The 115,343-nt window shown below is 41.3% G+C and carries 92 protein-coding genes and 1 riboswitch (1 of these 93 running past the window's edge); of the genes, 76 read left to right on the forward strand and 16 right to left on the reverse strand.

What is annotated here, in order from left to right; genetic code table 11:
* Positions 1 to 219: 219 nt before the first annotated feature.
* Positions 220 to 357 carry a hypothetical protein gene (locus G586_RS25980; protein ID WP_155834024.1) on the forward strand — a complete coding sequence of 46 codons (138 nt, stop codon included), beginning with the start codon at positions 220 to 222 and terminating at the stop codon, positions 355 to 357.
* Positions 358 to 422: 65 nt separating this feature from the next.
* Positions 423 to 1,334: a hypothetical protein gene (locus G586_RS0104915; RefSeq protein WP_026526833.1), complete on the forward strand. Its 912-nt coding sequence runs from the start codon at positions 423 to 425 to the stop codon at positions 1,332 to 1,334.
* 85 nt (positions 1,335 to 1,419) lie between these two features.
* Here the strand turns inward: G586_RS0104915 and G586_RS0104920 are convergent, their stop codons facing one another.
* The 3 genes from G586_RS0104920 to G586_RS0104930 all read right to left on the reverse strand — a co-directional run bounded on the left by G586_RS0104920 (position 1,420) and on the right by G586_RS0104930 (position 3,418).
* Positions 1,420 to 1,695, reverse strand: a complete 276-nt coding sequence (locus tag G586_RS0104920; RefSeq protein ID WP_026526834.1) for a PqqD family peptide modification chaperone — start codon at positions 1,693 to 1,695, stop codon at positions 1,420 to 1,422.
* A gap of 149 nt (positions 1,696 to 1,844) precedes the next feature.
* Positions 1,845 to 2,657, reverse strand: coding sequence for a sensor histidine kinase (locus G586_RS0104925; protein ID WP_081674201.1), 813 nt, complete (start codon positions 2,655 to 2,657; stop codon positions 1,845 to 1,847).
* A 77-nt stretch (positions 2,658 to 2,734) separates the two neighbouring features.
* Positions 2,735 to 3,418 carry a response regulator transcription factor gene (locus G586_RS0104930; protein WP_026526836.1) on the reverse strand — a complete coding sequence of 228 codons (684 nt, stop codon included), beginning with the start codon at positions 3,416 to 3,418 and terminating at the stop codon, positions 2,735 to 2,737.
* Between the two features lie 137 nt (positions 3,419 to 3,555).
* Between G586_RS0104930 and G586_RS0104935 the strand changes: the two genes are divergently transcribed.
* The 16 genes from G586_RS0104935 (at position 3,556) to G586_RS0105015 (ending at position 27,618) form a co-directional block, all read left to right on the forward strand.
* Positions 3,556 to 4,497, forward strand: coding sequence for an AraC family transcriptional regulator (locus G586_RS0104935; RefSeq protein ID WP_026526837.1), 942 nt, complete (start codon positions 3,556 to 3,558; stop codon positions 4,495 to 4,497).
* 248 nt (positions 4,498 to 4,745) lie between these two features.
* Positions 4,746 to 6,155, forward strand: a complete 1,410-nt coding sequence (locus G586_RS0104940; protein WP_026526838.1) for an ABC transporter substrate-binding protein — start codon at positions 4,746 to 4,748, stop codon at positions 6,153 to 6,155.
* Positions 6,156 to 6,398: 243 nt separating this feature from the next.
* Positions 6,399 to 7,298, forward strand: a complete 900-nt coding sequence (locus tag G586_RS0104945; protein ID WP_026526839.1) for a carbohydrate ABC transporter permease — start codon at positions 6,399 to 6,401, stop codon at positions 7,296 to 7,298.
* Positions 7,291 to 8,121 (forward strand): carbohydrate ABC transporter permease, encoded by an 831-nt coding sequence (locus tag G586_RS0104950; protein WP_026526840.1) that lies wholly within the window; start codon positions 7,291 to 7,293, stop codon positions 8,119 to 8,121. Before G586_RS0104945 ends, G586_RS0104950 begins: the two co-directional genes overlap by 8 nt.
* Positions 8,122 to 8,213: 92 nt before the next feature.
* Entirely contained in the window at positions 8,214 to 11,282 is a 3,069-nt protein-coding gene (locus G586_RS0104955) for a glycoside hydrolase family 2 TIM barrel-domain containing protein (protein WP_026526841.1), read from the forward strand.
* A 249-nt stretch (positions 11,283 to 11,531) separates the two neighbouring features.
* The gene (locus G586_RS0104960; RefSeq protein WP_026526842.1) at positions 11,532 to 12,275 is read left to right on the forward strand and encodes a Stp1/IreP family PP2C-type Ser/Thr phosphatase; all 744 of its coding nucleotides are present in this window, start codon (positions 11,532 to 11,534) and stop codon (positions 12,273 to 12,275) included.
* Positions 12,272 to 14,281: a Stk1 family PASTA domain-containing Ser/Thr kinase gene (gene pknB, locus G586_RS0104965; RefSeq protein ID WP_026526843.1), complete on the forward strand. Its 2,010-nt coding sequence runs from the start codon at positions 12,272 to 12,274 to the stop codon at positions 14,279 to 14,281. The genes G586_RS0104960 and pknB overlap by 4 nt, the downstream gene beginning before the upstream one ends.
* 98 nt (positions 14,282 to 14,379) lie before the next feature.
* Positions 14,380 to 15,291 carry a ribosome small subunit-dependent GTPase A gene (gene rsgA / locus G586_RS0104970; RefSeq protein WP_026526844.1) on the forward strand — a complete coding sequence of 304 codons (912 nt, stop codon included), beginning with the start codon at positions 14,380 to 14,382 and terminating at the stop codon, positions 15,289 to 15,291.
* 147 nt (positions 15,292 to 15,438) lie between these two features.
* Entirely contained in the window at positions 15,439 to 16,053 is a 615-nt protein-coding gene (dhaL, locus tag G586_RS0104975; RefSeq protein WP_026526845.1) for a dihydroxyacetone kinase subunit DhaL, read from the forward strand.
* A 76-nt stretch (positions 16,054 to 16,129) separates the two neighbouring features.
* Positions 16,130 to 16,522, forward strand: a complete 393-nt coding sequence (gene dhaM / locus G586_RS0104980; protein WP_026526846.1) for a dihydroxyacetone kinase phosphoryl donor subunit DhaM — start codon at positions 16,130 to 16,132, stop codon at positions 16,520 to 16,522.
* Positions 16,523 to 16,696: 174 nt separating this feature from the next.
* Positions 16,697 to 17,692 (forward strand): dihydroxyacetone kinase subunit DhaK, encoded by a 996-nt coding sequence (gene dhaK, locus G586_RS0104985; RefSeq protein WP_026526847.1) that lies wholly within the window; start codon positions 16,697 to 16,699, stop codon positions 17,690 to 17,692.
* A gap of 421 nt (positions 17,693 to 18,113) precedes the next feature.
* Positions 18,114 to 22,223 carry an endo-1,4-beta-xylanase gene (locus tag G586_RS26915; protein WP_242831973.1) on the forward strand — a complete coding sequence of 1,370 codons (4,110 nt, stop codon included), beginning with the start codon at positions 18,114 to 18,116 and terminating at the stop codon, positions 22,221 to 22,223.
* A 283-nt stretch (positions 22,224 to 22,506) separates the two neighbouring features.
* On the forward strand, positions 22,507 to 22,956 hold the full coding sequence (locus G586_RS0105000) for an Hsp20/alpha crystallin family protein (RefSeq protein WP_026526848.1): 450 nt from the start codon (positions 22,507 to 22,509) through the stop codon (positions 22,954 to 22,956).
* Positions 22,957 to 23,117: 161 nt separating this feature from the next.
* Positions 23,118 to 25,622: an EAL domain-containing protein gene (locus G586_RS24660; RefSeq protein ID WP_081674203.1), complete on the forward strand. Its 2,505-nt coding sequence runs from the start codon at positions 23,118 to 23,120 to the stop codon at positions 25,620 to 25,622.
* Positions 25,623 to 25,648: 26 nt separating this feature from the next.
* A complete protein-coding gene (locus G586_RS21795) occupies positions 25,649 to 26,860 on the forward strand; it encodes an ion transporter (RefSeq protein ID WP_242831974.1) in 1,212 nt (403 codons plus the stop codon).
* A 122-nt stretch (positions 26,861 to 26,982) separates the two neighbouring features.
* On the forward strand, positions 26,983 to 27,618 hold the full coding sequence (locus G586_RS0105015; RefSeq protein WP_026526849.1) for a hypothetical protein: 636 nt from the start codon (positions 26,983 to 26,985) through the stop codon (positions 27,616 to 27,618).
* A gap of 33 nt (positions 27,619 to 27,651) precedes the next feature.
* Here the strand turns inward: G586_RS0105015 and G586_RS0105020 are convergent, their stop codons facing one another.
* Both G586_RS0105020 and G586_RS0105025 read right to left on the reverse strand, forming a co-directional pair.
* Complete coding sequence (locus tag G586_RS0105020) at positions 27,652 to 28,341, reverse strand: anaerobic ribonucleoside-triphosphate reductase activating protein (RefSeq protein ID WP_026526850.1); 690 nt, start codon at positions 28,339 to 28,341, stop codon at positions 27,652 to 27,654.
* Positions 28,338 to 28,943 carry an ECF transporter S component gene (locus G586_RS0105025; protein ID WP_026526851.1) on the reverse strand — a complete coding sequence of 202 codons (606 nt, stop codon included), beginning with the start codon at positions 28,941 to 28,943 and terminating at the stop codon, positions 28,338 to 28,340. Before G586_RS0105025 ends, G586_RS0105020 begins: the two co-directional genes overlap by 4 nt.
* Before the next feature lie 124 nt (positions 28,944 to 29,067).
* Between G586_RS0105025 and pdxR the strand changes: the two genes are divergently transcribed.
* Positions 29,068 to 30,234 (forward strand): MocR-like pyridoxine biosynthesis transcription factor PdxR, encoded by a 1,167-nt coding sequence (pdxR, locus tag G586_RS0105030; RefSeq protein ID WP_026526852.1) that lies wholly within the window; start codon positions 29,068 to 29,070, stop codon positions 30,232 to 30,234.
* A 42-nt stretch (positions 30,235 to 30,276) separates the two neighbouring features.
* Here the strand turns inward: pdxR and G586_RS0105035 are convergent, their stop codons facing one another.
* Positions 30,277 to 31,167: a helix-turn-helix transcriptional regulator gene (locus tag G586_RS0105035; RefSeq protein WP_026526853.1), complete on the reverse strand. Its 891-nt coding sequence runs from the start codon at positions 31,165 to 31,167 to the stop codon at positions 30,277 to 30,279.
* A 190-nt stretch (positions 31,168 to 31,357) separates the two neighbouring features.
* Here G586_RS0105035 and G586_RS0105040 point away from each other — a divergent pair, with 190 nt between their 5' ends.
* From G586_RS0105040 to G586_RS0105170, 27 genes are all read left to right on the forward strand, one after another.
* Positions 31,358 to 31,999: a bifunctional 4-hydroxy-2-oxoglutarate aldolase/2-dehydro-3-deoxy-phosphogluconate aldolase gene (locus tag G586_RS0105040; protein WP_026526854.1), complete on the forward strand. Its 642-nt coding sequence runs from the start codon at positions 31,358 to 31,360 to the stop codon at positions 31,997 to 31,999.
* 1 nt (position 32,000) lies between these two features.
* Complete coding sequence (locus tag G586_RS0105045) at positions 32,001 to 33,500, forward strand: mannitol dehydrogenase family protein (protein WP_026526855.1); 1,500 nt, start codon at positions 32,001 to 32,003, stop codon at positions 33,498 to 33,500.
* A gap of 62 nt (positions 33,501 to 33,562) precedes the next feature.
* On the forward strand, positions 33,563 to 34,966 hold the full coding sequence (gene uxaC, locus G586_RS0105050) for a glucuronate isomerase (RefSeq protein WP_026526856.1): 1,404 nt from the start codon (positions 33,563 to 33,565) through the stop codon (positions 34,964 to 34,966).
* Positions 34,967 to 35,164: 198 nt separating this feature from the next.
* Entirely contained in the window at positions 35,165 to 36,262 is a 1,098-nt protein-coding gene (locus tag G586_RS0105055; RefSeq protein ID WP_026526857.1) for a sugar kinase, read from the forward strand.
* A gap of 293 nt (positions 36,263 to 36,555) precedes the next feature.
* On the forward strand, positions 36,556 to 37,581 hold the full coding sequence (locus G586_RS0105060) for an aldo/keto reductase (RefSeq protein WP_026526858.1): 1,026 nt from the start codon (positions 36,556 to 36,558) through the stop codon (positions 37,579 to 37,581).
* Between the two features lie 143 nt (positions 37,582 to 37,724).
* Positions 37,725 to 39,464: a methyl-accepting chemotaxis protein gene (locus G586_RS0105065; protein ID WP_026526859.1), complete on the forward strand. Its 1,740-nt coding sequence runs from the start codon at positions 37,725 to 37,727 to the stop codon at positions 39,462 to 39,464.
* Between the two features lie 67 nt (positions 39,465 to 39,531).
* Positions 39,532 to 39,794: riboswitch (cobalamin riboswitch) on the forward strand.
* 785 nt (positions 39,795 to 40,579) lie between these two features.
* Positions 40,580 to 41,743, forward strand: coding sequence for a sirohydrochlorin cobaltochelatase (locus G586_RS27475; protein WP_051204590.1), 1,164 nt, complete (start codon positions 40,580 to 40,582; stop codon positions 41,741 to 41,743).
* A gap of 6 nt (positions 41,744 to 41,749) precedes the next feature.
* Positions 41,750 to 43,267, forward strand: a complete 1,518-nt coding sequence (locus G586_RS21805; protein WP_051204549.1) for an ABC transporter substrate-binding protein — start codon at positions 41,750 to 41,752, stop codon at positions 43,265 to 43,267.
* 14 nt (positions 43,268 to 43,281) lie between these two features.
* Positions 43,282 to 44,769, forward strand: a complete 1,488-nt coding sequence (locus G586_RS0105080; protein WP_026526860.1) for a cobyric acid synthase — start codon at positions 43,282 to 43,284, stop codon at positions 44,767 to 44,769.
* Positions 44,770 to 44,771: 2 nt separating this feature from the next.
* On the forward strand, positions 44,772 to 45,401 hold the full coding sequence (locus tag G586_RS0105085; protein ID WP_330363238.1) for a precorrin-8X methylmutase: 630 nt from the start codon (positions 44,772 to 44,774) through the stop codon (positions 45,399 to 45,401).
* Positions 45,402 to 45,750: 349 nt separating this feature from the next.
* A complete protein-coding gene (cbiD, locus tag G586_RS0105090; RefSeq protein WP_026526862.1) occupies positions 45,751 to 46,881 on the forward strand; it encodes a cobalt-precorrin-5B (C(1))-methyltransferase CbiD in 1,131 nt (376 codons plus the stop codon).
* 17 nt (positions 46,882 to 46,898) lie between these two features.
* On the forward strand, positions 46,899 to 47,669 hold the full coding sequence (cobM, locus tag G586_RS0105095) for a precorrin-4 C(11)-methyltransferase (protein ID WP_026526863.1): 771 nt from the start codon (positions 46,899 to 46,901) through the stop codon (positions 47,667 to 47,669).
* Positions 47,653 to 48,675: a FecCD family ABC transporter permease gene (locus G586_RS0105100; RefSeq protein WP_026526864.1), complete on the forward strand. Its 1,023-nt coding sequence runs from the start codon at positions 47,653 to 47,655 to the stop codon at positions 48,673 to 48,675. The genes cobM and G586_RS0105100 overlap by 17 nt, the downstream gene beginning before the upstream one ends.
* A complete protein-coding gene (locus G586_RS21810) occupies positions 48,665 to 49,684 on the forward strand; it encodes an ATP-binding cassette domain-containing protein (protein WP_051204550.1) in 1,020 nt (339 codons plus the stop codon). Before G586_RS0105100 ends, G586_RS21810 begins: the two co-directional genes overlap by 11 nt.
* Positions 49,671 to 50,702, forward strand: a complete 1,032-nt coding sequence (locus G586_RS0105110; RefSeq protein WP_026526865.1) for a cobalt-precorrin 5A hydrolase — start codon at positions 49,671 to 49,673, stop codon at positions 50,700 to 50,702. Before G586_RS21810 ends, G586_RS0105110 begins: the two co-directional genes overlap by 14 nt.
* A gap of 1 nt (position 50,703) precedes the next feature.
* Positions 50,704 to 51,444 (forward strand): precorrin-3B C(17)-methyltransferase, encoded by a 741-nt coding sequence (gene cobJ / locus G586_RS0105115; RefSeq protein WP_026526866.1) that lies wholly within the window; start codon positions 50,704 to 50,706, stop codon positions 51,442 to 51,444.
* Positions 51,434 to 53,482 (forward strand): precorrin-6A reductase, encoded by a 2,049-nt coding sequence (gene cobK / locus G586_RS0105120; RefSeq protein WP_026526867.1) that lies wholly within the window; start codon positions 51,434 to 51,436, stop codon positions 53,480 to 53,482. The genes cobJ and cobK overlap by 11 nt, the downstream gene beginning before the upstream one ends.
* Complete coding sequence (locus G586_RS21815; RefSeq protein ID WP_035772554.1) at positions 53,475 to 54,872, forward strand: cobyrinate a,c-diamide synthase; 1,398 nt, start codon at positions 53,475 to 53,477, stop codon at positions 54,870 to 54,872. Before cobK ends, G586_RS21815 begins: the two co-directional genes overlap by 8 nt.
* Before the next feature lie 30 nt (positions 54,873 to 54,902).
* Positions 54,903 to 55,988, forward strand: a complete 1,086-nt coding sequence (cobT, locus tag G586_RS0105130; RefSeq protein WP_026526868.1) for a nicotinate-nucleotide--dimethylbenzimidazole phosphoribosyltransferase — start codon at positions 54,903 to 54,905, stop codon at positions 55,986 to 55,988.
* Positions 55,989 to 56,022: 34 nt separating this feature from the next.
* The gene (locus G586_RS21820) at positions 56,023 to 56,550 is read left to right on the forward strand and encodes a bifunctional adenosylcobinamide kinase/adenosylcobinamide-phosphate guanylyltransferase (protein WP_035772556.1); all 528 of its coding nucleotides are present in this window, start codon (positions 56,023 to 56,025) and stop codon (positions 56,548 to 56,550) included.
* A 3-nt stretch (positions 56,551 to 56,553) separates the two neighbouring features.
* Positions 56,554 to 57,336, forward strand: a complete 783-nt coding sequence (locus G586_RS0105140; RefSeq protein WP_026526869.1) for an adenosylcobinamide-GDP ribazoletransferase — start codon at positions 56,554 to 56,556, stop codon at positions 57,334 to 57,336.
* Between the two features lie 6 nt (positions 57,337 to 57,342).
* The gene (gene cbiB, locus G586_RS0105145; protein WP_051204562.1) at positions 57,343 to 58,362 is read left to right on the forward strand and encodes an adenosylcobinamide-phosphate synthase CbiB; all 1,020 of its coding nucleotides are present in this window, start codon (positions 57,343 to 57,345) and stop codon (positions 58,360 to 58,362) included.
* Between the two features lie 11 nt (positions 58,363 to 58,373).
* Positions 58,374 to 59,435, forward strand: coding sequence for a pyridoxal phosphate-dependent aminotransferase (locus G586_RS0105150; RefSeq protein ID WP_026526871.1), 1,062 nt, complete (start codon positions 58,374 to 58,376; stop codon positions 59,433 to 59,435).
* Positions 59,436 to 59,562: 127 nt separating this feature from the next.
* Positions 59,563 to 60,180 carry a GDSL-type esterase/lipase family protein gene (locus tag G586_RS0105155; RefSeq protein ID WP_026526872.1) on the forward strand — a complete coding sequence of 206 codons (618 nt, stop codon included), beginning with the start codon at positions 59,563 to 59,565 and terminating at the stop codon, positions 60,178 to 60,180.
* Positions 60,181 to 60,297: 117 nt separating this feature from the next.
* Positions 60,298 to 60,522 (forward strand): hypothetical protein, encoded by a 225-nt coding sequence (locus G586_RS0105160; RefSeq protein WP_026526873.1) that lies wholly within the window; start codon positions 60,298 to 60,300, stop codon positions 60,520 to 60,522.
* 28 nt (positions 60,523 to 60,550) lie between these two features.
* Positions 60,551 to 61,825, forward strand: a complete 1,275-nt coding sequence (locus G586_RS0105165) for an O-acetylhomoserine aminocarboxypropyltransferase/cysteine synthase family protein (RefSeq protein WP_026526874.1) — start codon at positions 60,551 to 60,553, stop codon at positions 61,823 to 61,825.
* A 251-nt stretch (positions 61,826 to 62,076) separates the two neighbouring features.
* Positions 62,077 to 62,919: a hypothetical protein gene (locus tag G586_RS0105170; RefSeq protein ID WP_155834025.1), complete on the forward strand. Its 843-nt coding sequence runs from the start codon at positions 62,077 to 62,079 to the stop codon at positions 62,917 to 62,919.
* A gap of 58 nt (positions 62,920 to 62,977) precedes the next feature.
* On the opposite strand, the gene G586_RS0105175 is transcribed toward G586_RS0105170, so the two are convergent.
* Positions 62,978 to 64,204, reverse strand: coding sequence for a ribonuclease H-like domain-containing protein (locus G586_RS0105175; protein ID WP_026526876.1), 1,227 nt, complete (start codon positions 64,202 to 64,204; stop codon positions 62,978 to 62,980).
* A 256-nt stretch (positions 64,205 to 64,460) separates the two neighbouring features.
* Here G586_RS0105175 and rsxC point away from each other — a divergent pair, with 256 nt between their 5' ends.
* From rsxC to G586_RS21835, 11 genes are all read left to right on the forward strand, one after another.
* On the forward strand, positions 64,461 to 65,777 hold the full coding sequence (rsxC, locus tag G586_RS0105180) for an electron transport complex subunit RsxC (RefSeq protein ID WP_026526877.1): 1,317 nt from the start codon (positions 64,461 to 64,463) through the stop codon (positions 65,775 to 65,777).
* Between the two features lie 16 nt (positions 65,778 to 65,793).
* Positions 65,794 to 66,744 (forward strand): RnfABCDGE type electron transport complex subunit D, encoded by a 951-nt coding sequence (locus tag G586_RS0105185; RefSeq protein WP_026526878.1) that lies wholly within the window; start codon positions 65,794 to 65,796, stop codon positions 66,742 to 66,744.
* Positions 66,741 to 67,343, forward strand: coding sequence for an RnfABCDGE type electron transport complex subunit G (locus G586_RS0105190; protein ID WP_035772559.1), 603 nt, complete (start codon positions 66,741 to 66,743; stop codon positions 67,341 to 67,343). The genes G586_RS0105185 and G586_RS0105190 overlap by 4 nt, the downstream gene beginning before the upstream one ends.
* 10 nt (positions 67,344 to 67,353) lie before the next feature.
* The gene (rsxE, locus tag G586_RS21825) at positions 67,354 to 68,268 is read left to right on the forward strand and encodes an electron transport complex subunit RsxE (RefSeq protein ID WP_081674207.1); all 915 of its coding nucleotides are present in this window, start codon (positions 67,354 to 67,356) and stop codon (positions 68,266 to 68,268) included.
* Positions 68,265 to 68,852 carry an RnfABCDGE type electron transport complex subunit A gene (locus G586_RS0105200; protein ID WP_026526880.1) on the forward strand — a complete coding sequence of 196 codons (588 nt, stop codon included), beginning with the start codon at positions 68,265 to 68,267 and terminating at the stop codon, positions 68,850 to 68,852. Before rsxE ends, G586_RS0105200 begins: the two co-directional genes overlap by 4 nt.
* Before the next feature lie 110 nt (positions 68,853 to 68,962).
* Positions 68,963 to 69,760 carry an RnfABCDGE type electron transport complex subunit B gene (locus G586_RS0105205; RefSeq protein WP_330363239.1) on the forward strand — a complete coding sequence of 266 codons (798 nt, stop codon included), beginning with the start codon at positions 68,963 to 68,965 and terminating at the stop codon, positions 69,758 to 69,760.
* Positions 69,761 to 69,899: 139 nt separating this feature from the next.
* Positions 69,900 to 70,685 (forward strand): heparan-alpha-glucosaminide N-acetyltransferase, encoded by a 786-nt coding sequence (locus G586_RS0105210; protein ID WP_026526882.1) that lies wholly within the window; start codon positions 69,900 to 69,902, stop codon positions 70,683 to 70,685.
* A gap of 56 nt (positions 70,686 to 70,741) precedes the next feature.
* A complete protein-coding gene (locus tag G586_RS0105215) occupies positions 70,742 to 71,224 on the forward strand; it encodes a hypothetical protein (protein ID WP_026526883.1) in 483 nt (160 codons plus the stop codon).
* Between the two features lie 114 nt (positions 71,225 to 71,338).
* Positions 71,339 to 72,754 (forward strand): pyruvate kinase, encoded by a 1,416-nt coding sequence (pyk, locus tag G586_RS0105220; protein ID WP_026526884.1) that lies wholly within the window; start codon positions 71,339 to 71,341, stop codon positions 72,752 to 72,754.
* Positions 72,754 to 73,983: an N-acetylmuramoyl-L-alanine amidase gene (locus G586_RS24665; protein WP_051204564.1), complete on the forward strand. Its 1,230-nt coding sequence runs from the start codon at positions 72,754 to 72,756 to the stop codon at positions 73,981 to 73,983. Before pyk ends, G586_RS24665 begins: the two co-directional genes overlap by 1 nt.
* A 5-nt stretch (positions 73,984 to 73,988) precedes the next feature.
* Positions 73,989 to 74,390, forward strand: coding sequence for a DUF2752 domain-containing protein (locus G586_RS21835; protein ID WP_155834026.1), 402 nt, complete (start codon positions 73,989 to 73,991; stop codon positions 74,388 to 74,390).
* Here G586_RS21835 and G586_RS0105235 read toward each other — a convergent pair.
* Positions 74,370 to 74,918, reverse strand: a complete 549-nt coding sequence (locus G586_RS0105235; protein ID WP_026526885.1) for a DUF3793 family protein — start codon at positions 74,916 to 74,918, stop codon at positions 74,370 to 74,372. The two genes, G586_RS21835 and G586_RS0105235, sit on opposite strands and share 21 nt — an antisense overlap.
* Positions 74,919 to 75,151: 233 nt before the next feature.
* Between G586_RS0105235 and G586_RS24670 the strand changes: the two genes are divergently transcribed.
* The 6 genes from G586_RS24670 (at position 75,152) to G586_RS0105265 (ending at position 86,858) form a co-directional block, all read left to right on the forward strand.
* Positions 75,152 to 78,985, forward strand: a complete 3,834-nt coding sequence (locus G586_RS24670; protein ID WP_081674213.1) for a starch-binding protein — start codon at positions 75,152 to 75,154, stop codon at positions 78,983 to 78,985.
* A 133-nt stretch (positions 78,986 to 79,118) separates the two neighbouring features.
* On the forward strand, positions 79,119 to 80,132 hold the full coding sequence (locus G586_RS0105245; protein ID WP_051204567.1) for a LacI family DNA-binding transcriptional regulator: 1,014 nt from the start codon (positions 79,119 to 79,121) through the stop codon (positions 80,130 to 80,132).
* A gap of 345 nt (positions 80,133 to 80,477) precedes the next feature.
* Positions 80,478 to 81,767 (forward strand): extracellular solute-binding protein, encoded by a 1,290-nt coding sequence (locus G586_RS0105250; RefSeq protein ID WP_026526887.1) that lies wholly within the window; start codon positions 80,478 to 80,480, stop codon positions 81,765 to 81,767.
* A gap of 10 nt (positions 81,768 to 81,777) precedes the next feature.
* Positions 81,778 to 83,160 carry a carbohydrate ABC transporter permease gene (locus tag G586_RS0105255; RefSeq protein WP_026526888.1) on the forward strand — a complete coding sequence of 461 codons (1,383 nt, stop codon included), beginning with the start codon at positions 81,778 to 81,780 and terminating at the stop codon, positions 83,158 to 83,160.
* Positions 83,160 to 84,422 carry a sugar ABC transporter permease gene (locus G586_RS0105260; RefSeq protein WP_081674215.1) on the forward strand — a complete coding sequence of 421 codons (1,263 nt, stop codon included), beginning with the start codon at positions 83,160 to 83,162 and terminating at the stop codon, positions 84,420 to 84,422. Before G586_RS0105255 ends, G586_RS0105260 begins: the two co-directional genes overlap by 1 nt.
* 75 nt (positions 84,423 to 84,497) lie before the next feature.
* Positions 84,498 to 86,858 carry a glycoside hydrolase family 31 protein gene (locus tag G586_RS0105265; RefSeq protein ID WP_026526890.1) on the forward strand — a complete coding sequence of 787 codons (2,361 nt, stop codon included), beginning with the start codon at positions 84,498 to 84,500 and terminating at the stop codon, positions 86,856 to 86,858.
* 102 nt (positions 86,859 to 86,960) lie between these two features.
* On the opposite strand, the gene G586_RS21850 is transcribed toward G586_RS0105265, so the two are convergent.
* The gene (locus G586_RS21850; protein WP_051204569.1) at positions 86,961 to 88,316 is read right to left on the reverse strand and encodes an MATE family efflux transporter; all 1,356 of its coding nucleotides are present in this window, start codon (positions 88,314 to 88,316) and stop codon (positions 86,961 to 86,963) included.
* A gap of 244 nt (positions 88,317 to 88,560) precedes the next feature.
* Between G586_RS21850 and G586_RS0105275 the strand changes: the two genes are divergently transcribed.
* The 3 genes from G586_RS0105275 to G586_RS0105285 all read left to right on the forward strand — a co-directional run bounded on the left by G586_RS0105275 (position 88,561) and on the right by G586_RS0105285 (position 93,269).
* Entirely contained in the window at positions 88,561 to 89,505 is a 945-nt protein-coding gene (locus G586_RS0105275; RefSeq protein ID WP_026526891.1) for an AraC family transcriptional regulator, read from the forward strand.
* A gap of 178 nt (positions 89,506 to 89,683) precedes the next feature.
* The gene (locus G586_RS0105280) at positions 89,684 to 91,468 is read left to right on the forward strand and encodes an ABC transporter ATP-binding protein (protein ID WP_051204571.1); all 1,785 of its coding nucleotides are present in this window, start codon (positions 89,684 to 89,686) and stop codon (positions 91,466 to 91,468) included.
* A gap of 16 nt (positions 91,469 to 91,484) precedes the next feature.
* Positions 91,485 to 93,269, forward strand: coding sequence for an ABC transporter ATP-binding protein (locus G586_RS0105285; RefSeq protein ID WP_026526893.1), 1,785 nt, complete (start codon positions 91,485 to 91,487; stop codon positions 93,267 to 93,269).
* Positions 93,270 to 93,282: 13 nt separating this feature from the next.
* Here the strand turns inward: G586_RS0105285 and G586_RS0105290 are convergent, their stop codons facing one another.
* The 3 genes from G586_RS0105290 to G586_RS0105300 are packed head-to-tail and all read right to left on the reverse strand — an operon-like array spanning position 93,283 to position 95,502.
* Positions 93,283 to 93,822 carry a DUF308 domain-containing protein gene (locus G586_RS0105290; RefSeq protein WP_026526894.1) on the reverse strand — a complete coding sequence of 180 codons (540 nt, stop codon included), beginning with the start codon at positions 93,820 to 93,822 and terminating at the stop codon, positions 93,283 to 93,285.
* Between the two features lie 45 nt (positions 93,823 to 93,867).
* Positions 93,868 to 94,977, reverse strand: a complete 1,110-nt coding sequence (locus G586_RS0105295) for a DUF6765 family protein (protein ID WP_026526895.1) — start codon at positions 94,975 to 94,977, stop codon at positions 93,868 to 93,870.
* A gap of 3 nt (positions 94,978 to 94,980) precedes the next feature.
* A complete protein-coding gene (locus G586_RS0105300; RefSeq protein WP_155834027.1) occupies positions 94,981 to 95,502 on the reverse strand; it encodes a hypothetical protein in 522 nt (173 codons plus the stop codon).
* 517 nt (positions 95,503 to 96,019) lie between these two features.
* Here G586_RS0105300 and pheS point away from each other — a divergent pair.
* Positions 96,020 to 97,039: a phenylalanine--tRNA ligase subunit alpha gene (gene pheS, locus G586_RS0105305; protein ID WP_026526897.1), complete on the forward strand. Its 1,020-nt coding sequence runs from the start codon at positions 96,020 to 96,022 to the stop codon at positions 97,037 to 97,039.
* Between the two features lie 220 nt (positions 97,040 to 97,259).
* The gene (gene pheT / locus G586_RS0105315; RefSeq protein ID WP_026526898.1) at positions 97,260 to 99,680 is read left to right on the forward strand and encodes a phenylalanine--tRNA ligase subunit beta; all 2,421 of its coding nucleotides are present in this window, start codon (positions 97,260 to 97,262) and stop codon (positions 99,678 to 99,680) included.
* 107 nt (positions 99,681 to 99,787) lie between these two features.
* Here pheT and G586_RS0105320 read toward each other — a convergent pair whose 3' ends face one another.
* Positions 99,788 to 101,164: an MATE family efflux transporter gene (locus tag G586_RS0105320; protein WP_026526899.1), complete on the reverse strand. Its 1,377-nt coding sequence runs from the start codon at positions 101,162 to 101,164 to the stop codon at positions 99,788 to 99,790.
* Between the two features lie 252 nt (positions 101,165 to 101,416).
* Complete coding sequence (locus G586_RS0105325) at positions 101,417 to 102,286, reverse strand: helix-turn-helix transcriptional regulator (protein ID WP_026526900.1); 870 nt, start codon at positions 102,284 to 102,286, stop codon at positions 101,417 to 101,419.
* A gap of 285 nt (positions 102,287 to 102,571) precedes the next feature.
* On the opposite strand from G586_RS0105325, the gene G586_RS0105330 reads away from it, so the two are divergent.
* Positions 102,572 to 104,989, forward strand: a complete 2,418-nt coding sequence (locus G586_RS0105330; protein WP_026526901.1) for a glycoside hydrolase family 3 N-terminal domain-containing protein — start codon at positions 102,572 to 102,574, stop codon at positions 104,987 to 104,989.
* A 180-nt stretch (positions 104,990 to 105,169) separates the two neighbouring features.
* Here the strand turns inward: G586_RS0105330 and G586_RS24675 are convergent, their stop codons facing one another.
* On the reverse strand, positions 105,170 to 106,429 hold the full coding sequence (locus G586_RS24675) for a helix-turn-helix domain-containing protein (RefSeq protein WP_051204573.1): 1,260 nt from the start codon (positions 106,427 to 106,429) through the stop codon (positions 105,170 to 105,172).
* A 293-nt stretch (positions 106,430 to 106,722) separates the two neighbouring features.
* Here G586_RS24675 and G586_RS0105340 point away from each other — a divergent pair, with 293 nt between their 5' ends.
* From G586_RS0105340 to G586_RS0105365, 6 genes are all read left to right on the forward strand, one after another.
* Entirely contained in the window at positions 106,723 to 108,681 is a 1,959-nt protein-coding gene (locus G586_RS0105340; RefSeq protein ID WP_026526902.1) for an ABC transporter substrate-binding protein, read from the forward strand.
* A gap of 203 nt (positions 108,682 to 108,884) precedes the next feature.
* Positions 108,885 to 109,889, forward strand: coding sequence for an ABC transporter permease (locus G586_RS0105345; protein ID WP_026526903.1), 1,005 nt, complete (start codon positions 108,885 to 108,887; stop codon positions 109,887 to 109,889).
* 16 nt (positions 109,890 to 109,905) lie between these two features.
* Positions 109,906 to 111,150, forward strand: coding sequence for an ABC transporter permease (locus G586_RS0105350; RefSeq protein WP_026526904.1), 1,245 nt, complete (start codon positions 109,906 to 109,908; stop codon positions 111,148 to 111,150).
* A 19-nt stretch (positions 111,151 to 111,169) separates the two neighbouring features.
* A complete protein-coding gene (locus G586_RS21860) occupies positions 111,170 to 112,213 on the forward strand; it encodes an ABC transporter ATP-binding protein (protein ID WP_051204575.1) in 1,044 nt (347 codons plus the stop codon).
* Positions 112,170 to 113,036 (forward strand): ABC transporter ATP-binding protein, encoded by an 867-nt coding sequence (locus G586_RS21865; protein ID WP_081674221.1) that lies wholly within the window; start codon positions 112,170 to 112,172, stop codon positions 113,034 to 113,036. Before G586_RS21860 ends, G586_RS21865 begins: the two co-directional genes overlap by 44 nt.
* A 386-nt stretch (positions 113,037 to 113,422) precedes the next feature.
* Complete coding sequence (locus tag G586_RS0105365) at positions 113,423 to 114,919, forward strand: aminopeptidase (protein ID WP_026526905.1); 1,497 nt, start codon at positions 113,423 to 113,425, stop codon at positions 114,917 to 114,919.
* Positions 114,920 to 114,931: 12 nt separating this feature from the next.
* Here the strand turns inward: G586_RS0105365 and G586_RS0105370 are convergent, their stop codons facing one another.
* Positions 114,932 to 115,168 carry a hypothetical protein gene (locus G586_RS0105370; protein WP_026526906.1) on the reverse strand — a complete coding sequence of 79 codons (237 nt, stop codon included), beginning with the start codon at positions 115,166 to 115,168 and terminating at the stop codon, positions 114,932 to 114,934.
* A 73-nt stretch (positions 115,169 to 115,241) separates the two neighbouring features.
* Between G586_RS0105370 and queA the strand changes: the two genes are divergently transcribed.
* Positions 115,242 to 115,343: the 5' end (the start) of a tRNA preQ1(34) S-adenosylmethionine ribosyltransferase-isomerase QueA gene (gene queA, locus G586_RS0105375; RefSeq protein WP_304412502.1), read on the forward strand. Its footprint extends 978 nt past the window's final position; only the first 102 of its 1,080 coding nucleotides appear in the window; the start codon lies at positions 115,242 to 115,244; the stop codon falls past the right edge of the window.

The raw sequence follows: 115,343 nt of genomic DNA on the forward strand, positions 1-115,343 counted from the left end.
AATGAGCGACCGGTCAATGAATCTTACATTATTGTAACAAGTGGGTAAATCCTATACTCAATGTTTTAAACATTCTAAAGCTCAGCGCAGCAAGTGCGCAGAGCTGTGATAATAATGACGGTAATAAAAATATTACAATTTGGTAAGATTCCTTGCACCAAAAAATATTTGGGAATATTATAAAATAAGTAATATAAAGTCACCAAGGAGGATTGTGTAATGAAAAAGACATGGAATGATGCATCACTTATTGAGTTAGATATGACAGCAACAGCTACAGAGGGAGAGGGATATGAAGTTGATCCTAGCGGACATGCTCATGCTATTTCTGGTGAAGATCTGCCTGATATCTACTAATTTATTAAGTGTGTACGGACCAGTTCATTTCGAACTGGTCTATTTTTGATGGAGCGATATTTGATATGTATTATTACGAAATATATGGCCTGAAAATTGTTACGGATTATGAGCTTGAAGAGGCAATAGGAAAAGAGCCTTTTGATGCGTCTGATGTAACTGTTTTAATGGATAAGGAACATAATACTGCTTATGATATGACTGAAGCTGATAAAGAGTTTGAGGGGTATTTTTACCACTATGAGCCGGCTATGGGCTGGATCAGATACCCGAATCAGGGAGCATTTATTATTGAAAATGGTAATAGTATTAAATATAAGCTCTATGACGGATATAACAGGCTCCTTATTAATGAGATTATTCTCTGTCTGGCACTCCCGATAGTAATAGTACAGAGGCAGCAGCTGATGCTGCATGGAAGCGGACTTGTAGTCAATGATAAATGTCTTATCTTATCAGGAAAAAGTGGAGCAGGGAAATCCACGCTTACCAATGAATTGATAAGGCATGGTGCTAAGTTCCTGGCGGATGATACGGTTGCTTTGGAAGTTGATGATGATGTTTATGCATATCCTGCATATCCTCAGCAGAAGCTGTGCCTTGATCAGATAAGCGAGGAGCTTAAGAAGGAATGTACAATGGTGCTCCTTCCGGAAGATGATGGAGTTGCTAAATATGGGGTAAGGGATCGGAATAGGTTTTATGACCATAAGATAAAAGTCGATATGTTTGTAGTCATAAACCCCACTGATGATGTTTCTGAGCCGGTACTTCAACAGATAGTCGGTGCAGATGCCATGGGGCTTGTTTTGAATAATATATATCAAAGAGGTGCATTTAAAAAGGTCGGTATGTCACCGGAGCTATTTCAGAAATGCATTACAGTAGCCAAGGAAGTCAAAGTTTACAAGCTGTCAAGACCACGTAATGGTATGACAACTAAAGAACAGGTTAAGCTGATTATGGAAAATCTTTGACTTCTGGCGGGCAATTTCCGCTTTTGACCGCAAAAAGTCATAGATTAAATTAAGTTAATGGCTTGTTGAAACTTAAGAAAGGCTCTTAATCAAAAAGAGTAATGAAATTGGATGATTCCAATTGCTGGAGGAATTTCTCTATACCGGACAGACATGTAGCTTCATCGATTTCATATAGATCAAGCATGGTATTGAGAAGGGCTCCGACAGTTGTTTCGGTTTGTATGTTATCCCAAATATCAACAGCAGTACCTTTCAACATATAATACTTACCATTTTCAAAATCTATCATGACCTTATCTCCGGCCATGTCGGTGACGTTTATATGCTTGATCAGTTTTATTTTTGTGTCCTTATTCATAAAAAAATACTCCAATTATCACAGATTGTCTTATTGTCATTCATCCGGTAATAATTCATTGAGTAATATTTTTTTGTGTAATAACAAATCAGACAAAGCAATTTTAACATATGCTTTAAGAAATAAAAATAAATTTGTTTCGTGTATATTTATGATTGGCATACTGGCAACATTATTGTGAATGCCGTTCCATGGTCTTCTCCTGTTGATGATGTGCAGGATATGGTGCCATTAGATAATTCGACAATCCTTTTGCAGATTGACAGACCGAGTCCTGCGCCGCTTTCGCTGCCGGGTGTCCTTGAAGCGTCTGACATAAATGACTTATCAAAAACTCTTGCAATATCATTTTGTTCAATTCCTTCACCGGTATCCCGGACTTCAATAACAGCCGAAGAGTTGTCATCGGAAAGCTTTGCGGATAGCGTGATAGAGCCTCCCTTAGCTGTGTGTCTTCTTGCATTTTCGAATAGATTATCAAGAACTCTGTTCATGTAGTTTGTATCTACATATATTCCCCATTCAAATTCCATAGGAACATCAAGAAACAGGTTTAAATCTTTGTATTTTGGATCAAGTTCGTTTGTGAAAAAGTAATCCTCAAGATAGTTCCCGCAGGGAACAACTGCCGGCTTTAGAAGTTTTTCATTTGTGCCAAGTTTTGTAAGCAGGAAAATCTCCTCGATCATGAATTCGAGAGACTTGGATTTTGAGTCAATAAGACTATACATTTCAGTGCGCTTTTTGTCGTCAATCGAATTATCACTTTCAAGATATTCTATAGCACCTCTGATGGCTGCGATAGGAGATCTCAGATCATGGGAAATGTTGTAAAAAAAGTCCTTTTGCTCACGGATGTTATTGGCAAGCTTGGTATTTGATTCATAAAGTGCCTTTGACAGTTCGTCAACAGTCATCGTGGGTTCATCATACTGCTGTTTCTTTTTGGATTGCATTTTCATATTTTTGAGCTTTGACCTTTCGGATGTTTTAATCAGTTTTTGTTAAAAATTTCTATTGGATGGGATAATCGACCGTGTTAGTGCGGGATTATGAATTTATATCCCTTTCCGTAGCTGGTTTCGATGCAGTTCTGCAAACCGTTAAACTCGCACAGCTTTTTTCTAAGCCTGCTTGCCTGAACCATGATTGAACGTCTGTCACCTTCCTGATATATCCCCCAGATTTTTTTGCCTATTTCTTCAAAGGTGATAATCTTATCGGGAGAAGAAACAAGCATGAGAAGAAGCTCGTATTCACGGTTGGACAGCTGGATCTCGGTATCGTTATTGTAATAGACCTTATGTGTCAATAGCTTTATCTGAAGCGGCGGATATGAAATGATATTCGCCGTTTTGGTGATCTTTTTCTTGGAGATTTGCAGCTTGATTCTTGCTGATAACTCTTTTAAGCTATAGGGCTTTGTGATGTAGTCATCAGCACCTGAAAGGAGACCTTCCACGCGATCATCCTCGGAATCACGACCGGAGAGAAGGATAATAGGGGTATCTGTCATATCCTTAATTATGGAAACAGCTGACAGACCGTCTGTTCCGGGCATCATAATATCAAGGACAATACAGTCGGGATGCTCCTTTTTTAATGCCTTTATAGCATCGTCTGCGGTACAATAAATTATGACCTCGTAGCCTTCCTCGGTGAGATAACTGCTGTTGATATTTAAAACATCCTTGTCGTCATCAATTAGCATTATTTTGTGCATAGATTAAACTCCTGATTTTGGAAACTCGTTTTTAAAATTATAACTCGAAAGTAGGCGGATTCACATACTTGAGAATAATATATTCTGAGAATGTTTGGATCGGAGATTTTTTTTAGTAAATCATATATAATAGCCTCATGGGACGAAAAAAGAAACAGACAATTGAATTCAGATTTTATGAGATACCCCAGGGACATAGCTGCCTTGCGCTTCTTGGCGATAAATGGATCAGGGTTTATGGAGAGGGTGAAAACACTCTTCATTTCCACAACCTGTTTGAGGTTGGATACTGCAGATATGGCGACGGAGAGATGGTGTTCGATGAAAGAGATTACCACTACGAGACGGACATGTTTTCTGCAATACCTCCGAATTATCCGCACACTACACTTAGTGAGGATGAGAATTTCTGGGAGTATTTTTTCTTTGATCCTGAGGCTATAGTAACAGGACTCTATCCCGATAATGTTCCCAAGCAGCGCGAAGCCTTGGCTATTATCAATAAACGAGCTGACCTTATGAATGCTTCGGAGCACCGGGACATGGCTGAGATTATTAAGCGCATTATGGAGGAAATGCGGGATAAGAATTCCTATTACAAAGAAACTACGCAGAATCTTATCAATACCTTTGTCCTTATGCTCATGAGAATGCATAAGTCAATGGATGCAGAGGCTCCAACACTCACGGAAATGGAGACCGGAGGAGATATTGTCAGCATAAAGCCGGCTATTACTTATATTGAGGAGCACTATGCAGATGATATCAGGGCTCAGGAACTTGCAAATGTTTGCAATATGAGTGAGACACACTTCAGAAGAAGCTTCGTGGATATAATTAATATGGCTCCCATGGATTATCTTAACCTTGTGAGAGTTCAGAAGGCATGTGACACCATGAAGAAAACAGAACACTCCATGGAAATTGTTGCTGTAGAATGTGGCTTCGGCAATGTGTCTACTTTTAACAGGAATTTCAAAAAATTCTTGGGAACATCGCCATATCAGTGGAAAAAGAACAAGGATAATTACGTGGGTAAGCTCCTGGACTACAATATTCATGCTTTAAAGGGCTGGTAAGGCTTAAAATGGGCAACTTAATCATTTAAGTTTGTTCAAATTCTATTCAAAATTTGTTCATAATTGGTCGTTAATGCACATTTTGTACTTAAAAATGTGCATTATTTTTTTGCCTCATTGGTATAATATACATAGATTTGATTCGAAAAGAGATTATTTCAGTCAAATTGCCTAAAACTCATCTGACGAGGTAATCACTTACAAATCAGGAAAAACGTTATTTTATTTTCATTAGGGAGGACATAATAATGAAAAGAAAAGCTTTATCAATGATTCTTGCATCAGCAATGACACTTTCAATGATTGCTGGATGCGGTGGCAGCGGCGCAGCTGACACAGCAGCAGACACAACAGCTGAGACAGCAACAGAGCCTGCTGAGACAACAGAAGCAGCTGATACAACAGCTGAGACAACAGAGGAGGCTCCTGCAGCAACTGCAGACGTAGCTTCTGAGGGAGAGCATGAGCTTTCAGTTTATGCATGGGATAAGAACTTCAACATTCCTGCTCTTGAGGCAGCTGAGAAGGCTTTCCAGGAAGTAGATCCCGAGTTCAAGCTCAATATCATCGAGCAGTCAGCTTCATCTGACGTTGAGAACGCAGTTACACTTGCTGCTAACTCCGGTGATTATTCACAGCTTCCTGACATCGTTCTTTTCCAGGATCACTACATTCAGAACTATGTAACAAACTATCCGGATGCATGGATCGACCTTGAAGATGCAGGTATTGACTGGAGCAACCTTGGTGCTGAGAAGATTTCTTACTCAACAATCGATGGCAAGCACTACGGCGCACCTGTAGATAACGGAACATCAATTTTTGCATATCGTACAGATATCCTTGAAGAGTGTGGCTACACAATCGACGATGTAACAGGAATCACATGGGACAGATGGCTTGAGATCGGCCGTGAAGTTAAGGAGAAGACAGGCAAATATCTTCTTTCCATGGACCACAACGGAGACGATCTTCCTTACATGATGATGCAGGCTGAAGGCCTTTCACAGTGGAAGGATGGACAGCCCTTCTTTGTAGGTAACGAAGAGCTTAAGCAGATCCTTCAGGTTATCATCACAGGCGCACAGGACGGTGTTATCTACCTTTGCAATGACTGGTCTGAGTACACAGATACATCAATCATCGGCGACCAGGTAGCAGGCGTATTCAATGGTAACTGGATCATTCCTACAATGGAGCAGAACGCAGAAGCAAGTGGTAAGTGGGCAATCACAACTATTCCTACACTTTCAGGTAAGGAAGGTTATGCAGCTAACGGTGGTTCTTCACTTTATGTAACAGCTAACTGCTCAAAGCCTGAGCTTGCTAAGTCATTCCTCGCTTACACATTCGGTGGCGGAGATGGTGCTATTGCAACATATGACGATGCTCTTCGTAACGGTGGTGTTATCGGAACATGCATTTCAGCTTCTAAGTCTGATGTATATCAGGAAGGCGTAGACTTCTTCAATGGTCAGTCAATCTATGCTGACATCGTAGCTATGGGTGCTAAAGTTCCTGTAGTAGAGCAGAGTGACTATCACTACAACGCTCGTACATACATCCAGGCAGCTATCACAAACGTTATCAACGGTGCTGACCTTGATGCAGAGCTTCAGGGCGCTGAGGATCAGGTTAAGTTCGAGATGGGACAGTAAAAGTGAGATAGAAAATCTTTGATTTTCGTGATTGAACTTTGTTCTGGAAAACGCGAAGCGTTTTAGCAGAACTACCTTGTGAATCTGGAATCATTCAATTTTAGGGTTATGAATTTTTAGAGAAGGTTAAATGAACGGGGAATCGGACTTCCGGTTCCCCGTATTTTAGAAAAGCAATTACTTGTGAAGCACTCCCTGTCAGTAGGGGAGCAGGACTTCAGAAAAATGTATAGGAGAACAAAAATGGAAAAGAAAAAGAAAATGGGCCTTGTAGCTAAACAGAGAGCGGCCGGCTGGCTCTTCCTTGTTCTTGCATCCGCGATGATCATTGTAATGAGTTTTTACCCCATGGTGCAGGCACTTATTACTTCTTTTAAGACGGGTACAGGTAAAAACTTCAAATGGGCTGATCCCTGGAATTACAACTATGTGAGAATGTTCCAGGATAAGATGTTCATGAAATCTGTAGGTAATACATTCCTGTATCTGATAATCCAGGTACCGATAATGCTTATACTTGCGATTCTTCTTGCACAGCTCCTTAACAATAAAGATCTCAAGTTCCGTGGTCTTTTCCGTACTTGTGTATTTCTTCCTTGTGCAGTATCGCTGGTATCATATGCACTTATCTTCAGATCAATATTTGCAACACAGGGTCTTGTAAACATTATCCTTACAAATCTTGGTCTTATTCATGAAAACATTAACTGGCTTGGCCAGACAAACACGGCGCGATTTGTAATTATTATCGCACTGATATGGCGATGGACCGGATACAACATGGTATTCTATCTCGCCGGACTACAAAACATCGAATATTCAGTGTATGAGGCAGCCAAGATAGATGGAGCAAATGCCTGGAAGACTTTCTGGTATATGACAGTTCCGCTTCTTAAGCCTGTAATTATAATGACATTCATCATGTCAATAAATGGTACACTGCAGCTCTTTGATGAGTCAGTCAACCTTACCAACGGTGGACCTGCAAATACCACAATTACTATGTCTCATTACATTTACAATAACTCATTCGGACAGGGTGTTGCTAACTTCGGTTATGCATCCGCAATGTCATTCTTTGTACTTGTGCTTGTTGCTATACTTGCAGCAATCAACTTGAAAGTAGGTGATACACGTGACTAATAAGAAAAATAGAAGTGCCATTCAAAAAAGGCTCATTCCTACATACATATTTTTGATAATTGTATCAATTTTCTCCGTGTTCCCGCTTTTCTGGATGATCACGGCAGCTACAAACCAGTCTGTTGACGTATCAAGAGGTAAAATCTGGTTTGGTAACTTTGCAGCACAGAACTTTAATAACCTGGTAAACAGTTCAAATCTTTGGAAGTCATTTGGTAACTCACTTCTTTATGCAACTGTGCAGACACTGCTTTGTATTTTTATCTGCTCACTTGCAGGCTATGGCTTCGAGCTTTACCACGATAAGGCTAAGGATATTCTTTTTGCTATCCTTCTTATGGCTATGATGATCCCGGGAGTTGCTACTATGATTCCCCTGTTCACAATGATGAGTAAGCTAAAGCTCCTCAACACAGTTTGGGGCTTTGCACTTCCCGCAATATCAACACCGTTTATGATCATGATGTTCAGACAGAATTCCAGAAACTTCCCGCCGGATATCATGGAGGCAGCAAGAATAGACGGACTTTCAGAGTTAGCGATTTTCTTCCGCATGTATATGCCGGTTATGAAATCAACATATGCAGCTGCAGCGGTAATTACATTTATGAATGCCTGGAATGCTTATCTGTGGCCCAGAGTCGTAATGACAGATAACAGAGCTCAGACAATGCCTATGCTTATAGCAAACCTTGCCGGTGGTTACACAATTGACTACGGCATGCTTATGATGGGCGTATTGTTCTGCTCACTGCCTACTATGATAGTATTCTTCGTTCTGCAGAAGCAATTCACGGAAGGTATTACCGGTTCCGTTAAGTAACGGTATTTGGCGCAGGAGAGAATATGTACTTTCCTGCGCTTAATTTTTAAAGGAATAAATAGAAAAATTCCGAAATCTAATGAGGTTGTATTATGAAAGAGTTTCAATATGAGATAGTTAAAAATCCTGAGATTTTTATGGAGAACAGACTTCCGGCGCATTCTGATCATGTGGCTTACAAGTCACTTTCTGAGATGAATACAGGTAAGACAAGCTATCGGCTCAGTCTTGATGGGGTATGGCATTTTCATTATTCGAAAAATGTAAATGATGCTCCGGATGGATTTTGGGCGAAGGATTATGATACTACGCCGTGGGATAGGATAAACGTTCCCGCGCATATTCAGATGGAGGGCTATGATAAGCCTCAGTATGTTAATATTCAGTATCCCTGGGACGGATCAGAGGACTTAAGACCCGGAGACATACCGGAGAAATTTAATCCTGTCGCGGATTATGTAAAGCTCTTTACACTTCCTAAGGAATTCAAGGGCGAAAAGATTTGCATTTCATTTCAGGGTGTAGAAAGCGGTTTTGCACTTTGGCTTAATGGAAAATACATCGGATATAGTGAGGATTCCTTTGATCCTGCTGAGTTTGATCTTACGGATGCCCTTGTTAAGGGAGAGAACAAACTGGCTGTAAGAGTATTTAAGTGGACTTCAAGCAGCTGGTGCGAGGATCAGGATTTCTTTAGATTTTCCGGTATCTTCAGAAGTGTTTATCTGTTTGCGGTACCGAAGGTTCATGTTTCTGATCTTACTATTGAGACAGGCCTTGCTGATGATTTTAAAACAGCTAGTCTTTCAATCAGCGCAGCTACAACCGGCAGCGGAATGATGGAACTAAAACTCCTGTATAAGGGTGAAAAGATTCTTGAAGGAAAGATTCCGCTTTCTACTTCAAGGACCACAACAGGAAAATGCGATTTTGAAAAAGTTTATCTTTGGAGTGCAGAAGAACCAAATCTCTATGAACTTTATCTGACAATTACAGATACAAGAGGTGTAGTTTACGAAGTGATAAAACAGCATATCGGACTTCGTAAATTTGAGATGAAAAACGGACTTATGCAGCTTAATGGAAAGCGCATTGTATTTAAGGGCGTGAACAGGCATGAGTTCAGTCATAGAAACGGTCGCGTACCTGACAGAGAAGAGCTTATTCAGGACATAATAACCATGAAGAGGCATAATATCAATGCCATCAGAACAAGTCATTATCCTGATGACAGTGCAATTTATGAGCTCTGTGATATATATGGTCTTTACATGATCGCTGAGAATAACTTAGAGACCCATGGAAGCTGGGAGCCCTTTGAAAGAGGAATCGAGACAGAGGATTTCGTTGTTCCCAAGGATAAAGATGAGTGGAAGGAAATGCTTCTCGACAGAATAGATTCCTGCTACCACAGAAATAAGAATCATCCGGCAATCCTTATATGGTCTGTTGGTAATGAGGCCTTTGGTGGCTCAGTGATTTACGAAATGAGCAAACGCTTCAAGGAGCATGACAGCACCAGACTTGTTCATTATGAAGGACTTTTCCATGACAGAAGATTTAATGACACTTCTGATATGGAGAGCCAGATGTATCCTTCAGTGGAATCGATAAAAGACTTCCTTAAAAAAGATAAGAAGAAGCCTTTTATCTGCTGTGAGTACTCGCATGCTATGGGTAATTCCTGTGGTGGAATGCATCTGTATACTAATCTTACAGATGAAGAGCCAAGATACCAGGGCGGCTTTATCTGGGATTATATAGATCAGAGTATCCTTAAAAAGGATCGCTACGGCAAATATTTTGAAGCCTATGGCGGAGATTTTTACGACAGACCTACTGATTATAATTTCAGCGGTAACGGCATTGCATATGGAGACAGAACTCCTTCTCCTAAGATGCAGGAGGTTAAGTTTAACTATCAGAATATTTCCGTTGAATTCGAAAAAAGTAAGTTTAAGGTAATCAATAAAAACCTGTTTACTGATACTACGGAATTTAATACAGTGCTTCGTCTTCTTGCAAATGGCAAAGAGATATTAAAGAAGAAGATAGAGTGCTCTGTAAAACCGCTTTCATCAAAAACATTCACTATTCCGAGTGAAATTACGGAAGAGATGCTTGACTATGAAACCGGCTTTGGTCTTACAAGTGGAACCCTCGAGTTTGTACTTATAGTTTCATTCGAGCTTAAGGAAGATACTATATGGGCTGACAGGGGACATGAGGTTGCCTTTGGACAGACAGTGCTTAAGAAAGTAGTTAAGCCATTTAAATGCAATGAGAAGCTCAGAATAGTTAGAGGAAAGAATAACATCGGAGTTCATGGTGATGAGTTTTCAGCCCTCTTTGGAATAATGGGTCCGGGTCTCCTGTCATATGTATATTGTGGCAGAGAGATGATAGAGAAGGCACCCGCACCTAATTTCTGGAGAGCACCTAATGACAATGATTGCGGAAGCATGATGCAGCAGCGCTATGCACAGTGGAAGATAGCCAGCCTATATGCTTCTGTTAAGGGTAAACCTGATAATGATATGTGGTTTGCGGAAGTTACTGAGGGTAAGAATAGTGTTAAGGTAGCTTATAGATATTATCTTCCTACAACACCTGAAGCAGAGTGCAGAGTTCTCTATGAAGTATTTGGTGACGGTACAATAAAAACGACCATGAGTTATGATGGTGTTAAGGGACTTCCTGACATGCCTGAGTTTGGAATGATATTTAAGCTTAATGCTGACTATGATAATCTTACATGGTATGGACTTGGGGCTGAAGAGACCTATGAGGACAGAAAGCGTGGTGGAAAGATCGGCATTTATTCCAACAAGGTTTCAGACAACATGGCAAAGTACCTTATGCCACAGGAATGCGGAAATAAGTGTGATGTAAGATGGGCAAGAGTGACTGATCTAAAGGGTAGAGGAATGGAATTCTATGGCGACAATATTTCATTCAGTGCACTTCCCTACACACCTCATGAGGTAGAGAATGCAATGCACGACTTTGAGCTTCCGGAGGTTCATTACACGGTAGTAAGAGCAGCAATGCAGCAGATGGGAATCGCAGGTGATGACAGTTGGGGCGCAAGGCCGCACCCGGAGTACAGACTTCCTGCAGGAAAGAAGCTTGAATTCTCCTTTAGCTTTAAAGGAATTTAAAAACACATATTGTATATAGTGCAGGCCGGAGATTGCATTCTCCGGCCTCTGCTTTATATTTATCTTTCTCCTGAAACAGCTTTCTTTTTGCCCTTTTTATGAAAACATCTATGCTGTGATAATTGTCAAATTACCTCATTTGTGGTATATTTTTTAATTGGCAAAGGCTCTATTTTAACGATATTGAGCTAATCAATATGCCAAAAATTACTAAATAATAATTACTTAATTATTTGATCGGAGGCATCCTTGCTAAAAACTTTTTCCATAACTGACGTAGGTCAGAAACGAAAACTTAATCAGGATTATGTATTTTCCTCCGACAGACGAATCGGAAATCTGTCAAATGTATTTATTGTGGCTGATGGTATGGGTGGCCACAATGCGGGAGATTACGCATCCAAGTTCACGGTTAATACCATGGTTGAAGAGATTGAGAAATCCTTCGAACAGAACCCGGTGCGTATTTTGGAAAATGCCATTAAAAGAGCAAACCAGAAGCTTAGAGCGAAGGCTTCTGAGGATGAGCAGCTATATGGAATGGGGACTACGGTAGTAGCTGCTACAGTCATGGGTAGATATCTGCAGGTTGCAAACGTGGGGGACAGCAGACTGTATGTTATCGGCGATGACATCAGACAGATTACCAGAGATCATTCACTTGTACAGGAGATGGTTCGCGCAGGCGGACTTGATCCGGAAGAGGCGCGCACTCACAAGGAGAAAAATATCATCACCCGTGCTATCGGTGCTGATGATACAGTTGATGTGGACTTTTTTAACGTTGAGCTCGAGAAGGGGGATATCGTGCTCATGTGCTCTGACGGGCTTACCAATATGCTCGAGGACCAGGAAATCCGCATGATCGTGAGTGGACAGCGAGATATTATTGAGAAGGCACAGAAGTTAGTGGATATGGCAAACCAGCATGGCGGTAAGGACAATATCGCTGTTATCCTGATTGAGCCTTTTGCTGACGGAGGAGCTGAATGATTAAGATAGGAATGATGATCGGAGATAGGTACGAGATCCTAGAAAAAATAGGGACCGGCGGTATGTCCGATGTTTACAGGGCAAAAGATCATAAGTTGAACAGGCCTGTTGCAGTGAAGGTTTTAAAGCAGGAATTTTCGGAAAATGATAATTTCGTTTCCAAGTTCCGCGTAGAGGCTCAGGCAGCAGCAGGACTGATGCATCCTAACATTGTCAACGTTTATGATGTAGGCGATGAAAATGGAATCCATTATATTGTAATGGAACTTGTGGACGGTATTACCCTTAAGAGATATATAGAGAAAAAATCGAGACTGTCCGTTAAAGAGGCAGTCAGTATAGCGATACAGGTTGCCATGGGACTTGAGGCTGCTCATAATAATCACATTATTCACCGTGATATTAAGCCTCAGAACATCATTATTTCCAAGGAAGGTAAGGTTAAGGTAACCGACTTTGGTATTGCCAAGGCAGCAACAAGTAATACGATCACATCCAATGTAATGGGATCTGTACATTATACTTCACCTGAACAGGCAAGGGGTGGATACTCCGATGCGAAGAGTGATGTATATTCACTTGGTATCACACTTTTTGAAATGCTCACAGGACGTCTTCCATTCAATGGAGATACTACTGTTGCTATCGCGATCAAGCATATTCAGGAGGAGCTCCCATCACCTGCAGAGTTTAGTGATGAGATTCCGATAAGTGTTGAGAAGATAGTGATGAAGTGCTGCCAAAAGAGTCCTGACAGAAGATATCAGAGCGCAGCAGAGCTCATTACGGATCTCAAGAGATCATTGATTACACCTGACGAGGATTTCGTAAATCTTGTTGATCCCGATGAGGAGAGTGCTACAAGAGTTGCTACCGAGGCTGAAGCTAAGAGCATCAACAGCATGACAGATACTGAACAGATGCGACTCAATGCCGACGTTGTACGCGAGTATGAATCTCAGAAAAAGCGTGATCAGAATTATTCAAAGCGTCGGGATGAAGAGTTTGACGATGATGAGGATATGTATGACAGAAGATCCTATGGAGACAGCGAGAGGATCGAGAAACTGACCATTGCGCTTGCAATAATAGGAGCAGTCCTTGTCGGAATAATTGTCATTGTCCTTGTGGGAAGGCACATCGGTGTGCTTGGAGGGGATGAGCCCGGAGGACTCCAGACGGAGGCTATAACAGGTGAATCCAACACCGAAAACGGAATACAGATTCCTGATGTTACTGGGAAGTCTTATGTTGAGGCTGTTACCGCACTGAAGGATAAGAACTTTAAATTTGAAAAGATAGAAGATGATAATAGTACTCTCGCAAAGAATACAGTAGTTTCACAGGAACCTGCCGGTGGATCATTTGCTGAGAGTGGATCAGTGGTTAAGATTACTGTTAGTACAGGTAAGGGTGCAGAGTCTTCTGCTCCTGTCGCAGAGTCCACGGCCGCTGAAAGCGAAAGCTCAGCTGATGCATCAACGACTGAGGTCAGCAGCTCACAGGTAGCTGTGCCGAACCTCGTAGGATTATCTATTGACGAAGCAATTGCAACTCTTACAGAGCTTGGACTTGTTCAGGGCAGAGTGGTTGATGTCAATAATGATACCTATGGTGTTGATGTTGTAACTGCGCAGAGTAAGCCTGTAGGAACAATAGTGGATCCCGGCACTTCTATTGATATTGAGAAGTCCATCGGTCCCAAGAGCGTATCCTATAGCTATTCAGGTGACATAGCTGCTCCTACAGAGGGCCCCAGTTATACAGATGGTGTTTCTGTTCATGTTTCCTTTGTAACTGCGGATGGTACATCACTTCTTGATACAACGACAGCATCATTCCCTATTACAGGAGTTGTTCGCACCGGACTTACTTCCGCAACAGGAGTCATCACATTTACTTATACTGCAACCAGTCCTGCTACAACGGACGAGGCAGGCAATGTAATAGAAGGCTATACCGAGGAACATACAGTTACACGAGCAGTTACATTTACACAGGAGTAAGAGAGTTAGAACCTTTACGGGACAATTTATTTATTGCCTTCTCCCTTTGGGAGAAGGTGGCACGAAGTGCCGGATGAGGGCACTGAGCAGGATTGACTATGCAAGGAAGGATTGTTAAAGGAATAGCCGGCTTTTATTATGTGAATATCGGAAGCGACCGCGTTTACGAATGCAAAGCTAAGGGTATTTTCAGAAAAGATGGCGTTAAGCCTCTTGTCGGCGACGATGTAGAAATAGAAATAATAGATGAAGAATCCGAAACGGGCAATATTGTAAGGATATTGCCCCGTAGGAATGAGCTTATAAGACCGCCGGTTGCCAATGTTGACCAGGCGGTTGTTCTCTTTGCGATTGTTAAGCCGGATCCAAATTATAACGTTCTGGACAAGTTCCTCATCCAAATGAGAAGGAATTCACTTCCGGTGGTAATATGCTTTAACAAGCAGGATATTGCTTCTGAGGAGGAACAACAGGAGCTTCGCGACACTTATGAAAAATGCGGTTATGAGGTACTGTTTATAAGTGTTCATGAGGGAGCAGGGCTTGATGTGCTTTGTGAGAAGCTAAAGGGAAAGACCTCTGTTGTGGCAGGACCAAGCGGGGTCGGAAAGTCATCACTTTTAAACAGACTTCATCCCGATGCTGAGATGGAAACAGGTGAACTGAGTCGCAAAATAGAAAGAGGCCGTAATACCACAAGACATTCTGAGATGTTTTTTATTTCTGCTCTTTCTGATGAAAATGATAAAACCTATATTTTTGATACACCGGGATTTACCTCTCTTGCCTTGAAGGATATTACGGCAGAGGAGCTGCAGGCGTATTATCCGGAGTTTGAACCCTATGAACCAGAGTGCAGGTTCGGAGGCTGCAGCCATATTGCTGAGCCGGACTGCGGTGTGAAGAGAGCCCTTGAAGAAGGCAAAATATCCAAGGTCAGGTACGACAATTATCGCATCATTTACGATGAACTAAAGAATACAAGACCGGTCTACAGAAAACAAAAGTGAGGATTGTGAGATTTTAACGAGAGTCTTTAAAGACTCTCGTTTTTATTTATACAAAACCGACAATAATTCTATGGAAAAATAAAAACTGTTTGTTATAATATACTACATAAGGTTTACATAAAGAATACTTAGGGAGGGAAATTGCATATGGCAACCAGAGTGTATGAATGTCTGAAAAGTATTGGTGAAAAAATCATTGAAAACAAGGACTTCCTCACAGATCTTGACAGAGAAATCGGAGATGCTGACCATGGTGTTAACATGGCCAGAGGCTTTCAGGGTGTTATTGAAAAGGTCGCTCAGGATGATCCTGATATAGGTGCAGTCCTGAAAAAGACCGGAATGACACTGCTTTCAACAGTTGGCGGTGCATCCGGCCCTCTTTATGGAACTGCATATATGGAGGCCGGTAAGGTTCTGGCCGGTAAGAATGAAATCTCTACAGATGATTTCCTTGCCGCATTTGATGCTGCAATAGCCGGCATCCAGAAAAGAGGAAAAGCTGAAAAGGGTGAAAAGACCATGCTGGATTCTCTTATACCGGCAAGAGAAGCATTCGCCGAAGCAGCGCAGGGTGGAGCAGATTTGAAATCTTCTCTTGATGCTGCATGCAAGGCAGCCGAGGAAGGCATTGAATTTACAAAAACGATTGCAGCAACTAAGGGAAGAGCAAGCTATCTTGGTGATAGAAGTATAGGACATCAGGATCCCGGTGCCACATCAGCAACTATAACTCTTGAGACAATTAGAGACTTTTTGTAATTTACAATCCTTCTTCGTATGGGTGGAAGAGCGGTTTGATTATTGCATGAAGCGTGGATAATTGTGGGAGGTTAAAATGGTAGGTCTTGTTTTAGTATCACATAGTTGGAAAATCGCAGAAGGTATTAAGGATCTTACTGATCAGGTTGCGCCTTCGCACAAAGGGATAATATGTGCCGGTGGACTTGAGGATAAATCTATAGGAACAGATGCTGTTCGAATATCTGATGCAGTAAGAGAGGCTAATGACGGTGACGGAGTTGTTCTTCTGGCTGATCTTGGAAGCGGTGTAATGAGTGCCGAGACAGCAATAGAGCTACTTGAGGATGAAGATATTAACGTAAAGCTTGCCGATGCACCTATCGTGGAGGGTGCTATCGCAGCCGCTGTCACAGCAGCCATAGGCAGTAACTTAGAACAGGTTGTTGCTGCCGCTGAGCAGACCCGTGAGGTATCTAAGGTAAATTGAATTTATGATATAGCTGAGATCAGATATATTTTTGCCTTCGCCCTCCGGGGCGCAAATCATCCGGGGGATGATTGCTCTGCGCCGACTGAAGCGGAGCGAAGACAAGGTGGCACGAAGTGCCGGATGAGGGGCACTAATGAGATGAAAATCTCTAAAAATAAAAGGAGGGTAGCAATGAAAAAACTTATTAATGGGATCGATAACATTGTCGATGAGATGCTTGATGGTATGGTAGCGGCATATCCTGGCTATGTTAAGCGTCTTGACGGATTTGATGTGCTCGTAAGAGCAGGCGGATCCAAGGGGAAGGTTGCACTTGTGTCCGGAGGCGGAAGCGGACATGAGCCTGCACATGGCGGATACGTTGGAAAAGGAATGCTTGACGGTGCTATCGCAGGTGCGGTATTTACTTCACCTACACCTGATCAGGTATTTGAAGCAATAAAAGCTGCAGATGGCGGTAAGGGAGTTCTTCTTGTTATCAAAAACTACACAGGTGATGTTATGAACTTTGAGATGGCTGCTGATATGGCCAGAGATGAAGGCATAGAGGTGGACCAGGTTATTACTGCAGATGACGTTGCTGTTGAGAATAGCACATGGACAACAGGCCGTCGCGGAATCGCAGGAACAATTTTCGTTCATAAGATCGCAGGTGCCTGCGCTGAGGCCGGTGGTGATCTTGCAGAAGTTAAGCGCATTGCTGAGAAGGTAATTGAAAATGTAAGATCCATGGGTATGGCAATTGATGCCTGCACAGTACCCGCAGCCGGCAAGCCGAGTTTTGATCTTGCGGAAGATGAGATCGAGATTGGTATCGGTATTCACGGAGAGCCCGGAGTAAATCGTGAGAAGATCAGCTCAGTGAATGAGATAGCAGATAAGCTTCTTGATAAGATTTTTGCAGAAGGCATTTATAATTCGGGCGATGAAGTTGCTGTTATGGTCAACGGTATGGGCGGCACACCTCTCATGGAGCTTTTTGTTGCTAATAAGCACATCAAGGAAGTCCTTGATGGAAAGGGTATTAAGATTCATAAGACTCTCGTTGGCAATTACATGACATCGCTTGATATGGAAGGCTTCTCAATAACACTTCTTAAGGTTGATGATGAACTTAAGAAGCTCCTTGATGCACCTGCTGATACACCGGCATTTGTACAGGTTTAAGTTTGAAAGTCTAAAGTGAGATAAAAATGTTTCATATTAATTAAATAAATTATTCCGGTATTATTACCGGGTCATAAGGAAAAGCCTAACTACTATTGGGCTTTTCCTTTTTTGTGCATTTTTTATGGGCTTTGAAAGATTTATATAAAAAATAGCAGATTCTTGCAATTTTTTGTTATCAAATACGAAAAATGCCTTTCAGATTATGATTGTAGTCGATTGGAAAATGAAATTTACCATCAAAGTGCACATAAAGTATATTCATATCATGGTTGGAAACTAATAAAATATACAAAAAAATTAAGAATTAATCGCAATATATAGGTGTTTGGGAGCAACAAATGATAAGTATAGAAAATCAATAATTGTTATGATTGTGGTGCTCAAGTATGAAAAAAGTAGAAAAAAGAAAGGGGAAGGCATGAAAAAACATTTAGCGTTTTTATTGTCTCTTGTGATGGTTGGGGGGCTTATCACAGGGAACGGTGCGACAGCGTCAGCTGCCAGTGTGGTAAATGGATCATATGTTAAGGGCGATAATGAAAATAACCCTGTTGTGACCCAGAACTATGGCGCGGATCCGGGAGTATTGGTGTATAACGATACAGTTTATATCTATGCAACCAATGATTCTCAGGAGCTTACTGGCAACAATGAAAATACCTATGCGAAGATTGACACATTAAACTGTTATTCTTCTAAGGATCTGGTTAACTGGACAGATCACGGTAGCTTCAAAATTGCAGGATCAAGCGGAGCAGCAAGATGGGCCAAGAATTCATGGGCACCTTGTATTGCCTGCAAGAAGATCAACGGCAAAGACAAATTCTTCCTTTATTTTGCAAATAACGGAAGCGGTATCGGAGTATTAACAGCTGACTCTCCGACAGGTCCATGGAAGGATCCTATCGGAAAGGCACTTATCACAGGCTCTACACCCGGATGTAGTGGGGTTACATGGATGTTCGACCCTTCAGTTCTTGTAGATTCTGATGGAACCGGCTATCTCTATTTTGGTGGCGGTATCCCGAATAATCAGTATGCTCATCCGAAGACAGCAAGAGTAATCAAGCTCGGCTCTGACATGACAAGCGTATCCGGATCAGCAGCTACAATCGATGCACCTTATCTCTTTGAGGATTCCGGCATCAACAAGATTGGCAACACATATTACTATTCATATTGCTCAAACTGGAACTGCAGCAATGGTTTCAACAATGCAGCTATTGAGTATATGACAAGCTCAAGCCCTATGGGACCTTTCACATACCAGGGTGAAGTAATGAAGAACCCCGGCGTGTTCTTTAGCGGATCAACAGGTAATAACCACCACGCTATCTTTGAGTTTGGCGGCAATTACTATCTTGCTTATCACACAAGATCCGTTGAGTCTAAGCTCATCGGCAAGAGCCTTGGTTACAGAACAACTCAGATCGATAAGCTCACAGTAAACAATGGTAAGATCAGTTCACTTACACCTACAATGTCAGGTGTTTCTCAGACTTCTTATGTAGATCCTTATTCTGCAGTTCAGGCTGAGACAATGTTTACCCAGAGTGGAATCAGAGTATCAGGCAATGGCGATGGCACAGCTTGGGTTGATAACATCTCTAATGGTGATTACACAAAGGTTAAGGGAGTAAACTTCTCCAAGGGCCTTAGTTCAATCACAGTTAGCGTAAACAGCAGAGGTACAGGTACTATCCAGGTAAGAGATGGAAGTCCCAGCGGAAGCCTTCTCGGAACAATCAACCTTTCCGATACAAACAACAAGAACACTGAGTTCACAGGTACTATGAAGAACGTAACAGGTGTTAAGAATATCTGCTTCGTATTCAACGGAAGCTTTGAGTTTGACTATTGGAAAGCAACAGCTCAGGGTGAGACAGCCGGTGGTGGCAACCAGGGTGGCAACGAAGGTGGCAACCAGGGTGGAAACCAGGGCGGCAACCAGGGTGGCAACCAGGGTGGCAATGAGAGTGCAGCAACCAACAACAATAAGGTTGAGTGTGAGAACATGACCAAGAGCGGTCAGTACACAGGCACAATCAGCAGTCCCTTCAGTGGAGCTGCTCTTTATGCAAACAATGATACTGTAAGCTTTGATCAGTATTTTGCATATGGCACTCACAACTTCACTCTCCGTGGATGCTCAAACAACAGCAACATGGCTAAGGTAGTTCTCAAGATTGGTGGAGAGACCAAGGGAACATTCTACTATGGCGATGAGTATCCAGCAGAATACACAATTGAGAATGTCAGCCATGCAACAGGAGCAACTACTGTAGAACTTACTGTTACATCTGATGACGGAACATGGGATGCATATCTTGATTATCTTACATGGGATAATGGTTCAGGAGCATCTGCAGGTAATCAGGGCGGCAACCAGGGTGGAAACCAGGGCGGCAGTCAGGGTGGCAACCAGGGCCAGGCTCTTAATCCTTCAGACCTGACACTCCTTAATACATATGGTCAGACATATGGATATTCAGGAACATGTATCAATCTCTATCAGCTTAGAGATGCAAACACACTTGAGCTTATTAAGAAAAACTACAACAGTATCACACTTGAGAATGAGATGAAGCCCGATGCACTTCTTGGAAGTTCAGCAAGACTTATCTCTGTAGCTGAAGCTAAAAACCGCGGCTACTATATCCCTGATGGTTATAGAGAGTCAACAGTTCCTCAGATCAACTTCAACACAGTTGATGAGGTAATGAAGATCTGCTATAACAACGGCATCAGAATGAGAGCACATACACTTGTATGGCACTCACAGACTCCTTCATGGTTCTTCAGAAACGGATATGCCGGAAACGGATCATTCGTTAACTCCAGTACTATGGATGCACGTCTTGAGATGTACGTTAAGACAGTTATGAACCACGTATACTTGAGCGAGTATGGCAGTGTTGTTTATGCATGGGACGTTGCAAACGAAGTTCTTCATGCAAACAATTCCGGTTGGGAAGCTGTTTATGGAAGTAACAAGACAAATGCTACATATGTAAAGAAGGCATTCAACTTTGCATATCAGACACTTGATTACTTTAACCTTACAGATTCTGTAAGCCTGTTCTACAACGATTACAATACTTATATCGAAGCAGACAAGGTAGTTCAGCTTGTTAACTATATCAACTCTGATAAGAAGATCTGTTCAGGTGTTGGTATGCAGTCTCACCTTGGAACAAACTATCCTTCAGTTGATTTCTATATCTCTGCACTTAAGAAGTTCCTTAATGCAGGATTCGAAGTTCAGATCACTGAGATGGATATCACAAACAAGGGTGATTCCGATCTTTCAAGCTATGCATACAATCTCTACAAGCAGATTAATGCACTTAAGAAGAATGGTGGCAAGATCACAAGTATCACTTGGTGGGGACTTTCTGATCAGGTAACATGGATCAGCAATTCAGCACCGCTTCTGTTCAGCACACCTACTCAGAAGAAGGGTGCTTATGACAAGGTTATCCAGGCATATACAGAGACATTTGGAACACCTACATCTCAGTACACACCTCAGCCTACACCTACACCTACTCCTGATCCGGAACCTGAGCCGGAGCCGGAACCTCAGCCTGAGAATCCTCAGCCTGAAAATCCTCAGCCCGAAGAGCCTCAGAACGAGGGTGATACACATGATGTAGCTTACATCGCAGATGGTTGGTACTATGTAAAGAACTTCAATTCTCAGAAGTACCTTTCCGTTGAAAATAACACAGTTGATGGTTGGGTAAGCGTATGCATCAACAGCGGCACTGGTGTTGACGGTCAGAAGTGGTATGTAACAAACACAGATGATGGTTATATCAATCTCACAAGTAAGCTCGGAAACGTAATGCTTGACGTTGCTAACGGTGAGAATGAAGATGGCGCAAATGTAGGAATTTATCAGGGCTACGGTGGAAATGCTCAGAAGTTTGTTATTAAGAAGACAGACAACGATGGCTACTACACAATCGCTACAAAGTGCTCTGATTCTACAAAGGTACTTGATGTTTACCAGAAGAAGACTGACGATGGTACAAATGTATGCCAGTGGTCTTACAACGGTGGAAGAAATCAGCTTTGGCAGTTTGAGAAGATTGATGACAACAGCCAGCCCGGAACAGGAAGTCAGGAAGAGCCTGTAGTCGAGGAGCCTACAGAGGATCCTCAGCCTGTAGATCCCGAGCCGACTCCTGTTGATCCTGAGCCTACACCTGTAGATCCTCAGCCTTCTGTTGAAACAGGCGCACTTGATCTTGAGTATTCAATCAACAGCTGGGGCAGCGGATATCAGGTAAGCTTCAAGGTAGTCAACAATTCCGGAAGTGATGTTAATACATGGACATTAAAGCTTAACAAGAATGAGATTAACATCGGATCAAGCTGGAATGTAAATGTTGTTGAAGATGGTGATTATTATGTAATAACACCTGTAGCATGGAACTCTTACATTGCAAATGGACAGAGTATTGAGTTTGGTGCTCTTGGCAACGGACAGATTGGTAACACACTTAACTATAGTGTTAACTAAGTAGATATATATTTCCCTCCCTTATTGGAAATATTATCAATAGGACCTTCCCCTATCGTGGGGAAGGTCTTTTTCTACAGCCTGATGCCGGTTCTATATGAGCCGGCATTTTTGCAACTCATGGATGAAAAAATTTAAAAAAATAATTAGCACTCACTTGACAAGAGTGCTGACAAGTGTTATAACAGTTATAGAACAAGGGAACAGAAATAATAAAACTTACAAGTCTTGTTCCACTGCTCATAGTTTAAAATCCATTTACATATAGAAGGAGGTAATTATTATGTTGTTTCCTAGTATTTTTGAAGAAAATTTGTTTGATAACTGGTTTGATTTCCCGATGATGAATGATTTTGATAACACCGAGAGAAAACTGTATGGCAGACATGCCGACAGACTGATGAAGACAGATGTGCATGACAATGAGGATCATTATGAAGTAGATATCGATCTACCCGGATTTAAGAAGGAAGAGATCAATCTTGAACTCAATAATGGTTACCTTACAGTAAGTGCTACCAAGGGACTTGATAAGGATGAGAAGGATCATAAGGGCAAGATCATCAGACAGGAGCGCTACAGCGGATCCATGCAGAGAAGCTTCTATGTTGGAGATAACCTTACTGAGGAAGATATCAAGGCTACCTTCAAGCACGGAGTACTCAGCCTTAATGTTCCCAAGAAGGAACAGGCTAAGGTTCCTGAGAAGAAGACGATAATGATTGAAGGCTAACACTTTTTGAGAAGAAGATGATAATCCTTAAAGGCTAACACTTCCTTTATAGAAAATTTATGCATTCTTTAACATTATTTAAATATATATCAGTTTGAGTTAATGAAGCACCGACCCTTCTAGTGGTAGAATAAACTATATCACTAAGGATCGGTGTTTTTATGACTAAGCAGTCAACCTTATCAAAAATACGTACTGTATTTATATTGCTTAGTATCATTTGTCTTTTTGTTGCAGTAGTATTTATGCGACAGTTCGTTTCGACAGATGAGGATTCCTCGATGAGTGGTCCTGTTTACAAAGGAGAGGTCCAACATCGAGTTCTTTTGCTGTGCTCTTATACTTCTCAATATTATACATTTGAACCATCTATAGAAGGACTGAAGAATAGTCTTGATCCAAACGGAATTGAATTTGATGTAATGTTTATGGATGCAAAAAAGCATGCATCCAATCAGGACGTTGAGACCTTTCATGATTATTTCATCCAAAGGGTTAATATAAAAACTGATTATGATGGTGTGATACTGGCAGATGATGAGGCTGTTAAATTTGCAATGAAATACAAGGAAGAACTGTTTACGGATATTCCTATAGTATTCTTTGCTGTAAACAACATGACTCTGTCTCAGATGGCAGTCGAGCGATATGACATGTATGGATTCTATGAAAATGACTATCTTATGGACACCATAGAACTTTCCATGAGACTGTTGCCTGACAGGAAAAAGTATTATGCGATACATGACAATTCACCTGCCGGTCTTGCTGATATGGTGCTTTATAACCGCGCAAAGAATAAGCATAGTGACTACCAGTTTAACGAAATAAATGTTGCCAAGATACCGTTTGAAAAGCTATATGAGGAACTTAAATCTATTCCAAATGATGCTGTTTTGATATATATGACCTGTTTTAAGGACTCAAGCGGTGTTGTTCATTCAACAAATGAGATGACAAATATCATAACCAATAATGTCAAGTTGCCTATTATGCGCAATTTCGCAAGTGGCTATGTGGACGGGGTACTTGGCAGTATTGGTATGGATTTTACTGCGCAGAGTTATGCTGCCGGGGCATTAATGGCCAACATTTTGGCAAGAAATCCTGTTGAGGATAATTATCTTTCAATTGATACAACATATAGTTCTGAATTTGATTATTCACTAATCAAGAAATTTGATATTGATGAAAAAGCCATACCTGATGATGCTGTGATTTTTAACAGGCCACGAACTTTTATTGACATGTATGGCAATATTCTTCCATCAGTTGGAATGATCTTTTTGTCTATGATATTCCTACTTTTGTCGGCATACGTGACTGTTCTTGTCGGCAGAGCTACAAATTTAGAGCTTCTTAAATCAAAGGAAGAACTTGAAAAATCACAGGAAAAAATCAAGTATCAGGCTGAGCACGATGATTTCCTTGATATTTTGAACAGAAGAAGTGCCGTAGATTTTCTTAGGGAAAATCTGACACTTAAAAATGTCTATTCAATTCTCATGATTGATATAGATAATTTCAAAGATGTAAATGAAACCTACGGACATCAGCTGGCGGATGAGATTCTTAAGTATCTTTCACTTTCGCTTGAGGAGATGTCGAATGAAAGGAACTGGATGATCGCCAGGTACGGCGGAGATGAATTCCTTGTCATGGTGCCGAAGGAACAGCTTGAAGAGAATTCTGAAACAGTTGTGGAAATCCTGGATCTTTTCAGAACACCGATCCCTGTAGGAGATGAGACGATTATCATGTCCTGTAGTATCGGTATATCTGTATCTGATGGTACAACACTTCCGGATCAGCATATTATAAATGCTGAGATCGCAATGTATGAAGCTAAGCAGCGGGGACGTGACAAAGCCTTTAGATACTCCGAAGAAATGAAGAAGAGAATTCGTGAGGAAAATAAGGTCAAGGCAAAGATCCTTGAGGCCTTTGATAATGACGGATTCTATATGGTATATCAGCCTCAGGTTGATGCAGTCACAAAGGAAGTTACCGGTTTTGAAGCTCTTGTTAGAATGAAAGAAGCCGGTCTCTATCCTAATGTCTTCATCCCGATTGTTGAATCAAGCGGCTGGGTAGGAAGACTTGGAAGGAAAACTACCGAACTGGTAATAAAGCAGCTTGCAAACTGGCGTGAAGATGGCTATAAGCTTCATCCTGTGTCTATAAATTTCTCAAGCAATCAGATTGGCGATACCGGATATGTAGACTTTATTAAGGACCTTCTTTCGCGGTATAATATTCCAGGAAGATACGTTGAGATAGAAATAACGGAAGGACTTTTCCTTGAGAGAACCGAGCAGGCTGAGAAATTGTTTGATCAGTTTAAGGAACTCGGAATCAAGCTTCTCATGGATGATTTCGGTACCGGCTATTCTTCACTGGGGTACCTGACATACATTCCTGTGGATTATGTAAAACTGGATAAATCGCTTGTGGACAGCTATCTTGTTGAAGGAAAAGATGCTTTCATTAAGGATGTCATTCAGCTTGTGCATGATATTGATAAGCAGGTTATCGTAGAAGGTGTTGAAGAAAAATGGCAGTACGAAAGACTTCGCCACTTCGGAGCTGACAAGATCCAGGGCTACTACTTCAGCAGACCTGTTATGCCTGACGAGGCCATCGTCTTTGAAGCGAAGGATAAGTGAGGGAAATAAAAAAGCGGGAGAATACTGTGAAAAAAGAATTTGATTGGGAGCAGACAAGACAAAAGCTCTTTAAAATGGTATCTGTCGGATACCTGGGGGATTCCATAAGTATAGGATATGATATCTTGGGAACGGTAGCGCTAATACTCAATTTGGCAGCTGCCTTCCTTTCTACGTTCGCAAATCTCAAGGCTTCCTACGGTGGAGTGTTTGATGAGATTGAAAGATGGACAGTTCTGTTTTTTGCCATTGACTATATACTGCGACTAGTCTGTGCAAAGTGCCTTTTTCCTGACAGGTCTGAGTCCGTGGCGGTGCTGAGGTTCATCTTTTCACTTGCGGGCATAATCGATCTTCTTAGTTTTCTTCCATATTATTTGCCGATATTTTTCCCTGCCGGAGCAGCTGCCTTCAGGATGTTCAGGGTAGCAAGGATTTTCAGACTCTTTAGAATAAATGCCTACTATGATTCACTAAATGTAATCACCGAGGTCATAAAAAGCAAGGCACAGCAGCTTTTATCATCAATGTTTATCATAGCTGTCATGATGCTTGCATCAAGTCTATGCATGTATTCATTGGAGCACGATGCTCAGCCGGATGTTTTTGAAAATGCTTTTTCCGGCATCTGGTGGTCTGCTTCAACGCTATTAACTGTTGGCTATGGAGACATTTATCCTGTTACTGCTATGGGACAATTTTTTGGAATTTTGCTGGCATTTCTCGGAGTAGGAATGGTTGCAATCCCTACAGGTATTATTTCCGCCGGATTCGTCGAGCAATACTCCAAGCTTAAGCATATGGGAGACTATTCCAAGTCAATAGATATGCATTTTATTAAAGTACAGTTGTCCATGAAGGATAAATGGGTTGATAAGAAAATAAGAGACATTGATCTTCCGCATGGTGCACTTATTGCAATGATACAGAGGCAGGGTAACACAATAATTCCTAATGGGAATGTAATCCTTGAATCCGGCGATAAAGTGATAATCGGCGCTGAGGCCATAAAAAATGATATCCCGATGCATCTTAAGGAAGTTACTCTTGGTGAAACACATCCATGGTGCAATAAGTTTATTAGAGACCTGGATTTCCCCAGGCAGACGATTCTTTTATCTATTAAGAGGGGCGCTCGTACTGTGATTCCCAAAGGCGGAGTCAAGCTCCAGAAGGGTGATACAATTGTTGTTATTTCCAGGGTACACCTTCCTGATGAGGATGAAGTTTTGGTATGATAAAAACTTGTGTAGACTATTTGATGGACATGAAGTGATAGTCTGATGTAGAAATTTGAAACTAATTCAGATCGATTCAGTTATTTCTGAAACGCTGTGCAATCTTCGAGGGGGAGATGTGTATGGAAAAGACAAAAGAACTTTACATGGATAATAAGAAGGAAAAGGCAAAAGAAGCCTTGAAAATGGCTGATCAGTTTATTAAGGATCAGGGACTTACGGGCAAGAATGCAATTCATTTAAGACTTCTTGCTGAGGAAGCCATTGGCATGGTCAGGGCCATGACAAATGATTACAGGGCACTTTTCTGGATGGAGAGAGAGGCTGATAAATTTAATGTAAAGCTTCTCGCCAAGACACCTATGAATATTGAAAAGAAGGAAGAATTATTATCCGTTTCATCTTCAGGAAAAAATTCTCTGGCCAAGGGCTTTATGGGAAAAATAGGAGACATGATCGAGAATGGCCTCATGAATTTCGATGAGCTCATGAAAATCCATCAGGAAGAAGATTGCGATGATCTTAGATATGGATTTGTCGTAATGGGAGCTCCCGGAGAATTCCCTGTAGTGGAGGATCCGCTTGTATGGTCCCTCAGCTCCTATAAGGAAGCAATTTACGATAATGGCGAATCCGGAGATGGATTTGAGGATGCCTGCGATGAACTTGAAAAATCAATAGTTGCAAGTATCGCTAAGGATGTTATTGTTGGTGTTAAAAAGGACAGAGTGGATATGACAATTTCCTGGTCCGCATAAACACATTTTGAGAAAAACAAAAAATGTAGCAGATCATACTCCGCGGAGATATGATTCTGCTACATATTTTTTTGCTGCATTCAGATAGGCGTCCATTTCTTCTTTTGAAGGTGAAGATAAGCCCTTATCCGGCACGGTATCGCGCTCTGTAAACTGCTGGATATAATATGCTTTTGCACCCTGTATCCATTTTCCGATAGCATCAAAATCATCGATGGTGTGGAGCTGCTTTATGGCTGTTGTACGAAATTCGTAATCGATATTCGAGTTCATTATGGTGTTTATACTCTCGGATATTATATTTGTATCTATATCGGAAAAACCTGAGGTTCTGGCATATTTTTCTTTGGAATTTTTTATATCCATAGCGATATAATCCAAAAGCTTATCATTTAGAAGATCCTTTATTACATCCGGGTGATTCCCGTTAGTGTCTAGTTTAACAAGAAATCCCATTTCCTTTATTCCGGATATAAGCTCCTTAAGGGAGGAATGAAGACAAGGCTCGCCGCCTGTTATTACGACTCCATCAAGGAGTCCTTTTCTTTTTTCAAGGAATGAAAAAAGCTCGTTATCATCCAAAAGAGGTGCCATGCTGCCGTTTACAAGTTCATAATTATGGCAAAAAGGACAGCAAAAATCGCAACCGCCTAAAAAGACGGTTGCGGCTACTTTTGATGGATAATCGAGTAATGTCATTTTTTGTAATCCATGAATTTTCATGCTGCGCTCTGTGACTCATCCTTTATCACTTTGGGAAAAAGGTTTGCTTTAAACAGTGCGGGACGAAGTGCGTTGTAAAGAACTACTGCCAGCACTGAATTGATAACTGCATTAATTATTGTAGCATAAGTTGTCACAGCTACAAGTGCACTGATTGCTGAAGCAGCTTTTTCTGCATTGGGTGTAAGAAGTGTGTACCACACATATTTCAGTGAGGGCTCAAATACACAGTTAAAAGCAAGTCCGGCGATAGCAGCTATAATTGACCATTTGAAAATGTAAGCCTTTTTATGATCATCAGAAATCTTTGCAATCTTATGTGCCACGAGACCAACAATAAGTCCGATGACAAGCTTGCAGATGAAGGTTCTGGGTGCGGAGGCAGCGTAGCCGGAGATGATATCAGCGATGCTGAGACCAACAGCTCCGGCAAGTCCGCCGTACAGTCCTCCTAATAACAATGCGCCGAGTACTACAAATGCATTTCCCACGTGAACCTTGGTGCCTGATGCATTGATCGCGGGAAATACGGCATAACCTACATAGCAAAGAGCGGCCATAAGTCCTGCGTAAGTGATTTTTGTGATTTTATCGTTTTTCATAATTCCTCCTACATGCAAGTATTTTCGTCGTTGACTTAAACATTGAACCTAATATATCATCAAACTGATAACACTAAAAATATCAGTTTTGAAATATTTTATATAACCAGATAGAGGGAGAGTTATGAATAGTCAGAAGAAATATTTGGATGTATATGAGAGTGTGCGAGAGGATATTATAGGCGGAAGATATGAGGTGGGTAGTAAGCTGCCTTCGAAGCGTGTAATGGCGGAGGCGATGGGGGTCAGTGTTATTACTGTTGAGCATGCGTATGAGCTTCTTGCTGAGGAGGGGTATATCGTTCCGAGGGAGAAGAGCGGATATTTTGTGAGTTTTGATGACAGGGAGATTTATACAGGTGTCAGTGGGAGTAAGGATGGCCTTAAGGTAAATGCAAAGAGTACTGCAAAGATAAATGCCGGGAATAATAAAGCATCAATGCAGCATGTGAATACTTCCAATCAGATGATATCGGAAAGCGAAGGCTCTTTCACAGAGACAAGTTCAAAACAGTCAGATGCTCCGAAGTTTTCATATTCTATCTACGCGAAGACGGTGCGTAGGGTGCTTAGTGAGTATGATACGAGGGTTATGGATAAGTCACCCAAGCAGGGAACGATACAACTTCGAAGTGCGATTGCTGACTATCTTGGGCGTTCAAGAAGGCTTCTGGTGTCTCCGGAGCAGATTATTATTGGTGCAGGGGCAGAGTATCTTTATGGGCTTATTGTTCAGACCTTTGGCAGGGATATTATTTATGGAGTCGAGAGTCCCTCATACCTGAAAATTGCCAAGGTCTATGAAGCCGGAGGAGCGACTCTTCAAATGTTAAAGCTTGGGAATGACGGAATAGAGAGTGATGAGCTATGGAATGGAAAAATGAAGCTCCTTCACATAACTCCATATAGAAGTTTCCCTAGTGGTGTAACCGCTTCCGCTGCAAAGAAAAGAGAATATCTTAAGTGGAGCAGGAAGAATGATGGGTATATAGTAGAAGATGATTTTGAGTCTGAGTTTACTCCCAGTAGAAAACCTGAGGAGACGATATTTTCTCTTGATGAAGAGGGCAGGGTTATTTATGTAAACACTTTTACAAGAACCATAGGAAGCTATGCCAGATGCGCATATATGGTACTTCCGGAAAAGCTTATCGATGCTTTTACACAAAAGATCGGTTTCTATGAGTGTCCTGTGCCGACCCTGGATCAGCTCGTGATCGCAGGACTCATTGAGAGTGGTGATTTTGAGCGCCATATCAATAAGGTCAGACGATATAACCGTAAGATATGACGTCTGACAGGCTTTTGGGAATCACAAAAGCCGACAATTTTATCAGTCCTTTACCTGAGAATTTCGGATGATTTCATCTCTGTATTTTTTTGGTGATAATCCGTATTCTTTTATAAAAGCGCGATAGAAAACGGAGTAATCGGAAAAGCCATAGGTCTCTGCGACTGCTGATATATCCTGACCTCCGAGAATAGCGTCTTTGCACATCGCAAGGCGCTTTTTTGTTACATATTTATGGAGAGGCAGACCATTTGTGTCCTTGAAAAGATGTGAGATGTGGAACTTACTTACATGAAGCTTATCGGCAAGCTTATCAAGGGAGAGATCCTCATCTATATGTGTTTCGATGTATTGAATAATGCTCTGATACAAGGTGTCGGGCTCGGGAGTAGCCGGGGCTATCTCTTTTGCTTCATAAACCATTCTGTTGATCGATAGCATAAAATCACTGACTGATACGAGGATTTTAGCATCCTTTCCGAATCTGTCCGAGTGAATTTCATCAATAAGAGAGAAGGCTTTTCCCTGTATAGTGTTGAACTCGATATCACTGAATTTATGCATAAAATAGTTACCTGATCTGTCGGAAATGGAAGTGAGATACAGGTAATCCGTAGATATATCCGAGAGTGATTTAAGAAAATCCTTTGCAACCCAGAATACAAATCTTCGATAGGGAATAGAGCCATCAATAAGTGTTGCATAGTGAGGCTTTGAGGGTGGAATGATCATCATGGAGCCGGGAGATGGCACAAAGGATTCTCCGGCAATATTCATTACAATATTCCCGCTTATAAAAAAGTAAAATTCATAGTAATCGTGAGTATGAGCCCTTACAATGGGAATCTGTCTGTCGCTGTAATAGTATATTTCAAAATCTCTTGAGAGCATGTACTGTCTGTTGCTGAATTCTGTTTTCAGTGTTTTTTTCATGATGAATTCCTTCACAAAAATAGAATTGGTATATCGATTTGGATACACCTTAAAACTGCAATTTATCGGTAAAAAACAAACTAACATACAATGACAAGAAATGCAATGTAAAGAACAAATGCAACAATGGCTTAAAACTCAGTAAATATCTAGTATGGACTAAAAGAAATATATCGTAAGGAGTTTTGGTATGTACGAAGAGATAAAAAAGAAATTTTCAAAAATAGGAATTATCCCGGTAGTTGTTCTTGAGGATGCGAAGGACGCACATGCCCTTGGTGAGGCACTTATGAATGGCGGACTTCCTGCTGCTGAAGTTACTTTCAGAACAGCTGCTGCAGAGGAGACAATAAAGATATTATCAAAGGATTTTCCCGATATGCTTGTTGGAGCAGGCACGGTACTTACACCTGATCAGGCTGACAGAGCTATGGCAGCAGGTGCGAAGTTCATAGTTGCTCCCGGCTTTAATCCTACAGTTGTTAAGCACTGCCTTGAGAAGGGATATCCGGTAACACCCGGAACACAGACTCCTTCAGAGATGGAGCAGGCAATGGAGCTTGGACTTGATTTTGTAAAGTTCTTCCCTGCTGAGCCTGCAGGCGGACTTCCGATGATCAAGGCTGTCGCAGCACCTTATACAAATCTTACATTCATGCCCACAGGCGGTATCAATAAGGACAATGTAAGAGATTATCTTGCATTTAAGAAAATCGTTGCATGTGGCGGCACATGGATGGTAAAGAACGAGCTTATCGAATCAGGCAACTTTGCAAAGATTGAGGAGCTTACAAGAGAGGCTGCAGAGATCGTAAAGGAAGTGAGGGGCTAAAATGCTTAAACTGACAAATGAGGGATTAAAGGACAGAGCTGCCTGGGAGGAGAAGGGCTACAAGCTTCCTCTTTATGACAGAGAGAAGGTAGCTGCTAATACTAAGGAGAATCCTGCTTGGATTCACTTTGGTGCAGGTAATATTTTCAGAGCTTTTCAGGCTAATGTATGTGAAGAGCTTTTAAACAGCGGATTTATTGACACAGGTCTCATTGTGGCTGAGGGCTACGACTATGAGATCATCGAGAAATACAACAGACCCTCTGACAATCTCAGCATCCTTGCCACGCTTAAGGCTGACGGAACAGTTGAGAAAAAGGTTATTGGCTCAATCGTGGAGTCATGCATTCTTGATGAGGAAAATGAGAAGGAAATAGAAAGACTTCGTGAGATTTTCAGAGCACCTTCACTTCAGATCGTAAGCTTTACAATCACTGAGAAGGGCTATAAGACCAGAGCTTACATGGATAAGGTTGTAGGACTTTTGCTTGAAAGATTTAAGGCAGGAAAGCTTCCGGTATCTGTTGTCAGCATGGATAACTGCTCACACAATGGTGACAAGCTTAAGGAAGCTGTTACAGAGATCGCAAATGAGTGGGCAGAGAGCGGAAAATGTGAGAAGGCTTTTGTGGACTACATAAATGATCCTTCAGTTGTAGCTTTCCCGCTTACTATGATCGATAAGATCACACCAAGACCCGATGACACAATCAGAGAGATGATCGAGGCTGATGGAGTAGAAAATGCAGCACCCATCGTAACCTCCAAGAATACTTATGTAGCTCCTTTTGTTAATGCTGAGGAGACAGAATACCTTGTAATTGAGGATAAATTCCCTAATGGCAGAGCTCCTTATGAAAAGGGAGGTTTTGTTTTCACAGACAGAGAGACAGTTGATAAGACTGAGAAGATGAAGGTCTGCACTTGTCTCAATCCTCTTCATACAGCCCTGGCAATTTACGGATGCCTTCTTGGCTATAAGACAATTCATGATGAGATGGATGATGAGGACTTAAAGAGACTGGTTACAAAGCTTGGCAAAGACGAAGGTATGAAGACCGTGGTTGATCCTAAGGTTTTATCACCTGCAGATTTCCTTGATGCAGTTTTGACAAAGAGACTTCCTAATCCTTTCATGCCTGATACACCCCAGAGAATTGCCTGTGATACTTCACAGAAGCTCCCTATCAGATTTGGCGAGACAATCAAGGCTTATAAAAAGGCTGATAATCTCAGCACAGAGGATCTTAAGGTTATTCCTTTTGTACTTGCGGGATATCTCAGATACCTTGAGGGGATCGATGATGAGGGCAATGCCTTTGAGCAGAGTCCGGATCCGCTCCTTGATGAATTAAAGGCGCTTTCTCCTGAAGAAGTACTTAAGAGAAGTGATGTGTTCGGTACTGACCTCTATGAAGACAGCCTTGCTGAGAGAGTTCTGGACATTTATAAAAAGCTTCAGGGAAAAGGCAGCATTAGAAGGGAGCTTAAAGCTATTTAACTTAAACACTCCGGATGCTGACAGAATTTTTACCGGAGTACAGGAGGAAAACGGACATACATATGAAGAAGTTTATGGATGATAATTTCTTATTGGGCAGTGATGTGGCCGTAGCGCTTTTTCATGAGGCTGCTAAGGACGAACCGATAATAGATTTTCACAATCATTTGAATCCAAAGGAAATCTACGAGGACAAATGCTTTGATAATATAGGAGAGGCATGGCTTTCCGGGGACCATTACAAATGGAGAGCGATGCGTGCAAATGGAGTATCAGAAAAGCTGATAACAGGCGACGGTGATTACTACGACAAACTTGTTGCCTGGGCTGACACGGTTCAAAATCTCATTGGTAATCCTCTGTACCATTGGACACACATGGAGCTTCAGAGATACTTTGGTATAACCACTCCTTTATCAGCGGATACAGCTAAAGAAATATGGGATGCCTGCAATGAGAAGCTACGTACCAGAGAGTACTCTGTAAGGAATCTTCTCAGAATGCAGAAGGTAGCTGTTCTTTGCACAACAGATGATCCGGCAGATTCTCTTGAATGGCATAAGAAGCTTAGAGAGGATGGCTTTGAGATCAAGGTCCTTCCATCCTTTAGACCTGAGAAGGCTATCGGAATAGAGAAGGAAGACTTCGCAGATTATATAGAAAAGCTTTCAGATGTTTCAGGAGTAAAGATTGAGGATGTAGACAGTCTTCTTGAAGCACTTGAAAAGAGAATGATATTCTTTGTGGAGAATGGATGCAGAGTATCAGATCATAGCCTTGAAAGTACTTTCTTTGTAAGGACAGACTTAAATGAAGTAGACGAACTTTTCAAGAAAAAGCTTAAAGGTGAAGCTCTCTCTGAGGAAGAGTGCGGCAAATTCAAGGGCTATTTGCTGACAGAACTTGGTAAAAAGTATTCAGCTCACGGACTTGTAATGCAGCTTCATATCGGTGCAATAAGAAGTAATTCAAAGAGATGCCTTGCACTTCTTGGAGCAGATACAGGCTTTGATTCATTAAATGATTTTAACTATGCGCCTCAACTTTCTGCATTGTTAAACGCAATGGATTTAACCGATGAGCTGCCCAAAACCATTCTGTATTGCCTGAATCCCAAGGATACAGAGATGCTTGCAGCCATGGCCGGCAATTTCTGTGGAAATGAAAAGGGAACAAAGGGTAAGGTTCAGCTTGGCGCCGCTTGGTGGTTCTGCGATCACAAAAACGGAATGGAGAGACAGATTGAAGCGATGTCAGATGCTTCGCTTATATCAACTTCTATAGGCATGCTGACGGATTCAAGAAGCTTTTTGTCATTCCCAAGACATGAGCTCTACAGAAGGATTCTTTGCAACAAAATCGGATCATGGGTTGAAAACGGAGAGTATCCATGGGACGAGCAATACTTAAAAGAAATGATAAAGAACATTTGCGGCAGGAACGCCGTAAAGTATTTTGAGTTTTGATTATATGGAATTTGAGTTTAAATGAAGGATTTTGAGTTTTGATTATAAAAGGAGATTTCCAACTTTATTTGCCTTCCCCCTGGGGGGAAGGTGTCAGCGAAGCTGACAGATGAGGGGATCTATAGTAACCGCCAAACGCATTTACCGCTTACTATAGACTCCACAAGGATTATAATACAGAACAGGGAGACAAATAAAATGAATTTAAATCTTAAGGATAAGAAGGACTGTAAATATGATGCGGTATCACTCGGAGAGATCATGCTCCGCTTTGATCCCGGTGAAGGAAGAATTCGTACTGCCAGAGAATTCAAGGTTTGGGAAGGCGGCGGAGAGTACAATGTTATACGCGGACTTCGCAGATGCTTCGGTATGAACACAGGTGTTATTACAGCTTTTGCTGATAACGAAGTTGGTCACCTTGTTGAGGATTTTATTCTCCAGGGCGGTGTTGATACATCTCTTATTTATTGGAAGAAGACAGACGGTATCGGACGTGAGTGCAGAAATGGTCTTAATTTTGTAGAGAGAGGCTTTGGTATCAGAGGTGCTCTTTCATGTTCAGACAGAGCTAACACAGCAATCTCACAGGCAACTGACAAAGAATTCGATTTTGACTATATCTTCGGTGAGCTTGGCGTAAGATGGTTCCATACAGGCGGAATCTATGCAGCTCTTTCAGAGCAGTCTGCAGAAACAGTTGTTAAGGCTATTAAGACAGCTAAAAAGTATGGCACAGTTGTTTCTTACGACCTCAACTACAGAGCTTCCATGTGGTCTGCAATCGGTGGCAAGGAGAAGGCACAGGAAGTAAATAAAGAGATCGCTAAGTATGTTGACGTAATGATCGGTAACGAGGAAGATTTCACAGCATGTCTTGGATTCGAGATCGAAGGCAATGATGAAAATCTTAAGGAATTAAACCTTGATGGTTACAAGAAGATGATCGATGAAGCTGCAAAGGTTTATCCTAACTTCAAAGTAGTTGCAACAACTCTTAGAACTGTTAAGACAGCAACTGTTAATGACTGGTCAGCTCTCTGCTGGGCAGATGGAAATATCTACAAGGCTAAGGACTATAAGGGACTTGAGATTCTTGACAGAGTTGGTGGAGGAGACTCCTTCGCATCAGGGCTTATCTATGGCCTTATGACAACAGCAGATGCTGAGAAGGCTGTTAACTACGGCACAGCTCATGGCGCACTTGCTATGACAACACCCGGTGATACAACAATGGCTACACTTTCAGAGGTTGAAGCTATCATGGGCGGAGCAGGAGCTCGCGTTAAAAGATAATTAGTTATTTTTGTTAAAATATTTACCCACTTCCTAAAAAAGGGAGTGGGTTTTTTTATTCAAGAGGAAATTCCTTTGGATTTCCTCTTGAATAAAAAGCGCTCCGCTAAGGATGCGACTGGTGCGCAGATGAATTTTGCAAGCTAAAGCTTGCGCGCACCAGCGCGCAAAGAGTCGCGAGCGACTCTTTGTTCTATAAAAAATTAAGACATACAGAAAATAACTTAGAAAGCATGGGATGCATCTGATATAATTAGGTAGGCAAAGTGTTATGCAAATTTAGGAGGATTTCTATGAGAAATGTAACGTTAGGAAAAACAGGAATAGTAGTGCCGCAGAACGGCTTTGGTGCATTACCGATACAAAGAGATGATATGGAGACAAGTGTTAAAATTCTTCGCCGCGCCTATGAAGGTGGTATGAGATATTTTGACACTGCAAGAGCATATAGCGACAGTGAAGAAAAGCTTGGGGAAGCCTTCGATGGTATGCGCGATAAGATTTACATTGCGACCAAAACTACCGCCAAGACTCCCGAGGGATTCTGGAAGGATCTTGAAACCTCACTGAAAAATCTGAGAACTGATTATATTGATGTTTACCAGTTCCATATGGTTACTCAGTGCTACAAACCGGGAGACGGAACAGGTATGTATGAGTGCATGCAGGAGGCTAAAGCTAAGGGCATGATAAGACATATTGGAGTTACATCTCACAGAATTGCAGTAGCTATGGAATGCGTAGAATCCGGCCTGTATGAAACAATGCAGTTCCCCTTCAGTTATCTTGCCGATGAGAAGGATATTGCTCTGGTTAAGAAATGCGAGGAACTGAATGTAGGCTTTGTAGCTATGAAGGGACTTGCCGGAGGACTCATTACAAACTCTAAAGCAGCTATGGCATTTATGCTTGAGTATCCAAATGTTATTCCAATCTGGGGCATTCAAAGAGTGAATGAGCTTGAGGAATGGCTTGCATTTTTTGATAACGAGCCTGAGATGACATCTGAAATCAAGGCATTTATTGAAAATGAGAGAAAGGAACTCTCAGGAGATTTTTGCAGAGGCTGCGGTTATTGTCTGCCCTGTGCTGCAGGAATTGAGATAAATCAGTGTGCCAGAATGTCTCTGATGATCAGAAGAGCCCCCACTGCCGGATGGCTATCCGAAGAATGGCAGGAAAAAATGGCAAAGATAGACGATTGCATCAACTGCGGAGCATGCATGAGCAGGTGCCCCTACGGCCTCAACACCCCTGAACTCTTAAAGAAAAATCTGGTCGATTATAGAAGAGTAATAAGCGGAGAGATTACTGTTTGATATAATTATTATCTATTTATTAAAACATTATAAAACTTACTGTTTGGGCTGCTCAGAATATTGTGAATATTTCTACGATATTATATGATGCCATTAGGGATTATTATTTTTCTTGTTTTGTTTTTGGAGAGGGGGATTTTCATATGTCTACAGCAAGTCAAGCGCCGGTAATCCGCAAAAGAAAACTCATATACAAATTAATATTCATTGCTGTAGGTGCAATGGTTGGAATTGGTCTCGTGCTTAATATCATAAGTGGCTATGAGATCAATAGAATTTACAATTCCCTTGCAGAAGAAGAACTTAAGGCGACGGCGGAGCATCTCGCAAGTGAAATGAATAGCGTGTGGGATGGTGACTGGTCATATGAAGATGGCATTTTAAGAAAAGGTGAGCAGGACGTCTCTGAAGAATATGAAGAACTTATGGATGAGCTTCATAGTCAGACAAGTCTTGATTACACTATTTTTTACGGTGATACCCGTATCATCACAACTATTCTTAAAAAAAATACCACTGAGAGACTTGTTGGAACTAAGGCATCCGATAAGGTTATAAGCACAACATTAAAGGGTGGAGCTGATTATTACGCAAATAACCTGGTCATTGAGGGACAGAAGTATCTTGGATATTATGTACCAATAAAAAATGCTGATGGTTCAATAATAGGCATGGTATTTTCCGGAAGACAAAGTGAAGATATTACCAGAGCGATTACGAACATCATTCTCCTTCTTTCAATCATTACTGTTGTGATGGTAGTGGTGCTTGCCATTACAGGTGTTGTTATTGCCAATAACACATCAACTAAGATGCAGGGAATTGCTGCAGAGCTTGATAAACTATCGCAAGGTAAGATAAATCTTAATATTGATGAAGCAACAATAGCAAGAAAGGATGAGCTTGGTATTCTTGCAGACGGAGCCCAGACACTTAGCAATAAGCTTGGTGATGTTATAAGGACAACAGTTAAAATGTCAACCGAGCTTAAGAGAGAGGGAAGTGAGCTCTCGAATTCGGCAGGACAGGCTACTGAGGCTTCAGGACTTGTAAGTACCGCGGTTGATGAAATTGCAAAAGGTGCTGTAAGTCAGGCAGACAGCATAGAAAATGCTGCTAATAACACACAGAATATAGGCAATGATATTGAGAATATTGCCACCAATGTTGAACAGCTTGATGGTTATGCATCAGAGATGAAGGGTGCCTGTGATCAGGCTATGGAAGCTCTCGATAATCTAATAAGATCAAGTACCGAGGTTCAGAATTCCGTAAAAGAGATTGGCGAAACTATTGATTCAACAAATGAATCGGCAAAATCGATTTCAACTTTTTCTGAAGCCATCACAAGTATTGCATCACAAACCAATCTTTTGTCTCTTAATGCATCAATAGAGGCAGCAAGAGCAGGTGAGGCAGGAAAAGGCTTTGCGGTAGTTGCAACTGAGATAGGACAGCTTGCTGAACAGTCAAGTAAGAGTGCCGATGAGATTAAGAAAATTGTTGATAAACTGCTTGCTGATTCCGAAGCTTCAGTGGAAGTAATGCAGAAGCTAAGCGATAACTTCGGACAGCAGTCTGATCAGCTTGATGCGACCAAGGTGAACATGCAGACAATGGCACAGAATGTGGCTAATGTATCGACAAGTGCTGACAATATTGCAGGACTTGCCAATCAGCTTACAACAGCCAAGGATCAGCTTATTGAGATTATTGCTGATCTCTCTGCAATATCCCAGGAGAACGCTGCTTCATCGCAGGAGACTAATGCTTCCATGCAGGAGCTCAATGCTACATTTACAGTTATCAGCGAATCCGCAAGTGAGCTACAGCGCCTTGCTGATGATCTGACAGAAACAATAAGCTACTTCAGAGAGGATTAGAGGATTATCTCTTATATTCTTTGTAAATAGTTGTTGTACAGTTGGACATGTGCTATATTAGACGAATAAATTGAATAAGGCGGAAGGTGTTTGCGGGCATTTATGCTGCGCAAGTGAAAAGGGAAGCGGGTGAGAATCCCGCACGATCTCGTCACCGTGTTTTGAGAGCTGTTTTCTGACAGGTATAAGGAGCTTCATTTATATCTGACCCACTGAATTCGTTTGGGAAGGGAGAAAAAAGCGCATTGGTACACGCGATTATTTATGAATGTTTCGCGATACGCTATGGAATCAATCAGCCGGGAGACCTGCCTGTCGTCGTACATGGGAAACCAAGTCACGAGGAATTGACTGTACGAAGCTTATTATTGGATGGTGAATTATTTATCTCATCTTTAAGTATATGATGCTTAATTTTTGCCTTCTCCCAAGGGAGAAGGTGTCAGCGAAGCTGACGGATGAGGGGCCATACATTATTTTGCGTGCAAAAAGTTCTGACTTTGGTCAGAACTTTTTTGTTCATATAGTATCTTATGATGGGGACATTATCAAAAAGGAGAAAAATTATGAAAAAAAGAACACTGGCGGTCATTTTGGCTGCAATGATGGTTGTATCTGCCATGGCAGGATGCAGTGGGAAGAAAACAGAAAGTTCATCGGAAGCTACATCGGAGGTTTCAGAAGAGGCTGCAGAGGAAGTAAAAGATGAAGCAGATGAAGCAGATGAAGACGCAGAAGAGTCCGAAGAAGAAACAGAGGATGACGCAGAAGAGGAAGAAGTCGAATTAGATGATGAAGACTTCGAAGCAGAACTCGAAGATGGAACTTACCTGGCAAAATTCACTACTGACAGCTCCATGTTCCATGTAAATGAAGCATATAACGATTTGGGAATACTTACGGTTAAGGACGGCGAGATGACAATTCACATCGCACTTCCTTCCAAGAATATTGTTAATCTGTTCCCCGGAACAGCAGACGAGGCACAGGAGGATGGCGCAGAGCTTTTAGAGCCCACAACTGATACTGTAGAGTACGAGGATGGTACAACAGAAGAAGTTTATGGGTTTGACGTACCTGTTCCGGAATTAGATGAGCCCTTCGATCTTGCACTCATTGGAACAAAGGGAAAATGGTATGATCACGAAGTAACTGTATCTGATGTTCAGACAAAAGAAGAGGCTGATGCAGCAGCCGGAGCAGGAGATGATGATCAGGTGGCAGCGGATAATGTAGCAAAGCTTATTGATTCAATATATGTTCAGACCTGGACTGAGGAGACAGATTCTCTTTGTGCAGAAGCAAAGAAGGCATGGGATGCACTTACAGATGAGCAGAAAGAGCTTGTAGAGGGTGAAGATGCAGATCCCGATTACTTCGGAAGAGATACCGGTGATGCTTCAAAGGATGATCCGCTTAACGGTGATGATATAGGTGAGAACGAGCTTCTTGTTGTAAGCTTTGGCACCTCCTTCAATGACAGCAGAGCAGAGGACATCGGTGGTATTGAGAAAGCACTTGCTGCTGCATATCCGGACTGGTCAGTTCGCCGCGCTTTTACAGCACAGATAATCATCAATCACGTAAATGCAAGGGATGGAGAGAAGATTGACAATATGGAGCAGGCAATCCAGCGTGCCATCGATAATGGAGTAAAGAATCTTGTTGTTCAGCCCACACATCTTATGCACGGCGCTGAGTATGACGAGCTTATGGAAGTAGTTGAAAGTAATAAGGATAAATTCGAGTCTGTTGCAATCGCTGAACCTCTTCTTGGTGAAGTAGGAAAAGATGCAACTGTTATCAATGAGGATAAGGAAGCAGTTGCTAAGGCAATTACGGCAGAAGCTGTAAAAACAGCTGGGTTCGACAGTCTTGATGCTGCAAAGGAAGATGGCACAGCCTTCGTGTTCATGGGACACGGTACATCACATACAGCAAATGTAACTTATAACCAGATGCAGACTCAGATGGATAAGCTCGGATACGAGAATGTATTTATCGGAACCGTTGAAGGCGAGCCTGAGGAAACAGAGCTTTCAAATGTAATAAGCAAGGTAAAGGAAGGCGGATATAAGAAGGTTATTCTTCGTCCCCTTATGGTTGTTGCAGGTGATCATGCTAACAACGATATGGCAGGTGATGACGATGATTCCTGGAAGAGCGGCTTTGAAGCTGATGGATCCTTCGAGAGCATAGAATGTCAGATTGCCGGTCTTGGCGGAATAGAGGATGTTCAGAAAATTTATGTAGAGCACACAGGAGCTGTAATCAAGTAACAGGTTATGGAAAAAAGGCGGGAAATATTTCTTTTCATAAAAAGTACAATGTTATTCCTGCTGATCACGGTATTTATGGCAGGATGCGGCGGTATTTCCGATGGGGAGTACGCCGCATCTGTCACTTTATCGGGTGGCAGCGGGAGAGCATATATAGAGAGTCCCTGTAAGATAACTATCGAGAACGGTAAGGCTACTGCTGACATTTTTTGGAGTAGCAGGAACTATGATTATATGATCGTGGATGGTGAGACCTACTATCCTGTGAATACGGATGGGAATTCCGAATTCATAATTCCCGTTAAGCTGGATGAGGATATGGCTGTAAAGGCTGATACTGTTGCCATGAGTACGCCGCATCTTATTGAGTATACTTTGAGATTTTCGATTATATCTGATGGGGCGGATGCTGCTAAAACAAATGCATCACAAGGGGCCAGAGATGAAGCCGACGCGGCAGTTGCGGATAATATGGATGCGCCTGAGATTTCGGGACTTACATATGTATCAACTGATGAAAATGACTATGCATCATGCTTTGCCATACACCGATACAGTAAGGATTATTCTTTGATATGTGTGGATGATGGAAGAAAGTATCTTATCGTTCCTGAAGATGAAGATGAATCGGGGCTGGATGTTTCAGGCTTTATTGTTCTGAAAAGACCTTTGAACAGAGTTTATCTTGCTGCTTCAAGTGTCATGTGCCAGTACGATGCTTTATCTGCAATAGATGACATCATACTATCAGGACTTGACAGGGATGGATGGTATATTGAATCGGCAGTTCAGGCAATGGACGAGGGCAGACTTGTTTATGGCGGCAAATACAGTGCGCCTGATTATGAAAAAATGGTAATGGATGAAGTGAACCTTGCCATTGAAAACACGATGATTTTTCATACACCTAAGGTTCAGGAAAAGATAGAACAGCTTGGTATTCCTGTATTTATAGACAGATCCAGCTACGAGCCCTGGCCTCTTGGACGATGTGAATGGGTAAGGGTTTACGGACTTATATCAGGCAAAGAAAAAGAAGCAGCTGAAGCCTTTGAAGAACAAAAGAAGCTTGTGGAGGCATTATCGGATATTCAGCTATCCGATAAAACCGTAGCTGTCTTTTCAGTTAATTCTAATCATCAGATTGTAACAAGAAAGATAAATGATTACTTTTCAAAGATGATAGAAAAAGCAGGAGGAAGCTATATCGCACCGGGAGGAAGCGATGATGGTAAGGCAAACTCACAGATAACTATAAGTACGGAAGAGTTTTACAATTATGCTGAAAACGCTGATATTCTAATCTATAACGCGACCATCGAGGATGAACCTGAATCTCTGCAAAGCCTGATGGACATGGATATAACCTTTAAAAATTTTAAGGCATTTAAAGAGGGCAAGGTTTATTTCACTGATAAAGCGCTTTATCAGTATGCATATAAAACAGGTACGATCATCGATAGCCTAAATAAAATAATAGTAGATGATGTAGAAGATACGGAATTCTTCCACAAACTAAAATAAAGGATCAGGATATTATGGCAAAAAATCTAATGATCCAGGGCACTATGTCCGGGGCAGGAAAAAGCATATTGACCGCAGGAATCTTAAGAATCCTCAAACAGGATGGATACAGGGTTGCTCCTTTTAAATCCCAGAACATGGCACTGAATTCCTTTGTTACAAAAGATGGAAAGGAAATCGGAAGGGCTCAGGCACTCCAGGCTGCAGCAGCGGGAATAGAGCCTTCATCTGATATGAATCCAATCCTTTTAAAGCCTATGGGAGATACGACTTCCCAGGTAATAATTAATGGAATACCTTACGGTAACATGAGAGCAGCGGAGTATTTTAAGATGAAAACTAAGTTTATTCCGGACATAAAAGCTGCTTACGAAAGGCTTGCAAAAGATAGCGATATAGTTGTGATTGAAGGTGCAGGAAGTCCTGTCGAGATAAATCTTAGGGAAAATGATATTGTGAACATGGGGCTTGCAAATATTCTTGATGCACCGGTTTTACTTGCGGGGAATATTGATCCGGGCGGAGTGTTCGCTCAGCTTCTCGGAACGGTTAATTTGATGCCTGAGGATGAGAGAGCGAGGATTAAAGGGCTCATTATAAACAAGTTCAGAGGAGATGTTTCTTTACTTGAACCCGGATTATCAATGTTTAAGCCATATTGTGATATCCCCTTTGCAGGCGTGGTTCCATACGTTGACCTTGATCTCGATGAAGAAGACAGCGTATCTGAGAGACTTGTTATAAATAAAAAATCAGAAATTAACAGCAAGGTTAGCATAGTAGTTGTAAGGCTTCCGTTCATAAGTAATTACACTGACTTTACTATTCTCGAAGGTATACCGGGTGTCAGCCTTTCATATATAAACAGTTCTGATGCATTGGAAAAAGCTGACATTATTATTATTCCCGGAACTAAAAACACACTCTCTGATATTCGATGGCTTAAGGAAACCGGGCTTTATAGCAAGATTATTGAATGCTCAAATAAGGGAAGTCTTATTATCGGAATCTGTGGTGGCTTCCAGATGCTTGGTGATAGTATTTATGATCTTAGCGGTGAAGAGGGCGGAGGAGATGAGAAGGGATTAACTCTCCTTCCTATAAAGACAGAATTTAAGAAGGATAAGACCTTAAAACAGGTTAAGGTAAAATTGTGTGACCTTGAAGGTAGCTATAAGCCGCTTTCAGGAACTGAGGTCTCAGGTTATGAAATTCATATGGGTGAGAGCATTATTGAAAGAGAAGGTGCTTCGAAGTCTATACGTGATATACTCGTTATTTCAAATGAAAATGTTCTTGGTACATATATACACGGCTTTTTTGATGAGCCGGAACTGACTAAGAAGCTGCTGCAGATTGTGTATGACAGAAAGGGCATTAAGGAGAAGGTTCCTGAAATTGAAGGCGCCTTAGTACACCAAAACAGAGAGCTGGACAGACTTTCTGATGTACTGCGGGATAGTCTTGACTGGAAGCTTATCTATAGTGCGATTGGGATATGAGGATGACGGAAATTAAACATATAAAACCTTCCGATATAGAGAAGGAGAGCTTTAATATCATTCGAAATGAACTTGAGGAAATGGGTAAGGAGATTGACAAAGTACTTGAGCCGACGGTTATTCGTGTCATACATACCACAGCTGATTTTGAATATGCTGATACTATGGAATTTTCAGAAGGCGTTATAGAAAAAGCGAAGGATGCCATTAAGCGCGGTGCCCACATCGTTACGGATACCAACATGGCACTTTCAGGGATAAATAAAAAGACTCTGGAAAAGTATGGCGGAATGGTTCACTGTTTTATGGCTGATGAAGATGTAGCAGATGAGGCCAAGTCGAGAAACGTGACAAGAGCTTATGTAAGCATGGAGAAGGCTGCAAAAATAGATGCGCCTCTTATCTTTGCAATTGGTAATGCACCAACCGCACTTATAAAGCTCCGCGAACTAATGGATGAGGAAGAATTTAAGCCGGAGCTAATAATCGGCGTACCGGTTGGATTTGTTAACGTGGTTGAGGCCAAGGAACTCATTCTGGGCAGTGATGTGCCTTACATCGTAAACAGAGGCAGGAAGGGCGGAAGCGGCGTAGCTGCGGCCATATGTAATTCTATACTGTATAATATATAACCCCTCATCCGGCGCTACGCGCCACCTTCCCCCAGTGGGGGAAGGCATATGGGGATAGCAATCTTATATGTATTGATACCTTCCTGCTTAGGAAAAAATAAAGAATAGTTTTATAGCCTTCCCCTAGTGGGGGAAGGCATATGGGGATAGCAATCTTATATGGATTGATACCTTCCTGTTTAGGAAAAAATAAAGAATAGTTTTATAGCCTTCCCCCAGTGGGGGAAGGCATATGGGGATAGCAATCTTATATGGATAAATACCTTCCTGCTTAGGGGAAAAAAAGAATAGTTTTATAGCCTTCCCCCACTGGGGGAAGGTGGCGCGTAGCGCCGGATGAGGGTAATAAATGGAACCTCTATACGTAGAAAAAGCCGGAAAAAAATTAAGATGCGGATACACCACAGGAAGCTGCGCAGCCGCAGCTTCCAAGGCAGCACTAAAAATGCTCCTTACATGCGACGACATACATACTGTGAGTATCAAAACTCCAAAAGGCCCGGTATATACCGCTGAAATAATGGATATAAAAAGGGAAAAAGATTCAGTCTCCTGTGCTGTAATAAAGGACGGAGGCGATGACCCTGATGTTACGACAGGTGCATATATTTATGCGAAGGTTACCATAAAAGACGAAGAAGGAATTGCAATAGACGGCGGCCACGGAGTAGGAAGAGTGACTAAGCCGGGACTTGATCAGAAAATCGGAGAAGCCGCGATAAACTCTGTTCCAAGGAAAATGATAAAGGAGAATATCCTTGAAGTACTTAATGAGTTCGATGCGGTAAATAGAGGAGTTCAGGTTATCATAAGTGTCCCCAGGGGAGAGGAGATAGCAGAGAAAACATTCAACCCAAAGCTTGGTATTGTCGGTGGAATATCTATTTTAGGAACCACAGGAATTGTTGAACCCATGAGCGATGATGCTATTGTTCAAACTATAAGAACCGAGATCAGGATGAGAAAAGCTGAAGGAAGAAGCACCCTTCTTGCAGCACCCGGGAATTACGGACTTTCATTTTTATCGGAGAAATATCAGATGGATGAAAGCATTCCGGTCATGAGCTCAAACTTTATTTACGATACAGTTAGGATTGCTCTCGAGGAGGGCTTTGAGAAGCTTTTATTTGTCGGGCATATAGGTAAGCTTGTCAAGGTTGCAGGTGGAATAAAAAATACACACTCGATGTATGGTGATCACAGAATGGAAATCCTATCAGATTTATCAAGGAACTATCTTAATCTTGACAGTGAGCTTTCAGAGTGTGTGATGACAGATGAGGCTGTGAGGATAATTTCACAGGCCGAAATATCAGATAAAGTTTTTCCGAGGATGGCCAATGAAATTAAGAGAAACATGGAAGCCTGGGCTGATGGAAAAATGGATATAGAGATAATTGTTTTTTCTAATGAGAACGCAGAGCTTGTAAGTACAAAAGATGCGCATGATTTTCTTACGGATACTTTGAGTATTAAATAATCAGGTACGAGGATAATATGGTACATTTTGTTGGTGCAGGTCCCGGGGCACCGGACCTTATCACTTTAAGAGGAAAAAAGCTTTTGGAAGAGGCAGACGTGATCATTTATGCGGGATCACTTGTTAATCCTGCCCTTTTGTCTTATGCAAAAGAAAGCTGTGAGATATATGACAGCAGCAGGCTTAACCTCGAAGAAGTTATAGAGATTACTAAAAAAGCAGACAGTGATTCCAAAACAATTGTAAGACTCCATACAGGTGACCCATGTTTATATGGAGCAATAAGAGAGCAGATGGATGAACTGGATAAGCTGAAAATAGCTTATGATGTGACGCCCGGTGTCAGCTCATTTTGCGGGGCTGCAGCTGCACTCAATATGGAATACACGCTACCGGGGATAACCCAGAGTGTAATTATTACAAGAATTGACGGAAGGACACCTGTGCCTGAAAGTGAGAAGGTAGAGGAACTTTCAAAGCATGGTGCAACCATGGTGTTCTTTTTATCCGCAGGAGATGCCGAAGGCTTGAAACGGCGCCTCATTGATTCAGGGGTTACGGGTGATACACCCTGCGGAGTTGTATACAAAGCAACCTGGGAGGATGAGGATAAGCTTACTTGCAAATTATCTGAACTTCCGGAGAGAATGGCGGAGCATGGAATAAAAAAGACTGCTCTGATAATTGTAGGTAACGCGGTGGCACAGTCCGGGTATGAAAAGTCCAGACTTTATGCTGCGGATTTTACTACAGGGTATCGAAAGGGTACTGATGCAAAAGAAGATTAACAGCCGTATGGTAATAGTATTTGTGATTCTTGTAGTGCTGGTTATATTTTCCTTTTTGATAAATCTATGCATGGGAAATGTACAGATGGATCTTAAAACAATAACACAGATACTTATCACCGGAGCAGGCGATGAAAAAAGCAAAAACATAATAATGGATATAAGACTGCCAAGAGCAATAATGACCTTGGTTTTGGGAGGAGCTCTTGCGGTATCGGGATTTTTACTGCAGACATATTTTTCAAATCCCATAGCAGGTCCCTATATTCTTGGAATATCCTCCGGCGCAAAAATGACGGTTGCACTGTTTTTGATCTTCGTTGTCGGAACAACAGGAAGATCCTCATCTGGACTTCTGATAATCGCAGCCTTTGTCGGCTCCATAATTGCGACAGGTTTTATTATTCTTATTTCAAGAAGTGTAAAGAATATGGCATCGCTTCTTGCAGCAGGAATTATGATAGGCTACATCTGCAGTGCTGTGACGGATTTTCTTATCGCATTTGCGGACGATTCTGATATTGTCAATCTTCACAGCTGGTCGCAGGGAAGCTTTTCAGGCTCAAATATGAATGGAGCCTTTTACAGTATCATCATTGTAGGAATCTCAATGATATTTGTAATGATTCTCTCAAAGAGCCTTGATGCCTTCAGACTTGGGGAAAACTATGCAAGAAGCGTGGGAGTAAATATCAGGCTGTGCAGGGTGGTGATAATCCTTTTATCAAGCATTTTGTCAGCGTGTGTCACAGCTTTTGCAGGTCCCGTCTCGTTTATTGGAATAGCTGTTCCTTTTTTAATGAGAGAATCCTTGAAATCATCAAAGCCAATTGTTTTGATACCTGCATCTTTTCTGTCGGGATCAATATTTTGTCTAATAAGTGATCTAATAGCAAGAAGAATATTTGCACCCACTGAACTGAACATTTCCGCAGTAACTTCATTGTTCGGAGCGCCAATAGTTATTTTTATGATAATCAGGAGACACAGGAATCATGAAAATTGAAAACCTTAAAGCGGGCTATCATAAAAATATAATAGTAAAGGACTTTAGCCTGGATATTAAAAAGGGAGAGATTATATCCCTGATAGGGCCAAACGGCGGAGGAAAATCAACTCTTCTAAAGACCATATCCGGACAGATAAAGTCTCTTGGTGGAACGGTTTATCTAGGAGAGCATGACTTAAAGCATATACCCTTAAAGGAACTCTCAAAGAGAATGTCTATTGTTACAACCGAGAGAGTAAAGCCTCAGCATATGACCTGCAAGGATGTGGTTCTCTCGGGAAGACTTCCTTATAGTGACAGCTTCGGACTGTTTGGAGATAAGGATTTTGAAGTTGCCACAAGAGCAATGGAACTCATGAAAATAGAAGAGCTTTCTGAAAAGCCTTATGAAGCCTTAAGTGATGGACAAAAGCAGAGAGCACTTATAGCAAGGGCCATTAGCCAGGAGCCTGAATATCTTATCATGGATGAACCCACATCATATCTTGATATCAGACATAAGATGGAGCTTATGGAAGTTTTAAGAAAGCTCTCCGGTGATGGCACAACGATTGTAATGTCTCTTCATGAACCTCAGCTTGCGCTTAAGATATCTGACAGAGTTCTCACTGTGGATCAGTCCGGGAATGTTAATTGCAAAGAGCCAGCAGAAATACTCGGGTCCGGGCTCATAAAGGAGCTTTATGGACTAAATGATGAGATGTACAGTGAAGTCAAACAGCAGCTCCAAATCTGTATAGCTGAAAAAAACGAAGATAAGGTAAGGCATTCATCATACTTTCTTAATAAGCAGTGTGAGTATTACCCATGTCACGACTTGGATGAAGAGAGCTTTAGCTGCATGTTCTGCTATTGCCCCCTCTATGACATGGAGGACTGCGGCGGAGAATATACCTATACGGAAAAAGGTGCAAAAAATTGCAAAAATTGCACGTTCCCCCATAAGAAGGAAAACTATGGAGCAGTCATAAAAAAGCTCAAGGAAAAAATGTATGGAAAGCATTGAAGTAGGACAATACAAATTTATATGCTTCACTGATGTCGGAAGACAGCTGATGATCAGTCTGTGCGAGAGTCTGTATAAGGTTACGGCACAGAATATTGATGAGCCCTTTGAGCTTGATGTAAAAAGCCTAAGCGACTGGACAAAGAAAAATTTTCAGAAGGGAAGCATACTTGTATATATAGGTGCTGTAGGAATAGCTGTGAGAGCTATCGCTCCCTATGTAAAGGATAAGACGACTGACCCTGGAGTTGTTGTGATTGATGAACAGGGAAGGTTTGTTATCCCGATTTTATCAGGACACATAGGAGGTGCAGTAGACGCAGCTAAAATGCTATCAGAAATCATCGGTGCAACAGCTGTTGTCACGACTGCAACAGACGGAAGAGGTGAGTTTTCTGTAGATGTGTTTGCGAAAAAGAACGATCTTTCCATAAACAATATGGTTAAGGCAAAAGAGTTTACGGCATCTCTCTTAAAAACCGGCAAGGAAACTTACAGTATTGATAGCAGGTTTAGCAGCGAACTTTACGTAGCTGGAATTCCCGAAAACATAGAGTACATAGCTGATGACAAAGAGGAAGGCTTCTGTATTTCTGCTAGAGACAGAGAAGACATACTATGCCTTATCCCAAAGTGCATCGTAGCAGGTGTCGGATGCAGAAAGGGAAAAAGCTATGAGGAGCTTAATGACTTTTTACTTGAGGTCTTGAGAAATGAGAATATCGATATAAGGGCTTTGAAGGCTTTATGTTCAATTGATCTTAAAAAGGATGAAGCAGGGATAAAAGATCTTTCCGAGGCTTTGCAAATCACCTTTGAAACCTTCAGTTCAGATGAGTTGATGGAACAGGAGGGCGACTTTTCATCATCATCTTTTGCTCTGGAAGTAACAGGAGCGGATAACATATGCGAGCGATCTGTAATGGCCTATGGCTGTAAGCGAATTATCCTGAAAAAGACAACAAAAAACGGAATGACCATAGCCTTGGGAATCATGGATACTATCATGGAGAACTGATATGCAGGAAAAGAGATTAAGTGTTGTGGGCATAGGCCCCGGTAATCTTGATGATATGACAATACGAGCACAGCGTGTGCTTTCGGAGAGCGACTATATAGTTGGATACACAGTTTATTGCGATCTTGTCAGACCGCTTTTTCAGGATAAGGAATACATAAGCACTCCGATGATGACTGAAGAAAAGAGAGTCAGGATGGCTCTTGAAAAGGCAGCTGAGGGATATAAGGTTGCTCTTATATGCAGCGGTGATGCCGGAGTTTATGGGATGGCAGGACTTGCTGCCTCAATGGCTAAGGAGTTTGAAGATGTCAGCGTTTGCGTGATTCCGGGAGTTACTGCAGCTTTAAGCGGAGCTGCACTTTTGGGGGCACCTCTTATACACGATTTTTGCCTAATAAGCCTTAGTGATCGCCTGACACCTATGGAATTGATTGAAAAGAGACTTAGGGCTGCCACAGAAGCAGATATGGTCATTGTTTTATACAATCCCGAGAGTAAAAGCAGAAGCGGATACCTTGCCCATGCCTGCGATATTATTCTTGAAAATGCAGAACCTTCAAGGATTTGCGGAATAGTAAAAAACATAGGAAGAGACAAAGAAGAGAAAAGAGTAATGACTCTTCTTGAGCTAAAGGAAGCAGATGCCGATATGTTTTCAACTGTTTTTATAGGGAATTCAACTACCAGAAGAATTGAGGATTTGATGGTAACATCAAGAGGTTATAAAAGTGAAGGATAAGATACTGTTATTCGGTGGAACTACAGAGGGAAGGAAGCTTTCTGATATTTTACGAGGGGCAGATATTCCGCATACTGTCAGCGTTGCGACCAGGTATGGGGAGGAAATACTGCGCGACTGCGGAGAGAATGATCTTCTTGTGGGAAGAAAGAATGCAAAAGATATCGAGGAGCTTATAAAAAATGAGGGATATTCAATTGTAGTTGATGCTACGCATCCCTTTGCTACCCTGGCCTCAGCTGAGATTAAAAAGGCCTGCGATAATCTGAAGGTAGAATATCTTCGCCTTTCCAGAAATACCGGAAAAAGTGAAGGACAAAACGAACTGCTAAAGTATGTAAGATCTCTTGATGAAGCAATAGAAGAACTAAAGAAATTCTCGGGGAATATTCTCCTTCTTACGGGAAGTAAGGATCTTAATACAATTGCTGAGAGGTTGCAGGACACAGAAAGAATTTACGCAAGAGTTCTACCAAATGAGGATAGCATTAGGAAATGCAGTGAGGCAGGTCTTTTTGGTAAGCAGATAATTGCCATGCAGGGACCCTTTTCCAAGGCCATGAACATAGCTCTTATAAAAGAGATAGGAGCAGAAGTGATCCTTACTAAGGAGAGTGGAAGGACCGGAGGACTTTATGAAAAACTAGAAGCGGCTAATGAGTGTAATGTAAACGCAATTGTTATAAAAAATCCGGAGAGTCTTACAGAAGAAGCGTCGCATTATGACCTTGAGGATATTGTGTTAAAGGTCTCTGAGCTTATAGGAATAGACATTAAGTCTTTTAAAACAAATAATTCCGATGATAAAAAGGTGATCACTCTTGCAGGAATAGGCCCCGGGAAGGAATATTATTTCACTAAAGAGTGCAGGCAGGCTATTGATTCTGCAGATGTAATTTTCGGAGCAGAATCAGTGGTTTCAAGGATTGAGAGAAAAGATAAGGTTATCGTTCCTAAGTATAAGGGTGAAGATATACTCGAGTACCTTGAAAACAATAAGGGATATGCTAATCCTGTGGTCTTGTATTCCGGTGATATAAGTCTTTGCAGCGGTGCAAAAAAAGGAACCGATATCTTTGAAAAAAACGGCTATAGAGTAAAGCTGATATCCGGTATTTCTTCTGTGTCTCTTTTTGCAAAAGCATTAAGACTCTCGCTTGAGGATGTAAGGGTTGTCAGCGCCCATGGAAGAGAATGTAATGTGATTGGCTATGTAAGAAGTGAGTCGCAGCTAATAATCCTTCCCTCAGATGTAAAGCATGCAGACGAAATATGCAAAGGAATTCTGGATATCTCCGAGAGAATCAGTATTGGCTATGAGCTTGGAACTGATCTTGAAAAAATATATGAAGTGTCTGATGAGCGAGGTCTTGATGAATTTGTACAAAATGAAAAAGGCAAGTGCCTTATATATGTAAAGAGCAGGGCAGCATGTGAAATTCCGGTTTGCAGGGGGCTTTCCGATGACGAGATAATTCGCGGAAAGGTTCCGATGACAAAGGAAGAGATCAGGGCACTTTCAATCAGAAAACTATCGCTTACAAGGGATGCTGTGCTCTATGACATTGGAGCAGGAACCGGATCTATATCTCTTGAAGCTGCAATGTCAGCAACCGGGATAAAGGTGTATTCAATTGAGAAAAATGCGGAAGGAATCGAACTTCTAAAGAAGAACAGAGATAAATTTTCTCTCACCAATATGGAAGTAGTAGAAGGAATCGCACCTGATGCACTTGCCGGTCTCCCTTCGCCCACACATGTATTTATAGGTGGAAGCAGCGGTAACATGAAGGATATATTGGATGCTGTTCATTCTAAAAATGAATACGCAAGGATAGTGATTAATTGTGTTACTCTCGAAACCTTTTCAGAGCTTATACAAATTATAAATGAAGAGGAAAAGAAGTGTCCGGAATATAGGACGGATATAATTCAGATTGGTGTAACAAGGTTTAAAAAAGCCGGTAACTATCATTTATCAAATGCACTTAATCCTGTTTATATCGTTACAATTCAAAAGGTGAAAATAGATGAGTGAAAAGAAGACTTTTCCAAGAGTTGTTATAAGTGCGCCAAAGAGTGGGAGCGGAAAGACTCTTATTACCTGTGCGGTTTTGAGGCTCCTTGAAAGAAAGGGCTATAAGCCTGCATCCTTTAAGTGCGGGCCTGACTATATAGACCCTATGTTTCATAAGACCGTATTAAGGATTCCTTCAAGAAATCTGGATCTTTTTCTGATGGGAAAAGACGGTGTAAAAACCGTTTTGAGCAAAGGCTCGCATGGTCGTGACATCGGGATCATAGAGGGTGTCATGGGGTACTATGACGGTATGAGTGCGACCTCCATGGAGGGATCATCATATGACCTCTCAAGACTTACGGAGTCTCCGACAATTCTTGTTATTGATTGTAAGGGAATGAGCAGATCGATATTACCTATGATCAAGGGATTTTGTGACTACGATACCGGAAAAACGGATGATCATTTAACCGGAAAAAGAAATAATATTCAGGGACTTATCCTCAATAATATTTCTGACAGGTTATCGGATGAGCTATCGGAGCTGATACTTAAAGAGACTGGGATTCCTGTGATAGGGCATCTCCCAGCACTTAAGGATATAGAGATAGGAAGCAGGCATTTAGGCCTTGTTATGCCCTCTGAGATCCCGGGTATTTTGTCCGTGATATACAGATTTACCGACGAACTGGAAGAGAGATTTGATTTTGATAGGTTCATGAAAATTGCAAACAGTGCAGCGGATATAGAGGAAAATGAAAGCTTTTACAGGGAGGATACAAAAAAGAAAGTAGTGAAAATCGGAGTCGCGAGAGATGAGGCCTTCTGCTTTTACTATGAGGATAATCTTGATCTTTTGAAGGAGATGGGAGCTGAACTTGTGAATTTCTCCCCAATACATGAAAGTGTTCTTCCGGATGTATCCGGACTTATTCTCGGAGGCGGATATCCTGAGCTTTATGCTAAGGAGCTTTCAGCTAATACGAAGATGCTGCAAAGTATCAAGAATGCAGCAGAATCCGGAATGCCGATGCTGGCTGAATGCGGCGGCTATTTATATTTAAAGAACAGGCTTAGTGACCCTGAAGGAATAACCTATGAGATGGCAGGTGTCTTAGAGGGTGATGCTTATATGACGGAAAGCCTTTCTCACTTTGGATATGTGAATGTATCTGCAAAAGAGGATAATCCATACCTTGAATCCGGAAAGATAATCAAAGCACATGAATATCATTATTGTGATACCACAGATAACGGAAGTATCTGCGATGTAAAAAAGCCTACAGGAAACAGATCATGGACAGGATACCAGGTATCGCAGAATGTATTTGGCGGCTTTGCTCATCTTTACTATCCATCATGCCAGAGCTTTATTGGCAGATTTCTTGAAGCTGCAGCTTTGGCTTGAATCATTTTATTTGAAGGTCAGAATATACTAATGAATTATGAAGAACTGCTAAACATAATAATAAAAAAGCCTGATGACAGCGTCTATAGAACTGTAAAAAAGGAATGGGATCGTATATCAAAGCCTCTGGACGGACTGGGAGATTTTGAAGAACTCATCTGCAGGATTGCCGCGATAAGAGGCACTGAAAATCCTACTATAGAAAAACGCACCGCTGTGATCTTTTGCTCTGATAACGGCATTGTAGATGAGGGAATATCGCAAAGCACCAAGGAGATAACCAAATCTGTAGCCATAGCTCTTGGGAGCGGAATAAGCTCCGCCTGCACCTTGGCAAAGAGTGCAGGGGTGACTGTACTTCCCGTTGATGTCGGAATAGATTGTGATGAAAAAATCGAAGGCGTAAGGGATATGAAGGTTTCAAAAGGAACAAGGAATTTTCTTAAGGAACCGGCCATGACTGAGGAAGAGGTGCTTAAAGCAATAGAAGCAGGTATGAATGTTGTAAAGGAACTTTCAGAGCAGGGAGTGGAGATTATTTCCACAGGAGAAATGGGAATAGGAAATACCACAACATCAGCCGCGGTTTTATCTGAAATTCTTGAAATTGACAGTGATATGGTTACGGGAAGAGGCGCAGGTCTTGACGATGATGGGCTTTTGAGAAAAAAGCAGGTTATAAAAGAAGCCTGCGAGAAGTACAGCTTTGATGACTGGAAGCCTTCTGACGGCAGAGAGTGCGATAGAGCTTTTAAGGTTTTGCAGACACTTGGAGGTCTCGACATTGCAGCACTTACAGGTACCTTTATTGGTGGTGCTCTAAATAATATTCCAATTGTGATAGATGGAGTAATAAGTGCCACAGCTGCCCTTGTGGCAGATAGGCTCATCCCCGGTGTGAAGGATTATGCCATTGCCTCACATCAGGGACGTGAAGCAGGATGTCTTCTGGCACTTAAAGAGCTTGACCTTCCCACATATATTTGCGGAAATATGGCGCTTGGAGAGGGCACGGGAGCACTGATGCTGTTTCCTGTTTTGGATATGGTGCTTGATTTTTATAATAATGCAGCAAAATTCAGTGATTATAAGATAGATGAATACCAAAGGTTCTGACTTATAAGGAACTGTAATACACGGAGTAGCCTAAATGACAGTTTTGATAATTGGTGTACCGGACAGCGGTAAATCCCAAAAAGCTGAGGAGATAGCAGTTAAGCTCGCAGGCGGTGGACAAAAACTATATATTGCGACGATGATACCCTTTGGAGATGAAGGGAAAAAGAGAGTTGAAAAGCACAGAAAGCTTCGCGAGGGCAAGGGCTTTGAAACAATAGAATGTCCCGTAAAAATAGATGAGCTTAGCGCAAAAGACAGTCGCATTGAAGGCGCCACTTGTCTTTTGGAGTGTATGTCAAACCTCATAGGAAACGAAATGCATTCTGATTCTAACAAGGATATATCAGATGAGGAACTATCAAAGAAGATTGCGGATTCTGTTCTGGTACTTAGGGATAGGGCAAAGAATCTTGTTATTGTATCTAATAGCTTCCCGATTGATGATCTCTCATATGATGAGGACACAAAAAGATATTGCTCACTTGTTTTAATGGTTAATGAAGCGCTAAAAAAATATGCGGATGAGATTCACGAATTTGCAGATGAAAGGTGGACTTAAAGCTTGAGCGTTTTAAGAAGTTTAATAATTTCATTTTCAATGTATTCAAGAATTCCAATGCCGATTTTTAATTGGGATGAGAAGGATATGAAGCATGTGATAACTTTTCTGCCGTTTATTGGAGCTGTGATAGGAGCTATTGATTTTGCAATAATAAGGATAGGAAGTATTTTAGAATTCCCTTGTATGGTAATGACACTTCTTCTTACTCTGATTCCCATTCTTGTGACAGGTGGATTTCATATTGATGGCTTTATGGATGTTCAGGATGCACTTAAATCATATCAGTCAAAAGAGAAAAAGCTGGAAATCATGAAGGATCCGCACATTGGAGCTTTTGCGGTGATAAGCGTTATAAGCCTTGGACTAATTTGGATAACAGCTTTATATCTTATTGTTTATAACTCAATTAAGCTTGAGAATCCCGGCATCCTATATGTTTATAGTGTGGAATTTACACTGGTAAGGGCTGCCTGCGGCATCACCTGCCTCATTTTTAATGGAGCTAAAAAGGATGGCATGCTTAATATGGAGACAGGAAAGGCAGGACGAATAGATATTATATTTCTGTTTATTCAGGCTTTTTTGGCATTCCTCGTAATGCTTTTAATAAAGCCGGTTATGGGTGCTGTCTTAGTGGCAGTTCTATTTTTGTATTTGATTATTTACAAAGAAACCTGTGATAAAAATTTTGGTGGCGTAACAGGAGATACTGCGGGTTATTTTATAGTGACGGGAGAATGTATACTAACTGTGGCGCTTTGCTTTATTTCATTTTGGGGATAGATTTACATGAATTTTTTTGACTTAAAAGATAACATTTTCGCTGCACATATAATTGCTTTTTTAATAGGAGTTCTTCTTGACAGGCTCATCGGAGATCCTATGAATTTTCCGCATCCTATAAGACTTATTGGGAATCTTATAAGTTTACTGGAAAAGACATTTCTTGGCGAAAAAGGTAAAGAGGGGCAAAAAAGGGATAGTAAAAAAGAATTCAGAAGAGGGATTCTTTTTTGCCTTATCGTAATCGTGACAACGGCAGCTGTATGCGCCATCATCATGTTCGTATCCTATAGGCTGAATATATACTTTGGTATTCTGATCGAAAGCATTTTGACCTGTTATATTCTCGCGGCAAAGAGTCTTAAGGATGAGAGTATGAAGGTGTATTATGCACTAAAAAACGGAACGCTTGAAGATGCCCGTTTTGCAGTTTCCATGATAGTAGGGAGAGATACGAAAACTCTTGATGAAAATGGAATAACAAGAGCTGCTGTTGAGACTGTTGCTGAAAATACATCAGATGGTGTTATAGCTCCTTTGATTTATACCTTTATCGGCGGCCCTGTTCTTGGCTTTGCCTATAAAGCTGTAAACACAATGGATTCAATGGTTGGATATCACAATGACAGGTTTGAATTTTTCGGGAAAACCGCAGCCAAAACAGATGATGTATTTAATTATATTCCGGCAAGAATATGTGCATATCTCATGATTGTGGCAGCATTTATAGGAGGCCCTGATTTTAGCGGAAGAGATGCAATTAAGATTTTTAAAAGGGACAGATATAATCACAAAAGTCCAAATTCAGCCCAGGCAGAGAGCGTCTGCGCGGGAGCTTTGGGCGTGAGACTTGCAGGGGATGCATATTATTTTGGAAAGCTTGTAAAGAAACCGTTCATCGGTGATCCTAAAAGAGAGATTGAGTGCGAAGATATTGAGAGAGCCTGCAGGCTTATGTATATAGCTGAGGTTCTTTTCGTAGACCTTATGCTCCTGATAGTTCTTTTTATTGCTTTGATTATGTAAAGGAGAATGATTTGCTTCACGGCGGAGAGATTTACGATAAGAAAATTGAATATGATTTTTCGGTTAATCTTAATCCTTATCCATGCCCTATGGAAGTGAAGAGTGCGATAAATGAGGCAATAAAGGATATAGATAAATACCCTGATATGTCTCAGAGAAAATTCAGAAAAGCTGTATCGGACGCGGAAAACGAATATCTGAAAAAATGCTATGACTTAGAAAAAAGCATAACCCCTGACATGGTTATAGGAGGAAATGGTGCGTCCGAGCTTATTTTTTCAATTGTGAGGATGATTAATCCCAAAAAGGTTCTTATCCCTGTTCCGAGTTTTTATGGATATCGTCATGCATTAAATGAGAACATATTCGTTAATGAATACCTGCTAAGAAAAGAGAATGATTTTGCTCTAACAGAAAAATTTGCAGATGAGATAACCTGTGATACAGACCTTGTAATTATCGCTAATCCTAATAATCCTACAGGGAAATGCATTGATGGAAATATGCTTGGAGCGATAGTAAAAAGATGCAATGAGACAAATACGGCTCTTTTAATAGATGAATGCTTTCTTCGTTTATCAGATGGAAATGTGAGTGCACTTGGATTTATAAATGAATGTAACAGACTATTTGTTGTAAGCGCATATACAAAGCTTTTTTCAGTACCGGGAGTAAGGCTTGGATACGTGGTTTCTTCCGAAAAGAACATCGATAAGCTAAGGCGTTTTTTACCTGAGTGGAATCTTTCTGTATTTGCTGAACGTGTTGGAATTGCTTGCGCGGGGATATTGACAGGCTCTGATTTTGAAGAAAAATCAAAAGCATTGATCAGAGAAGAAAGAGTAAACCTTACAGGAGCACTGAGAGAAAAAGGAATAAGAGTCTATCCTTCAGATGCAAATTACATTCTTGTGCATAGTAAAAGTGATTTGTATGAGCTTTTACTGGGGAAAGGATTTCTCATAAGGGATTGCTCAAATTTTAAAGGACTATCAAAGGGATTTTACAGAATTGCCGTTAAGGACAAAGAAGCAAACCGGGAGTTTATAAATGCGCTAAATGCTATAGTTTAGAGTATCTTATATAAAGCTTATACCTACCGATAAGATATACTGCTTTTACATAAAAGGTGGACAATTTTAAACTGATATTAGCAAATAGATGATGCTTATGTAGTTTAAATGATTATGAGAGGTTACTATGAAACAGGTATTAGCTTTTGGCGATTCAAATACATGGGGGCTTATCCCGGGCACAACGCCTTATGAGAGATATCCCTGGGGAGTAAGATGGACAAGTATTTTACAGGAAAAGAGAAAGGATGTCAGAGTCATTGAAGAGGGACTCTGCGGAAGAACTACCATATTTGAGGATGAACTAAGACCCGGAAGAAAAGGAATAAATTCCCTGTCGGTTCTTCTTGAGAGTCACTATCCTATAGACAGCGCGATAATAATGCTTGGGACAAATGACTGCAAAAGCTTTTATAATGTATCAGCAAACACAATTGGAAAAGGCATAGAGAAATGCTTGGACGTCCTTGAGGAATATGTAAAGCCCGAGAATATTCTTCTTATTTCACCCATAAATCTTGGGGCAGATGTATGGAAGCCCGAAAAGGATCCTGAATTTGATAAAAGATCAGTTGAGACCAGCAAAAAACTTAAGGATGTTTACAAAAGGATTGCTGATAAGAAAGGCGTGAAATTCCTTGCTGCGTCAGATTATGTTGATCCAAGTGATATAGACAATGAGCATATGGATGTGAATTCTCACAGAGTTTTTGCTGATGTCGTTAATGACAATTTGAATATTTAAAAAAGAAGCTGCATTTGTTTAGGACAGATGCGGCTTTTATATTGTATAATTAAAGACGTGGTTTTTTACCATGTGATGCTACAATATTATCCAGGAGAATGAGGCGCAGATTTTAATATGTTGGATATATTCATTTTAATAGGGGCAACAACCCTTACATTAAGTGGAATAGTAGGTGCTATCCTTATGATCTCATGGCCGAAGAAGCCTCAGCCTATAAAGGAAATGCATCTTAAATGGAAAATACCGTTACTTATTGAGGCACTATTAGTTGTGGTAACACTTGCGATGGCAATTTTAAGCCTTGTTTTTTGGTTCAAGGCCGGAAGACCATCATTATAAAATATGTCTATGGAGGAGTATCAGAATTATGAAAGACTTTAAATTAAACACAAAATGTGTTCAGGGAGGCTACACTCCGGGAAACGGAGAGCCGAGACAGATCCCGATCGTACAGTCTACAACCTTTAAATATGCTACAAGCAGCGATATGGGAAAGCTGTTTGATTTAGAGGCTTCAGGTTATTTCTACACAAGACTTCAGAATCCTACAAATGATTATGTTGCAGCAAAAATTGCTGAACTTGAGGGAGGAACAGCAGCAATGCTTACATCTTCCGGACAGGCAGCTAATTTTTTTGCACTTTTTAATATCTGCGAAGCAGGAGATCACATTGTATCTTCAGCATCTATCTATGGCGGCACATTTAACCTTATCGCTGTAACCATGGCAAAGATGGGAATTACAGTTACTTTCGTTTCACCTGATGCTACAGATGAAGAGCTCGACGCAGCTTTCCAGGACAACACAAAGGTTGTATTTGGTGAGACAATTGCTAATCCTGCACTTACAGTTCTTGATATCGAGAGATTTGCAAATGCGGCACACAGACATGGTGTTCCGCTTGTGATTGATAACACATTCCCTACACCTGTTAACTGCAGACCTATTGAGTGGGGAGCTGATATAGTTACACATTCCACAACTAAGTATATGGATGGTCACGGAGCAGCAGTAGGCGGAGCAATAGTTGATTCCGGTAAATTTGACTGGATGGCTCATGCTGATAAGTTCCCCGGACTCACACAGCCTGATGAATCCTATCACGGAATCGTATATGCTGAGAAGTTTGGAAAAGAAGGTGCATTCATAACAAAGGCAACAACACAGCTTATGAGAGACCTTGGAAGCATCCAGTCACCTCAGCATGCATTCTACTTAAATCTTGGACTTGAATCACTGCATGTACGCATGCCTCGTCATGTTGAAAATGGTACAGCGGTTGCCGAGTTCCTTGAGAAGCATCCCAAAGTGGTAAAAGTTAACTATCCCGGACTTGCATCTGATCCTTACTACGAGAGAGCAATGAAGTACATGGGTAACGGCGGATGCGGAGTTGTATCCTTTGAGATTGAGGGCGGAAGAAAAGCTGCTGAAGAATTCATGGGCAAATTGAAGCTCTGCGCAATCGAGACTCACGTAGCAGATGCCAGAACCTGCTGCCTGAATCCCGCAACTTCAACTCACAGACAGCTCACCGATGAGCAGCTTGAAGCAGCAGGAATACCTGCAGGACTTATCAGAATCAGCTGCGGTCTTGAGGACAAAGAGGACCTTATCGCAGATATCGAGCAGGCACTTTAATTGTTGCCCTCATCCGCCCTTCGGGCACCTTCCCCCAAAGGGGGAAGGCAAAATAAAAATTCTTCTCACCAAGGGGAAGGTAAAATAAAAAGCCTTCCCCCTGTGGGGGAAGGTGGCGCGTAGCGCCGGATGAGGGGATATTGTTCTTAATTTGCCAAGTATGCCTGTATATGTTAATCTATATATGTTTTTACGAAGAGTCGGTAACGACTCTTCGTTTTTGAGGGGACTAAAAAATTATGGAGGGAAGTATGGAAAAAGAAAACTTATTTAAGAGAATTGTTTCTACAGTTCTCGCAACAGCACTAATTGTGGGGAGTGCTGCATTCACACCCGAATTTGCAACAGAGGCACACGCTGAGGCTTTTACACCTTGTAATATTTCTATGGTTGCAAATGCAGAGAATGGAAATAATACTCCCGGAATTTTCACAATGCCGACCAAGGTTCAGCATGAGAGTAGAGAGAACAAGCCTTATCCCAAGGATCAGAAGGGCTACTTTAAATTCACATTAGCTGAGGATTCATGGGTATATTTTGCTCTTTCAACTTCTGATCATGGAGAGGATGATATTAACGTTACTACAAAACTTTACGGTGACGAGAACATGTCCAATCAGATTGCTGAAGTAAAGTATACATACTATAACAGCAAGAGCACAAATGCATCTGCTTTCCTGAAAAAAGGTACCTACTACGGATATGTATATGCTGAATTCGGTGCACTTTTCGGATATTTTGAAGGCAATGTAAATGTCATCGGCTTTGGTGTTCCGCTCAAGAATTGCTTCAACATAACTCAGAAAAAGAAGAAGAATAAGACAATCGTTAAGATTGACAATGCTCTTGGTCAGTACAGCAAATATATGCAGTGTATTCCTAAGGGAGTTGGAAGTCAGTCTTTATACAATGACCGCATCTGGAAGGATAGTGGTCGATGGTGGGGTGATAAGAAGACAAAGGTTCTTGAGTGCAACGAGAATAACCAGTACACCTTCACAGTAAAGAAAAAGTCCAAAAAGTACACTGTTATGCTTGAGGATATGAATGGAAACAGATGGCAGAAGACATTTAAGGTAAAGGTTAAGAAATAAGAATAATTTAAAATGGGAATCATCGTTATCCGATGGTTCCCATTTTTTTCTCATAACTTTATGCATTCGCAATTATATGTGCAAGAACATGTACTGCATACAGACTCATTGCAGCTCGGCTTTGCTTGATCTCATCGGTTAGTTCAAAATACATCGACTTATCATTGTAAGCCCATCTGAAAATAGGAGAGAAAATCGCATCCCATTCCTTAAGATACTGCCCGGGTTTTCTTGTGTAGCAGTTAGCTGCGGTGGCCTGCTCTCTGTGAGATTTATCAACAAACTGTGCTACTGATTTATGTAATGCCTGATCTTCAGCAGGAAGATAATAGTAATCCTTATAATTGTTGTAGAAATATTTTAGTTCTGCTTCAAGAAGCGGAATACGTATAGTTGCGCTGTCTCCCTCAGCCTTGAAATAGCAGCCGTCAACTGTTCCGCCTACGGAGGATGGAAGTGTATCGGGAAGAGATACCTTCATAAGTATTTCTTCTTTTTTTACTCCATTTATATCATTGTAGTAATTGGCCTGTACCTTCATTGCACGGATCGGAAGATCGATAACCGCATCCGGATTCTCATTATCTGAGCTCTCGTCAATGGAGAAGCCTGTGCGGACCTGTGGAAATACAGTGGCATCTGTTTTAAAAAGAATGACCTTTTGATTAAGTAGCTGCTGAAACAGATCGTGATAGTACAGTGCCGGCAAAAGTGCGAACATACCACGCACATCATCCGCGTTATGAAGCATCAAAAGATCATAGTAATGCTCGTTTCTATCAATGAGATAATCCTTGTAGACTCTGATTAGTTCACCACCCGTGTAAACGTCAGTCCTGTCTATTCCAAGGAAAAGCTCAATGGTTTTCTGCTTGCAATCCGGAATTCCGAGGATGTTTTTATATGGAGCCAGACGTTTATAAATGTCGATGGATTTGAAATCATCAAGTACATCTCTGATGCGGAAGCGCTCACACTTAAACTTGATAAATGGAAGATCAAATCTATCACCGTTAAAATGAAGAAGCACTTTAAAGTCTCTAGCAAATTCCATAAATGCCTTAATAAGAGCATCTTCCTCACCACGTTTGTCGGCAAAGTACTGGCGAAGATGCCAGGCGTCATTCCTGAAATAAGCGCAGCCGATCAGATAAAGCATACTACTTTTGGGAGAGAGCCCTGTAGTCTCAATATCTATGAAAAGTATTTCACCGGGATCATTGCAAATTCTGCTTAAGGGATATTCCTCTGCGATATTTTGGATTATTTCATCGACAATTTTCATACCAAATCTCCACAAAATTCATGTAAATCTATAAACATTTTAATTGTAGCACACAAATAGTGAAAATAAATGAGTATATTTCTTATTAAAATCTGACTAATTCTATAAAGTTGTAGTATAATAACTTCAGTATGTTATTCGTTTAGAATAATTATTCGGGGTTGGGGGGAGTTTCTTTTATATTTTCCATATTTTGAATAACTTAATTCTGAACAAAAAAATAGCCTTATATGGCAATAAAAAGAAAGGGTAGGAAATGGCTAAATTAACTTTTGTGGGAGGCGTGCATCCTTACGAAGGCAAAGAGCTCTCTAAGGATAAACCCATCAAAGAAGTCCTGCCAAAAGGTGATCTTGTCTATCCGGTATCTCAGCATATCGGGGCACCTGCTAAGCCTATTGTTGAAAAAGGCGACCATGTGCTGGTTGGACAGAAGATTGCCGAAGCAGGGGGCTTCGTCTCAGCACCAATCTATGCAACAGTATCCGGAACAGTCAAGGGAATTGAAAAGAGAAGACTGGCTACTGGCGGTATGTGCGACTGCATTATCGTTGAAAATGACGGTCTCTACGAGGAAGGCGAGATGCTTCCTACCAAGCCCTTGGAGGAACTGACAACTCAGGAAAAGATTGACCTTATAAGAGAGGCCGGAGTTGTTGGAATGGGAGGCGCAGGATTCCCTACTGCTGTCAAATTATCTCCAAAGGAACCTGAAAAAATTGAATATGTAATTGCAAACTGCTCTGAATGTGAGCCGTACCTTACCAGTGATTATCGTCGTATGGTTGAGGAACCCGAGCTCCTTTTGAGCGGACTTCGCATTGCTGTTTCACTTTTCCCTAATGCGAGAGGAATTCTTGCAATAGAGGATAATAAACCGGATTGTATAGCTAAATTCCGTGAGCTTACCAAGGATGACGATAAGATCATGGTTAAGGCTCTTCAGACCAAATATCCTGAGGGTGCCGAGCGTATGCTTATTTATGCATGCACAAAAAGGGAAATCAATTCATCAATGCTTCCTGCAGATGCGGGCTGCATAGTTGACAATGTAGATACTCTTTGTGCTGTAAGCAGAGCTGTAACCGAGGGAAGACCTCTGATGGAGAGAATCGTTACCATCACCGGTGATGCTGTTGCTGATCCCAGAAACTATAAGGTCAGAATCGGAACAAATTACAGAGAGCTTTTGGATGATGCAGGCGGTTTTGTTAAAAATCCTGCCAAGATCATATCCGGTGGTCCCATGATGGGATTTGCGCTGTTTGACCTGGATGTTCCTACAACCAAGACTGCTTCGGCGCTTACCTGCTTAACTGAAGATGCTGTTTCTGCTATGGAGCCCAGCGCCTGCATTAATTGTGCAAAGTGCGTTGATGTCTGCCCTGAGAGACTTATTCCCAAGAATCTTGCGGACGACGTTGAAAACGGACAGGAAGAGAAGTTCCTTGCAGAGTATGGTATGGAATGCTGCGAATGCGGTTGCTGCAGTTATATCTGTCCCGCAAGAAGACAGCTCACTCAGCTGATTAAGGGTATGCGTAAGATACAGCTTGGAAAACGGAAGAAGTAACAGAAAGGAAAAAACAATGAGCGATATGATGAAAGTTTCGTCAAATCCGCATGTTCGGTCCGGTGTGACAACTTCAAACATTATGATGTGGGTTGTCATTGCACTTCTTCCGGCTGCCGGATTTGGCATATACAATTTCGGAATCGATGCACTGATTATCCTGGTACTTTCAGTAGCAAGTACAGTGCTCACCGAGTTTATCTATGAGATTTTAATGCAGAAAAAGGTTACAATTGGCGATTTTTCCGCGGTTGTTACAGGCCTTCTCCTTGGAATGAACCTGCCTTGCACAGCGCCCTGGTGGCTTCCGATCATCGGCGGCGTGTTTGCGATTCTTGTTGTAAAGATGCTCTTTGGAGGTCTTGGACAGAACTTCATGAATCCGGCACTTGGTGCAAGATGCTTTTTGCTGATTTCATTCCCTGCACTTATGACAAACTTCACAACAGATACTTATACATCACCTACACCTCTTGCAGCTTTAAAGGCAGGAGAGGAAGTAAGCGTTATCAATATGATCATCGGTAAGATCCCTGGCACTATAGGTGAGACTTCAATGATAGCTATAGTCATTGGCGCCTGCATCCTTATCATGCTTGGAATAATAGATCTCAAGATACCGGGAACATATATTGCTTCCTTCGTGATATTTGTTGTGCTCTTTGGCGGACATGGTCTTAACGGCACATATATTTCCGCACAGCTTGCAGGTGGCGGACTTATGCTCGGTGCATTCTTCATGGCAACTGACTATGTAACAAGTCCTATAACAACAAAGGGTAAATATATCTACGGAGTTTTCCTCGGTGTACTCACCGGAATTTTCCGTGTATTTGGATCCTCCGCAGAGGGTGTTTCCTATGCGATCATAATCGGTAATCTGATCGTTCCGCTTATCGAGAAGTACACAATCCCGAGAGCATTCGGTATCAGACCCGTAGAAAAGAAGGAGGAGAAAAAAGCATGACAGATATAAAAACAATGCTGAAAAATGCACTCATTCTTTTCATAATCACTTTAGTAGCAGGTGTTTCTCTTGGATTTGTATATCAGATCACAAAGGATCCTATTGCATACCAGGAAGAGCTTGCTCAGATTAAGGCTAATCAGGCAGTTTTCCCTGATGCAGCAAATTTTGAAGATATTGCCCTTGATGAGGCTACAGCTGCATCTGTTTTGAGCGGACCTGATTATGGCAAGATTGAAATTAACAGCGTGAAAAAGGCTGTTGATGGCTCAGGCAACGGACTAGGCTACGTGGTTCAGGTTACCAGTGGTGGTTACGGAGATAAGATTGTATTTACTGTTGGTATCACAAACGATTCTCAGGTAAATGGAATTTCTCTTATTTCCATAAATGAGACTCCCGGTCTTGGTATGAATGCAGAGAAGGTTCTTGTACCTCAGTTTGCAGGAAAACCGGCTTCTGAGTTTGCGGTAACAAAAAATGCACCTGCTTCTGATAGTGAGATTGAAGCCATTTCAGGCGCAACCATTACATCTAAAGCAGTAACTTATGGCGTAAATGCAGCAGTTGCTTATTTTAACGCTGCTCTTAACGGTTAAGGAGGTTCGTATGAGTGAAGGAAAAAAAGGAGCCTTGGGCTTTACACAGGACACTCCTATCGAGCGCTTCCTGAATGGCCTTGTAGTTGAGAACCCTACATTGGTTCTCATGATCGGTATGTGTCCCACACTTGCTGTTACAACTTCAGCCATTAACGGTGTAACAATGGGACTTGCCACAACCTTTGTTTTGGCACTTAGTAATGCTGTTATATCACTTCTTAGAAAAGTGATTCCGGATACGGTGCGTATTCCTGCATTTATTGTAGTTATCGCATCCTTTGTTACATTGGTTCAGCTGGTTATGCAGGCTTATGTTCCTGTAATGTATGATGCTCTTGGCGTTTACATTCCGCTGATCGTTGTTAACTGTATCATATTCGGAAGAGCAGAGGCTTATGCTTCTAAGCATAATGTTGTACCATCCTTCTTCGATGGAATAGGAATGGGACTTGGATTTACCTGTGCAATCACAGTGATCGGTCTTTTCCGTGAGCTTATCGGTGGCGGCACAATGTTTGATGTTCAGATATTCGGTGAAGGCTCCGTAGTTCCCGGAGCAGTTGGATATTTCTTTAGCCAGTATCAGCCCATCCGTATCTTTATTCAGCAGGCAGGAGCATTCATAGTTCTTGCGGTTCTGATCGCTATAATGAACCAGGTTAAGTTCAATATGGAGAAAAAGGGCAAGGATACATCTAAGTTTGGTGTTGGCGGTTGCTGCAACGACATTGAGATCAAGGATCCCAAGAAGGTTAAGGAAGAACTCCTTGCAAAGGAAAAGGCAGCTGCACTCGAAACAAAGGCAGAAACAATTAAGCCTTCTGACATAAAGGTACCTGAAAAGGAACCTGTTCTGGCGGAGCAGGCAAGTAAAGCTCCAATTAAAGAAGTAATAGTTCCGGGGGAGGAGGATAAGAAATGACAGATACTATAGTAGGACTTTTGTCCATTATGATAACAGCCTCTCTTGTAAACAATGTAGTACTTAGCCAGTTCCTGGGTCTGTGCCCGTTCCTTGGCGTTTCAAGAAAGACAGATACAGCATTCGGTATGGGGATGGCCTGCGTATTCGTAATTTCACTGGCTTCACTTGTTACAAATGCGATTTACAAATTTATACTCTCACCACTTGACTTATCATTTCTTCAGACCATCGTTTTCATCATGGTCATAGCTATGCTGGTTCAGTTCGTTGAGATGTTCCTTAAAAAGTTTGTAGTTTCACTTTATCAGTCACTGGGTGTATATCTTCCCCTTATTACTACAAACTGTGCAGTTCTCGGTGTTGCTCTTAACAACGTAACTGATGGCTACAGCCTTCTTGAGAGCACAATCTGCGGTTTTGCTACAGCAGTTGGTTTTACAATCGCGATAGTAATTCTTGCAGGAATCCGTGAGAAGATTCAGTTTAACGACATTCCCAGACCCTTCAGAGGAATGCCGACTGTACTTCTCGCATCAGCACTTATGGCTATAGCTTTCACTGGATTTTCTGCTCTTAGATGATAACTCTAAGATTTAGAAGACCCTGAGATGTGAGAATTTCCCTGCCTTCCCCTTGGGGGGAAGGTGTCAGCGAAGCTGACGGATGAGGGGCATATAAGGAGATGACAATTATGATTAGTGGTGTACTCATAGCTACGGTAGTAGTAGCCGGTGTCGGTATTCTTATCGGAATAATTCTTGGCGTTGCTGACATGAAGCTGCACGTAGACGTAGATGAGAAAGAACAGGCTATATTAGAAGCTCTTCCGGGAAATAACTGCGGTGGATGCGGATTCCCCGGATGCTCAGGTTGTGCGGCTGCGATAGCAAAGGGCGAAGCTCCCGTTTCACAATGCCCTGTTGGAGGACCTCCTGTTGCAGCTGTTATTTCAGGCATTATGGGTGTTGATGCCGGCGATGCAAAGCGCATGGTTGCATATGTTCATTGCGGCGGCGACTGCGAGCAGGCAACCCAGAGATATGAATATTACGGAGCAAATGATTGCCGCGTGATTAATCAGGTTCCCGGTGCCGGTCCCAAGACTTGTACCTTCGGCTGCCTTGGCGGCGGTAGCTGCGTAAGTGTTTGTCAGTTTGATGCCATCCATGTTGTTAACGGAATAGCAGTAGTTGACAAAGATGCATGTAAGGCATGCGGACAGTGCATAAATATCTGTCCCCGTCATCTGATCGATCTGGTTCCCTATGATGCTACAGAGGTTGTTCGCTGTAAATCAAATGATCCCGGCCAGGCCGTTAACAAGTATTGTAAGGTTGGCTGCATAGCATGCCATATCTGTGAAAAGAATTGTCCTGCCGGTGCCATCACTGTTGAGAACAATGTTGCATCAATAGACCAGGATAAGTGTACACACTGCGGAGCATGCGCAGAGAAATGTCCTAAGAAGGTCATCGAAGTAGTTTCCTGATGTTTAAAAAGATAGGGCAAGAATTTGTGTTGACACTAAGACATTAAATTAATAGAATCATTTTATGGGCTGCTGTCCGGAGTTCTCTGGAAAGCAGCTCATTTTCAAGTAAATGTTGGGAAAGCTATCGGAGAAAAGTATGACATCAAAAGGTAAGAGACTGGAAACAATTGACACGATAAGAGGCATCACCATGATCAGCATGATAATATATCATCTATGCTGGGATCTTAAATTTATTAAGGGATTCAGTATGCCCTGGTATGGCACCTTTGGCACTTATCTGTGGCAACAGAGTATATGCTGGACATTCATAATTATATCCGGCTTTTGCATGCACTTTGCAAGACAACCTCTTAGAAACGGCGCCATAGTATTTCTGTGCGGATTTATAGTAACCTGCATTACATTACTTGCACTTCCGGAATCACCCGTATATTTCGGTGTTCTTACCATGCTCGGATCATCCATGCTTTTTCTTGGATGCTACTTACACTTTTTTAGATCTGAAAAATTCTCATTAAATATTAAAATTGAACCGCTTTTGGGCTTAGTGATTTTCACCCTGTTATTTGCTGCTACTAAGTCAATAAACAGCGGATATCTAAGTCTTGGAGCTTTGAAAATAGGTCTTCCGGAAAGCCTTTATACAGGTGGCCAAAGCGACGGCCTATCCAATATGCATCTAACATACCTTGGATTTATGCAAAATGGCTTTTATTCATCCGATTATTTTTCACTTATGCCATGGTTCTTCTTATTCATGGTAGGATACTTCCTATATGGACTTCTTGAAAAATACTTTGAAACAGGTATTTTCCATGTAGATATAAAGCCTCTTTCCTGGCTTGGTAAGCACTCGCTTATAGTATATATGATTCACCAGCCGATATTGTATGGGGTAACAATGCTGATCGGAAAATAAACATGACTGAAAAGTCTTGGCCAAGGCCAAGGCAATTACTAGATGGAGAGAACAATATGAAAAAAGGTGTTAATAAGGCAGTTATTTTGGGGGTATTATTCGCGTCTGCATTACTCGTATGTCTCGGAGTGATCATTTCTTTGATGGCTATGTCTAATCATCTTAGGGAATTCAAAGTTGATATGTTTGTATTATGTAATGAGGCAGATATCTGCGTTGCCGATGGACCTGAAGGTCAGTTCAGGATAAGCAAGGATAATCTTACTGCGCTTAATGCTCTGGTGGCATCCACAAGAGGAGATTTTACAGTTGGTAATCCTGCCATAGAGGAGCAGTTTAGCATGTCATTTGACCACAATGATGAAAAGTGGGATCTTACTGTAGGAAAAGCAGGTGATAACAAGCTGATGCTCGATCTTGAGGGACCAAGGAAATATAAGCTTTATATTAAGGAAAACAATAAGTATCAGGATATGCTAAGATGTGTATCCGCTAAGGGTTATCATACAGCCAATAAACCCATAAATATTAGTAAGTGATAGTTTAGTATTTAGTTACTGGCTCATTTTAGTCAATATTTATATGGATAAAAAGTTTTATATATATTATATTTATTGAATGACTATGAACATGATTATAGACAGGAGATTTGAATGAGAAAAACCAAGATTGTATGTACTATTGGACCGGCAAGTGAATCTGAGGAGATGATTGCAGCTCTCTGCAAGGCAGGAATGAATGTTGCAAGACTAAACTTTTCACATGGAGATCATGAGGAGCAGCTGACAAGAATTCAGAGGATCAAGAAGATAAGAAAAGAACTTGGTCTTCCGATAGCTATTCTGCTTGATACAAAGGGACCTGAGTACAGAATCGGCACCTTCAAGGATGGTAAGGTTAACCTTGAGGCAGGAAATAAATTCACCTTTACTACTGAAGATATAAAGGGCGATGAGACAATCGTCTCTGTAAGCTACAAGAACCTTGCAAAAGAGCTTTATAAGGGAGACAGAATCCTTCTTAATAATGCGCTTCTTGAGTTTAAGGTTATCAGTACTGATGGAACAAGAATTGAGACTGAGATCGTGACAGGTGGTGAGCTCTCAGATAAGAAGAGTATGAGCTTCCCCGGTAAGCATATTAAGCAGGTTTACCTCTCAGAGCAGGATAAGTCTGACATCCTTTTCGGTGTTGAAAATGACGTAGATTTTATTGCATGCTCATTCGTTTCAGTAAAGCAGGATCTTGTGGATGTTCACAATTTCCTTAAGGCAAACGGCGGAGATGATAAGGTTCAGCTCATTGCGAAAATTGAGAACCAGTCCGGTTTTGACAACATAGAGGAGATTTGTTCTGAGTGTGACGGTATAATGGTTGCCCGCGGAGACATGGGTGTTGAGGTACCCTTCGAGCAGCTTCCTGCGATTCAGAAGGATCTTATTACAAAGTGCCGTATGCTTGGTAAGAGAGTTATCACAGCCACAGAGATGCTTGAGTCTATGATCCACAATCCGCGTCCCACAAGAGCGGAGACTTCCGACGTCGCTAATGCTGTTTATGACGGAACAAGCGCTATAATGCTTTCAGGTGAGACAGCTGCAGGTGCTTATCCTGTTCAGGCTGTTGAGACCATGGCTAAAATTGCTGAGACAACCGAGCAGAACATCCACTATAACAAGAGATTTTATAACTACGACTTCATCATTAAGAACGACGTTGATGCTATATCACATGCGACCTGCGGAATGGCAATTGACCTTGATGCTAAGGTTATAGTTGCCTGCACGCTTTCAGGGCGTACCGCACGTATGGTTTCAAGATTCCGTTCTCCTGTTGATATTATTGGTCTTACAACAAATGAGAAGACCTGGAGATGGCTTTCACTTTCATGGGCCGTTACTCCTAAGATGTGTGACGTATTTCCTTCCACAGACGTACTTTTTTACAGTGCTAAGAAGGTTGCTATTGAGACCTTTGATCTTAAGGAAGGGGATAAAATTGTTATAACCGGCGGTGTTACAAATGGTGAGTCAGGTAATACTAACCTTATTAAAATTGAGGACGTTTAATGAATAAAAAAACAAGAAAGCTGCTGCCATATGCAATCCTTGGGGTGAGCTTTATAGCGCTATTGGCTGTTTTTGTAGCATTTTTGTTTAAGGGCTCAAGTGTAAGCAATAAAAATGCTGAACCGGAAACTGAATTGGCTATGACAGAAGAGAGTGTAGCTTCAGATAATAATGCTGCAGCAGAGAATAGTGTCAGTGCTTCGAATGAAGTTTCAGATTCGAATGAAGTTTCAACCGAGAATGAAGCTGAGTCTGAGAATGGAGCTGTAGCTGAATCGTCTGAAGACAAGAGTGAAGATGATTCTGAGTCCGAAGAAAAAGGAACCGAAAAAATGAGTGATAATTCTGATGAAGAATCTTCTAACAATGCAGATGCTACTTCTGGAGAAAAAGTAGAAGAACTGTCAGAAGAACAGGTTACAGAAGCATCTCAGAGTGAACCTTCACAAAACGAGGGACAACAAACTCAGCAGCAGGTGGCAGAACAGCAGGAAACATCAGCAGACTCTGCAGCACAGGAAGTATCGGAAAATCCCGAAGAAACCGTAGCTCAGGAAACATCTGTAGCGGCTTCAGAACCTGTGGCAACACCTCATACCGGCGGACATCTTGTTGTAATAGATCCTGGCCATCAGGCCAAGGCTATGACAGACAAGGAACCCAATGGTCCCGGTTCGGATAATATGAAGATGAAGGTTACTGCGGGAACAGCAGGAAAAACCACTGGACTTTCCGAGTCACAGCTTAATCTGACTATTGGACTTATGCTTAAGGCTGAGCTTGAAAGCAGAGGATATAATGTCCTTATGACAAGAGAATCTCAGGATGTTAGTCTTAGTAATGTCGACAGAGCACAGATAGCTAATAGTGCAGGTGCTGAGGCGTTTATCAGAATTCATGCCAATGGTTCCGATAATACATCGGTAAACGGTGCACTTACAATATGTCAGACCCCTTCTAATCCATATAATGGAGGACTTCACGATCAGTCAAGAAGGCTTTCTGATTGTGTTCTTGATGCGTATTGCGCATCTACAGGCTTTAAGAAGCAGTATGTATGGGAGACAGACACAATGACCGGTATTAACTGGGCTAATGTGCCTTCTACCATCATAGAAATGGGATATATGTCAAATCCTACTGATGATACCAATATGGCATCACCTGACTATCAGAGACTGATGACAGTAGGAATCGCAAATGGAATTGATAACTACTTTGCACAGTGATCATAATGGATAAAAGAAAAAGAACTATAAAACTTATAAAAGAAATAGCATTTGTAGCAGTGATACTTGCTGCAAATGCTATTATTTATACTACCACAGGCTATGGAATACCTTGCATATTCAGGCTTACCACAGGGTTAAAATGTCCCGGATGCGGCATGACGCATGCTTACATAGAACTTTGTAAAGGTAATCTCCATGGCGCTTTAGGGCATAACATATTGTCAGTTACACTTATGCCCTTGATACTTATATATCTTGTTTATAAGGCACTAGTGTTTATAAAAACAGGAGAGCAAAGGACCAGAGCATGGGAATATGTGGCATATACGATATGCTTTATCGTCCTTGCACTGTTCTTTGTGTACAGGAATTTTTACCCGTTTTTAGGCAACTATCATCTGTGAAAGGCGCTTTCCATTGGCAAAACTCTTTTTGTAAATATCAGTACATTTCTTGTATCTGGAAAAGGTCTTTTCTGCTTTTTCCTTGTCACCGTATACCTTCCAGTAACCGGTACACTTAACGCCTTTTCTTGTATCCTCCATAAAACCTTTTACATCTACCGGAGGATATCCCAAAAATAATCCAATTTCGTGAGGGAAACAATCATCCTCATGTATATGACGTATAAGATTTACGATGTATTCTTCTATTGAACTGCATCTATAGCCCTTTTGGAGCAATATGTTTTTTGCTTCCGCTGACTCAAGATCAGCTTGTAATCTCTTTGGACGATAAAGATAAATAAGAATCTTTTTATCTGTGATTTTAAGCGGAATGGCGCGTAATCCTTTTGATGAAAGAATACCGTTTAACTCTCTTAATTCTTCATGCACATCCTTCACAATTGCAGTATCTATTGAAAACAGATTACCTGTTTTTATCCCTGCAAGAGTAGGAGAGCAGTTCTCAATTATTATATTTTCAGGCATGATATTTCCCCACATTCTGTCCGTAATCGTTAGCTTAAGCTAACGAAATTATAACTCGAAATGGATTAGTTAGCAATAGGTAACAAAGAAAAAACTTGTTAAAAAGTTACAAAAAACGTTTTCCAAATATAAAAGCTTTGAACAATTGACATTAATTGATTCTCAAGCTTAAAATTATGACATTGGAGTTAATCGATTAACAGTATAATGCATACGTATAATGGGAGGTTTATATGAGAAATAGTAAACTATGGGTTAAACGGTTAATAACCGCGTCCCTCAGTTTATCCATGATTGCCGGGGCACCTGTTTCTACACTTTCGTCAATAAATGCCATGGCGGCAGAGGAAGATGGTTTGGCTGCGGAAAGCGAGGAATTATCTGAGGTTTACGATGATAAGGACTTAGTAGAAGAAACAGTTAGTGATGAAACTATCACTCCTGAAAATGAAGAAGCAACTGTTTCTGAAGAAGAGGTTACAGCTAATGAGAAGGATGCTACAGTTTCAGAAAACTTATTAACCGATGAAGAAGATGTTCCGGAAGACTCAGAGGATCAGGCAACTGATTTTGAAACATATGAAGCAGAAGTAGAAGTTCTCGGAGATGGCGGTGATGACGATTCTGAGGATAAAAAGCAGGCTGCTAAGGATACACAAAATCATGATGTCGAAACGATAAATGATAGTTCATCAGTAAGCAGAAACTCAATTCATGACGGAACAATACTTCATGCGTTTTGTTGGGATTTTGAGACAATAAAGGAGATGATGCCACAGATTGCCAAGGCAGGCTTTACCGCTGTCCAGACTTCTCCTATAAATACATGCCTTGATACTAACCCTGCACTTGAACTGAATGGTTCAGGAGAGAATGGAGGCAAATGGTATTATCACTACCAGCCCACAGACTGGAAAATTGGTAATTATCAGCTCGGAGATAGAGATGCATTTAAGGAAATGTGCGATACTGCGGACGAATATGGAATAGGTATTATTGTTGATATTTTGCCTAACCATACTACACCTATGGATGATCAGGTATCACAGACTCTCATAGATGCTGCTGGTGGATGGGATAGTCTCTACCACAAGGAGTATAAGGAAGGCGTAGATTACGGAAACCGTGTCAGCGTTGTTTATAATGCCATGGGAGGACTATATGACGTTGATACAGAGAATCATGATTTCCAGGATTATTTCTATGCATATCTTGATGACTGTATAAACTGTGGTGCAGATGGATTCAGAATTGACACCGCAAAGCATATAGCACTTCCTGATGACGGAGTTCCGGCTTCATATGCAGGAGAAGAGGATAGAAATGATTTTTATCCAAACATGGTAACTGCTATAAATGCTTACTCTGAAAAAGCCGGCAAAAAGGCTTATGATAATCTCTTTGTTTATGGCGAAGTTTTACAGGGAACAGATGACAGACTTGCTGCATATCAGCAGTATATTGGCGGAACCACAGCAAGCAGCTATGGCGGATCAATAAGAAATGCAGTAGTTTCCAATAACCTCAGTGTTTCAAACCTCGAAAGCTACAACATAAATGATGAAGAGAACTATAAGGCTGATGATAATAAGCTTGTTACATGGGTAGAGTCACATGATAACTACATAAATGACAAGAGCTATGAGTCAGTTAATGACAGAGATACAGTACTTGGCTGGGCGATAATCGCAGCAAGAAAAGACGGAACTCCTTTATTCTTTTCAAGACCCAAAAACAGTACTGTTGAAAATCCTTTCGGTGACAATGTAATCGGTGAAGCCGGAAACGATCTTTTCAAAGCTCCTGAGGTCACTGCTGTCAATAAGTTCAGAAAAGAGATGGCAGGTGATGAGGAAAAACTTTCAAATCCCGGTGATAAGCATGCACTTATGATCGAGAGATATGATGAAAATGGAGCAGAAGGTGCTGTTCTAGTAAACGCAGCAGCTTACTCTGTAGCTGTTAAGGGTGAGACAAAGCTTGCAGACGGTGCTTATGTTAATACTGTTGAGGGTGCGGGTGATCTTTTCATTGTAAAAGACGGTGTGATCGACGGTATTTTACAGGCTGAGTCTGTTGTAGTACTTACCGAGGCTTCTCAGGATACATATACAACCGTACACTTCAATAATTCAGCTAATTGGGATAATGTTCAGGCGGTGGTTGACTCAGCAGATCCTGTTAAGGCTGTAAGTGAGAACGATGGATGGTTTAGAGTAAATGTTCCTGCATCTGACTTTACTATAAGCTTTACAAATGGCAGCGATACAACCCCTGAGTATTCAATAACCGGAGGAAATGAGGCATTCATTACACCTGAAAAATCAGAAGTCTTTTCTTCCAAGGATGCTGCTGATGCTGCACTTGGACTCAAGACAAAATCTGTATATTTCTTTAACACTGAGCTTTGGGAAGAAGTAAATGCTTACTCCTGGTATTATGACGGTGAAAAGAGTACTGAGTTTACCCGTGGATGGCCCGGTAACACAGCCTTTGATGATGGTGGATACTGGTACAGAGCAGATATCAAGATGCCTGCCGCTACTGATCAGTTCAGTATTATCTTTAATACCGATGGTTCACAGACTTCAGATGTACTTATAGATGATGACAATGTATATCTGGCTTTTGATAAAACTGCGGGTAATACTGCGGTTAAGAAGTACGCATCAAAAGAAGCTGCAGAAGCCGAGCTTGGAATTTCTGCAAACAGCACTACAATCTATTTTTACAATAGTGATAACTGGGACACAGTCTGCGCTTATACCTGGGAGGCTTGCAGCTTAGGTGATTGGCCGGGAGCAGCATGCGAGGAAGATGGAGATGGCTGGTGGAAGATCACTGTTCCTGCCGGAGCAGGTCCTGACCTTAATATCATTTTCAATAATGGCAATAATGGAGCTCAGACCAAGGATCTCAAGATTCAGAATATCAAGAGCAGATATGTAAATAATGGCAGAACCTTTGAAAGCAAAGAAGCAGCTGTTGGATATAGACCCGGAGAAGCTGTAAAGGTTTATTACCATGATGAAAATAACTGGGAATCAAACTGTGCTTATTTCTGGGCAGATAACAGACCTGACATCTGCGGAGGATGGCCGGGACTTCAGATGACCTCTATGGGCGATAACTGGTATTATGTGGAGGTTCCCTCTGACGAAATCGGCATCGGTGATCTTCACATGATCATAAGCAATAATGGAAATGATCAGCTCCCTGATAAGATCATTACAGATACACTTAAGGTTTACTTCAACACCGCAGATATAAACGGATATGCTACCGCTGAGGAGGCATTCGGCGGCTCTGAGGCACCCGGAACAGACGAACCTGAGACACCGGGCACAGATGAACCCGAGACACCGGGCACAGATGAACCCGAGACACCCGGAACAGACGAGCCTCAGAATCCCGGCACAGATGAGCCTTCAAACCCAGGCACAAATGAACCTTCAAATCCCGGTACAGATGAGCCTTCAAACCACGGTACGAATGAACCTACAAACCCTGCCGGTGAGCAGCCTGCAACAACCAACCCTGCTCCTGCAGACACAAAGGTTGAAGCTACAGGTATATCACTTGATGCGAAGAAAATCAGCATCGGTAAGGGCGGAAAGTATAAGCTGACTGCGAAGATTACACCAGAGAATGCTACTGATAAAGATGTCGTATTTTCATCAAGCAATGAGAAGATTGCTACCGTTTCAGCTGACGGAACAGTTAATGCGAAGAAAACAGGAAAATGTGTAATCACTGCAGCTACCAAGGATGGTAAGTATCAGGCAAGCTGCAAGGTTACCGTAACCAAAGCCGTTAAGGTAACAGGTGTTAAGCTTAATAAGAAGAGCAAGACATTAAAAGTAGGAAAGTCCTTTAAGCTCAAAGCAACTCTTAAGCCAAAGGATGCTACAATCACTGATGTTAAGTGGAAGAGCAGCAATAAGAAGGTTGCTAAGGTTGATTCCGAAGGAAATGTTAAGGCAGTAGGTAAGGGAAGCTGCACCATAACAGTAAAGACAAAAGATGGAAGTTACGAGGCTTCCTGTAAGATAACAGTTAAAAAATAAGAAGTTTGAACAAAGAGCCCGGATTTAAAATATCCAGGGCTCTTTTTTATTTTTCCGCACTTGACAGAAAAGACAAGAATTCTGTATAGTTATGCTAGGTTAAACGGTTAATATAATTACTTCGGAGGAGATCATGAACCTTAAGAAAATTGCAGAGCTGGCAGGAGTCAGTACTGCTACGGTATCAAATGTTTTAAACAAGAATTATCACAAAGTATCGGACGATACGCGAAAACGCGTGGAAGATATCATAAAGGAAACTAATTATAAACCAAATGCTGTTGCAAGGTCTCTTGCTAAAAAGGAGAGTAAAATAATAGGTCTTGCAATACCTTATCTTGGAAGAGATGAAGACTTCTTTACAAATCCGTACAATGCTCATATAGTTGCAGCTATTGAAAAATATGTGAGAAATGAAGACTATTATCTGATGCTTAGATGCGTTGGAGATCCAAGAGACATCATTTCTCTTCTCTCATCCTGGAATGTTGATGGGGCACTTTTTTTAGGTGTTTTCAAGGAAGAGGTAAAGGAAATCAAGGAACAGATAGATGTTCCTATGGTTTTTATTGATACATATGCACCGGAAGAAAAGATAGTAAACGTAGGTATTGAGGATTATCGCGGCGGTTATCTATCTGCCAGATATCTCATTGGAAAATCTCATAAAAATATAGCTCTGGTAACACCTCAGATTGGAGAAGAGGGCGTTATCAGAGAGAGATACCAGGGCTTTTATGATGCCTGCAAGGAATGCGGAATAAAGTTTGGAGATGAAAATCTTTACTTTACGGATACTACCTACAAAAATGCCATGGAGATAGGACAGAACATTGCCTTTTCCAATAAGGGCATTACAGCTGTAGCAACAATGTCTGACGTAGTTGCATTTGGTGTTGCTGAAGGCTTAAAGCAGTGCGGGATAAGAGTGCCAGGAGATGTTTCCATTATAGGTTTCGATAACCTTCCTGACTGCGAATTCATGACTCCTAAGATAACTTCGATTGCACAGGATTTTGACTGGAAGGCCAAAAAAGCAACCGAGTATCTGTTCCATATAATCGAGGGCGATAAGGATATGGTTCTCGACGACAGACTTCCTATACAGGTAGCAGAGAGACAATCTGTAAGGGATCTGGCAGAATAAAACTAAAAAGCAATAAGCCAAGGGACGGTTCAATCAGACAAGGGGACAGTTCTTCTGACTTATTTTGTTTCACAAAATAAGTCAGAAGAACTGCCCCCTTGTCTGATTTTGTGTGCTTCAGAAAACGAACCAAAAGAACCGTCCCCTTGACTGCCCGTGTCTGATTTTAAGGTAAAACGAATAACTAAAACAAGATTATAAAAAGGGTTGTGCAAAATACATAAAATGCAAATATGCCATTTATACAGTCTTTATAAAGTTGAAATAGTGGGTTGACCGCTTAACCAAAACATAGTATATTCTAGTAAATCGATTAACCAATCAGTTAAATTTAGGAGGACAAAAATGAAAAGAAGGACATTGGCTGCCATAAGCATGACAGCAACAATAATTGCATCAAGCCTTTCAGGATGCGGAGCATCAGATAACCAGGCATCAGCTGACACAGCAGCTTTAGAAACAGCTAAGGCTGCAGATAATTCTGCTGCAGGCGAGACAGAGAACGTTAACCTTAAGATATGGGTACCTGAAGAGGAAGTAAATATCACAGACCAGATGGTTAAGGACTTTGATGCAGCTCATGATGAATTCGATATCACATATGAAATTGCTGTTGTAGGAATCGATGAAGCACCTCAGGCGCTTGAAACAGATTCAGATACAGCGGCAGACATTTTCTATACACCCAGCGGCGGTGTTGCTGATCTTGCGGGTAAAGGGTTACTGCTTCCCATCACCAAAGACTTTGATGAATTAAAAGTTGACCTTCCGGAAAGTGCCATTAACGCGGTTACGGTTGATGGGCTCACCTATGCAGTGCCCTTTTCACCTAATACATTTTTCATGTACTACAATAAGGAGCTCTTTACCGAGGATGAGATAAAGAATCTTGACACAATGATGGACAAGGATCTCGGTGATGGAATGTGGAACTTTAGCACACAGCTCACAAATTCCTGGTATGCAGAGATGTTTTTCCTTGGCAATGGTTGCACACTTTTTGGAGAAGACGGTAAGAATGCCGAAGAGTGCAGCTTTAATAATGAAAAAGGACTTGAAGCAGGTGAGTATATGATAAGTCTTGCGACCAATGCAAAATATCTTGAAGATGCAGACGGAGTTGGCGGAAATGCATTCAAGGAAGGTAAGCTCGGCGCAGTTACAAGCGGCGCTTGGAGTGCTCCTGAATTCAGAGAGGCTCTTGGCGATAAGCTCGGAGCAGTGGCGCTTCCCACAGCAAATATCAGTGGAAGTGATGTTCAGCTTTCAAACTTCGTAGACTTTAAGACAATCACAGTTAAGTCAAATACAGCTCATCCCCTTTGTGCACAGCAGCTTGCTGTATATATGGCAAACAAGGACAGCTCACTTACAAGATATAAGGAGCAGGGTGATGTACCGGTTCTTAAATCACTTTCAGACAATGATGAGATCAAAAATGATTTTGTAGCAAGTGCTCTTAATGATCAGGCTGCCTTCGCAACAAATCAGCCCAGCATTCCTCAGATGGGAGATTACTGGGATCCTATGAAGGCTCTTGGAGAGGGTATCTACTACGGAGAGGTTACAAGTGCTAACCTTCAGAGTCAGCTTGATGCTCTTGTAGATAGTGTAACAGGAACACTTACAGAATAAGAGGGAAAACATGGTACAAAGTAAAGCATCAAAAACTAAAGCTTTAAAAGGCAGAAATTTTATAACGATCTTTACAGAAGGGGACAGCTTTTCAAGGCTGTCCTACCTTCTGAGTGGACTTTCCAACATAAAGAACGGACAGGTAGGAAAAGGACTTATCTTTTTGATGATCGAGGCTTTATATATCGCATTTATGATACTGTCCGGTGCCCACAACATAAGTAAACTAATTACTTTGGGCGACAGCACTCAGGGAATGACATTTAATGAAGCCCTGGGAATTTATGAAGTGTCAAAGGGTGATAATTCCATGCTGATACTCCTTTACGGAGTTATGACACTGGTAGTCAGCTTTGCATTTTTGGCAGTTTGGCTTTTCTCAATTTTTTCCGGAGAAAAGGCAAGAGAACTGAAAGAATCAGGAAAACAGCCAAAGGGACTTTTAGAGGATATAAAGAGCCTTGCAAATGAGAATATTCATTTCCTGCTGCTTTCAGTTCCCGTCATTGGGTTATTGGTATTTACGGTAATGCCTCTCATATATATGATTCTGATGGCATTCACGAATTATGATCAGGATCATCAGCCGCCGGGAAATCTTTTTGACTGGGTGGGAATTAAGAACTTCTTTACCTTACTTTCCGCAGGTGAAAGGCTTTCAGCGACATTCTGGCCGGTGCTTGGCTGGACACTTATATGGGGCTTTGCAGCGACCTTTACCTGCTACTTTGGCGGTATGATTCTTGCGATGATCATCAATTCCAAAGGCATAAAGTTCAAGAAGTTCTGGAGAACAATATTTGTTATTACAATGGCAATTCCCGGATTCATATCTCTTAGAGTTGTATCAACAATGCTTGGCGAGCGCGGAATATTCAATGTACTTCTTCAGCAGTGGGGCTTTACATCATCTGCGCTTCCGTTCTTATCAAATGTGACCTGGGCAAGAGTCAGCGTAATACTTGTAAATTTCTGGATAGGTGTTCCTGTCACAATGCTGATGGTCAGCGGAATACTTTTAAACATTCCCGGAGAGCTATACGAGAGTGCACGAATTGACGGAGCAGGACCTATAACAATGTTCAGGAAAATAACATTCCCTTACATGTGGTTTGTAACAACTCCATATCTCATAGCTAACCTTATAAGTAACTTCAACAACTTTAATACAATATATTTCCTGACAGGTGGAGAGCCTCTTACACTTGACTATTTCAAGGGCGCGGGAAAAACAGATCTGCTTGTGACCTGGCTGTATAAGCTCACAAAGGACAGCAATGATTACAATCTGGCTGCGACGATAGGAATCATAATATTTGTAATATCAGCAACCTTCACTCTGATCTCATTCTCAAGGTCAGGTGCCATGAAAAATGAGGAGGGCTTCCAGTAATGAAAAAAGTAGTAATAGGATTGAATCTGGATTTTCACCTAAAAGCTCTTATCGGAATATTTGCATCGGTTATATGCATGTTTGTTTCTTTTGTAAAAAGTGAATACGGGTATATGAATATGATTTCTACCTGCATGTATGTACTTACTTCAGACGGAAAATCCAAAGCCTATTTTATTCTTTTGCTTGCAACTGTTCTCACGATCATTTCAGCAGTCCTTGGAGTTATAAGCCTTGTTAAGACAACGGTGCCGGGAATGAAAATATGGCAGTATGTGCAGGGTGTAAATGTTGTTTTCTGGACACTTCTTCTTTTTGCGGGAAAAAGCATTTATGAAAAAGCAGGGCTGTCAGGAACATTCCTTAACAAAAATTATAGCTTTGGCATGTGGTTTGGACTTTTCTTTGCGTATTTTACACTTGTGATGATAATGCGAGTGACACAGACAAATGTAGGCTATATAGCACTTACCATTCTTGGAATCATATGGCTATTTCCTATTTTGTGGATTGTGCTTACCGCATTCAGGGCTGAGCAGGGATATTATGTAGGGTACTTTATTCCTCATGGTTTTACTTTGGATAATTTCAAGAATCTGTTTTCCAATCAGAGCGTTTTACCCTTTGGAAAATGGTGGGTAAATACAATGATCGTTGCAGTGTGCAGCTGCGTGATCAATACACTTATAATACTTGCAACATCCTACGTACTTAGTAGAACAAGATTCCGTGGCAGAAAAGGATTTATGAATGTGCTGATGATCATAGGCATGTTCCCGGGATTTATGTCTCTTATTGCAGTCTACAACATATTAAAGGGTATCGGACTCAATCAGTCGCTTATGGCTCTTATAGTAGTAGGAGCTGCAGGTGCTGCCATGGGATATCACGTAAGTAAAGGCTTTTTTGATACTATTCCAAAAGCTGTGGACGAAGCTGCAATAATTGATGGCGCCAGCAGATTTCAGATTTTTACCCATATAACCCTGCCGCTTTCGAAATCAATAATTGTTTATACGGTTTTGGGAAATTTCCTTGGCGCGTGGTCTGACTACATTTTCCCGAGCATGCTTTTTGGCGATAAACAAAGCTCATATACTGTAGCTGTCGGTTTGTACTGGCTTACAGACTTTAAGAGAATTGATACATATTACACGCAGTTTGCAGCCGGCGCGGTTGTTGTTGCGATTCCCATTGTGATTCTCTTTATATGGTTACAGAGATTCTATGTTGAGGGTCTCTCCGGATCAGTAAAGGGTTAATTACACTAAAGGCTATTTAAAGCAGATGATATATAGAAACTGATATAAAGAGTTAAAAAAGAAACGGATAAAAAGATGACTTTAAAATACATTAAGGGTGAAAAATATAGAATTACTGTTCTTACTGAGAGAATGCTGAGGATTGAATATCAGGAAGATGGTTATTTTGAGGACAGGCAGACAACCGGAATAGTTAATCGTTTTTTTGAAGACTGTACCTATGAGCTAAAAAGAAGCAGTGAAGGCATTGAAGTAGATACCGGTTCATTACTCTTAAAATATGATGAGCAGGCACCCTCTACAAGAGGACTTACAGTTCTTGTAAAAAGCACCGGGCAAACCTGGAACTATGGTATGGGCCATGCCAATATGGATGGAAATCTCCTTGGAACAGCAAGGACACTTGATCTTTCGGATGGTCCGATCCCTCTTGATCCCGGAATATTCGGAAGGAAGGGATACGCAACTCTTGACGACAGTAAGAGTGCCGTCTGCATTGATGGAACAGAATATAGGAAAAGAGAATACGAAGGAGTTGATGTTTACTTCTTTGGATTTGGTAGTGATTACTATGGGGGATTGTCCGAGTTTTATAAGCTTTGCGGCAAGACGCCCATGATTCCCAGGTATGCCCTTGGTAACTGGTGGAGCAGATTCTACAGGTATACAGAGGATTCTTACCTTGAACTTCTGGATAGATTCGAAGAAGAAAAGATTCCTCTTTCTGTGGCGGTTATCGATATGGACTGGCACATAACTGACATTGATCCAAAGTACGGAACCGGATGGACCGGCTATAGCTGGAATAAGGAATATTTTCCCGATTATAAGAGGTTCCTCAAAAGGGTTCACGAAAAGGGGCTGTCGACGACACTTAATCTTCATCCTGCAGATGGAATAAGGGCATTTGAGGATATGTATGAAAAGACTGCAAAAAGGATGGGGATTGATCCCAAAACCGAAGAACCTGTTAAGTTTGATTTTGGCGATAGAAAGTTCAGGGAAGCATATTTTGATGAAGTGATGCATCCCTATGAAAATGACGGCGTGGATTTCTGGTGGATTGACTGGCAACAGGGAACGGGAGATAAACCATCTGACGTGGATCCTCTTTTCCTCCTAAATCACTATCATTATCACGATCAGGAGGATAGAAATGTAAGGCCCATGATTTTTTCAAGATATGCCGGTCCCGGAAGTCATAGGTATCCGGTTGGCTTTTCGGGAGATACCAAAGCCACATGGAGAAGCCTGGATTATCAGCCCTTCTTTACTAGTACTTCAAGTAACATCGGATATGGCTGGTGGAGCCATGACATTGGCGGACATATGCTGGGCGACAGAAATGATGAGAGACTTCTAAGATGGGTTCAGTTTGGCGTATTTTCACCTATTATGAGGCTCCACAGCAGCTCCAGTGCATTTGTAAATAAAGAGCCCTGGGCAATAAGTGAGCCGTATCACAGCATAATTGCTGAGTATATGCGTCTAAGACACAGGCTTATTCCATACCTGTATACGGAAAACTACAGAGCATACAAGGAAGACAGGCCACTTGTCAGACCTATGTATTATCTTATGCCTGATGATGAACGTTCATATCATGTTCCTAATGAATATGGATTCGGAGAAAGCTTACTTGTCGGAGCAATCACTGAGCCTATGGATAATGTAATAAAGCAGGCTGCAGTAAACATGCTTATTCCTGAGGGTAGATGGTATGATATTCAAAACGGAAGAATTTATAAGGGCAAGCAGAAGAGGAAACTCTATAGAAAAATAAATGAGATGCCGGTACTTCTTAAGGCCGGAGGTGTTCTTCCGCTTTCGGGAGAGGATACCGTAAATGGAACGGCTAATCCAAAAACACTTAAGCTCTATGTAGGGGCAGGCACAGACGGCAGCTATACTCTGTACGAAGATGATGGTATAACCATGGATTATCAAAACGGCAAATTTGCACAGACAGACTACAGAGTTAAGTTTAAGAAAAAAGGAAATGAACTTTGCAGCGCAAATTCTGAAATCGAGATATTTATTGATGGTTCAGTCGGAGATCTTTCACTTATACCGGGAAGCCGTGACTATGAGATAAAGATCTTCGGTGTTAAGAAGAAAGAGCAAACAGAAATAAATGCAAGCAGACCCTTCGAGACCGAAGCAGACTTAAATAAACAAATACTGACCATAAGGATTAATGATGTAAAGTCTGAAGACGGAGCACGTATATCAGTAAAAAATATCGAACTTTCGGAAAATGATTATAAGGACCTGATATTCGGTATTCTTGAAAATGCGTGGATCGAAACCGTGAAAAAGGATGAAATCTACAATGCCATGATGGATATGAAGAAGGACGATTTTGCTTCTTACATAAGAGAGTCAGAAATATCCGAAAACCTTAAAGCAGCATTTTTTGAAATACTTGATAACTGACAAAAACTTTCCCACAACTATTTTATATAAAATGGTTGTGGGAATTTTTGTTACTCGAACCTTTTCACAGTGCCTATGCAGGCGGTGCGGGAAGGAAGTACTTCATTGTGTGGGCTCGGCAACTTTTGTTGCCTCACCGAAATGTGTGGCAAATCGAAGCCAGGCGGTTACACCACTTAATACCCACACGATACCGGCTGAAATCCAGATACCTTTTTCGCCCATGCCCATGTACTGGGTTATGAAAAGAGGTATTGTAAATCTGCCAATTACTTCGACGATTCCGTTAAATAGTGCAAAGAATGCATCTCCGATTCCTGTAAGGACTCCTCTTACTACATATATAAGTCCAAGTGAAATGTAAAACAGACTTGTTATCTTTAGACCCATTGAGCCAAGGGCGATTACATCATTGTCAGATACAAACATGGAGGTTATTGTTCCTCCAAAAACCTGTATGCTGACAACCATTACTGCAGTAAGAACGGCCATGATCATAAGGCCTTTTCTGTATCCGGTGTATACGCGGTCATATTTTCCTGCTCCATAATTCTGTCCGCAATAAGTAGCTATTGCAGCGCCAAGTGTAGCATATGGCTGATGAATAAGCTGTTCGATTCTGTTTGTTGCCGTAAAGGCTGCAACAACTACAGTTCCATAGGAGTTGACTATTCTCTGTACAGCCATTGAAGAAATGGCAATCAGGGCAAATTGTAGTGACATCGGAACACCAAGGCGGATAATCTTTATTGCGAGGTCTGATCTGAATACCAGATCATTCTTATTCAATTTAAAGTAAGGATTAACCTTTCTGGCGTATAATCCGCAGCTGATAGCAGCAATCGATTGCGAGATTATGGTGGCTATGGCGGCTCCGTTTATTCCCATTTTGCAAAAATAAACCAGGAAAATATCGAGAAAAACATTGATGACTGCTGCAATAATAAGGAAATAAAGCGGAGACTTTGAGTCACCAAGCGCTCTAAGCATTGAGGTCAGATAATTATAAGCTGAAACAAACAGTAATCCAACGCACATGTATCTCATGTAGGATACGGAGTCAGCAAGTATTGCTTCGGGCGTGCCAAGAAGCTTAAGGAGTGCTTCGCAGGATATAAATCCAATGGTTCCGAAAAACAGGGGAACAATTAGCATTATTATTCCGGTATTTACAATACTCTTTTTTACGTTGTCATCATCATGAGCTCCGTAAAATTGTGAGACGATTATTCCACCGCCTCCGCCGATTCCGTTACACAGTGCGAAAAAGAGAAAGGTTACGGATGCAGTGGCACCAACTGCCGCAAGTGCATCAGCACCAACGAATCTTCCGACAATAATGGTATCTGCCAGATTGTATATCTGCTGAAAAATATTTCCTATAAGTGCCGGCAGAGCAAAGAGTAGTATATGCTTTACAGGGTTACCTGTTGTCATATCTGTCGTGTGCTTTTTCATGTATCATAAACTCCCTGAAATTTGTTTAAAAGTCAATATGTAATATAATCCTGTTCCTGTAAATATACTTCTTATGTTTTGACTTTATTGTTATCAGTTTTTGCGTAGTGGCGAATTCAAAATATGATATATGTCATATCGAAAAATAAGAGGATGAACACAAGCTCTGATGCTATCATTTTTATAATTTTATTTGTCTATCTTAAATGTCGCGCTCATTTACTGTATAATGAAAGGAAATTATATGATATATAAAATTCAGAGACAGGATGAAGACATGGATTACAGTAAGTATGAGATATATGATTTTGACAATATAAGCGCTTTCAATTTGTCTACCGGTTACAAACAGAGAAGCTATAAGATGCACTGGCATTCTTATGGAGAGATCCTGCTTGTGGGCCCCGGTAAGACGAATATTTATAAAGTAAACAAAAGCACCTACAATCTGGTAGAGGGTGATTTTGTTCTCGTATGGCCTATGGAGATGCATGCAATAATAGATGCTGACAGAGAGAATGCGGTTGTTATACAGTTTAGCAACATGTTTATGAACTCTCTTTTTGACCTTCAGCGCATAATGCATTTTTACAGGAATCTTCATGTGATATGCATATATGCTCATCCGGAGCTTGCTGCAAAGCTTAAGGAAATCACCGATAAAATGAAGGAGATTTTTCTTGGAGGTGGCTCGGACAGAGAGCTTCGCTGCTGCATGCTTTTGATGGAGTTCATGCTTACGCTTGATGAGCACAGAGATGAATTTGATCCTGAACTAAGGTCAAGTTCGCCTGATGGCTACGAAGATGATGTGATGCGTAGAATGATAATGGTTACGGATTATATCAAGAATAACCTTACCGCGGATGACCTTTCGCAGGCTACCATGGCACAGATGGCTGGCATTTCCAAGGATTATTTTTCCAGAATATTTAAAAATGTAACCGGTATGAATTACAGTAAGTGGCTCAATATGATAAGGCTTGAAAAAGCTACTCAGCTTCTTACTCAAAATGATTTGACGCTGACTAAAATTGCAATGCTCTCAGGATTTCAGAGCATACCCAGTTTTAACAGAGTTTTTCATGAAGAGAAGGGCATGGCTCCTGGTGAATATAGGGCACTTTTCATAGGTGATGACAAGGAAGATGTAAATATAGATGAAGAGAACAAAGAGCAAAAAAAATAAGTGTAAAAAATGACAAAATATGAGCATATGAGAACAGAATATTTAAGTAGACGCATTATATAACAGGGTATATTATCTGCTGAGATTTGAAAATGACGCTTGTAATTAAAGAGTAATTTTATTCTTTATTACAAGCGTTTTAATTTGATATCGAAACACTTAATGAGGAGAAATTATTATGAAAGATAGTTTGCTTGAATTGAAATTCCCCAGAACAAGGCTGCAGTGGCTTTGGGATAATATGGAAGGTTATAGGGCACTTTATGTGCTGGTAATAATCGGGACTGTTGTTTATAACATGATGCAGCTTACTGTGCCATATTTTTCATCTCAAATAGTAGATAGGTTTTTATCGGGAAGCGAAGCCAGAGAGTACTATGTGCTTCACAGGAGTGAATTTTACGGACTGGTAACCATGATGATAACTTTTACTATTGCCCGCTGTATAATCGTTTATTTTGACTGCCTTGGATATGAAAAGGTATCTCAGGGTGTTCTTTTCAGAGTCAGAAATTATCTCTATGACAAAATACAGAGACAGGACATGAAGTTTTACAGCACCTATAGAACAGGTGACCTTATGACCAGAGTGACAGGTGATCTTGATGCTGTAAGGCATATGGTTGCATGGGTTGTCAGAATGGTTGTGGAGGCAGTATCTCTTATAACAGCAACCGGAATCTATTTCTTTATAATGAACTGGAAAATGGCGATCTGTCTTATGATAGTTGCACCGCTGATCCTTTTTATAATTCTGAAATTCAAGATGGAAGTTGCGCCTATGCATGCGCTTCTAAGAGAAAAGCTTGCCGGAATGAATACCATGGCGCAGGAAAATATCTCCGGTAACAGAGTTGTTAAAGCATTCGCCAGAGAGGATTATGAAATAGAAAACTTTGATGAATGCAATAAGGATTTCAGGGATACCAATAAAAGAACAGCTTATACCTGGCTTAGATATTTTCCGATAATCGAAACTACTGCAAATATGCTTCCGGTAATACTTCTTCTGATAGGTGGTCTTTTCCTCATTGCAGGGCAGATGACAATGGGAGAGTTTGTGGCTTTTTCCGGTCTTACCTGGGCTATAGCAAATCCTATGAGACAGCTTGGAAACATTATGAATGAATTTCAGAGGTTTTCGGCCGCATCAATAAAGGTTATGGAAATCTACTACTCTGAACCCGAGATTGTTGACAGCGTCGATTGTGTGGATATGCCTGAGAGATTTGAGGGAAGAATCGAGTTTAAAAATGTCTCCTTCCAGTACTCGGATGGAAAGCTTCCGGTTGTTAAAAATATCTCCTTTGAGGCAAAGCCCGGTCAGACTATAGCGATCATGGGAGAGACGGGCTGCGGTAAAACATCACTGATCCATCTGATACCGAGATTCTATGAACCTACAAATGGGCAGATTCTCGTAGATGGTGTAGATGTAAGTAAAATCAAGCTCCATCAGTTAAGAGGTAATATTGGCCTTGCAACGCAGGATGTTCTTCTGTATTCGGATACGATTGACGGAAATATAGCTTATGGTGATCAGAATATCACCAGGGATGAAGTTATACGATTTGCGAAATATTCTCAGGCTGCCGACTTTATAGCAAAAATGCCTGAGGGATATGAAACGATTGTTGGAGAGAGAGGTGTAGGACTTTCAGGAGGACAGAAGCAGAGAATATCTCTTGCAAGAGCTCTTGCTGTCAGACCTTCGATTCTTATACTTGATGACACAACCTCGGCTGTTGATCTTGAGACTGAAAAAGCAATTCAGGAAAGCCTTAAGGATCTGGATTTTGAATGCACAAAGATAATAATTGCACAAAGAATATCAACTACTAAAGATGCGGATCAGATTCTCATTATGCAGAACGGCGAGATCACAGAACGCGGAACACATGAAGAGCTTATAAGACAGGGCGGATATTACGCAGAACTAGTAAAGCTTCAGGTGGGTGCCTGATTTGGAGGTATAAAAAATGGCTAGAAATACATATAAACAGGATGAATTACTTGAAGAGCCTTTTGATATAAAACATCTTTTAAGGGCCTCGGGATATATTAAAAAGCATGCAGGGAAAATGGCAATTGCATTGACTATTTCAGCTATAGGAGGAATCACGGGACTTGTCAGCCCGATTCTTTTCCAAAAGGCTCTCGATGTAGCAATACCAAACGGCGATAAAATGCTTCTATTCGGACTGGCGGGAGCAATGGCCTTTTTCTATATATTGAGCATACTTTTTGCAACGATAAGATCATATCTTATGGTAAATGTATCTCAGGACATTATTTACAGCATAAGAAAGGATTTGTTCGAACATTTGCAACTGTTGCCTTTTCAGTATTATGATGACAGACCGCATGGAAAAATACTTGTAAGAGTTGTTAACTATGTAAACTCTGTTTCGGATATGCTCAGTAACGGACTGATCAACCTGATTCTTGAGTTTTTGAATCTGATTTTTATAGTTGCATTTATGCTTTATGTTGATGTACAGCTCAGCCTTGTTGTTCTTGCCGGAGTTCCTATTCTCATGTTCTTTATGTTCTGGATAAAAAACAAACAGAGAGTTGCCTGGCAGATGGTTTCCAACAAGAATTCAAATTTGAATGCATATCTTCAGGAAAATATTGTAGGAGCCAGAATTACTCAGATATTTGCAAGAGAGAATGAAAATGCGGAGATATTTAAGGAGCTCTCGGATGACTGCAGAAAGACCTGGATGAGAGCGATAGAATACAGCACTCTTGTGTGGCCCGGAATAGATACAATTTCTGTATTTGTAAGCGCTGCTATATATGTTTTCGGAATAGCTATGTTTACTAACGGACATCAGACTCTTGGTACCATAATTGCAATTTCAAATTATGCATCAAGATTCTGGCAGCCTATTATGAACCTTGGAAATATATTCAACAATTTTATAAATAATATTGCATATTTGGAGAGAATTTTTGAGACAATAGATGAGCCGATTGAAGTTGCTGATGCTCCTGATTGTATTAAGATGCCTGCTATGAAAGGCGATGTTGAGTTTAAGAATGTGAGCTTTTCATATGAAGAAGGAAAGGAGATACTTCACGATGTTTCGTTTACTGTGAAAAAGGGCGAGAGCGTTGCTCTTGTTGGACCTACCGGTGCAGGAAAGAGTACGATAGTAAGTTTGATTTCCAGATTCTACAATGTAGATAGCGGACAGGTTCTGATTGACGGGCAGGATATTTCAAAGGTTTCCCTTAAATCTCTTCGCGAGCAGATGGGAATAATGCTTCAGGACAGCTTTATCTTTTCCGGAACGATCGAAGACAATATTAGATACGGCAAGCTTGATGCGACTGTAGATGAGATTAAGATGGCAAGCAAAACTGTCTGCGCTGATGATTTTATAAGCACGATGTCAAAGGGGTATCAGACAGAGGTAAAGGAGAGAGGAGCACTTTTATCTCAGGGACAAAAGCAGCTTATTTCCTTTGCAAGAACATTGTTGTCTGATCCTGCAATATTGGTTCTTGATGAAGCAACCTCAAGTATAGATGTGCAAACTGAAAAAGCACTGCAAAAGGGACTTAATGCAATGCTTAAAGGCAGAACAAGCTTTATTATTGCCCACAGACTATCAACGATCGTTGGCTGCGATAAAATAATGTACATAAATGATGGTGGTATTACTGAATGTGGTACGCATGAAGAACTTATGGCAAAAAAAGGAGATTATTATAAGCTTTACACAGCTCAAATTGTGGATGCAGCCATAGCATGACTTGTCATGTCATTTAATAAATCTGCTGACCTGCAAGGTAACTATCCTTTCTAAGGGCACTTCCTATGCGCATGATTGCGGAATAGAATAAACCGATGGAGTAGACTATTATCGCAGTGTGTGTTTTCTTAATCAGAATTATGCAAAGAGCGGCGAGTAAAATATCAAAAAGACCATGAAAGAATTTTGCTCGCCAGGCAGCACCATATCGATGATTTTCAAGAGCTCTTAAGATTTCGACAAGTCCGGCAAATGCATGGATAACGATTAGATAAATAAGTACATAAACTCTGGGTATATCACTTATTGAGGCAGTAAGATATCCAAAATCCGTAAATATGAATCCTTTGTACAGGATGTATTTTCCGCCAACCATATGTCTTGCCATAGTAAAAAAGTAAAAAAGAGTTCCGATTCCGTAAAACAAAAGCCATATACCAAGGATGGTAACAACCACTGTATAACCGTCTTCCGGATCGAGAATAAATATTATACTTCCCAGAATCATTATGATTGAAAAAGCAATGCTTCTTAATCTTTGAAATTTTGTCATAGCAAAGTACCTTTTAAATTTTGTTATGTTTTTTGGAACAGATCTCTATAAGCCAAAAAGCTTTTTGGCTGACGGAATTCCTGTAAGGGGATTTCCTGAATCTGAAATACTGCTGCTTACCATGTGCTTATGAGATATAGCAGCCTTAATGAATCTACCAAGGAAAGTTGAGTTTTTCTCACTGTTTTTTGCACTTAAGTATTCGGATTCATATTTGTTCATGTCATAGTCGGGAATGTCCTTACATGAAAGCTCCTCTCCGAAGGCTTTCCAATCAGCGGAAGCATTTAACTGCCGCTTTGTCAGGATTTGATTTATTCTGTCCGAATATTTTTCAACAGCTTCTCTGTCATAATGATTAAGCTTAAAGGTTCCTATGGACCCACCTAAGTATTTCATGGCATGGATCATCTGGCAAAATGCATTCATATAATCTGATGGATTATCCTTTATGACCTCGTTGTAATTATCCCAGGCAGGCATATATTTATACCTTGCAAAGCTGTAGTCCGGGAAATGCCCGGCTCTTCCATGTCCAAGGTTCATAACGGATGTCTCGGATCCCTGATAAATTGTATTTGTATATAACCCCTTTTCGATATCATCCGGTTCTGATGTTTTATGTCTGAATTTTACTTCTCTTTCCCTATAATTATCGCCATCAGGTAAAAGCTCGTAAAAATAATAATTTGTATTATTTATTACAAGTGATGGCGTTCCGCAGAAGTACATATGTGCCCAAGTGTCAGCCAAAACATGCATAGCTATACCTATAGCCTGGAGGCTTTTATCCTTTGCCAGATTGACACTATCCGCCAAAAGCTGACCATTTGGATGGCAGATTAATCTGTATTTATTGAGATAACGCTTACCGGCCCATTTTTTCGTGGCAAAGATATCTCCGGGCAGAAAATGAAATGAACTCCAGATTTTGGTGATTTCCTGAATACCGATTATGTCTGTTCTTGTATCCATGAGTTCTAAGTTAAGCTGTGTTGTTGCGGCTTCAATAGGTCCATTGATTTTTGAAAGGAGAGTTGCGGTACAATTGTCTACATACTGCGCACTGTAACAGATCTCGCAGCATTCCTCGTGAGAAAAGCCTGCAAGATAAGCAGCTGCATATGTAGCATAATAATGAAAATCTTCCTGCATATGTCAAAGCCTCCTGAGCTTTCTCTTTAGAATAATAGCTGCAAAAGATGAAACTATCACGTCAATCAGTGCTAAAGAAAGCGCGATATCCACAAGAAATGAAGCTATAGTTGTGTCATAAGCGGATTTGTCAATGGCTTCCGTGAAATATAAAGAAAGACTACCTATAACACCAACCAGGGAAAAAGCAGTGAGGAACAGGTAAAAGAATTTGCGCTTTTTTCCAAGCCCCACTTTGATAGAAGAACTTCCGATTATGTAATGTATTAATAAAATAACTAAAACTATGATGAAAAAGAATATGTAATAAAGTATTTTATCCACGATCGTATATTCATAATCGCTCATTAAATAACTATTAAGATCAACGACACCAAGTGCCATTTCTTCAAATAGCTTCAGGACTGACCAAAGGCCAAAAAATAACACACCTACACCACTTATAACAAGATTGTTGTTATACTTTCGGAGTAGGCGTTCCAGGTTTTGTTTATTTACTTTGTTATTAGAATTTGTTTTACTCATACTATTATTATATAATCGCTGAGCACTTAACAATATATAGTAAAATATTAAAAAAACATAAAAAGAAATGGGCATTTGGCGGTAGGACTTTCAAGTAAAAAACAACTCCATTTTTCTTGACTTTTATGATTGTCATAGTTAAACTAATTTGCAGAGCGTTGAAGGTGTGGGGAAAACCCCGAGATGTTCTGTTTTCCTAAACAGAGAGGCAGGTCACCGGCTGAGAGCTTGTCAGGTAAAGACAGTACGGAAATTTCGCATTGGAGCTAAAAGTTAATATGAATGAGTGTCTGCTATTTTTTATGGCAGGAATCAGGGTGGTACCGCGGATTTTATTCGTCCCTTGCATCATTTGATGTGAGAGACGATTTTTTGTTTAATAGGAAATTCCTCCGAATTCCCTATTAAACAAAAAATAATTATGCGCAGCTCGCGGAGATGTAGTTTATTGCTACGCAATACCGCTCGCGCTAGAGTTTTGCAGGCAAAACTCTTTTTTTAATAGGAGGTAAAAATGATCAAAGAGCAGTTAGACAAAATCAGGGAACAGGCGCTTAAGCAGATCGAAGAGACTGAAGGTCTTGATATGCTTAACGATATTCGTGTCAATGTCCTTGGTAAAAAGGGAGAACTTACAAGTATCCTTAAGAGTATGAAGGATGTTGCGCCAGAGGACAGACCTAAGGTTGGTCAGATGGTGAATGAGGTAAGAGAAGAAATCGAGAAGAACCTTGAGTTCACAAAGAAGAAGATGGAGGCGGCTGTTCGCGAGGCTAAGCTTGCCAGCGAGACAATCGATGTTACTCTTCCTGCTAAGAAGAACAATGTAGGGCACCGTCATCCCAATACAATTACCCTTGAGGATGTCGAGAATGTCTTCATTGGAATGGGTTATGAGGTTGCTGAGGGACCTGAAGTTGAGAAGGACTACTACAACTTCGAAGCGCTTAATATTCCTGCAGATCACCCTGCTAAGGATGAACAGGATACATTCTACATTTCAGGAGACCTTCTTCTTCGTACACAGACATCTTCAACTCAGGTTCATGAGATGGAGAAGGGTAAGCTTCCTATAAAGATGATTGCTCCCGGTCGCGTTTTCAGAGCAGATGAAGTTGATGCTACTCACAGCCCCAGCTTCCACCAGATCGAGGGACTTGTAATTGATAAGGACATCACATTTGCAGACCTTAAGGGAACACTTGCTGAGTTCGCAAAAGAGATTTTCGGCGAGGATGTAAAGGTTAAGTTCCGTCCTCATCATTTCCCGTTCACAGAGCCTTCGGCTGAGATGGATGTAAGCTGCTTCAAGTGTGGCGGTAAGGGATGCCGTTTCTGTAAGGGAGAGGGTTGGATTGAAATCCTTGGCTGCGGTATGGTTCATCCTCATGTTCTTGAGATGAGCGGAATTGATCCAAACGAATACACAGGATTCGCATTCGGTCTTGGCCTTGAGAGAATCGCAGTGCTTAAATACGAAATCGATGACATGAGACTGCTTTACGAGAACGATATTAGATTCTTAGAGCAATTTTAATTAGAGCCCTCATCCGTCAGCTTCGCTGACACCTTCCCCCGGAGGGGGAAGGCAAAAGAATAAGGCCTTCCCCTTGGGAGGAAACAAAAATAAGGCCTTCCCCTTGGGAGGAAACAAAAATAAGGCCTTCCCCTTGGGAGGAAACAAAAATAAAGCCTTCCCCTTGGGGGGAAGGTGCCCGAAGGGCGGATGAGGGGATGAAATATAGGAGGAATTTACATTGGACGCAAATTTATCATGGATAAAAGCATATGTACCGGATTTAAATGCAAGTGATCAGGAGATTCTTGATGCACTTACTCTTTCCGGAACAAAGGGCGAGGGATTCCATCGCCTTGATAAAAACTTAGAGAAAATTGTTGTTGGACAGATCGATAAGATTGAGCCTCATCCGGACGCTGATAAGCTCGTTATCTGCCAGGTTAACATCGGATCGGAAAAGATCCAGATTGTTACAGGTGCCAAGAACATGAAGGAAGGCGATAAGGTTCCTGTTGTTCTTGATGGCGGTAGAGTTGCAGGAGGCCATGACGGCAGCCCGAATCCTGAAGAGGGAATCAAGATCAAAGCGGGTAAGCTTCGCGGAATCGAGAGCTATGGAATGATGTGCTCTATTGAGGAGCTTGGTTCTTCAAAGGATTTCTATCCCGATGCTCCCGAGGATGGACTTTATATCCTTCCCGAGGATACAGAGGTTGGAGCTGATGCAGTAGAGCTGCTCGGTCTTCACGATACAGTATTTGAATTTGAAGTAACCAGTAACCGTGTAGACTGCTATAGCATTCTCGGTATTGCAAGAGAAGCTGCAGCTACATTTAAGCTTCCTTTCAAGGCTCCTGAGGTTAAAGTAGAGGAGACTTCTGAGAAGGCTTCAGATTACATTTCAGTTGAGATAAAGGATGCAGATCTCTGTTCACGTTACTGTGCAAGAGTCTGCACAGACATAGAGGTTGGCCCTTCACCTGAGTGGATGCAGAGAAGACTTGCCGCTAATGGTGTAAGACCTATCAACAACATCGTTGATATCACAAACTATGTAATGCTTGAGTATGGTCAGCCCATGCACGCATTTGACCTCTCTACTATTGCAGGCAATAAGATCATCGTTCAGAGAGCTAAGGATGGCGAGAAGTTCATTACTCTTGATGGTCAGGAGAGAAACTTAGACAGCGAAGTTGTTATGATCTGTGACGGTGAGAAGGAAGTAGCTATCGGCGGTATCATGGGTGGTGAAAACTCAATGATCACTGAAGGTGTAAAGACAGTTCTCTTTGAGGCAGCTACTTTCAACGGACCCAATATCCGTAAGAGTGCTAAGAGAATCGGACTTCGTACAGATGCTTCTGGATTCTTTGAAAAGGGTCTTGATCCTAACAATGCAGAGGATGCTATAAATCGTGCTTGTCAGCTTGTTAACGAGCTTGGCTGTGGTAAGGTTACATCCGGAATGGTTGAAGCAAAGTCACCTATTAAGCCTCTTAACAGAATTAAGTTTGAGCCCGAGAGAATCAATAAGCTTCTCGGAACCGATATCGACAGGCAGACAATGCTTGATATTTTTGCAAGAGAAGAGCTTGTTTATGATGAAGCTTCTAACGAGATTATCATTCCCAGCTTCAGACAGGACCTTGTTGGATTCTGTGATATTGCTGAGGAAGTTGCAAGATTTTATGGCTATGACAAGATTCCTTCAACACTGCCTAAGAATGCACCTACAACAGGTAAACTTACCTTCAAGATGACAGTTGAGAAGACAGCAAGAGAAGTAGCTCAGTTCTGCGGATTTTCACAGGCATATGGCTATTCCTTCGAGAGTCCCAAGGTATTTGATAAGCTTCTTTTATCTGAGGATGCTCCTGAAAGAAATGCAATTAAGATTTCCAATCCTTTAGGTGAGGACTTCTCAATCATGAGAACAATTCCGCTTAACGTTATCCTTACAAGTCTTGCTACAAACTACAAGCGCAGAAATAAGGATGTTAAGCTTTATGAGATCGCAAATATCTATATCGCAAAAGAGCTTCCGCTTAAGGAGCTTCCCGATGAGAGAGCACAGTTTGTGCTTGGATTCTACGGCGAGGGCGACTTCTTTACAATGAAGGGTGCAGTAGAAGAGTTCCTCGCTCAGATCGGTATGGACAATGAACTTGAGTACAATGCTAAGGCAAGCAAGCCTTTCCTTCATCCCGGACGTCAGGCTGCTGTATCCTTCAAGGGTGATGCAATTGGATACCTTGGTGAAGTTCATCCTGAGGTACTTGATAACTATGGAATCGGTTCAAGAGCATACATTGCTGTACTTGACCTTCCTGCAATCGTTCCTCATGCAAACTACAGCCGTGTTTACACAGGAATTGCCAAGTTCCCTGCTGTAACAAGAGATATCAGTATGGTTGTTCCTTCTGCAGTAACAGCTGGAGACATCGAAAAGATGATCAAGCAGCGCGGCGGTAAGAAGCTTGAGAAGCTTGAACTCTTTGATATCTATGAGGGTTCACAGATCGAGAAGGGATTTAAGTCAATGGCATATTCACTTGCCTTCAGAGACAAGGAAAAGACCCTGGCTGATGATGAAGTAAATGCAGCAATGAAGAAGATCCTTAATGGTCTTGAAAGCCTTAATATCTCACTTAGAAGCTAATATTTAAGACAATAAAAAACTGCCACATTGGAATAAATCCGATGTGGCAGTTTTTTTGTTGATCATGTAATTTCTCGGAAACCTTATCTGGTTTTTATCCAAAACACTTATTTTATAGCCTTAGTTTTCCAACGTCCGACCTTATACATCACGAAGGTGATAAATGCACCAAGGGTCCAGGTTACAAGCATTGAAAGCTGCATCATGTAGCAGTTACCCTGAGGAAGCTCAGGTGTTTTTGTGAGGTTTACAAAGATATACGCCATAGGGACTCTCATGATTATTGATGAAAACATGGAAATCCACATGGGTGTTGTTGTATCACCGGCACCGCGCATGATTCCCGAAAGACACTGTGTGACCTCCATGGCTATATATCCGATAATAAGAATTCTCATCATATTGTAGCTTAATGTGATAAGCTCTTCTGTACTTGTAAAGATGCTCATGATGAATCTGCCGAAGATAAGAATAAGGAGTGACAAAACAGCAGATATTCCCATCGCAGCAAGGGTGCCGCTTGTGGCTCCTTTTTCAACTCTCTCCATTTTCCCGGCGCCAATGTTCTGACCTGCAAAGGTAGTCATAGCTGAGCCAAAGGAGAAGGCAGGGAGCATTACGAAGCCGTCAACTCTCATAACAATAACATTGGCTGCAATGTACTGTGCTCCAAAAGTATTGGTGAGGTTCTGTACAACTATCATTGACATTGAAAAGATTGCCTGTGTAACACCTGAAGGAAGACCAAGCTTGATAAGACTTCCCGTATAGTACTTGTCAGGGATGAGATATTCTTTCTTGAAATCAAATACATCCGACATCTGTGTGAGCTTACGCATTGATAAAAACGCTGATACGAACTGGGCGAGGACAGTCGCAAGGGCAACACCTGAAACGCCAAGTCCAAGATATGCAACAAACACAAGGTCAAGAGCAATATTGAGGACAGTGGCAACAAGAAGATATATAAGTGCCGAAACCGAATCACCAAGACCACGTAAAATACCACTCATGATGTTATAGAAGCCACCACCGAGGATACCGATAAAAATGATCCACAGGTAGCTTGTGCACCAGTCGATGATACTGTCAGGTGTGCCTAAAAGCTCCAAAATAGGCCTTGTTATAAGAGGACCTACGATCATGATAAATAGCGAAGCAATAGCTGTAAGAGTGATACTTGCTCCGATGGTTTTGGAAAGCTCTTCCCTTTTTCTGGCACCGAAGTATTGAGATACCATGATAGATGCACCTACCGCAATACCCATAAAAAGAACAAGCATGAGATTAAGGAGTGGGCCTGCACTTCCAACAGCAGCAAGAGCGTTATCACCTACAAAGCGTCCCACGATAATACTATCGGCGGTATTGTAAAGCTGCTGTGCGACATTTCCAAGCAGCATAGGAATCGTAAATTTGACTATCTGTTTAACCGGTTGTCCCTCTGTCATGTCAACAGGGGCGAAAATACTGTTTTTTTTCATAATTTCTCTCTCTGTAATGCAATGATTGGCGCAAAAATACAGCGCCTATTATGTTAATAAGCAACTCGAAAAAATCCGGAATTAACCGGAAAAATATAAATATCAATGTTTTTATCGGGATATCTAAATACAATAATCGGAATGTCTTAGATAAAATAGAATTGTAAGATATATTAAAGCATACATTTAAAGAAAAAAACAAGTGGAAAATTTATTACGCTGAAATTTCTACTTGTTTTATCATTAAAAATATTATGTTTTATTCATGTTTTTGTATTCATGCGGAGTCATGTTGTACTTATCTTTAAAATACTTAATAAAGGCACTTGTGCTTGGGAAGGATAAAAGATCCGACAGAGCAGAAACGGATATATCGGTTATTTCCAAAGCGTGGGCTGCATATTCAATTTTTATATCTCTTATGAAAACAGAAGGTCTTACGGAAAGCTCCTGCTCAAAAATCTTTGAAATATATCCTTCACTTTTTCCTGTTATGGAAGATAAATCCGACAGGGTGATCTTTTCATGCAGATGACGATAAATATATTCGCAGCATTTTTTAACGTAGAGGCCGCAGTTTCTGTATTTATAACTGCTTACCTGATATGTAAAATCGTATAGTGCGCAGTTTTGCAGATGATTTAGCTTTGAAATATCGTTTACCATAAGCCCATATTTTATATAGTTGTCACTGAGTGAATATGCGATATGGTCAGGAAGTCCGCCATCCAGGGCAGCCCTGGTGTAGAGAGTGATGCCGCTGACAAACATGCTCATTGCCTGCATGAGTGGATTCTCGGACACTTCACCGATATCATTGAATTCGCCTGGCTTATAGTGGTTTTCAGTAGGGTCCAGCTGGTTAATGAGAGAGAGGACCTTAGGCACATCACCTGTTGATATATAGTACATTATTGATTTTTCGGCAGCTCTTTTATATGAAACCGGATCGCCAAGCCCCTCTGTTTCAAAAAAGACCTGCTCCTCAAAGCCCTTAAGGATAGTGTTCCTTATTTTTTCAACGGATTTGTCCACTTTGAAACGCTTGTCATCTACTGATCTGAAGTCTTCTAATAGTAATTTGTATAAGTCTTCCGATGAACTTTGATTTCTCTTTTTCATATCTAAATTCCTCAAATACTTATTGGTAAAACTAAAGCTGATTTTAATTGCTAATACATTAGTTAAATAACTGAATTTAATTAGACCATAAGATACACTTATGGATTGCATGCAATTTTTTCAAAAAAGCAACCTAAAAAATATAAATTCATTCGATATCGTGTATAAGTATTTTACAAAAATGATATTCTGAAATCAATCGGGTATGTCTTAAAGGGGAAATCCCCTAGCAATTAAGGAATTTAAGTAGAAACAAAAAAATATATTAAAGGAGAGGTTACAAAAATGGAAAAATACGAACAGGAACATTTAGACCAGGTTCTTAAAACAGCGGCAGAGTGCACACTATTCTTGAAGAAGGATGATTCATTCCCGCTTGCTGGTCCCTGCAAAATTGCAGCTTTTGGTAATGGTGTAAGACACACAATTAAGGGCGGTACAGGATCAGGTGATGTTTACAGCAGATTTTCTGTAAATGTTGAGAAAGGACTCACTGACGCCGGCTTTGAGCTTACAACAGGAAAGTGGCTTGATGGATATGACAAGCTTCTTGAAGAAGGACATAAGAAGTTTGTTGATGGAATCAAAAAGCAGGCAGAAGAGCTTGGTGTTAATGCTTTCTTCTTATCATTTGGTATGGTTGAGCCTCAGCCGGAGCATGAACTTGCTCTTGATGGTGAAGGAGAAGCAGCTATTTATGTTCTTGCAAGAAATTCAGGAGAAGGTAATGACAGAAGACCTGAAAAAGGCGATGTATATCTTACAGATTCAGAAGTAAGAGATATTCTTGCTCTCAACAAGAAGTTTGATAAGTTCATGCTTGTGCTTAATGTAGGTGGTCCCGTTGACCTTACACCTGTTCTGGAAGTTAAGAATATTCTTGTTCTTTCACAGCTTGGTGTTGTTACCGGAAACATTCTCGCTGACATTATGCTTGGCAAGGCTAATCCTTCAGGAAAGCTTGCTACAACATGGACTAAGTGGGAAGACTACAGCCAGGTTGGTGACTTCGGAGATGCACATGACGTTAATTATAAAGAAGGCGTATATGTTGGTTACAGATATTTCGATTCTGTAGGAAAAGAGCCTCTTTTCCCGTTCGGTTTTGGTAAGTCATATACAGAGTTTGAGGTTACTCCCGGAGCTATCTCTAATAGTAAGGATGAGATCACTGTTTCCGTAAAGGTTACAAACACAGGTAAAGTTGCAGGTAAGGAAGCCGTTCAGATTTATGTTTCATGCCCTGCAGGAAAACTTGATAAGCCTGCAAAGGATCTCGCTGCATTTGTTAAAACTTCTGAGCTTAAGGCAGGTGAAAGTGAAACAGTAAAGGCAAGCTTCAAGCTTTCAGATCTCGCTTCCTATGATGAAGAAGCTGCAGCTTATATTCTCGATGAGGGCAATTATATTGTCCTTGCAGGAAACAGCAGCAGAGATGTTAAGAAGGCCGGTGTAGTAGCACTTACAGAGAAGGTTACAACTGTTAAAACCAGAAACTGCCTCGGCGATCCCGGATTTAAGGATTTTGTACCTGAATTCACAAGAGATGAGGATGTTGCCGGTCTTACAAAGATTGAGCTTAAGGCAGCTGACTTTGAGACAGTAGAAGTTGAGTATGATGTAGAGTATCCTGTTGATGATCTTATTGCAGGTCTTACTGATGAAGAGCTTGCTTACATCAATACAGGTGCATTTGATCCTACAAGAACCGGACTCGATGTTATCGGAAATGCATCACAGGCTGTTCCCGGTGCTGCAGGTGAGACCACCAGAGTACTTGAGGACAAAGGCGTTAAGAGTATGGTAATGGCTGATGGCCCTGCAGGTCTCAGACTTACCAAGGAGTATTTCGAGGATGAAAACGGAGTGCATGGTATAGGCTCCTTCGCTGATACAATGGCTGATTTCCTCTCAGATGAAGAAAAAGCTAAGATGGAAGAGATGGCTAAGCTGAATACTCCTAAGGAAGGCACTGTAATAAAAGAACAGTATGCTACAGCTATCCCGATCGGAACAGCTATTGCACAGTCATTCAACTATGATCTTGCTAAGGAATACGGTGATATTGTTGGTCAGGAAATGGAGAGATTCCATGTACACCTTTGGCTTGCACCTGCACTTAACATTCACAGAAGCATCCTTTGCGGAAGAAACTTTGAATATTATTCAGAGGATCCGGTAGTTGCAGGAATGTTTGCAGCAGCAATCACAGAGGGTGTTCAGGCTCATAAGGGTTGTGGCACAACTATTAAGCACTATGCAGCTAACAATGCTGAGTTTAACAGATACAACAGCAACAGCCATGTATCCGAGAGAGCAATGCGAGAGATTTACCTTAAGGGCTTTGGAATCTGTGTAAGAAAGTCACAGCCTAAGGCGCTTATGACATCCTACAATCTCCTGAATGGTCAGCATACATCAGAGCACAGAGGGCTTATTGAAGACGTGCTTCGCTGCGAGTATGGCTACAAGGGAATTGTAATGACTGACTGGGTTGTTGACATGCTTCAGGCTAATCCTGATAACAAGTATCGCGGAGCATTGGCAGCTGAGGTTGTTAAGGCCGGTGGCGACCTGTTCATGCCTGGCGGAAAGAAGGACTTCGATGGAATCATGGAAGGCCTTAAGGATGGATCAATCTCAAGAAAACAGATTGAGCAGAATGCAACAAGAGTATACAGAATGGCAGAAGAGTTAGTATAAGAATATTAAGAATAATATCTTTGGATGAGTAATAAAATCCGGGTTTTCTCAATTTAATCAGAATTGGGAAGCCCGGATTTTTTATAAAAATTTAAAGATTTTACCGCCATTTGGCGGTAGTGTCATATTCTATATATGCACTTTTGCGGCTTTTGCTTGGTATCAGAAGGTGCTTTAAATTTATCTGGAACTCATAAGAAGTTCGTCGCGTTTTTCTCTATATTCCTTAGGAGTCATGCCTTCCTTTTTCTTAAACAGGTTGTTGAAATAACTCTGCGAGCAGAAGTTAAGCATATTACTGATTTCCAGATAGCTAAGGTCAGTATTCCTAAGCAGCTTTTTTGCTTCGCTGATTCTGATATTTTGCATAAAATCGGTGATGGACATTCCTGTTTCTTTATTAAAGAGAGCAGATAAGTATTTTGCGGAAATATGAAGATCACCTGCCAGATCATCAAGAGTAATCTTATCAGGAAGCTTTTCGATAATTCGCTTGATGCATTTGTTGGTCATAGGTGAGTACTTATCACTTGTATGTATCTGAATCTCATGTGAGCTCTTGGCAAATGCAAGAGTCCCCCTTGTTAAAACTGAAAGGATTTTATCATAGCTTTTACTTGCCTTTAGCTGCTGCATATATTTGTAAAATCTTGCCTGGCAGAGCTTCTTGTCATTGCCACTCTCTATCGAAGCGATTTTAGCAGTGGTGAGTAGTTCGATGGCTCTGATAACACAGTCCTGATAGGACGCTTTGTTCGGGAATAATATACTCATAACCTTTTCGTCATCAAAAAGATTATAAAGCTTGTAAACACTTCCGTTTACAATAAATATAGTATATAGATCTTCAATTCTGCAGTATTCTTCATAGTTTGCCAGATCATCAAAAAGAGCTTCTTCTTCGTAAGAAGAGAGAATATCATCTGAAACATCCTTTGTACTATTACGTAATTCTTTTGAGGCGGCGTTTTCAATTCCGAAGTCAGGTGCGTTTTCCTCGAGAATATCTCTGAAAAATTCTGTTATATTCAGTAGGAATTCTTCTTTTGTAATTACAGGAAGCGCATTAGAAACGATTCGTTTCTGCTCAACGAAGAGGTTCTCTCCAAAGGATAACTTATCCCATATTTGTCCGTTTGGCTTTATTGTCATTACAGGTCCGATAATATAGGTGTTGAACTGGTGCTTGCCACCATCGGATGTAAATGAATAATACATTTCATAGGGATTATCGAAGTTAAGATATGAACCTTCAATAGAATGTGAAAGTCTGAAATCTTTTGCCATGCTCAGCATATCTTCCATAAGGTTCAGGATGGCAGAAGTAGTGAAATTGGTATAGATCAGATGGTAGTTCTGATCAAATACCCATAAAGGGATTCTGGTCTTTTTGTAATATTCTTCAAATCGCCACGCTAATAGATTTAAATTAGTCTGCATAACTTCCCCTCTGAATAAAAAAATCTCCACACTCCACGTATAAAGTTTACAGTATATTAACAAAAAATTCAAACTTATTATACAAATAGACAACAGTAAATATGCGGTTTTGGTGCATATAAGACAAACTAATCTATATATTAGTAGCAATAATATACAAAACGCACAAAAGTGGATATTTTTTTATAGATGTGGAAATTTTTATATATCGCAATAATTGAGAACTGTACAATATTTGATAGTTGATGGGCAATAATGCCTAAGAAAAACATTCTAGAAAGGGAGGTAAGTTTATGAAAAAGAACTTACAGAAGGTTATGTCACTTCTGTGCGTATCCGCTTTATCACTGTCTATGATGGCAGGTTGTGGCGGTGGAAGCACAGGTGGCACAACAACTGAGGCACCTGCAGCAACAGAAGAGACTTCTACCGAAGCACCTGCAGCTGAGGAAACAGCTGAAGAGACAGCTGAGGAAGAGACTGCAGAAGAAGAGGAAGCTGAGGAAACTGAAGAAGCAGCTGAGGAAGAGACAACTGAGACAGCTTCTTCAGACGGTGAGTCAACACCCAGAAATGAGACTCTGTATGAAGCCGGTCAGCAGTGGGGAACAATCAACGACTGGAACCCGATGTCAGCTAACTCAAACAACGGTCTTGCTCTTTCAGCAAATGAGTCAGCTCGTGAGCTTGTTTATGAGACATTGTTCATGTTCAATGCTCTTGATGGCAATCTTTATCCGCTGCTTGGTTCTGAGTACAGCTGGAATGATGACCAGACTGAGCTTACTGTAACACTTAACACTGATGCTAAGTGGAGCGATGGATCACAATTCACTGCCGAGGACGTAGCTTATACATATGATACACATGTTAAGTATCAGTCTTCACAGGGTGCTGATTTCTCAACTTATATTGATTCAGTAGAAGCTGTTGATGATGCTACAGTACTTATCAAGGCTAAGGTTGAGAACGGCGTAGCTGTTAACCCTCTTAAGGTTACATCTATGCTGAACACAATGTACATGATGCAGAAAGCTTATCTGCAGACTGTAGAAGAGAGAAACGGCGAAGATGCTGATAAGGTTAAGCAGGATACTATGGAAGATCTTGTACATACAGGTCCTTATGCACCTTATATCTCTAACGACCAGAAGGCAGTTCTTCAGAGAGATGATAACTATTGGGGACAGGCTTCATCCATGTGGGGTAAGCTCCCTGTTCCGAAGTACATCGCTCACACAATCTATAAGGACAACGCAGCTGGACAGGTTGCTCTTTCACAGGGCGAAGTTGACGTATGTCAGCAGTTCATCACAGACGTTCAGAACCTCTGGCTTGAGGATGATCTCCCGATCTCCACATGGCTTGATGATGCTCCTTACGGTGCATGCGAAGTTATGCCTTCAATGTTCTTCAACGTAGAGAGAGAAGGACTTGATCAGAAGGAAGTTCGTCGTGCTATAGCTATGGCAGTTGACTATGAGCAGATCATTGCATCCGCTATGTCAGGCCAGTCACCTACATTTGACGAGTATCCGAGATCAGTAGTTGGACCTACAGACGGTGAGAGAAAGTACGTTGATTTTGATGCTATCGCAGATCTTCAGTGGAAGAACGCAGACGTTGATGGTGCTAATGCACTCCTCGATGATGCTGGTATCGTTGATAGTGATGGCGATGGAATCCGTGAGTACAACGGCAAGAACCTTTCCTTCAAGGCTGAGTGTCCTACAGGTTGGTCAGACTGGAACGCTTCAATGGAAATCGTTGCAGCAGCCGGCGAGAAGATTGGTATTGATATCCAGACATACTTCCCTGAGGCTTCTTCATTCTATGACGATATGACAACATGTAACTTCGATATCTGCATGTGGTCAACACCCGGCGCAGGCGTTATGAACCCTTATTCAAAGGGAATGTTCTACTTCTCAGAAGAGTATGCAAAGCTTGCATCTAACTGGAGTGGTAACTTTGGTCATTACATGAATGACGACGCTGAGGCTATTCTTGAGGCTATACCTTCAGAAACAGACGAAGCTAAGCTTAAAGAGTACTACACAGAGCTTTCAAGAATCCTTCTTGATGAGTGCCCTGCAGTTGCTCTTATGTATCGTCCTACACTGTTCTACGCAGTAAACGAGTCTGTATGGACAAACTATCCTGCAGCTGATGACGGAAGAAACATTCCTCCGACAGACTGCACAGACGGTTATGGTATTGCAGCTCTTTACGAGCTTGAGCTTGTTGAGTAATTACTTGAATTAAATATCTAACTTATAAAAATGGGGGCTGCCGTTAGGGCATAATCGCCTTAATTAGGCGAGCTGCACACGCGGCAGTCCTTTTTTTACCAAAAATGAGGGTATTTTTGGAGAAAAAGTAGCAAAAAAGAGTAAAAGTGTAACGGTAAAAACTAATTTTATCGGCGTAAGTAAGCAGAAGGGAGGTTTCTCAATTGAAAGGCTATAAAAAATATTATGGTCAGAAAATTTTCTGGTATTTTCTGACACTGATCTTTGCCGTAATCCTCAACTTTATTCTGCCGCGCCTGATGCCCGGAAATCCTGTTTCCGCTATAGCATCTAAGGCAGTAAGTGGTATGACGGATTCAACGGCTATCCAGAAAGTCTTAAATGATTATGCACAAAAATTCGGTATCAATGAGCCGATGTACAAACAGTTCTTTATGTGGCTTGGAAACGCACTTAAGGGTGACTTTGGTGTTTCCTTTAGCCAGTATCCCAGACCTGTATCCGACATCATTGCTAATGCAGTATGGTGGACAGTTGCTCTGCAGCTCCCCGCTATTATCGTAGGATGGATTCTGGGTAACTTACTTGGAGCGATTGCCGCTTATATCAAAGGTGCATTTGATAAGGTAATCCTTCCTGTTTTCCTCTTTATTGGTAATATTCCTGCATTCGGAATGGCTACAGTTCTTCTGTATCTGTTTGCTATCAGACTTAAAATAGCACCTTCATCAGGTGGTTATGGATATGATCTTATTCCGAATATGAGCTGGACATTTATGAAATCGATCATCGCGCATTACCAGCTTCCGTTCTGGTCAATCGTTCTTATCACTATCGGTGGTCAGGCAATTGGTATGCGATCAATGTCTATATACGAGTTGAATGCCGACTACGTTAAGTATTCAAGATTCCTTGGAATCAAGGACAGAAAGATCGTAGGTTACGTTTTCCGTAACGCTATGCTTCCTCAGATTACAGGACTTGCTCTTTCACTTGGTACTATGATGGGTGGAGCACTTGTTGCAGAGATGATTTTCTCTTATCCCGGACTTGGCATGACTCTTCTTACAGCTGTCAATGGACAGGATTATCCGTTGCTTTCAGCTTGTACACTAATCATCACTATCATGGTTCTTATAGCTAACCTTGCGGTTGAGCTCCTTTATGGTGTTATCGATCCTCGTGTTAAGGCTAACCAGTTGGATTAAGAAAGGGGAATGAGAGATGAAAAATACAATTAAACAGATTTTCCATTCCGGCAAATTCCTCTTTGGTTTTGTGATATTCATGTTCATTCTTTTGACATGTCTTATCTATCCGATCTTTGTTACAGCAGATCCTCTTCAGATGATCGGTCAGGGTAACTTCTTTAAACCCGGTACCTACATTTCAGTGGAAGAGGCCACTTTGGAAAAATCATACACACTTCAGATTCCCAAGCAGTTTTCAAAGCTTGAGATGGTGCTTGATGTTGAAACAAGAGCTAAAATCCAGGACTTTTTGATAAAGCAGGCTGGCGTTGCCGAATCTGAGATTGATGTAACTGATGCAGAATCCCTTGTTTCTCTTTGGAAAACAAATTATGATCCCAATACCAAGTATAAGGGACTAACAACAGCCAAGAGAAAAGCATTAAAGAGGCTTGACGGTCAGATTGCAGCAGCTATGAAGGAATCAGGTGTCATCATAGCTGAGAAGGATGAAGAAGGTGCACTTGCTCAGAGCAAGGTCATCAAGGATACAGACTATGTAAATATCAAGGATGTATCAAAAAAGACCTTCCTCCTTGGAACAGATAACTTCGGACGTGACGTTTTGACAGAGCTTGTAGCAGCAGCAAAGTCTTCGCTTAAGATCGGACTTCTTGCAGGACTTATCGCAACAGCAATAGGACTTATGCTTGGACTTCTTGCAGGATATGTTGGCGGACTTGTTGATAATATCATCATTTTCATCACAAACCTGTTTACAGTAATTCCTTCATTCGTAATCCTGATCCTCATTTCTTACTCAGTAGGAGATAAGGCAAGAGGTATCGCGATGGTAGGTATCATCATTGGAATTACTTCATGGCCCTGGACAACTCGTTCAGTTCGTTCACAGGTTATATCTCTTAGAAACCGTGACCACGTTAACCTGTCAAAGCTTTCAGGACACAGTATGTTCAGGATTATCTTCACAGATATCCTTCCTTACATCGCTTCTTATGTTGTAATGGCTATGATCCTTCAGATCTCATCAGGAATCCTTGCTGAGGCACAGCTTTCCATGATAGGTCTTGGACCGGCTACAACAAAGACAGCAACATTGGGACTTATGATGCAGTGGGCTATGCAGTATTCCGCACATTTGAATGGCTCATGGTGGGCTTACTTCCCTGTAGTAATTCTGATCGCACTTATTTCGTTCTCTTTGAACCTTATGAACACAGGATTAGATCAGGTATTCAACCCGCAGCTGCGTGATTAATGGAAAGGAAAGGTTAAGTATGGGAAAGGTAATGCTTGAGGTTAAAGACCTCAAAACTAAATATGTAACCAGATTCCATGAGGACGTGTATGCTGTTGACGGTGTTTCTCTTAAGGTAGAAGAGGGTAAGTCACTTGGAATCGCCGGAGAGTCAGGTTGTGGTAAATCAACACTAGCACTTTCACTTATGGGATATTATTTCGCTCCGCTTCATTACATTAGTGGAGACATCATTGTAGATGGTCAGACAATTTCAAATATGAAGCCCGACGATGTTCGTCGCAAGATTCTCGGTAACGAGATTGCTTACATCCCGCAGGCTGCTATGAATGCGTTGAACCCTACACAGAAGATCATTCGTTTCATCGAGGATGTTATTCATGCTCATGGAATCAAGATGACCAAAAAAGAAATTTACGACATGGCAAGAGAGCGTTTTGCTGAGCTTGGACTTCCCGAAGAGGTTCTTGAGAAGCATGCGGTTGAGCTTTCAGGTGGTATGAAACAGCGTACAGTTATCGCTATTTCTACTATCCTTTCACCCAAGGTTCTTATTGCCGACGAGCCTTCATCAGCTCTTGACGTTACATCTCAGAAGATGGTTATTCGTATGATGAGACAGCTCATGGAAAAGGGCTACATCAAGTCCATGATCTTTATCACACACGAGCTTCCTCTTCTTTACAACGTTACTGATGATATTGCAGTTATGTACGCAGGCCAGTTCGTTGAACTTGGTACTGCCAAGGAGATGGTTTTTGATCCGGTTCACCCTTATGCTAAGGGACTTATGGGATCCATCATCGTTCCTGAGGAGGGAATGAAAGCCCATGAGCTTACAGCTCTTCGCGGCACACCTCCGAACCTTAAGAATCCGCCTAAGGGCTGTAGATTCGCACCCAGATGTCCTTATGCAGTACCTACATGTACCGCTATGGCACCTGATGAAAAAGAATTTGAGAATGGCAGATGCTATCGCTGCCTGATGTCAGTTAGAAAATTAAGGGAGGTATATGCAAATGGAAGCAGCAACAAGCCAGAGCCAGAAACAGAATTCGACTGATGCTAATAAGCCTGCACCCAAGCCTTGCCTCTCAGGCAGAGGACTTACCAAGGTATTTGGTGTCGGTAAAGTGCAGACTGTCGCAGTTGACCACGTAGACTTTGATTTCAACGAAGGTGAGATCATCTCAATCGTTGGTGAGTCAGGAAGTGGTAAGACTACACTTTCCAAGATGCTTCTTGGACTTATCAGCACTACTGAAGGAACTATTGAATATCAGGGAAAACCCCGTGATATCAGTACAAACGCAAAGAAGAAGGAATATTGGAAGAATATCCAGCCTATCTTCCAGGATCCGTTCTCATCCTACAATATCTTCTACAAGATCGATGCAGTTCTTGATGACTGCCTCAATATGAGAGGTTTCAAGAACCTTCCTGAAGAGCAGAAGATTCAGATGAAGACAGAGGCCTGCAGCTTCGTTAACCTTAAGTATGCTGAGCTTACCAATAAATATCCCTTCGAGCTTTCCGGTGGACAGATGCAGAGACTTATGATCGCACGTATCTTCCTTCTTAAGCCGAAGATCCTTATGGCCGACGAGCCCACATCCATGATCGATGCCTGCTCAAGAGCAACAATCCTTGACATGCTCTTAAAGCTTCGCGATGAGATCAACATGACCATTATCTTCATCACACACGATATCGGTCTTGCTTACTACATCTCAGATAAGGTTTACATCATGGAACACGGCAAATTCGTTGAATCCGGTACAGCTGAGGACGTTATCATCAACCCTCAGGCCGAATACACAAAGCGCCTTATCAGTGACGTCCCCAAGATCTACGAGAAGTGGGACCTCGACACAGTCTCAAATTAAAATTTCACTACATCCTACCAAACCGGGGTAGCTGCATCGCAGCTGCTCCGGTTATTTTATGGCCTCCCACAGTAAAAAGACATCGAAAAAAATAGTCTAGTAGTTGCCCTTCTGGAAGAGCACGAAAAACTTCCCACTCAATAGTTCAGAAAGAATTTAGATTTATCAATAAATAGACATGTTGAAAGTGCCCTTGATTTAATTTATCATATATAGGCACGAATTCATTTAATAAACTCATTTAGTGGTTTGTAAAAACAGCTTAAGCAGAGAGGTTTATTTATACAATACTTTGCGAGAAGTCTTTGTTTCAATGCGAGCAAATATTGTATTTATTAGCCGATCCTGCCAAAGCGTTAGGAATAAAGTAAGAAAGGAAACATACTATGAAAAGAGTAAATGTATGGACAAAGTACAATGCTAAACAGCTTAAGGAAGTTGAGTCATTTGCTGACAGCTATAAGAACTTCCTTGATAATGCCAAGACAGAGCGTGAGGCTATAGACTGCATCGTTAATGAGATTGAGGAGGCAGGCTATAGAGAGCTTAATACACTTATTGGTACAAAGACTAAGCTTAAGAAGGGCGATAAGATCTACAGCGTATGGATGAATAAGTCCATCGCAATGTTCCAGATTGGTTCTGAGCCCCTTGAAAATGGTATGAACATTCTTGGTGCTCATATCGATTCACCCAGAATGGATGTAAAGCAGAACCCTCTTTATGAGGATACCAATATTGCATATCTTGATACTCATTATTATGGTGGTATCAAGAAGTATCTGTATGTTACAATTCCGCTTTCAATTCACGGCGTAGTTGTTAAGAAGGATGGCACAACAGTACAGCTTAATGTCGGTGAGGACGAGGATGATCCGGTATTCTTTATCAGTGATCTGCTTATTCACCTTTCAGGCGACCTTATGAGCAAAAAGGCTTCAGCAGTAGTTGAAGGTGAGGCTCTTGATCTTGTAGTTGGTAACAGACCTTTTGTAATCGAGAGTGATGAAAAGAAAAAGGCTGAGAAAAAGAACACAAAGCTTACCGATGGCCAGCAGTATGCGGTAGCTTATGAGAAAGAAGAGAAGGAAGTAAGCGGACAGGTTTCAGGTGCAGTTAAGCGCGGAGTTCTTGGCATCCTCAACGATCTTTACGGAATTGAAGAGGAGGATTTCCTCTCAGCTGAGCTTGAGATCGTACCTGCAGGAAAAGCGAGAGACGCAGGCTTTGATCGTTCAATGGTGCTTGCTTATGGCCAGGATGACAGAGTATGTGCATATCCTTCAATGGAGGCTCTTCTTGGTGTTAAAAATCTTACAAGAACAGGCTGCTGCATCCTTGTTGATAAGGAAGAGATCGGTAGCGTAGGTGCAACCGGTATGCAGAGTAAGTTCTTTGAAAATGCAGTAGCTGAGCTTATGAATCTCTGCGGAGATTATTCAGAGCTTAAACTTAGAAGATGCCTTGCTAATTCATGCATGCTTTCGTCCGATGTTAATGCAGCCTTTGATCCTATGTATGCAGGTCAGTTTGAGAAGAAGAATGCATCACTTCTTGGCTATGGCCCTGTATTTAGCAAGTTTACAGGAAGCCGTGGAAAGTCAGGTTCAAATGATGCTAACGCTGAGTTTATTGCTCATCTTAGAAGCATTTTTGAAGAAGATGATGTTAACTTCCAGATGGCTGAGCTTGGAAAAGTAGATGTAGGTGGAGGCGGAACTATCGCTTACATCCTTGCACTTTATGGAATGAACGTAATTGATGCCGGTGTTGCTGTTCTTAACATGCATGCACCTTATGAAGCTACTTCCAAGGCTGATATTTACGAAGCATTCCGCCTGTATAAGACATTCCTTAATAAGGCCAGTTTAACTAATATGTAATTTTGTTACCCCTCATCCGGCACTTCGTGCCACCTTCCCCCTAGGGGGAAGGCAAAAAAGAAAAGCCTTCTCTTCAAGGGAAAAGAAAAAAGCCTTCTCTTCAAGGGAGAGAAAAGCCTTCTCTTCAAGGGAAAGAAAAGCCTTCTCTTCAAGGGAAAGAAAAGCCTTCTCTTCAAGGGAAAGAAAAGTCTTCTCTTCAAGGGAAAGAAAAGCCTTCTCTTCAAGGGAAAAGAAAAGCCTTCTCTTCAAGGGAAAAGAAAAAAGCCTTCCCCCTTTGGGGGAAGGTGCCCGAAGGGCGGATGAGGGGTTCTAGGAGAATAATTTGAGTACTACTGAAAATAACACGCAAGACCCAAATCTGGGTCTTCGCACAAGTGATTATTATTTTGATCTTCCGGAGGAACTTATTGCTCAGGACCCGCTT

The organism is Butyrivibrio sp. VCD2006 (genome assembly GCF_000423925.1).
In the GTDB taxonomy this organism is placed as follows: domain Bacteria; phylum Bacillota; class Clostridia; order Lachnospirales; family Lachnospiraceae; genus Butyrivibrio.

Bases quoted from the DNA above. Each gene is read 5' to 3' on its own strand.
- G586_RS25980 (WP_155834024.1), top strand. From the start codon at position 220: ATGAAAAAGACATGGAATGATGCATCACTTATTGAGTTAGATATGACA.
- G586_RS0104915 (WP_026526833.1), top strand. From the start codon at position 423: ATGTATTATTACGAAATATATGGCCTGAAAATTGTTACGGATTATGAG.
- G586_RS0104920 (WP_026526834.1), bottom strand. From the start codon at position 1,695: ATGAATAAGGACACAAAAATAAAACTGATCAAGCATATAAACGTCACC.
- G586_RS0104925 (WP_081674201.1), bottom strand. From the start codon at position 2,657: ATGAAAATGCAATCCAAAAAGAAACAGCAGTATGATGAACCCACGATG.
- G586_RS0104930 (WP_026526836.1), bottom strand. From the start codon at position 3,418: ATGCACAAAATAATGCTAATTGATGACGACAAGGATGTTTTAAATATC.
- G586_RS0104935 (WP_026526837.1), top strand. From the start codon at position 3,556: ATGGGACGAAAAAAGAAACAGACAATTGAATTCAGATTTTATGAGATA.
- G586_RS0104940 (WP_026526838.1), top strand. From the start codon at position 4,746: ATGAAAAGAAAAGCTTTATCAATGATTCTTGCATCAGCAATGACACTT.
- G586_RS0104945 (WP_026526839.1), top strand. From the start codon at position 6,399: ATGGAAAAGAAAAAGAAAATGGGCCTTGTAGCTAAACAGAGAGCGGCC.
- G586_RS0104955 (WP_026526841.1), top strand. From the start codon at position 8,214: ATGAAAGAGTTTCAATATGAGATAGTTAAAAATCCTGAGATTTTTATG.
- pknB (WP_026526843.1), top strand. From the start codon at position 12,272: ATGATTAAGATAGGAATGATGATCGGAGATAGGTACGAGATCCTAGAA.
- rsgA (WP_026526844.1), top strand. From the start codon at position 14,380: ATGCAAGGAAGGATTGTTAAAGGAATAGCCGGCTTTTATTATGTGAAT.
- dhaL (WP_026526845.1), top strand. From the start codon at position 15,439: ATGGCAACCAGAGTGTATGAATGTCTGAAAAGTATTGGTGAAAAAATC.
- dhaM (WP_026526846.1), top strand. From the start codon at position 16,130: ATGGTAGGTCTTGTTTTAGTATCACATAGTTGGAAAATCGCAGAAGGT.
- dhaK (WP_026526847.1), top strand. From the start codon at position 16,697: ATGAAAAAACTTATTAATGGGATCGATAACATTGTCGATGAGATGCTT.
- G586_RS26915 (WP_242831973.1), top strand. From the start codon at position 18,114: ATGAAAAAACATTTAGCGTTTTTATTGTCTCTTGTGATGGTTGGGGGG.
- G586_RS0105000 (WP_026526848.1), top strand. From the start codon at position 22,507: ATGTTGTTTCCTAGTATTTTTGAAGAAAATTTGTTTGATAACTGGTTT.
- G586_RS24660 (WP_081674203.1), top strand. From the start codon at position 23,118: ATGACTAAGCAGTCAACCTTATCAAAAATACGTACTGTATTTATATTG.
- G586_RS0105015 (WP_026526849.1), top strand. From the start codon at position 26,983: ATGGAAAAGACAAAAGAACTTTACATGGATAATAAGAAGGAAAAGGCA.
- G586_RS0105020 (WP_026526850.1), bottom strand. From the start codon at position 28,341: ATGAAAATTCATGGATTACAAAAAATGACATTACTCGATTATCCATCA.
- G586_RS0105025 (WP_026526851.1), bottom strand. From the start codon at position 28,943: ATGAAAAACGATAAAATCACAAAAATCACTTACGCAGGACTTATGGCC.
- pdxR (WP_026526852.1), top strand. From the start codon at position 29,068: ATGAATAGTCAGAAGAAATATTTGGATGTATATGAGAGTGTGCGAGAG.
- G586_RS0105035 (WP_026526853.1), bottom strand. From the start codon at position 31,167: ATGAAAAAAACACTGAAAACAGAATTCAGCAACAGACAGTACATGCTC.
- G586_RS0105040 (WP_026526854.1), top strand. From the start codon at position 31,358: ATGTACGAAGAGATAAAAAAGAAATTTTCAAAAATAGGAATTATCCCG.
- G586_RS0105045 (WP_026526855.1), top strand. From the start codon at position 32,001: ATGCTTAAACTGACAAATGAGGGATTAAAGGACAGAGCTGCCTGGGAG.
- uxaC (WP_026526856.1), top strand. From the start codon at position 33,563: ATGAAGAAGTTTATGGATGATAATTTCTTATTGGGCAGTGATGTGGCC.
- G586_RS0105055 (WP_026526857.1), top strand. From the start codon at position 35,165: ATGAATTTAAATCTTAAGGATAAGAAGGACTGTAAATATGATGCGGTA.
- G586_RS0105060 (WP_026526858.1), top strand. From the start codon at position 36,556: ATGAGAAATGTAACGTTAGGAAAAACAGGAATAGTAGTGCCGCAGAAC.
- G586_RS0105065 (WP_026526859.1), top strand. From the start codon at position 37,725: ATGTCTACAGCAAGTCAAGCGCCGGTAATCCGCAAAAGAAAACTCATA.
- G586_RS21805 (WP_051204549.1), top strand. From the start codon at position 41,750: ATGGAAAAAAGGCGGGAAATATTTCTTTTCATAAAAAGTACAATGTTA.
- G586_RS0105080 (WP_026526860.1), top strand. From the start codon at position 43,282: ATGGCAAAAAATCTAATGATCCAGGGCACTATGTCCGGGGCAGGAAAA.
- G586_RS0105085 (WP_330363238.1), top strand. From the start codon at position 44,772: ATGACGGAAATTAAACATATAAAACCTTCCGATATAGAGAAGGAGAGC.
- cbiD (WP_026526862.1), top strand. From the start codon at position 45,751: ATGGAACCTCTATACGTAGAAAAAGCCGGAAAAAAATTAAGATGCGGA.
- cobM (WP_026526863.1), top strand. From the start codon at position 46,899: ATGGTACATTTTGTTGGTGCAGGTCCCGGGGCACCGGACCTTATCACT.
- G586_RS0105100 (WP_026526864.1), top strand. From the start codon at position 47,653: ATGCAAAAGAAGATTAACAGCCGTATGGTAATAGTATTTGTGATTCTT.
- G586_RS21810 (WP_051204550.1), top strand. From the start codon at position 48,665: ATGAAAATTGAAAACCTTAAAGCGGGCTATCATAAAAATATAATAGTA.
- G586_RS0105110 (WP_026526865.1), top strand. From the start codon at position 49,671: ATGGAAAGCATTGAAGTAGGACAATACAAATTTATATGCTTCACTGAT.
- cobJ (WP_026526866.1), top strand. From the start codon at position 50,704: ATGCAGGAAAAGAGATTAAGTGTTGTGGGCATAGGCCCCGGTAATCTT.
- G586_RS21815 (WP_035772554.1), top strand. From the start codon at position 53,475: ATGAGTGAAAAGAAGACTTTTCCAAGAGTTGTTATAAGTGCGCCAAAG.
- cobT (WP_026526868.1), top strand. From the start codon at position 54,903: ATGAATTATGAAGAACTGCTAAACATAATAATAAAAAAGCCTGATGAC.
- G586_RS21820 (WP_035772556.1), top strand. From the start codon at position 56,023: ATGACAGTTTTGATAATTGGTGTACCGGACAGCGGTAAATCCCAAAAA.
- cbiB (WP_051204562.1), top strand. From the start codon at position 57,343: ATGAATTTTTTTGACTTAAAAGATAACATTTTCGCTGCACATATAATT.
- G586_RS0105155 (WP_026526872.1), top strand. From the start codon at position 59,563: ATGAAACAGGTATTAGCTTTTGGCGATTCAAATACATGGGGGCTTATC.
- G586_RS0105160 (WP_026526873.1), top strand. From the start codon at position 60,298: ATGTTGGATATATTCATTTTAATAGGGGCAACAACCCTTACATTAAGT.
- G586_RS0105165 (WP_026526874.1), top strand. From the start codon at position 60,551: ATGAAAGACTTTAAATTAAACACAAAATGTGTTCAGGGAGGCTACACT.
- G586_RS0105170 (WP_155834025.1), top strand. From the start codon at position 62,077: ATGGAAAAAGAAAACTTATTTAAGAGAATTGTTTCTACAGTTCTCGCA.
- G586_RS0105175 (WP_026526876.1), bottom strand. From the start codon at position 64,204: ATGAAAATTGTCGATGAAATAATCCAAAATATCGCAGAGGAATATCCC.
- rsxC (WP_026526877.1), top strand. From the start codon at position 64,461: ATGGCTAAATTAACTTTTGTGGGAGGCGTGCATCCTTACGAAGGCAAA.
- G586_RS0105185 (WP_026526878.1), top strand. From the start codon at position 65,794: ATGAGCGATATGATGAAAGTTTCGTCAAATCCGCATGTTCGGTCCGGT.
- G586_RS0105190 (WP_035772559.1), top strand. From the start codon at position 66,741: ATGACAGATATAAAAACAATGCTGAAAAATGCACTCATTCTTTTCATA.
- rsxE (WP_081674207.1), top strand. From the start codon at position 67,354: ATGAGTGAAGGAAAAAAAGGAGCCTTGGGCTTTACACAGGACACTCCT.
- G586_RS0105200 (WP_026526880.1), top strand. From the start codon at position 68,265: ATGACAGATACTATAGTAGGACTTTTGTCCATTATGATAACAGCCTCT.
- G586_RS0105205 (WP_330363239.1), top strand. From the start codon at position 68,963: ATGATTAGTGGTGTACTCATAGCTACGGTAGTAGTAGCCGGTGTCGGT.
- G586_RS0105210 (WP_026526882.1), top strand. From the start codon at position 69,900: ATGACATCAAAAGGTAAGAGACTGGAAACAATTGACACGATAAGAGGC.
- G586_RS0105215 (WP_026526883.1), top strand. From the start codon at position 70,742: ATGAAAAAAGGTGTTAATAAGGCAGTTATTTTGGGGGTATTATTCGCG.
- pyk (WP_026526884.1), top strand. From the start codon at position 71,339: ATGAGAAAAACCAAGATTGTATGTACTATTGGACCGGCAAGTGAATCT.
- G586_RS24665 (WP_051204564.1), top strand. From the start codon at position 72,754: ATGAATAAAAAAACAAGAAAGCTGCTGCCATATGCAATCCTTGGGGTG.
- G586_RS21835 (WP_155834026.1), top strand. From the start codon at position 73,989: ATGGATAAAAGAAAAAGAACTATAAAACTTATAAAAGAAATAGCATTT.
- G586_RS0105235 (WP_026526885.1), bottom strand. From the start codon at position 74,918: ATGCCTGAAAATATAATAATTGAGAACTGCTCTCCTACTCTTGCAGGG.
- G586_RS24670 (WP_081674213.1), top strand. From the start codon at position 75,152: ATGAGAAATAGTAAACTATGGGTTAAACGGTTAATAACCGCGTCCCTC.
- G586_RS0105245 (WP_051204567.1), top strand. From the start codon at position 79,119: ATGAACCTTAAGAAAATTGCAGAGCTGGCAGGAGTCAGTACTGCTACG.
- G586_RS0105250 (WP_026526887.1), top strand. From the start codon at position 80,478: ATGAAAAGAAGGACATTGGCTGCCATAAGCATGACAGCAACAATAATT.
- G586_RS0105255 (WP_026526888.1), top strand. From the start codon at position 81,778: ATGGTACAAAGTAAAGCATCAAAAACTAAAGCTTTAAAAGGCAGAAAT.
- G586_RS0105260 (WP_081674215.1), top strand. From the start codon at position 83,160: ATGAAAAAAGTAGTAATAGGATTGAATCTGGATTTTCACCTAAAAGCT.
- G586_RS0105265 (WP_026526890.1), top strand. From the start codon at position 84,498: ATGACTTTAAAATACATTAAGGGTGAAAAATATAGAATTACTGTTCTT.
- G586_RS21850 (WP_051204569.1), bottom strand. From the start codon at position 88,316: ATGAAAAAGCACACGACAGATATGACAACAGGTAACCCTGTAAAGCAT.
- G586_RS0105275 (WP_026526891.1), top strand. From the start codon at position 88,561: ATGATATATAAAATTCAGAGACAGGATGAAGACATGGATTACAGTAAG.
- G586_RS0105280 (WP_051204571.1), top strand. From the start codon at position 89,684: ATGAAAGATAGTTTGCTTGAATTGAAATTCCCCAGAACAAGGCTGCAG.
- G586_RS0105285 (WP_026526893.1), top strand. From the start codon at position 91,485: ATGGCTAGAAATACATATAAACAGGATGAATTACTTGAAGAGCCTTTT.
- G586_RS0105290 (WP_026526894.1), bottom strand. From the start codon at position 93,822: ATGACAAAATTTCAAAGATTAAGAAGCATTGCTTTTTCAATCATAATG.
- G586_RS0105295 (WP_026526895.1), bottom strand. From the start codon at position 94,977: ATGCAGGAAGATTTTCATTATTATGCTACATATGCAGCTGCTTATCTT.
- G586_RS0105300 (WP_155834027.1), bottom strand. From the start codon at position 95,502: ATGAGTAAAACAAATTCTAATAACAAAGTAAATAAACAAAACCTGGAA.
- G586_RS0105320 (WP_026526899.1), bottom strand. From the start codon at position 101,164: ATGAAAAAAAACAGTATTTTCGCCCCTGTTGACATGACAGAGGGACAA.
- G586_RS0105325 (WP_026526900.1), bottom strand. From the start codon at position 102,286: ATGAAAAAGAGAAATCAAAGTTCATCGGAAGACTTATACAAATTACTA.
- G586_RS0105330 (WP_026526901.1), top strand. From the start codon at position 102,572: ATGGAAAAATACGAACAGGAACATTTAGACCAGGTTCTTAAAACAGCG.
- G586_RS24675 (WP_051204573.1), bottom strand. From the start codon at position 106,429: ATGCAGACTAATTTAAATCTATTAGCGTGGCGATTTGAAGAATATTAC.
- G586_RS0105340 (WP_026526902.1), top strand. From the start codon at position 106,723: ATGAAAAAGAACTTACAGAAGGTTATGTCACTTCTGTGCGTATCCGCT.
- G586_RS0105350 (WP_026526904.1), top strand. From the start codon at position 109,906: ATGAAAAATACAATTAAACAGATTTTCCATTCCGGCAAATTCCTCTTT.
- G586_RS21860 (WP_051204575.1), top strand. From the start codon at position 111,170: ATGGGAAAGGTAATGCTTGAGGTTAAAGACCTCAAAACTAAATATGTA.
- G586_RS21865 (WP_081674221.1), top strand. From the start codon at position 112,170: ATGGAAGCAGCAACAAGCCAGAGCCAGAAACAGAATTCGACTGATGCT.
- G586_RS0105365 (WP_026526905.1), top strand. From the start codon at position 113,423: ATGAAAAGAGTAAATGTATGGACAAAGTACAATGCTAAACAGCTTAAG.